Annotated in this window: 113 protein-coding genes, 4 tRNA genes and 1 other annotated feature (2 of these 118 only partly in view); of the genes, 27 read left to right on the forward strand and 90 right to left on the reverse strand. The window is 50.9% G+C overall.

The genetic code is table 11. The features are described from left to right. Positions 1 to 1,012: the 3' portion of an aminotransferase class I/II-fold pyridoxal phosphate-dependent enzyme gene (locus ACR9FF_RS18725; RefSeq protein WP_127493551.1), read on the forward strand. Its footprint begins 458 nt before the window's first position; only the last 1,012 of its 1,470 coding nucleotides appear in the window; its start codon lies off the left edge, out of view; the stop codon is at positions 1,010 to 1,012. 109 nt (positions 1,013 to 1,121) lie between these two features. Further along, positions 1,122 to 1,520, forward strand: coding sequence for a DUF1885 family protein (locus ACR9FF_RS18730; protein ID WP_248757726.1), 399 nt, complete (start codon positions 1,122 to 1,124; stop codon positions 1,518 to 1,520). A gap of 67 nt (positions 1,521 to 1,587) precedes the next feature. On the opposite strand, the gene ACR9FF_RS18735 is transcribed toward ACR9FF_RS18730, so the two are convergent. From ACR9FF_RS18735 to ACR9FF_RS18745, 3 genes are all read right to left on the reverse strand, one after another. Next, complete coding sequence (locus ACR9FF_RS18735) at positions 1,588 to 1,908, reverse strand: DUF1292 domain-containing protein (RefSeq protein ID WP_127493555.1); 321 nt, start codon at positions 1,906 to 1,908, stop codon at positions 1,588 to 1,590. A 118-nt stretch (positions 1,909 to 2,026) separates the two neighbouring features. Beyond that, positions 2,027 to 2,596: a stalk domain-containing protein gene (locus ACR9FF_RS18740; RefSeq protein WP_127493558.1), complete on the reverse strand. Its 570-nt coding sequence runs from the start codon at positions 2,594 to 2,596 to the stop codon at positions 2,027 to 2,029. 172 nt (positions 2,597 to 2,768) lie between these two features. Further along, a complete protein-coding gene (locus ACR9FF_RS18745; protein WP_127493560.1) occupies positions 2,769 to 2,984 on the reverse strand; it encodes a hypothetical protein in 216 nt (71 codons plus the stop codon). A gap of 130 nt (positions 2,985 to 3,114) precedes the next feature. Between ACR9FF_RS18745 and ACR9FF_RS18750 the strand changes: the two genes are divergently transcribed. Together ACR9FF_RS18750 and ACR9FF_RS18755 are read left to right on the forward strand one after the other, a co-directional pair. Beyond that, positions 3,115 to 3,846: an MBL fold metallo-hydrolase gene (locus tag ACR9FF_RS18750; protein ID WP_435163653.1), complete on the forward strand. Its 732-nt coding sequence runs from the start codon at positions 3,115 to 3,117 to the stop codon at positions 3,844 to 3,846. Positions 3,847 to 4,007: 161 nt separating this feature from the next. Beyond that, positions 4,008 to 4,241 (forward strand): DUF3892 domain-containing protein, encoded by a 234-nt coding sequence (locus ACR9FF_RS18755; protein ID WP_127493562.1) that lies wholly within the window; start codon positions 4,008 to 4,010, stop codon positions 4,239 to 4,241. A gap of 65 nt (positions 4,242 to 4,306) precedes the next feature. Here ACR9FF_RS18755 and ACR9FF_RS18760 read toward each other — a convergent pair whose 3' ends face one another. Further along, positions 4,307 to 4,471, reverse strand: a complete 165-nt coding sequence (locus ACR9FF_RS18760) for a hypothetical protein (protein ID WP_015845397.1) — start codon at positions 4,469 to 4,471, stop codon at positions 4,307 to 4,309. A 165-nt stretch (positions 4,472 to 4,636) separates the two neighbouring features. On the opposite strand from ACR9FF_RS18760, the gene ACR9FF_RS18765 reads away from it, so the two are divergent. The 5 genes from ACR9FF_RS18765 to ACR9FF_RS18785 all read left to right on the forward strand — a co-directional run bounded on the left by ACR9FF_RS18765 (position 4,637) and on the right by ACR9FF_RS18785 (position 8,365). Further along, on the forward strand, positions 4,637 to 4,828 hold the full coding sequence (locus ACR9FF_RS18765; protein ID WP_127493564.1) for a DUF2524 domain-containing protein: 192 nt from the start codon (positions 4,637 to 4,639) through the stop codon (positions 4,826 to 4,828). Positions 4,829 to 4,972: 144 nt separating this feature from the next. Further along, the gene (locus tag ACR9FF_RS18770) at positions 4,973 to 6,232 is read left to right on the forward strand and encodes a plastocyanin/azurin family copper-binding protein (protein ID WP_435163656.1); all 1,260 of its coding nucleotides are present in this window, start codon (positions 4,973 to 4,975) and stop codon (positions 6,230 to 6,232) included. Positions 6,233 to 6,242: 10 nt separating this feature from the next. Next, entirely contained in the window at positions 6,243 to 6,947 is a 705-nt protein-coding gene (locus ACR9FF_RS18775; RefSeq protein ID WP_435163658.1) for a plastocyanin/azurin family copper-binding protein, read from the forward strand. A gap of 111 nt (positions 6,948 to 7,058) precedes the next feature. Beyond that, positions 7,059 to 7,631: an RNA polymerase sigma factor gene (locus ACR9FF_RS18780; RefSeq protein WP_127493571.1), complete on the forward strand. Its 573-nt coding sequence runs from the start codon at positions 7,059 to 7,061 to the stop codon at positions 7,629 to 7,631. Continuing rightward, complete coding sequence (locus tag ACR9FF_RS18785) at positions 7,628 to 8,365, forward strand: anti-sigma factor (RefSeq protein WP_127493604.1); 738 nt, start codon at positions 7,628 to 7,630, stop codon at positions 8,363 to 8,365. The genes ACR9FF_RS18780 and ACR9FF_RS18785 overlap by 4 nt, the downstream gene beginning before the upstream one ends. Before the next feature lie 62 nt (positions 8,366 to 8,427). Here the strand turns inward: ACR9FF_RS18785 and ACR9FF_RS18790 are convergent, their stop codons facing one another. After that, positions 8,428 to 8,766 carry a cupin domain-containing protein gene (locus ACR9FF_RS18790; RefSeq protein ID WP_435163660.1) on the reverse strand — a complete coding sequence of 113 codons (339 nt, stop codon included), beginning with the start codon at positions 8,764 to 8,766 and terminating at the stop codon, positions 8,428 to 8,430. Positions 8,767 to 8,899: 133 nt separating this feature from the next. On the opposite strand from ACR9FF_RS18790, the gene ACR9FF_RS18795 reads away from it, so the two are divergent. After that, a tRNA-Val gene (locus ACR9FF_RS18795) sits at positions 8,900 to 8,972 on the forward strand. A gap of 648 nt (positions 8,973 to 9,620) precedes the next feature. On the opposite strand, the gene ACR9FF_RS18800 is transcribed toward ACR9FF_RS18795, so the two are convergent. Then, on the reverse strand, positions 9,621 to 9,902 hold the full coding sequence (locus tag ACR9FF_RS18800; RefSeq protein WP_435163662.1) for a hypothetical protein: 282 nt from the start codon (positions 9,900 to 9,902) through the stop codon (positions 9,621 to 9,623). A gap of 457 nt (positions 9,903 to 10,359) precedes the next feature. Between ACR9FF_RS18800 and ACR9FF_RS18805 the strand changes: the two genes are divergently transcribed. The 10 genes from ACR9FF_RS18805 to ACR9FF_RS18850 all read left to right on the forward strand — a co-directional run bounded on the left by ACR9FF_RS18805 (position 10,360) and on the right by ACR9FF_RS18850 (position 18,832). Further along, a complete protein-coding gene (locus ACR9FF_RS18805) occupies positions 10,360 to 10,521 on the forward strand; it encodes a hypothetical protein (protein ID WP_015845409.1) in 162 nt (53 codons plus the stop codon). A gap of 180 nt (positions 10,522 to 10,701) precedes the next feature. Then, positions 10,702 to 11,619: a cation diffusion facilitator family transporter gene (locus ACR9FF_RS18810; protein ID WP_435163664.1), complete on the forward strand. Its 918-nt coding sequence runs from the start codon at positions 10,702 to 10,704 to the stop codon at positions 11,617 to 11,619. 81 nt (positions 11,620 to 11,700) lie between these two features. Beyond that, positions 11,701 to 12,813 (forward strand): glycosyltransferase family 2 protein, encoded by a 1,113-nt coding sequence (locus tag ACR9FF_RS18815; RefSeq protein WP_435163666.1) that lies wholly within the window; start codon positions 11,701 to 11,703, stop codon positions 12,811 to 12,813. A gap of 51 nt (positions 12,814 to 12,864) precedes the next feature. Continuing rightward, on the forward strand, positions 12,865 to 13,635 hold the full coding sequence (rfbF, locus tag ACR9FF_RS18820; protein WP_435163668.1) for a glucose-1-phosphate cytidylyltransferase: 771 nt from the start codon (positions 12,865 to 12,867) through the stop codon (positions 13,633 to 13,635). Further along, the gene (rfbG, locus tag ACR9FF_RS18825) at positions 13,635 to 14,699 is read left to right on the forward strand and encodes a CDP-glucose 4,6-dehydratase (protein WP_435163670.1); all 1,065 of its coding nucleotides are present in this window, start codon (positions 13,635 to 13,637) and stop codon (positions 14,697 to 14,699) included. Before rfbF ends, rfbG begins: the two co-directional genes overlap by 1 nt. Next, positions 14,692 to 15,924, forward strand: a complete 1,233-nt coding sequence (locus ACR9FF_RS18830; RefSeq protein WP_435172163.1) for a methyltransferase domain-containing protein — start codon at positions 14,692 to 14,694, stop codon at positions 15,922 to 15,924. The genes rfbG and ACR9FF_RS18830 overlap by 8 nt, the downstream gene beginning before the upstream one ends. Positions 15,925 to 15,940: 16 nt before the next feature. Beyond that, complete coding sequence (gene rfbC / locus ACR9FF_RS18835) at positions 15,941 to 16,489, forward strand: dTDP-4-dehydrorhamnose 3,5-epimerase (protein WP_435163672.1); 549 nt, start codon at positions 15,941 to 15,943, stop codon at positions 16,487 to 16,489. Next, the gene (locus tag ACR9FF_RS18840; protein ID WP_127497671.1) at positions 16,473 to 16,961 is read left to right on the forward strand and encodes an acyltransferase; all 489 of its coding nucleotides are present in this window, start codon (positions 16,473 to 16,475) and stop codon (positions 16,959 to 16,961) included. Before rfbC ends, ACR9FF_RS18840 begins: the two co-directional genes overlap by 17 nt. After that, positions 16,958 to 17,779 carry an NAD-dependent epimerase/dehydratase family protein gene (locus ACR9FF_RS18845; protein WP_435163675.1) on the forward strand — a complete coding sequence of 274 codons (822 nt, stop codon included), beginning with the start codon at positions 16,958 to 16,960 and terminating at the stop codon, positions 17,777 to 17,779. Before ACR9FF_RS18840 ends, ACR9FF_RS18845 begins: the two co-directional genes overlap by 4 nt. Before the next feature lie 99 nt (positions 17,780 to 17,878). After that, positions 17,879 to 18,832: a protease complex subunit PrcB family protein gene (locus ACR9FF_RS18850; RefSeq protein WP_127497675.1), complete on the forward strand. Its 954-nt coding sequence runs from the start codon at positions 17,879 to 17,881 to the stop codon at positions 18,830 to 18,832. Between the two features lie 63 nt (positions 18,833 to 18,895). Here ACR9FF_RS18850 and ACR9FF_RS18855 read toward each other — a convergent pair whose 3' ends face one another. The 18 genes from ACR9FF_RS18855 to ACR9FF_RS18940 form a co-directional block, all read right to left on the reverse strand. Then, a complete protein-coding gene (locus ACR9FF_RS18855) occupies positions 18,896 to 19,585 on the reverse strand; it encodes a uracil-DNA glycosylase (RefSeq protein ID WP_435163677.1) in 690 nt (229 codons plus the stop codon). A gap of 12 nt (positions 19,586 to 19,597) precedes the next feature. Further along, positions 19,598 to 20,275: a ribonuclease H gene (rnhA, locus tag ACR9FF_RS18860; RefSeq protein WP_435163679.1), complete on the reverse strand. Its 678-nt coding sequence runs from the start codon at positions 20,273 to 20,275 to the stop codon at positions 19,598 to 19,600. A gap of 135 nt (positions 20,276 to 20,410) precedes the next feature. Further along, entirely contained in the window at positions 20,411 to 21,820 is a 1,410-nt protein-coding gene (locus ACR9FF_RS18865; protein ID WP_435163681.1) for an oligosaccharide flippase family protein, read from the reverse strand. Between the two features lie 46 nt (positions 21,821 to 21,866). Further along, positions 21,867 to 22,565, reverse strand: a complete 699-nt coding sequence (locus ACR9FF_RS18870; RefSeq protein WP_435163683.1) for a sugar transferase — start codon at positions 22,563 to 22,565, stop codon at positions 21,867 to 21,869. 41 nt (positions 22,566 to 22,606) lie between these two features. Then, on the reverse strand, positions 22,607 to 23,791 hold the full coding sequence (locus ACR9FF_RS18875; RefSeq protein ID WP_435163685.1) for a glycosyltransferase: 1,185 nt from the start codon (positions 23,789 to 23,791) through the stop codon (positions 22,607 to 22,609). Between the two features lie 13 nt (positions 23,792 to 23,804). Then, complete coding sequence (locus ACR9FF_RS18880) at positions 23,805 to 24,584, reverse strand: glycosyltransferase family 2 protein (protein ID WP_435172165.1); 780 nt, start codon at positions 24,582 to 24,584, stop codon at positions 23,805 to 23,807. Beyond that, positions 24,548 to 25,795 carry a hypothetical protein gene (locus ACR9FF_RS18885; protein ID WP_435163687.1) on the reverse strand — a complete coding sequence of 416 codons (1,248 nt, stop codon included), beginning with the start codon at positions 25,793 to 25,795 and terminating at the stop codon, positions 24,548 to 24,550. The genes ACR9FF_RS18880 and ACR9FF_RS18885 overlap by 37 nt, the downstream gene beginning before the upstream one ends. An 18-nt stretch (positions 25,796 to 25,813) precedes the next feature. After that, positions 25,814 to 26,446: a CpsD/CapB family tyrosine-protein kinase gene (locus ACR9FF_RS18890; protein ID WP_435163689.1), complete on the reverse strand. Its 633-nt coding sequence runs from the start codon at positions 26,444 to 26,446 to the stop codon at positions 25,814 to 25,816. Further along, the gene (locus tag ACR9FF_RS18895; RefSeq protein WP_435163691.1) at positions 26,433 to 27,191 is read right to left on the reverse strand and encodes a YveK family protein; all 759 of its coding nucleotides are present in this window, start codon (positions 27,189 to 27,191) and stop codon (positions 26,433 to 26,435) included. Before ACR9FF_RS18895 ends, ACR9FF_RS18890 begins: the two co-directional genes overlap by 14 nt. A 28-nt stretch (positions 27,192 to 27,219) precedes the next feature. Further along, positions 27,220 to 28,419: a polysaccharide deacetylase family protein gene (locus tag ACR9FF_RS18900; RefSeq protein WP_435163693.1), complete on the reverse strand. Its 1,200-nt coding sequence runs from the start codon at positions 28,417 to 28,419 to the stop codon at positions 27,220 to 27,222. A 9-nt stretch (positions 28,420 to 28,428) separates the two neighbouring features. Further along, the gene (locus ACR9FF_RS18905; protein WP_435163695.1) at positions 28,429 to 28,806 is read right to left on the reverse strand and encodes a hypothetical protein; all 378 of its coding nucleotides are present in this window, start codon (positions 28,804 to 28,806) and stop codon (positions 28,429 to 28,431) included. 65 nt (positions 28,807 to 28,871) lie between these two features. Further along, complete coding sequence (locus ACR9FF_RS18910; RefSeq protein ID WP_435163697.1) at positions 28,872 to 30,131, reverse strand: glycosyl hydrolase family 28-related protein; 1,260 nt, start codon at positions 30,129 to 30,131, stop codon at positions 28,872 to 28,874. A gap of 185 nt (positions 30,132 to 30,316) precedes the next feature. After that, on the reverse strand, positions 30,317 to 31,258 hold the full coding sequence (locus tag ACR9FF_RS18915) for a GDP-L-fucose synthase family protein (protein WP_435163699.1): 942 nt from the start codon (positions 31,256 to 31,258) through the stop codon (positions 30,317 to 30,319). 21 nt (positions 31,259 to 31,279) lie between these two features. Then, a complete protein-coding gene (gene gmd, locus ACR9FF_RS18920; RefSeq protein ID WP_201001347.1) occupies positions 31,280 to 32,269 on the reverse strand; it encodes a GDP-mannose 4,6-dehydratase in 990 nt (329 codons plus the stop codon). A gap of 974 nt (positions 32,270 to 33,243) precedes the next feature. Further along, positions 33,244 to 33,332: transfer RNA gene (locus ACR9FF_RS18925), tRNA-Leu, on the reverse strand. A 21-nt stretch (positions 33,333 to 33,353) separates the two neighbouring features. Then, a tRNA-Ile gene (locus ACR9FF_RS18930) sits at positions 33,354 to 33,430 on the reverse strand. Positions 33,431 to 33,466: 36 nt separating this feature from the next. After that, positions 33,467 to 33,543, reverse strand: a tRNA-Met gene (locus tag ACR9FF_RS18935). Positions 33,544 to 33,694: 151 nt separating this feature from the next. Beyond that, the gene (locus ACR9FF_RS18940; protein ID WP_015845421.1) at positions 33,695 to 33,859 is read right to left on the reverse strand and encodes a hypothetical protein; all 165 of its coding nucleotides are present in this window, start codon (positions 33,857 to 33,859) and stop codon (positions 33,695 to 33,697) included. A 184-nt stretch (positions 33,860 to 34,043) separates the two neighbouring features. Here ACR9FF_RS18940 and ACR9FF_RS18945 point away from each other — a divergent pair, with 184 nt between their 5' ends. Further along, complete coding sequence (locus ACR9FF_RS18945) at positions 34,044 to 34,556, forward strand: 2'-5' RNA ligase family protein (protein ID WP_435163702.1); 513 nt, start codon at positions 34,044 to 34,046, stop codon at positions 34,554 to 34,556. A gap of 114 nt (positions 34,557 to 34,670) precedes the next feature. On the opposite strand, the gene ACR9FF_RS18950 is transcribed toward ACR9FF_RS18945, so the two are convergent. The 13 genes from ACR9FF_RS18950 to pyrR all read right to left on the reverse strand — a co-directional run bounded on the left by ACR9FF_RS18950 (position 34,671) and on the right by pyrR (position 52,623). Continuing rightward, entirely contained in the window at positions 34,671 to 36,215 is a 1,545-nt protein-coding gene (locus tag ACR9FF_RS18950; protein ID WP_435163704.1) for an ABC transporter substrate-binding protein, read from the reverse strand. Between the two features lie 7 nt (positions 36,216 to 36,222). Then, positions 36,223 to 37,107 carry an ABC transporter ATP-binding protein gene (locus ACR9FF_RS18955; RefSeq protein ID WP_127497685.1) on the reverse strand — a complete coding sequence of 295 codons (885 nt, stop codon included), beginning with the start codon at positions 37,105 to 37,107 and terminating at the stop codon, positions 36,223 to 36,225. A gap of 5 nt (positions 37,108 to 37,112) precedes the next feature. Further along, the gene (locus tag ACR9FF_RS18960; RefSeq protein WP_435163706.1) at positions 37,113 to 40,025 is read right to left on the reverse strand and encodes an FtsX-like permease family protein; all 2,913 of its coding nucleotides are present in this window, start codon (positions 40,023 to 40,025) and stop codon (positions 37,113 to 37,115) included. A gap of 1 nt (position 40,026) precedes the next feature. Next, positions 40,027 to 41,103: an efflux RND transporter periplasmic adaptor subunit gene (locus ACR9FF_RS18965; protein ID WP_127497689.1), complete on the reverse strand. Its 1,077-nt coding sequence runs from the start codon at positions 41,101 to 41,103 to the stop codon at positions 40,027 to 40,029. Further along, positions 41,069 to 41,800, reverse strand: coding sequence for an ABC transporter ATP-binding protein (locus tag ACR9FF_RS18970; protein ID WP_127497691.1), 732 nt, complete (start codon positions 41,798 to 41,800; stop codon positions 41,069 to 41,071). The genes ACR9FF_RS18965 and ACR9FF_RS18970 overlap by 35 nt, the downstream gene beginning before the upstream one ends. Positions 41,801 to 41,974: 174 nt before the next feature. After that, a complete protein-coding gene (locus tag ACR9FF_RS18975) occupies positions 41,975 to 43,702 on the reverse strand; it encodes a methyl-accepting chemotaxis protein (protein ID WP_435163709.1) in 1,728 nt (575 codons plus the stop codon). A gap of 178 nt (positions 43,703 to 43,880) precedes the next feature. Then, on the reverse strand, positions 43,881 to 44,528 hold the full coding sequence (gene pyrE, locus ACR9FF_RS18980; protein ID WP_435163712.1) for an orotate phosphoribosyltransferase: 648 nt from the start codon (positions 44,526 to 44,528) through the stop codon (positions 43,881 to 43,883). Positions 44,529 to 44,531: 3 nt separating this feature from the next. Further along, complete coding sequence (pyrF, locus tag ACR9FF_RS18985; protein WP_435163715.1) at positions 44,532 to 45,257, reverse strand: orotidine-5'-phosphate decarboxylase; 726 nt, start codon at positions 45,255 to 45,257, stop codon at positions 44,532 to 44,534. A 130-nt stretch (positions 45,258 to 45,387) separates the two neighbouring features. Next, positions 45,388 to 48,606: a carbamoyl-phosphate synthase large subunit gene (gene carB, locus ACR9FF_RS18990; protein WP_435163718.1), complete on the reverse strand. Its 3,219-nt coding sequence runs from the start codon at positions 48,604 to 48,606 to the stop codon at positions 45,388 to 45,390. Further along, positions 48,593 to 49,738: a carbamoyl phosphate synthase small subunit gene (locus tag ACR9FF_RS18995; RefSeq protein WP_248757754.1), complete on the reverse strand. Its 1,146-nt coding sequence runs from the start codon at positions 49,736 to 49,738 to the stop codon at positions 48,593 to 48,595. Before ACR9FF_RS18995 ends, carB begins: the two co-directional genes overlap by 14 nt. Positions 49,739 to 49,773: 35 nt before the next feature. Then, positions 49,774 to 51,066 carry a dihydroorotase gene (locus tag ACR9FF_RS19000; protein WP_435163722.1) on the reverse strand — a complete coding sequence of 431 codons (1,293 nt, stop codon included), beginning with the start codon at positions 51,064 to 51,066 and terminating at the stop codon, positions 49,774 to 49,776. A gap of 31 nt (positions 51,067 to 51,097) precedes the next feature. After that, entirely contained in the window at positions 51,098 to 52,003 is a 906-nt protein-coding gene (locus tag ACR9FF_RS19005; protein ID WP_127497706.1) for an aspartate carbamoyltransferase catalytic subunit, read from the reverse strand. After that, entirely contained in the window at positions 52,000 to 52,623 is a 624-nt protein-coding gene (pyrR, locus tag ACR9FF_RS19010; RefSeq protein ID WP_127497708.1) for a bifunctional pyr operon transcriptional regulator/uracil phosphoribosyltransferase PyrR, read from the reverse strand. The genes ACR9FF_RS19005 and pyrR overlap by 4 nt, the downstream gene beginning before the upstream one ends. 566 nt (positions 52,624 to 53,189) lie before the next feature. Between pyrR and ACR9FF_RS19015 the strand changes: the two genes are divergently transcribed. After that, positions 53,190 to 54,344 carry an aminotransferase A gene (locus ACR9FF_RS19015; protein ID WP_435163725.1) on the forward strand — a complete coding sequence of 385 codons (1,155 nt, stop codon included), beginning with the start codon at positions 53,190 to 53,192 and terminating at the stop codon, positions 54,342 to 54,344. A gap of 57 nt (positions 54,345 to 54,401) precedes the next feature. On the opposite strand, the gene ACR9FF_RS19020 is transcribed toward ACR9FF_RS19015, so the two are convergent. The 4 genes from ACR9FF_RS19020 to lspA all read right to left on the reverse strand — a co-directional run bounded on the left by ACR9FF_RS19020 (position 54,402) and on the right by lspA (position 58,010). Next, on the reverse strand, positions 54,402 to 55,520 hold the full coding sequence (locus tag ACR9FF_RS19020; protein WP_435163728.1) for an N-acetyldiaminopimelate deacetylase: 1,119 nt from the start codon (positions 55,518 to 55,520) through the stop codon (positions 54,402 to 54,404). A gap of 106 nt (positions 55,521 to 55,626) precedes the next feature. Continuing rightward, positions 55,627 to 56,337 carry a 2,3,4,5-tetrahydropyridine-2,6-dicarboxylate N-acetyltransferase gene (gene dapD, locus ACR9FF_RS19025; RefSeq protein WP_127497715.1) on the reverse strand — a complete coding sequence of 237 codons (711 nt, stop codon included), beginning with the start codon at positions 56,335 to 56,337 and terminating at the stop codon, positions 55,627 to 55,629. Between the two features lie 223 nt (positions 56,338 to 56,560). After that, the gene (locus ACR9FF_RS19030; protein WP_127497717.1) at positions 56,561 to 57,508 is read right to left on the reverse strand and encodes an RluA family pseudouridine synthase; all 948 of its coding nucleotides are present in this window, start codon (positions 57,506 to 57,508) and stop codon (positions 56,561 to 56,563) included. Then, positions 57,489 to 58,010: a signal peptidase II gene (gene lspA / locus ACR9FF_RS19035; protein ID WP_127497719.1), complete on the reverse strand. Its 522-nt coding sequence runs from the start codon at positions 58,008 to 58,010 to the stop codon at positions 57,489 to 57,491. The genes ACR9FF_RS19030 and lspA overlap by 20 nt, the downstream gene beginning before the upstream one ends. A 167-nt stretch (positions 58,011 to 58,177) precedes the next feature. Between lspA and ACR9FF_RS19040 the strand changes: the two genes are divergently transcribed. Continuing rightward, positions 58,178 to 58,882, forward strand: coding sequence for a TraR/DksA C4-type zinc finger protein (locus tag ACR9FF_RS19040; RefSeq protein ID WP_201001396.1), 705 nt, complete (start codon positions 58,178 to 58,180; stop codon positions 58,880 to 58,882). A gap of 38 nt (positions 58,883 to 58,920) precedes the next feature. Here the strand turns inward: ACR9FF_RS19040 and ACR9FF_RS19045 are convergent, their stop codons facing one another. From ACR9FF_RS19045 to ACR9FF_RS19215, 35 genes are all read right to left on the reverse strand, one after another. After that, a complete protein-coding gene (locus tag ACR9FF_RS19045; RefSeq protein WP_190276227.1) occupies positions 58,921 to 59,217 on the reverse strand; it encodes a DUF5665 domain-containing protein in 297 nt (98 codons plus the stop codon). Positions 59,218 to 59,410: 193 nt separating this feature from the next. Then, entirely contained in the window at positions 59,411 to 62,500 is a 3,090-nt protein-coding gene (gene ileS / locus ACR9FF_RS19050) for an isoleucine--tRNA ligase (protein ID WP_435163733.1), read from the reverse strand. Positions 62,501 to 62,538: 38 nt separating this feature from the next. Beyond that, positions 62,539 to 62,813 (reverse strand) — a binding site (T-box leader). A 65-nt stretch (positions 62,814 to 62,878) separates the two neighbouring features. Next, positions 62,879 to 63,427: a DivIVA domain-containing protein gene (locus ACR9FF_RS19055; protein ID WP_127497727.1), complete on the reverse strand. Its 549-nt coding sequence runs from the start codon at positions 63,425 to 63,427 to the stop codon at positions 62,879 to 62,881. A gap of 99 nt (positions 63,428 to 63,526) precedes the next feature. Continuing rightward, positions 63,527 to 64,300 carry an RNA-binding protein gene (locus tag ACR9FF_RS19060; protein ID WP_435163736.1) on the reverse strand — a complete coding sequence of 258 codons (774 nt, stop codon included), beginning with the start codon at positions 64,298 to 64,300 and terminating at the stop codon, positions 63,527 to 63,529. 14 nt (positions 64,301 to 64,314) lie between these two features. Further along, positions 64,315 to 64,566, reverse strand: a complete 252-nt coding sequence (locus ACR9FF_RS19065) for a YggT family protein (RefSeq protein WP_041614427.1) — start codon at positions 64,564 to 64,566, stop codon at positions 64,315 to 64,317. A gap of 28 nt (positions 64,567 to 64,594) precedes the next feature. Continuing rightward, on the reverse strand, positions 64,595 to 65,059 hold the full coding sequence (locus ACR9FF_RS19070; RefSeq protein ID WP_127497731.1) for a cell division protein SepF: 465 nt from the start codon (positions 65,057 to 65,059) through the stop codon (positions 64,595 to 64,597). 2 nt (positions 65,060 to 65,061) lie between these two features. Further along, complete coding sequence (locus ACR9FF_RS19075; protein WP_435163739.1) at positions 65,062 to 65,790, reverse strand: YggS family pyridoxal phosphate-dependent enzyme; 729 nt, start codon at positions 65,788 to 65,790, stop codon at positions 65,062 to 65,064. Between the two features lie 4 nt (positions 65,791 to 65,794). Continuing rightward, positions 65,795 to 66,649: a peptidoglycan editing factor PgeF gene (gene pgeF / locus ACR9FF_RS19080; protein ID WP_435163742.1), complete on the reverse strand. Its 855-nt coding sequence runs from the start codon at positions 66,647 to 66,649 to the stop codon at positions 65,795 to 65,797. Between the two features lie 33 nt (positions 66,650 to 66,682). Continuing rightward, a complete protein-coding gene (locus tag ACR9FF_RS19085) occupies positions 66,683 to 66,961 on the reverse strand; it encodes a PRC-barrel domain-containing protein (protein WP_127497737.1) in 279 nt (92 codons plus the stop codon). 183 nt (positions 66,962 to 67,144) lie between these two features. Further along, positions 67,145 to 67,927: an RNA polymerase sporulation sigma factor SigG gene (gene sigG, locus ACR9FF_RS19090; protein ID WP_015845451.1), complete on the reverse strand. Its 783-nt coding sequence runs from the start codon at positions 67,925 to 67,927 to the stop codon at positions 67,145 to 67,147. A gap of 105 nt (positions 67,928 to 68,032) precedes the next feature. Continuing rightward, on the reverse strand, positions 68,033 to 68,755 hold the full coding sequence (sigE, locus tag ACR9FF_RS19095; protein WP_015845452.1) for an RNA polymerase sporulation sigma factor SigE: 723 nt from the start codon (positions 68,753 to 68,755) through the stop codon (positions 68,033 to 68,035). 50 nt (positions 68,756 to 68,805) lie between these two features. After that, entirely contained in the window at positions 68,806 to 69,729 is a 924-nt protein-coding gene (gene spoIIGA, locus ACR9FF_RS19100; protein WP_127497739.1) for a sigma-E processing peptidase SpoIIGA, read from the reverse strand. Positions 69,730 to 70,384: 655 nt separating this feature from the next. Next, positions 70,385 to 71,521 carry a cell division protein FtsZ gene (ftsZ, locus tag ACR9FF_RS19105; RefSeq protein WP_201001413.1) on the reverse strand — a complete coding sequence of 379 codons (1,137 nt, stop codon included), beginning with the start codon at positions 71,519 to 71,521 and terminating at the stop codon, positions 70,385 to 70,387. Positions 71,522 to 71,538: 17 nt separating this feature from the next. Then, a complete protein-coding gene (gene ftsA, locus ACR9FF_RS19110) occupies positions 71,539 to 72,786 on the reverse strand; it encodes a cell division protein FtsA (protein ID WP_127497743.1) in 1,248 nt (415 codons plus the stop codon). 226 nt (positions 72,787 to 73,012) lie between these two features. Further along, positions 73,013 to 73,783: a cell division protein FtsQ/DivIB gene (locus ACR9FF_RS19115; RefSeq protein WP_435163749.1), complete on the reverse strand. Its 771-nt coding sequence runs from the start codon at positions 73,781 to 73,783 to the stop codon at positions 73,013 to 73,015. Positions 73,784 to 73,873: 90 nt separating this feature from the next. Continuing rightward, entirely contained in the window at positions 73,874 to 75,142 is a 1,269-nt protein-coding gene (gene murA / locus ACR9FF_RS19120; protein ID WP_127497747.1) for a UDP-N-acetylglucosamine 1-carboxyvinyltransferase, read from the reverse strand. A 15-nt stretch (positions 75,143 to 75,157) separates the two neighbouring features. Next, entirely contained in the window at positions 75,158 to 76,063 is a 906-nt protein-coding gene (murB, locus tag ACR9FF_RS19125) for a UDP-N-acetylmuramate dehydrogenase (RefSeq protein ID WP_435163752.1), read from the reverse strand. A 259-nt stretch (positions 76,064 to 76,322) separates the two neighbouring features. Further along, a complete protein-coding gene (spoVE, locus tag ACR9FF_RS19130) occupies positions 76,323 to 77,420 on the reverse strand; it encodes a stage V sporulation protein E (RefSeq protein ID WP_127497751.1) in 1,098 nt (365 codons plus the stop codon). 46 nt (positions 77,421 to 77,466) lie between these two features. Beyond that, positions 77,467 to 78,888: a UDP-N-acetylmuramoyl-L-alanine--D-glutamate ligase gene (murD, locus tag ACR9FF_RS19135; protein WP_435163755.1), complete on the reverse strand. Its 1,422-nt coding sequence runs from the start codon at positions 78,886 to 78,888 to the stop codon at positions 77,467 to 77,469. 127 nt (positions 78,889 to 79,015) lie between these two features. Then, positions 79,016 to 79,972, reverse strand: a complete 957-nt coding sequence (gene mraY / locus ACR9FF_RS19140) for a phospho-N-acetylmuramoyl-pentapeptide-transferase (RefSeq protein ID WP_015845462.1) — start codon at positions 79,970 to 79,972, stop codon at positions 79,016 to 79,018. Positions 79,973 to 79,980: 8 nt separating this feature from the next. Next, entirely contained in the window at positions 79,981 to 81,393 is a 1,413-nt protein-coding gene (locus tag ACR9FF_RS19145; RefSeq protein ID WP_435163758.1) for a UDP-N-acetylmuramoyl-tripeptide--D-alanyl-D-alanine ligase, read from the reverse strand. Further along, positions 81,390 to 82,877 carry a UDP-N-acetylmuramoyl-L-alanyl-D-glutamate--2,6-diaminopimelate ligase gene (locus ACR9FF_RS19150; protein ID WP_127497757.1) on the reverse strand — a complete coding sequence of 496 codons (1,488 nt, stop codon included), beginning with the start codon at positions 82,875 to 82,877 and terminating at the stop codon, positions 81,390 to 81,392. The genes ACR9FF_RS19145 and ACR9FF_RS19150 overlap by 4 nt, the downstream gene beginning before the upstream one ends. A gap of 168 nt (positions 82,878 to 83,045) precedes the next feature. Beyond that, positions 83,046 to 84,983: a stage V sporulation protein D gene (locus ACR9FF_RS19155; protein WP_435163761.1), complete on the reverse strand. Its 1,938-nt coding sequence runs from the start codon at positions 84,981 to 84,983 to the stop codon at positions 83,046 to 83,048. Positions 84,984 to 85,083: 100 nt separating this feature from the next. Then, on the reverse strand, positions 85,084 to 87,330 hold the full coding sequence (locus tag ACR9FF_RS19160) for a penicillin-binding transpeptidase domain-containing protein (protein ID WP_435163764.1): 2,247 nt from the start codon (positions 87,328 to 87,330) through the stop codon (positions 85,084 to 85,086). 9 nt (positions 87,331 to 87,339) lie between these two features. Beyond that, the gene (gene ftsL, locus ACR9FF_RS19165; RefSeq protein WP_127498503.1) at positions 87,340 to 87,726 is read right to left on the reverse strand and encodes a cell division protein FtsL; all 387 of its coding nucleotides are present in this window, start codon (positions 87,724 to 87,726) and stop codon (positions 87,340 to 87,342) included. 19 nt (positions 87,727 to 87,745) lie between these two features. Next, positions 87,746 to 88,696 (reverse strand): 16S rRNA (cytosine(1402)-N(4))-methyltransferase RsmH, encoded by a 951-nt coding sequence (gene rsmH, locus ACR9FF_RS19170; protein WP_201001450.1) that lies wholly within the window; start codon positions 88,694 to 88,696, stop codon positions 87,746 to 87,748. Positions 88,697 to 88,726: 30 nt separating this feature from the next. Then, complete coding sequence (gene mraZ, locus ACR9FF_RS19175) at positions 88,727 to 89,164, reverse strand: division/cell wall cluster transcriptional repressor MraZ (RefSeq protein WP_127498507.1); 438 nt, start codon at positions 89,162 to 89,164, stop codon at positions 88,727 to 88,729. Positions 89,165 to 89,294: 130 nt separating this feature from the next. Further along, positions 89,295 to 90,332, reverse strand: a complete 1,038-nt coding sequence (locus ACR9FF_RS19180; protein WP_435163769.1) for a DUF4349 domain-containing protein — start codon at positions 90,330 to 90,332, stop codon at positions 89,295 to 89,297. A 78-nt stretch (positions 90,333 to 90,410) separates the two neighbouring features. Then, positions 90,411 to 91,304 carry an arginase gene (gene rocF / locus ACR9FF_RS19185; protein ID WP_435163772.1) on the reverse strand — a complete coding sequence of 298 codons (894 nt, stop codon included), beginning with the start codon at positions 91,302 to 91,304 and terminating at the stop codon, positions 90,411 to 90,413. Beyond that, positions 91,301 to 92,494 carry an ornithine--oxo-acid transaminase gene (locus ACR9FF_RS19190; protein WP_435163775.1) on the reverse strand — a complete coding sequence of 398 codons (1,194 nt, stop codon included), beginning with the start codon at positions 92,492 to 92,494 and terminating at the stop codon, positions 91,301 to 91,303. The genes rocF and ACR9FF_RS19190 overlap by 4 nt, the downstream gene beginning before the upstream one ends. 98 nt (positions 92,495 to 92,592) lie before the next feature. Further along, positions 92,593 to 93,855: an adenosylhomocysteinase gene (locus ACR9FF_RS19195; RefSeq protein ID WP_127498516.1), complete on the reverse strand. Its 1,263-nt coding sequence runs from the start codon at positions 93,853 to 93,855 to the stop codon at positions 92,593 to 92,595. A 148-nt stretch (positions 93,856 to 94,003) separates the two neighbouring features. After that, positions 94,004 to 95,641, reverse strand: a complete 1,638-nt coding sequence (bshC, locus tag ACR9FF_RS19200; RefSeq protein ID WP_435163778.1) for a bacillithiol biosynthesis cysteine-adding enzyme BshC — start codon at positions 95,639 to 95,641, stop codon at positions 94,004 to 94,006. A 143-nt stretch (positions 95,642 to 95,784) separates the two neighbouring features. Further along, entirely contained in the window at positions 95,785 to 96,180 is a 396-nt protein-coding gene (locus ACR9FF_RS19205; protein ID WP_015845475.1) for a DUF3397 domain-containing protein, read from the reverse strand. Between the two features lie 26 nt (positions 96,181 to 96,206). Continuing rightward, positions 96,207 to 97,160, reverse strand: coding sequence for a ketopantoate reductase family protein (locus ACR9FF_RS19210; protein WP_435163781.1), 954 nt, complete (start codon positions 97,158 to 97,160; stop codon positions 96,207 to 96,209). A gap of 117 nt (positions 97,161 to 97,277) precedes the next feature. After that, the gene (locus tag ACR9FF_RS19215) at positions 97,278 to 97,928 is read right to left on the reverse strand and encodes an RsfA family transcriptional regulator (RefSeq protein WP_127498522.1); all 651 of its coding nucleotides are present in this window, start codon (positions 97,926 to 97,928) and stop codon (positions 97,278 to 97,280) included. A 266-nt stretch (positions 97,929 to 98,194) separates the two neighbouring features. Between ACR9FF_RS19215 and ACR9FF_RS19220 the strand changes: the two genes are divergently transcribed. Then, complete coding sequence (locus ACR9FF_RS19220) at positions 98,195 to 98,431, forward strand: DUF2626 domain-containing protein (RefSeq protein ID WP_015845478.1); 237 nt, start codon at positions 98,195 to 98,197, stop codon at positions 98,429 to 98,431. Between the two features lie 52 nt (positions 98,432 to 98,483). Here the strand turns inward: ACR9FF_RS19220 and ACR9FF_RS19225 are convergent, their stop codons facing one another. Next, on the reverse strand, positions 98,484 to 99,632 hold the full coding sequence (locus ACR9FF_RS19225) for a class I SAM-dependent methyltransferase (protein WP_435163785.1): 1,149 nt from the start codon (positions 99,630 to 99,632) through the stop codon (positions 98,484 to 98,486). 93 nt (positions 99,633 to 99,725) lie between these two features. Here ACR9FF_RS19225 and ACR9FF_RS19230 point away from each other — a divergent pair, with 93 nt between their 5' ends. Beyond that, positions 99,726 to 100,826 (forward strand): hypothetical protein, encoded by a 1,101-nt coding sequence (locus ACR9FF_RS19230; RefSeq protein WP_435163788.1) that lies wholly within the window; start codon positions 99,726 to 99,728, stop codon positions 100,824 to 100,826. Here ACR9FF_RS19230 and ACR9FF_RS19235 read toward each other — a convergent pair. Next, positions 100,798 to 102,057 carry an extracellular solute-binding protein gene (locus tag ACR9FF_RS19235; protein WP_435163791.1) on the reverse strand — a complete coding sequence of 420 codons (1,260 nt, stop codon included), beginning with the start codon at positions 102,055 to 102,057 and terminating at the stop codon, positions 100,798 to 100,800. The genes ACR9FF_RS19230 and ACR9FF_RS19235 overlap by 29 nt on opposite strands. 358 nt (positions 102,058 to 102,415) lie before the next feature. Next, a complete protein-coding gene (locus ACR9FF_RS19240) occupies positions 102,416 to 103,747 on the reverse strand; it encodes a PhoH family protein (protein WP_127498531.1) in 1,332 nt (443 codons plus the stop codon). Between the two features lie 115 nt (positions 103,748 to 103,862). Here ACR9FF_RS19240 and ACR9FF_RS19245 point away from each other — a divergent pair, with 115 nt between their 5' ends. Continuing rightward, the gene (locus tag ACR9FF_RS19245) at positions 103,863 to 104,405 is read left to right on the forward strand and encodes a YhcN/YlaJ family sporulation lipoprotein (protein ID WP_248757782.1); all 543 of its coding nucleotides are present in this window, start codon (positions 103,863 to 103,865) and stop codon (positions 104,403 to 104,405) included. Positions 104,406 to 104,712: 307 nt separating this feature from the next. Here the strand turns inward: ACR9FF_RS19245 and ACR9FF_RS19250 are convergent, their stop codons facing one another. The 6 genes from ACR9FF_RS19250 to ACR9FF_RS19275 all read right to left on the reverse strand — a co-directional run bounded on the left by ACR9FF_RS19250 (position 104,713) and on the right by ACR9FF_RS19275 (position 109,598). Continuing rightward, a complete protein-coding gene (locus ACR9FF_RS19250; RefSeq protein WP_435163795.1) occupies positions 104,713 to 105,759 on the reverse strand; it encodes an LCP family glycopolymer transferase in 1,047 nt (348 codons plus the stop codon). A gap of 18 nt (positions 105,760 to 105,777) precedes the next feature. Continuing rightward, on the reverse strand, positions 105,778 to 106,050 hold the full coding sequence (locus ACR9FF_RS19255) for a hypothetical protein (protein ID WP_127498537.1): 273 nt from the start codon (positions 106,048 to 106,050) through the stop codon (positions 105,778 to 105,780). Continuing rightward, a complete protein-coding gene (locus tag ACR9FF_RS19260; protein WP_127498539.1) occupies positions 106,047 to 106,361 on the reverse strand; it encodes a YlaH-like family protein in 315 nt (104 codons plus the stop codon). The genes ACR9FF_RS19255 and ACR9FF_RS19260 overlap by 4 nt, the downstream gene beginning before the upstream one ends. A gap of 29 nt (positions 106,362 to 106,390) precedes the next feature. Beyond that, entirely contained in the window at positions 106,391 to 108,229 is a 1,839-nt protein-coding gene (gene typA / locus ACR9FF_RS19265; RefSeq protein ID WP_127498541.1) for a translational GTPase TypA, read from the reverse strand. Positions 108,230 to 108,287: 58 nt separating this feature from the next. After that, the gene (locus tag ACR9FF_RS19270) at positions 108,288 to 108,773 is read right to left on the reverse strand and encodes a hypothetical protein (protein WP_127498543.1); all 486 of its coding nucleotides are present in this window, start codon (positions 108,771 to 108,773) and stop codon (positions 108,288 to 108,290) included. A gap of 159 nt (positions 108,774 to 108,932) precedes the next feature. After that, positions 108,933 to 109,598, reverse strand: a complete 666-nt coding sequence (locus tag ACR9FF_RS19275; protein ID WP_435163800.1) for a TerC family protein — start codon at positions 109,596 to 109,598, stop codon at positions 108,933 to 108,935. 159 nt (positions 109,599 to 109,757) lie between these two features. On the opposite strand from ACR9FF_RS19275, the gene ACR9FF_RS19280 reads away from it, so the two are divergent. After that, the gene (locus ACR9FF_RS19280) at positions 109,758 to 110,459 is read left to right on the forward strand and encodes a TerC family protein (protein ID WP_127498547.1); all 702 of its coding nucleotides are present in this window, start codon (positions 109,758 to 109,760) and stop codon (positions 110,457 to 110,459) included. Positions 110,460 to 110,483: 24 nt separating this feature from the next. On the opposite strand, the gene thiI is transcribed toward ACR9FF_RS19280, so the two are convergent. The 5 genes from thiI to ACR9FF_RS19305 form a co-directional block, all read right to left on the reverse strand. Next, a complete protein-coding gene (thiI, locus tag ACR9FF_RS19285; RefSeq protein ID WP_435163803.1) occupies positions 110,484 to 111,704 on the reverse strand; it encodes a tRNA uracil 4-sulfurtransferase ThiI in 1,221 nt (406 codons plus the stop codon). A gap of 1 nt (position 111,705) precedes the next feature. After that, positions 111,706 to 112,863 carry a cysteine desulfurase family protein gene (locus tag ACR9FF_RS19290; protein WP_435163806.1) on the reverse strand — a complete coding sequence of 386 codons (1,158 nt, stop codon included), beginning with the start codon at positions 112,861 to 112,863 and terminating at the stop codon, positions 111,706 to 111,708. Between the two features lie 118 nt (positions 112,864 to 112,981). After that, the gene (locus tag ACR9FF_RS19295) at positions 112,982 to 113,668 is read right to left on the reverse strand and encodes a lytic transglycosylase domain-containing protein (protein ID WP_435163809.1); all 687 of its coding nucleotides are present in this window, start codon (positions 113,666 to 113,668) and stop codon (positions 112,982 to 112,984) included. Between the two features lie 145 nt (positions 113,669 to 113,813). Beyond that, positions 113,814 to 114,413, reverse strand: a complete 600-nt coding sequence (locus ACR9FF_RS19300) for a nitroreductase family protein (protein WP_127498576.1) — start codon at positions 114,411 to 114,413, stop codon at positions 113,814 to 113,816. Between the two features lie 205 nt (positions 114,414 to 114,618). Then, positions 114,619 to 115,343 carry the 3' portion of a DUF6081 family protein gene (locus ACR9FF_RS19305; protein ID WP_127498556.1) on the reverse strand. Its footprint extends 4 nt past the window's final position, so 725 of the gene's 729 nt are visible here — the last part of the coding sequence; its start codon lies beyond the right edge, outside the window; its stop codon occupies positions 114,619 to 114,621.

Raw genomic sequence — 115,343 nt, forward strand, 5'->3', positions numbered from 1 at the left:
CGCGTTGGACCGTCATCCGGATGCCAAGGCCGTTCTGGTCATTAACCCGACTTACTTCGGCATTTGCGCGAATCTGAAGGAAATCGTGGATCTTGTTCACAGCTACGATATTCCGGTTCTTGTCGACGAAGCCCATGGCGTACTTATTCATTTCCATGAGAAGCTTCCGATGTCCGCCATGCAGGCCGGTGCCGATATGGCAGCTACAAGCGTACATAAGCTTGGCGGCTCCATGACGCAAAGCTCGGTCTTGAACGTACGCAAAGGTCGGATCAACCCGTTCCGCATCCAGACGATCCTGAGTATGCTGACGACAACTTCGACATCTTATATTTTGCTCGCATCGCTGGACACGTCCCGCCGCAATCTGGCGATTAACGGCCATGAAATTGCGGAGAGAGCGATTGAGCTTGCCCAATATGCCCGTGAACGGATTAATCAGATCCCTGGCCTTTATTGCTTTGGCGAAGATATTCTCGGCGACGAAGCGACCTACGATTATGATCCAACCAAAGTTACGGTTCATGTCCGCCATCTTGGCGTAACCGGCTACGAGGTTGAGAACTGGCTCCGCGATCACTACAACGTAGAGATCGAGATGAGCGACATGTATAACATTCTTTGCCTCGTGACGCCCGGAGATACCTCCGAGTCGATCGAGAAATTGCTGCAAGCGCTCCGCGGCTTATCGGAGACGTACCATGAAGGCGCGGAAGCCCGCGAGCTTGTCGTGAAAATTCCGGATATCCCGCAGCTGTCCCTGACGCCGCGCGACGCTTTCTATGGCGAGACGGAAATCGTACCGTTCAAAGAGTCAGCCGGACGGATTATCGCCGAATTTATTTACGTCTATCCGCCGGGCATTCCGATCTTGCTTCCTGGTGAAGTTATTTCGCAGAAGAACATCGACTATATCGTGGATCATGTTGAGGTCGGCCTGCCTGTCAAAGGGCCGGAGGATCGCAGCATTCAGTTCGTTAAAGTCATCGTGGAAGAAAACGCGATCTTCTAAACGAAAAGCCAACGGCAGAGCTCTTGGGCGAAGCTGTTGGCTTTTTGCATGATTCCACTTATTGTAAACCTTTAGAGCGCCATGCTATGATGAGGTGGGGGTGGGACGAATGAGTCAAAGCGCATTTATTAAGCTTGTTCAAGGATCTGCCGTTAGTGAGCTTCCGCTGGAAGAACTGAAGGAAAAGCTAATCCATTACCGGGAGCAGACCGCTTTAACCGGAACGCAGCTAGACTGGGATTACGCAAAAGCGGCTTTTCCGTATACGTTCGAGTCGAAACAGGATGACCGATGGTTTTACTTGCAAGGTACCAATCCCGGATACAAATATATCGTGTTTGGCAATGGAGATGAGGGCCCTTCCACGATTCAAGTAGTCCTTCCCGACGGGTCCACCCATGGCGACAAAGCCAAAGCTAACGAGCTTTGCAAGTATTTGGCCAAACAGCTGCTTGCCGAGCTTACGATGTTTAACGGCCGAACGATTTATTATAATCCGCGTAAATGACATACAAAAAACACCCGTCTATCCAAGGCTGAAGCAGCCGTTTGGAATAGACGGGTGTTTTAGGTCATTAACCTTCTTTGTTCTCGTTCTCGGTGCGCGCGATTTCTTCGTAGATCGCCGTTACGCGATCCCACTCCGCATCGTCTTCGATCCCAACGAGGAATGCTTCGTCATTCTCTTCTTCAATACGGAAGATAACGCCGTCAGCCTCCGGATCGTTGCGATCCAGCAATACCGCGTAAACGTTGTTCTCCGATTCAAATGTATAGACCATGACCATTTCACGCTCTTGGCCTTCGTCGTCTGTCACGATGAACACATGCTCATCATGTTCGTGATCATGTCCGCAGCCGCAGTCTTCGCCGTGCTGATGTTGATGCTCGCTCATGGAATTACCCCATTTCAGTTATTTATACATACTTACGTATCGTACCATGCGAAGAATCGCCGGTCAAACAAAAGACGCCCGGCCGTAGTCCGGAGCGTCCTTATTCAAAGCCTTATTTTTACTGGGATGTGATGAGCTTCTCCGATACAACCGTCCAGTCATCCGATGGCGATGTCTTCAAATAGAACCGTACCGCGTATTTGCCGGCGTACTCGAAGTTGTATTTGATATCCTCCGTCCGGTACCAGAAATTATCCTTCGTGATGCTGACATTCTGGGATTGAATAACCTTCTCGGTGCCGTAAGGGTCCGTAATCGACACTTTTACAGCAGAGATGTCTGTCTTAAGGTTGTCGATTTGGGAGAAGACATTAAACGTATATTTGTTGCCTTTGTCCACATTGCCAAAGATGACTTTATCCTGGAACAGAATCATATGGACATTAGGCTTGTTAATTGTCGCTTTCTTGCTCTGATTATCCCAGTCAACAAGCGCATTCAGGCTGTTTACCATCTGGCGAAGAGGCAAGTAGGTTTTGCCGTCCACAATAATGCCGCCGTCATCCAGCTCACTGCCGTTTACAATAACGCGTACTTTCTGGGATGCAGAATCGGCGAAAATGAGCGTACCTCCGAATACCGACAAAATAGCGAGCAAAATAGCTACTTTTTTGAATCCGACTTTCATTGCTGTTAACCCTCCCTCCATCCGGTTTGTCTGGATGTTTGGTTATACTCGGGTTTTGGCCCAAAGTTGCGCCCCGCAATAAAAGTTTTTAAGCCTGACCGTTCAAGGCTGAATCTGTCAAAAGCTGTTGAATCATGCGCTTGCCCAGGAAATACTTACATATTGCCCGCGGTTAGCTGTAAGTGCGGGTCAAGATGCAAGGTACGCCCTTCCCCACCGCTCCGGGCTCCTGCATTCGCTTCCAATAGCGCATCCCACGCTCGCATGGCGTTTTGCATACCGCGCAAGTGTCGGACAACACAAGCTTGTAGTAATACTGCTTTCTTTCACTGGACGACTTTTTCTTCTTCACAACTTTGCCTTTGCCCTTTGCCGCTGCTGCACTCATCTTCGTTCAATCCTCCCGCCGTTTTGCTTCTGCATTATATGTAGGCGGAGGGCATTATGCATCTGTTGTTTGTCAACATCTTGCGTTATTTGATAAAGTGAAGACAACTATAAAGGGAGGCGATCTAAGCTTGCAAATCCAAATGCTTGGCACCGGCGGTGCTTTCGCGAAAAAGTATTCGAATAATAATGCTTTAATTGAAGTTGACGGTTTTAAGCTGCTCGTGGACTGCGGCATCACGCTGCCCCGGTCGCTTCACGATGCCGGTTACTCGTTTAACGATCTCGATGCCGTACTAATCAGCCATATGCATGCCGACCATGTCGGCGGGCTGGAGGAATACGCGTTCCAGATGATGTTCCGTTACGGCAAAAAGCCTGTCCTGTATATTGCCGATACGCTGGTTGAGCCATTATGGGAGCAGACGCTTCGCGGAGGCTTGACGCAGGAGCCGCTTAACGCGCTGTCCGATTTCTTTGATGTTCGTCCAATCAAGGAAGGCGAGTCGTACGAGATCCATCCCGAAATTCGCGTGAAGCTGATCCGGACGGATCATATCGCGGGCAAGCTCAGCTACTCCTTCCTCTTTAACGAAAACTTTTTCTATTCCGCGGATATGAAATTTGACGGCGGATTGCTGAAGGAATTGATCGAGGACGGCGTATCAACGATCTTTCATGACTGTCAGCTTGTCTCCCCGGGTGTTGTCCATGCGAGTCTGGACGAGCTGCTCACGCTGCCCGAGGACATCCAGGAGAAAGTTTGGTTGATGCACTATAACGACAATATGGAAGAGTTCGTCGGTCATACGGGAAAAATGCGCTTCGTGGAGCAGTTTGCCGTTTACGAAATTAAAACCTAACAAGCAGATATCCACCGCGCTACTGGCGCTGCAGACATCCGCTCTAGGTATAGCTTATGCAAGGGGATGCATTCCGGTTAAAGGTTAAAATCGACGTACATGCAGGTACGTGCATGTTTTGGGCCAAATCGATCCATACTATCCATCGGGAGGATGATAATATGGATCACACACAAGAAGAAGTCGTTGCCGTACGCAAGAACGGAGACGGCGATATTGTTGAACTGCAATTAACGTCTGGCCGGGTCGTCGATTACAAAACCGCGCAGTCGATGGTTAAAAATAATGAAATTGCCGGATTAAACGTCTTTAAAGGCCGTGACCACGAAGAGCATCTTCGTTCTAACGCGGACGGCCGCAAGGACAATAATCTCGACAATCTGCCAACCTTCTAAAAACCGGAAAATCGGCTGCCGCGATCGCGGACAGCCGATTTTTTTCTTCACCTCATAATTGATGGTCATTTTTTCTTTGTTTCGGGAGGCAGCTTTCTGCGCCATACATGCGTTTGATCATACGATAAGGAATCTTTTACGACAAACCTTGCCACACATGCGATTACCGTACCCACGATGCCAAACAAGCCCAGAAGCCATACGGCCATATAGGCATACTCCTGTGCCAAACGATACCGCCTCCTATTAGTCATGCAAATGCTTTCTATACAGGTATGTATGGCTAGAATAAAATATGCTAATTTTGTCACAAGTTCGCATCATAATTGCCGATCCGGATCATACTAATTGGCGGACAAACGTACTCACAATACCGAAGGGAGAGTAACTTCACGATGACTTTAGATTTGAACAGCAGCTATGATTGCGCAAATGCTTCTTCCGACTTGCCGAACCTTATCGCGCAGCTTGATTCGTTAAGAAACGGATCCGCTTCCACTGCCGAGCAGCAGGAGGAGATTAACCGGCTCGAGAATCAGATCCGGTTCATTCAGAACAAATGCGATATTCCGCATAGTAATCATTAATAACGAGACGCAAAAGGTCCATGCTTAAGCGCATGGGCCTTCCTCTTTTGCAACCCCGAAAAAAAATTCAATTTCCTTCAAACCGCTTCCTCCTTTCCTTCGTTACCTCCTATAGAGACCATTATTCTTTAAGGAGGATTATTCATGACCACTAAAAAATTAACCATGTTTATGTTTGCCGCGGTACTCTTAACAGGTCTGCTGTCGTCAGTTATCGGAGCCTCGGCAGCGGAAACGCAGCCCCCTTCCGTGACAACCGACGCAGAATCGGCGGCGAAGCTGGGACTCCTGCTGGGCGACGGCAGCGGCGTTAACGAAACTTACCTAGCCAAGCAGACAACCCGCATGCAAGCTGCCATCATTTCTTTACGCCTGAACGGCCATTTGAAGGAGGCCATGGCGGACACGGGCTCTTCTTCCTTTAAAGACGCAGGCAAAGCAGGCAAATCCAATGTTCCTATTCTCGCTTACTTGAAGCAGCATCCTGAACTGGGCTGGGCCGGCAACCCGGACGGTTCCTTCCATCCGAACGATCCCGTCAGCGCTCAACAGCTGTACAAAGTTCTTCTCGAAAATATCGGCTTCCGTTCCGGTTCCGAGTTCGCCTATGCGGATACGTTGACCTTTGCCGCTTCCAAAGGGATGGCATCCATTGCGGCAGCCAGTCCGCTGACCAACGCTCATCTTGCGACAGCGCTTATCGAAGCCTTAACCGTGCAAACCCCTCAAGGGCAAACCTTTTTCGTTAACCTCCAGCAGAAAGGCGTACTCCCGCAATCCCCAGCCCTTCCTCAAGGGAAAAGAATTCAGCTGCGAAGCCATCAAGAGCTGGGTGCTTATCTGACCGACAGTAACGGCATGACCTTGTACTATTTCACCAAGGATGCCGAGAATATCAATGCTTGCGGTGGACAATGCCTCGTCAACTGGCCCGTGTTCACATCCGATGAGCTGCAAATTCCCGCTTTCCTGAACAAAGCCGATTTCTCGAGCATCACCCGTGCCGACGGCACGAAGCAATGGACTTACAAAGGCTACCCGCTCTACTACTTCATTAAGGATGCACAATCCGGGGATGTGCTTGGCCAGAACGTAAATCAGGTATGGTTTGTTATTAATCCGTCTACCTTTAAAGGCATGACACCGGAAGCCAAAACCTACCGGATAGATATTAAACAGTTCTCTTTCGGCACGGAACCTCTGACCGTTGAAGCCGGCTCCAAAATTACTTTCACTAACTTAGACGAGATGGAGCATAACGCGGTGGCCGCCGACGGCAGCTTTAAAGTTCCCGTGCTCAAAACTGGAGAGTCCTATACGATTACTCTGGATAAACCGGGTACCTACAATTACTATTGCGAGCTGCACAAATCGTTTATGACCGGTCAGATTATTGTGAAGTGAGGGATTTATCATGAAATTTATAACTAGCAAAAGCCTGCTGCTCCTGTTATCCGGACTACTGTTTGCGTTTCTTCTGGCGGCATGCGGCAGCTCATCCGATAAGGCGGCCTCCGCTCCCCCTCCATCGCAGGAGGCGGTGACCGTCACGCCAAGCCCTACTCCGGAAGCATCTATGTCTAGTGAAGAGCATGAGAATATGCAGCATGAATCAGCCGCGCCTTCGGAATCGCCGTCTGCAGCTCCAGAAGCATCGGCAACAGCGAAACCCCAAGCTTCGGCGACGGCCAAACCGCAGGCTTCGGCAGCAGTCACGCCAAAACCTTCGCCAGCCCCCAACCATGATGATCATCATGGCGGGCGCACGAACGATGATGATGATTCGAAGACATCTCCTGCTGCCAGCGAGGATCATCCGAAAAGCTCGCCTGCCGCAACAGCGTCGAGTGCCGACGATGGCGGCAAGGAATATATCGTTGAAATTTCGAATTTCGCCTTCTCCCCTGCCAAGCTGGAAATAAAGCCGGGTGACCGCGTCAAATTTATTAATAAGGACGAAATCAAGCATAGCGCGACAGCCGATGACAATTCTTTTGATACCGGGCTGCTGGCCGAAAATGAAGCTAAGACCGTTACTTTTGATAAAGCAGGCGAGTTCGCCTATCACTGTATGCCGCATCCGGGCATGCAGGCCACGATTAGCGTCTCGGACAAATAGAAATAAGCTTAGGGATAACCATACTTGGTTATCCCTGTTTTCCTTATGTATTGCAAGGCTGTAAACAGTTGATAGAATAGATTTATATTATCCTCTTGGAGGTACCATCGTATGCGGGAGCTTACGGATCATCAATTGATGCTGCTCATTCAGAGCAAGCAGAGCGAAGCGCTTTCTGTTCTATACGACCGTTACTCGTCTCTCGTTTATTCCTTCGCCTGGAAAACGTTAAAAGACGAGAATGTCGCGAAAGAAATCGTCCAGGCCGTATTTATGCGATTATGGACAACCAAATCCGTCTATGATCCCGAGCAAGGCAGGTTCTCCAGCTGGCTGCTGACCATTACCCGCAATATTACGACCGATTGGCTGCGAAAAAGACGGAGAGACACGGCTCCCCTCGTTCAAGTCGAACCGGAGCAGCTGGCCAAGATTCCCGACGAAGCTTCCGCCACGCCGGAAACGGCTGCCGTTAACAGCGAGATGAAGGACCAGATCCGCAGCGCTTACCGCGATTTGTCCGCCCAACAGATCCACTTGCTTGAGCATTTCTATTGGCAGGGCTATAGTATCAGCGAGCTTGCGACCATATATAACCAGCCGATAGGAACGGTAAAGAACCGTCTGCATCAGACGTTAAAAATATTACGCAGGCATCTCGTGGCCGAAGGAGAGCAATCATGAAGCAGCAAAATGTGACGGTTTGCCATAATGCCCTTGACTATATTTCGGGTGCTTGTTCCGATAAAGAAAAGAAAGCTTTCGAACGGCATCTTCCAGGCTGCCCGGCCTGCCAGACCGAGCTCGAAGAGCTAAGACTCGTATGGGACTCCCTCCCTTCCGATATGGAGCTGATCGAACCGCCGGCTGAGTTGAAGCAGCAGGTCATGGACGCCGCGCTGGCCTCCGTGCTACCGCGCCCTGCAAAACGTTCCTTCCGCAAGCTGACCTGGGGTGCTGCCGCCGCAGCGGTACTCGCCGTATTGGTTGCGGGCACGGCTTGGAATGTGGAGCTGTATCGCAGCCGAAGCGGCCCATCCGTTATCCCTATCGAACAGGCGTTGTCCGTATCCGCTTCCCAGATCAATCAGCTGATATCCTTAAAGCCGGTATCGGATGACGTCGCTTCGTCCTATGCCGTCGCCTGTATCGTGGATAACGGAAGCAACAAGCAATTTGTCGTCTATGTATTTGGGGCTCCGGCTTCCAGAGACAGCTCCGTCTACCAGGTATGGCTCAACCATGCCGGGCAAAAGGATAGCGCCGGAACTTTCAGGGTTGATGACAAAGGTATCGGAGTACTCGCGATGCCCATATCCGGCGATACGCTTGCTTTTGACTCTATTGGCATAACGCTTGAGCCTGACGAGCACGGCACGCAGCCAAGGGGAACAAGATTATACAGCTCGATCTCCTGATGCATAAAAACCGCCATCCGTACGATCTTACGATCAGGTACGAATGGCGGTTTATTTACTGATTAGGAAGGATATCTGTCTCCCCTGGTTGTAGGCTCCGATATGACAAGAAACTGAATGTCGCGATCCGATTGGTTAAACATCTGGTGCGGAGTATGCGGAGCTACGTGAATCCCTTCATGCGCTTCCAGCTCAAAGGTCTCTCCGCCAATCTCAATGGTCGCCTTCCCTTCGAGAACAAAGAAGAACTGCTGGGACTTCTCGTGGTAATGGCGCGTTTCAGCCGTATGCGACGGCATTTTCTCATGGATGATGCTCAAATCCTGCCGCTTCAGCAGATGCCAGCCGTCACATTGGTCCCCCCATATGTAGTGTTCCGCGTTTTGTCTACTTGTCTTCATTTCGGTCTCTCCTTGTTGTCAGCTTGACCTTTAATGTGATAAATATCGTAGCAGTTTTTCGGGTTTAAGAAAAGGCAATAATTGTGTTGACATTCATTTTGGATGCTGATATATTAATATTCATCACTTACACGATCTGTTAGCTCAGCTGGGAGAGCACTATCTTGACAGGGTAGGGGTCAGTGGTTCGAGCCCACTACAGATCATACGAGAAATGTGCCGCAAAGCCTTGATAATAATGGGCTCTGCGGCATTTTCTTTTTTATCTACCTATCCCTGCTCAATATTACTTTATAAATTGGTCCGGATCACATTGCCGTATCTATCGCATTCTTATTTTCGGCAGCACTAAAAAACTTCTCACCAAATGCTTTCAGCGGTCTACGCTGCATATTTGGAGTAATATAAGCGTAGCGGTCCAACATTTTCACCACCCAGCCTGAGTTCAGTAATAATTTCATCAATTTTACCATAGCCATTCTTGTATGGAATAACCACAGCACGAGCGTGAATTTGGCTCTTTTCATATATTCCGTTTTATAAATTGGAGCGCATAAGTTTAGTGGCTACGGAAATCCTTCTGAAGTCTGAGTTTAGAAATTGAAAAGAGCCTACCCATATGGATAGACCCTCTATGATATTACTTCAATGATTTACGTACTTTATCCAGTGCTTAATATTGTTTAATGCTTCATCCAAACCACCTGTGATATCGAGCCATATGACATTCTCCCGGTTAAGGATCTGCATCCTATGCTTCCTCTTTTATGCCTCTCTGTACTTGAGTTTTTTCCGATTAGCAAAGAACAGCGTAGCAAGAGTGCCGACAACGAAAATAAATATGAATGCTTCTATTAAGCAATGATGCCTTTTTGTTGAAGTTTGATTAGACTCGATTCGTCGGCTGCCGTATAGCCTTCAGTTAAAAGTTGCTTTATGTAATTGTTATTGTATGTAAAAATGGCAATCCAATAATATAGTGATAAGGTAACAATGCCTAGTAGCCAAATTTTAAACCAACCCTTTATATCACCACGTATAAGAGGTACTAGCCACCCAAAGAAAAACATAGTCCAGCTAAACCCTACCTTAACTCGTTTCGTTACTCCGGATGTGTGCCGCAATGCAACTTTCATAGTTCAAATCTCCTCATGTTTTAGTATAATTCACCTATTAGACTGGTTCATTATATCTAATTTAAAGGAAGCTGTATATATTTCTCAGAAAATTTAAGATTTGTATGGTTGATTCTATCAATATTGCTATCTATTTTAACAATCCAATTTGACGTATCCTCATCATCACTATTGATCAGTGATGGTGCCTCAATAAAGTCTGCCCATCTTCACTTAACATACTTGATGAAGTTGATAAGTCCTTCACATCCATTATCAATCTCCTCTAAGATTTCATCCATTTGCTCTATCCATGCATCCGATTTAGCAAAGTTAGCAAGATTTGTATTGGTGTTTTTGTCTGTCGTATATATGAATGTTGATAGCCGTGCCTATCCGCAGCATCAGCGGCATGCATTTTCTTCCTTAAATCGCGCAAACTAAGCCGTCTTGCAAAACAATCGAAGGAGTGGATAACATGCGTGAAGGTTTGATTCCTGCCGTTCTCGGAACCGTTGTGTCGGCCTCTGGTGCATCCCTGCTAAGAAAAAGCAAGTATAAGCTTGTGGGTACCGGTGTTCTCGGATTTGGCTTGGCCCATATGGTGCTTGGCGCCATTGACCTGATTGAGCACCGTTAGTTTTGCAGGACAAGCAGGGAGGGAGCCCTTGGCTCCCTCCCTTTCGCTGACTTTTAACTGCGCCTAAAAATCTTGACCCGTTGCAACACTGTTTCTCTAGACCCACACGACCTTCATCATATATGATAAGGGTCGTTGTTTTTTTCGCGTGGTTAGGAAATTATTGGAGGTTGTAAAAGAGTGAGCGATTCAAACGTATCAGGTACAAAAGTTTCATCGAATGTCTTCGCCATCTGGATCAGCTTATTCAGCAATCTGATTCTGACGGGCATTAAACTAATTGTAGGCCTTATGTTCAAAAGCCAGGTATTAATTGCTGACGGCGTACATAACGCAGGTGACGTCATTGCGTCGATGGCCGCCTTGGGCGCCGCAAAGGTAGCGCAAAAACCCGCGGATGAGGACCATCCGTACGGTCATGGCAAAAGCGAGCTGATCGGCTCTGCGCTGGTCGCCATTATTATGGTGATCGCCGCTTTATTTATCGCTTACCATTCCTTTGAGTCCTTCTTCCACCCTGCCGCCGCGGCAAGCATGGTCGCCTTTGTTGCCGCCGTTGTCTCTCTTTTCTGGAAGCTGTGGTTATACATTTATTGCATACGAATCAGCAAGCAGACGAGCAGTAAAAGTCTTGAAGCTACCGCTTTCGATCATCTGGCCGATGTTTATGCGTCGCTTGCCGCCGTTCTCGGGATCGGAGCGGCTATTATCGGGGAAAGAAACGATATCGCCTTCCTTAGCTACGGCGATGCGGCCGCCGGGATTGTTGTTGCCTATTTCGTATTGAAGCTTGCTTATCATATGGGGAAAGAAGCCGTGGATGTACTAATGGAAAAAACCGTATCTACGGAGATGCTGCAAGATTACGAGCGTCTTGTCTCCTCCATCCCGGAAGTAAAACGCATTGACAGAATCCGGGCCAGAGAATTCGGCCAATATGTCATGATTGATGTCCGCGTTGGCATTCCCGGAGAGCTTACCATTCAAGAAGGCCATGACGTCTCCCGAAAAATAAAACAAATCATTCTCGAGCATCACAAGGACGTGGAGGAAGTCCTCATCCATCTGAATCCTTGGTATAAGGATGATTCGGAGTAACCCTCGCCTAAAGACCTGCAAAGGTCTTTTTTTGATTCCAAAAAATACAATTTAACAATCGGGAATCTGCCTATTTGCGAGGTGATCGTACTGCCTAACCAACCATTCGTCAGCTTGGTTGTTCTTGCTTACAACCATCTGGAGATAACCAAACGTTGCATCGACAGCCTTCTCCTACATACTCCGTTAGAAGGCAACGAATTGATTCTTGTCAATAATGGCTCCTCTGACGGCACAAAGGCATATTTTGATTCGATCCCGGGAGCCAGCCCCGTCCATCTCCCGCAAAACGTCGGTCCGGTCAACGGATTTAATGTCGGAATGAATGCTGCGCAGGGAAAGTATATCGCGTTAATCAGCAACGATATGATTCTAACCTCCGGTTGGCTTCCGAATCTGATCGCTTGCATTGAATCGGATCCGGGGATCGGATTCGTCTCTCCGGGAGCCAACTATGTAAGCAACTTTCAGCAGATCAGCCTCCCCTTTCAGACGCTTGAGGAAATGCAGGTTGAGGCGAAGGCGTATAACGTATCCGACCCGAACAAATGGGAAGAGCGGATCCGGCTGATGCCCGTCATCCTCTTCTCCCTGACCGATCGGCTCCGAGAAATCGGGGGCTACGACCCCCGCTTCTACTTCGGCGAGTTCGGAGACGATGATATCAGCTACCGGTACCGCAGAGCCGGCTATAAGCTTGTCTATGCGGGAGATACGTTTATTTATCACCACGGCTCGGTCACAACCGGCATCGATCAGCAGCAGAACAATTCCCTCCAGGTCAGCAGGCAAATTTTCTACAATAAATACGGAATAGATTCCTGGACGGAAGGGCTGCCGAATATGCAGCTGGTAGACGCCGTAAGAAGGCAGTGGTCACCCCGGGAATCGGTCTCCATCCTCGCCATTAATTGCTGTATTGGCGCTACGCCTCTCGCCGTCAAAACTTTTATGAAGCAGCAAGGCGCCCGCAATGTCCGGCTTACCAGCCTATCGAATCAAGAGAAGTATTTAGTTGACCTGCGGACAATCTCCGACCGTACATTCTATTTCGATACATCGGAAGATTTCCGGCAGCTGCTTGGCGGCGAACAATTCGACTATATTTTATTTGAGCATGGCTATTCCGAATTTATCCGATCCTTCGATGGATTGAACCGCTATTTGCTTCCTTCCGGCCACCTCTTCGCGTAGCTTAAAACGCATCAGCAACTGAACGATATTTGCCAGAAGGAGGTTGCCCCCGTGAAAGCTGTTATCCTGGCCGGCGGACTCGGAAGCCGCTTATCCGAAGAAACGATATCCAGGCCTAAACCGATGGTCGAGATCGGCGGCAAGCCGATTTTATGGCATATCATGAAGATTTATTCGCACTACGGAATTCACGACTTTATCATTGCGGCCGGCTACAAATCCTACGTGATAAAGGAATATTTCATGAATTATTACCTGCATCAGTCCGATGTCCACTTTGATCTGTCCGACAACCGGATGACGCTGATGAATTCGAAAGCCGAGCCTTGGAAAATAACGGTTGTGGATACGGGCGAGCATGCGATGACAGGCGGGCGGCTGAAGCGGCTGGCTCCTTATATCGGCGATGAGACCTTCTGTTTCACATACGGCGATGGCGTTGGCGATATCCACATTAACGAACTGCTTGCTCTTCACCGCAGCGAAGGCAAGCTCGCCACCGTAACCGCAGTGAATCCCGGAATGCGATACGGCATTCTCGAGATTGAGGATCGGAAGGCTCTCTCCTTCAAGGAAAAACCCCATAACGATAAGCACTGGATTAATGGCGGTTTTTTCGTTCTGGAACCAAAGGTCATTGAATTGATTCGCAGCGATGAGACGGTCTGGGAGCATGGCCCACTGGAGTCGCTCGCTTCTTTCGGAGAGTTATCGGTCTACCAGCATCAGGGCTTCTGGCATTCGATGGATACGCTAAGAGACAAGAACGAGCTGAATGAGTTATGGAATAAAGGAAATGCGCCATGGAAGGTGTGGAAATAATGGACACGTTCTGGCATGGAAAAAAAGTGCTCGTCACCGGCCATACCGGTTTTAAAGGGAGCTGGCTGTGCGCGGTGTTGAAGGACCGGGGAGCCGAAGTCGTCGGCTATTCCCTCCCCGCTTCCGCAGCGCCTAATATGGCGGAATGTTTAACGCTTGATATCACTTCAGTAACAGGTGACATCACCGATCTGACCGCGATGTCGGAGACGTTATCCGTCCATCGGCCAGATATCGTCTTTCACCTTGCTGCCCAAGCGCTTGTTCGGGACAGCTACCGCGACCCGCTTGGGACCTTTTTGACCAATGCGTACGGCACGGCCGTCCTTCTGGAAGCCGTAAAGAAGTCTCCCGCTTCCACCGCAAAGGTCGTCATTAACGTTACAACCGACAAGGTTTACGAGAACAAAGAATCGGCAGAAGGCTATTCGGAAAACGATCCGTTAGGCGGGTACGATCCCTATAGCGCAAGCAAAGCCTGCTCGGAGCTTATTACCGGCAGTTACCGGGATGCTTTTCTCGCTCCACTTGGCAAACGGATCGCAACCGCCCGGGCGGGCAATGTGATCGGCGGAGGCGATTGGGCAGCCGACCGTATCGTTCCGGACCTCATTCGGAGCATGACTTCCGGTGAACTGCCGGTTCTTCGGAACCCTAGTGCCGTACGCCCCTGGCAGCATGTGCTGGAGCCCATTTGCGGCTATATCCTTCTTGCGGAAAAGCTCTGGCAGGATGAGCAATATGGCGGGGCATGGAATTTCGGACAGACCATTGACCAAGGAGTAACGGTTGGCGAACTTGCCGCGCGTCTTATCCGTCGATGGGGAAATCTGCCGGAGCTCACGTATGATACCGGCAAGCAGCCCCATGAAACCAACACCCTTCTGCTCAATTCCGATAAAGCTTACCAAAGGCTTGGCTGGGGCTCCAGGCTAACCGTTGAGCAGACTATCGGCTGGACGGTAGACTGGTACCGCGCCTTTTATGACGGAGAAGATATGCAAGCCGTTACTTTTGCGCAAATCAGCCAATACGAGCAATTGGAGGTGAACCGTCCTGGCTAATGCCTTATGCCGCTCCTGCCGCCATCCGCTGCAGCATGTTTTTGTTGATCTCCGCACCTCCCCCCTATCCAATAACTTTCTGCGGCCGGAGCAATTAAACCAAGGAACCGCCTATTATCCGTTGCGCGTTTTTGTATGCGGGCACTGTCTGCTCGTTCAACTGGAGCAGTTCGAATCGCCTCGGGAGATCTTTGAGGAATACGCCTATTTCAGCTCGTATTCTTCCAGCTGGCTTGCTCATGCCAAGCAATATGTAGACGCTATTATCCCCCGCCTGTCTTTAGACCACTCATCCTCCGTTATCGAGATTGCGAGCAATGACGGCTATTTATTGCAGTATTTCACACCGTACAACATTCCGGTTCTAGGTATTGAACCAGCTAAAAATGTCGCAAAGCAAGCGGAAGCAAAAGGCATCCCTACGGTATCGGAGTTTTTCACATTGGCTTTCGCCAGACAGCTTGCCCGGGAACGGGGGACCGCTGACCTCATTATCGGCAACAATGTACTTGCCCATGTTCCGGAGCTTCAGGACTTTGTTGCCGGCCTCAAGGAGCTATTGTCCCCTACCGGTACCCTTACCTTGGAGTTTCCTCATCTACTGCGGTTAATGGAAAACAATCAATTCGATACGATTTACCATGAGCACTTTTCTTATCTATCTCTTCTTAGTGTTTCGCATTTGTTCGAGCGTTTCGGATTAACGATCTATGACGTTGAGGAGTGGCCGACGCATGGCGGTTCTCTGCGCGTATTTGCCCGGCATTCCGAGCATGCGAAGCTGACGGTTACCCCGCGCGTGGAAAAGGTACGGTTAGAAGAAATCGCATACGGCTTGAAGAAGGTGAGGACGTATTTCCGTTTTCCCGCGCAAGTAAAAGCGGTTAAGGAGGAAATATACCGTTTCCTGTTTCAGGCTTCCCGCGAGAACAAACGGATTGCGGCTTACGGAGCTCCCGCCAAAGGCAATACGCTCTTCAATTACCTCGGCGTCGGCACCGATTATATCGATTACGCCGTGGACAAAAATCCGTACAAACAAGGCTTATACATGCCCGGCAGCCGGATCCCGATCTACTCTCCCGGGCGAATCAGGGAAACAAAGCCGGATTACCTTGTCATTCTGCCCTGGAATCTGAAAGACGAGATTGAGAAGGAACTCCAATATACGCGACAATGGGGAGCCAAGCTGGTCGTCTGTATTCCCAAGCTCGAAATTTATTGAGAAAGGATGATGCTATATGCTTTTTCATAAAACATCGCTAGAGGGCGTTTATTTGATCGAGCCGGAGCCGATCACCGATAACCGCGGATTTTTTGCCCGAGCCTTTTGCCGCGATCAATTCAAGGAACGGGGGCTTGAAGAGAACTTCCGGCAGTGGAGTATTTCGAGCAATATCCATAAGGGGACAATACGCGGCATGCATTTTCAGAACCTGCCGTTTACCGAGAACAAAATGATTCAATGCATACAAGGCAGCGTATACGATGTCGTGGTAGATATCCGGAAGGACTCAAAGACCTACAAGCAATGGGAAGCCTTCCGGCTTACCGGCGAAAATCATCGCATGCTCTACATCCCCCCGGGTTACGCCCATGGCTTTCAAACGCTGGAGCCCCACTCCACTCTCTACTACCATATGTCCGGCATTTACGATCCTTCCGTGCAGAACGGAGCGCGGTACGACGACCCTGCCTTTCAAATTAAATGGGTATACGACAATCCCGTCATAAGCGAGCGGGATGACTACCTCGCGCCATGGAACGATGACTATGCACTTGATCTCTGATTCGGCAGCGATCTCTCCTTTATGCGATCTTGAAACCTCCGTCCGCGGCAGCAAGCTTGTAATAGGCGACCATTGCATGATTGATGCTTTTGTGAAGATCAAATTTGCCGGAGGCTCCGGCGATGTACGGCTGGGCCAGCATGTTTACATCAATTCCGGTACCGTTATCTACTCCGGAAACGGAGTCAGGATGGACGATAACGTGCTTGTTGCCGCCAACTGTACCTTTGCCCCCGTAAATCATGCCTACCGGGACCGGAATAAGCTAATTCGGGAGCAGGGCTTCCTGCCGAGCAAAGGCGGAATCATCATTGAGGAGGATGTGTGGATTGGCGCAAACTGTGTAATACTGGACGGCACTCATATCGGAAAAGGGGCTGTAGTGGGGGCAAACTCGCTTGTTCGCGGCAAGCTGGAGGCTTACGGCGTTTATGCGGGGAACCCGCTTCAGCATAAAGGGTCGCGGTCATGACAAGCGACAACCTGGCAACCGTTATTGGAGCAGGCGGGTTTATTGGTTCACACCTAACGGCTAGGCTGCGAACGATTGGTTTTGACGTTTTTTGCCCGGAAAAAGGGTCTTCGTCCGTATTCGGCCGGCCTTTGGGACATGTTTTTTATTGCGCCGGCATTACATCGGATTTCCGTTCCCGCCCCTATGATGTGGTGGAAGCTCATACAGGGTTTATCAGCCGTCTTCTGCATGCGGCGGATTTCCATTCTCTGCTCTATCTGTCTACAACCAGACTGTACCATCGGGCGGAATCTACGCGTGAGGAGGCCGATCTAAGCGTTAATTCCAATCAGCGCGAAGATATTTATGCGTTATCCAAGCTGCTCGGCGAATCCGTCTGCCTATGCTCAGGCCGGTCAAATGTCCGTGTCGCAAGGCTGTCCAATGTGGTAGGCGACGACTTCGGCTCCGGCAATTTTATTTACTCGGTTATGAAGGATATCCTGGATCATGGCTCGGTTATGCTGTTGTCAACGATGGATTCGGAAAAGGATTATATTCGGGTCGAGGATGCGGTTGAGGCTCTAATTCAAATCGCCTTGAGGGGCAAGCAATTTATTTATAATGTAGCAAGCGGAGTTAATCTGACGAACCAACAGCTGTTCGATGCCTGGACCGAGGTGCGTTCCTTCGAGCTGAATCTCTCTCCTTCCGCTGTCCGGCTTGCCTTTAAGCCCATCGAGATTGCGCGGATGAGGGATGAGTTCGATTTTCGTCCGGCACCTTGCCTGACGGCCATTCAACAGCTCTTAACCGGCAGATCTGCAAAAACTTAGCAACTTTTCGTATGACTCTTCTCTTTTTAGTGCAACAATACCAATATTGGACTCGTTATTATAGATGCTATAGCAAATCTCAAAACAAGAGGAGAGTCGATGATGAAACTTAAAGCAGTTCTATTGCTAGCCATGTCCATGCTGCTTGTATTTACTCTGGGGCAAACCGTATTCGCCTTCAGTGATACAAGCAAAGATCCGAATAAATCAAAGATTGAGTCCCTGGAAAAACAAGGCGTTATTAAAGGCGAAAAAGGCAATAAATTCAACTCCAACGGCAAGCTGTCCTACGCTGCCGGCATTTCGATGATCGTTAAAGCTTTTGACCTCAATATCGACAACATTCGTTTCATTAAGAAGCCTGAGGTTGCCGATTATTATCCGAATCTGAAGAACGGCTCATGGTATGCGGATGCGTTTATCATTGCCCAATACAATGGCCTGGAAGTACCTAAGAACGTCAAAGCCAACGACGAAATGACACGCGAGCAGTTCGCCCATCATCTCTTCAAGGCGATTACGAAAAAAGGCGATTTCGCCTTTATCGAACTGTACATGACGATTAACGATGAAAAGGATATTAACAAGGATTATATGAACAGCATCCAAAAGCTGCTCATTTCCAAAATCGCAACGCTGGATAAGAAAAACAATTTCTATCCAAAACAAAAAATTACGCGCGGCGTGGCGGCAGGCTGGCTGTACGACGGTCTTGAATTCGTAAAGAAGACGCCAACGATCCCGGCAGAACCGGCTCCTCAGCCGATTCAAGATCTTAAACTGACTGTAACCTCGGTGAACAAGGACATCAACAAAGTAACCGTGTCCGGTCAAGCGCCTCATCCCGGTTACGGACTCCGCGTTACATCGATATCCTTCGTTGATGGTCAAGCGATTATCAAGGTAGAAACGGTTCAACCGGATCCGAACAAAATGTACCCGCAAGTGATCACGGAAGTTAGCGCAACCACTTATGTAGACGCGGCTTACAAGCCTGTACTGGCTTCGGCTAAGGCCGATACTGCCGTAAGCAGCGTGGCTTCGGCCAGCTAATATTGCGCAAATGAAAAGCCTCCCGTTCCATTACGAACATGGACCGGGAGGCTTTTTTGCGTATTAATCTTGTTCCGGATGCTCGGGCAGGCTCCAATCAATCTCCGTATAGCCAAAACTCCGCAAATGCTCGTTCACTCTCGAGAACGGACGGCTGCCAAAAAAGCCTTTCCGCGCCGCCAACGGGCTTGGATGCGCCGACGCGATAACCCGATGCTTACTCGTATCTATAAAGGCCGCTTTATCCTGGGCATGCTTGCCCCATAAAATAAAGACAACCGGCTCTTCCCGATCATTCAGCTTGCGGATAATCCGGTCGGTGAACCGTTCCCAGCCCAGCTTCTGATGCGAATTAGGCTGCCCTTCTTCAACAGTCAGAACCGTATTGAGAAGCAATACCCCTTGCTTGGCCCACGAGGCAAGAGAGCCATGCTGCGGAATCGGACAGCCGATATCCTGCTGCAGCTCTTTATAAATATTTCTCAAAGAAGGCGGTATAGCAACCCCCTCTTGTACCGAAAAGCTAAGCCCATGCGCCTGACCTTGGCCATGATAAGGATCCTGTCCGATAATGACAACCCTCGTCTGCTTATAAGGCGTAAGCGAAAGCGCATTAAAAATATGCTCGGCCTTAGGATACACGGTCTTCGTTTCATAAAGCTCCCCAAGCTTCGCTTCCATCTGCTTGAAGTACGGCTCGTCCATCTCACCCTGCAGAAGCTCCGCCCAATCGTTGTTCAGCTGAAAATCCATCTGTTGTCTCCCTTATTTCCGTCCGAAATCCGCGCGGATTTCTCCCCATTCTTCCGTATTCCATTTTAGAACTTTATTGCTGTACGTATTATTGCGCAGCCAGTCTAGCGCCCAATCAGCCAATTCCCAAATCTGCTTGGTCGATGCGTTTCTCACGAGACTCGAAGCTATCTTCTTGTTCCGCAGCCAGCTTAGCGCCGTTCGCGAGTCGCTGTAGATCGTTTGGCTGCTTCCTTTTTTCGTGAGATAATCCAGTGCGTGAACGACCGCAATAAACTCTCCGAGATTATTGGTGCCGTTCGGAATAGGGCCTACGTAGAACAAAATATCGCCCGTTTGCGTATCCACGCCTTTATATTCTACCGGCCCCGGATTGCCCCGCGTGCCAACGTCAACGGAGATGCTGTCATAATCAATCTCCTGCTCCCCTTCTGCCGCTGCAGACGGTTTAGAGGCGTAAAAGCCAGGCTTCTTTTTTGCCGGCGAAGCCGCAGGCACTGCGGTCCCTTTCCCCTGGCCCCAATGATTCTTCCAGCCTTCCTTGTACGCGGCTTCCGCCTTATCCTTCGATTCAAAGGATTTATATTTCGCTTCCGGATATCCGTTCACCTGTGCCTGGCATTCCGGCCAACTCTTGTACACGCCGGGCTGCTTGCCGACCCAGACAACGTAATGTTTGCTTCCCGCCATCCATGAACCACCTTTGCTTTCAACATTGTCTTCCTATTGTAATGGATTCGGGGATAATCATCCATAGAAGCACGAAAAAACCCCTTTCGACTGGCCATTAGCCAGTCGAAAGGGGTTCTCAGCGCGTTATCGAACTCAAGAGGCGACTTCAGATCGGCGTATAATTTGTTGAACGTTCATCCTAATACGTCTGCGAATTGGAGGCAGCCAGAGCACGATTGGCAATGGAACCAACAGCAATAAGGCCCACGGATAAGCAGCCGAGGTCAAGAAGAACGGCGGAACGCAGGCTGCAAGCACTAAAATAGCCTGTTTGTAATGAACCTCGCATATTTGTCTAATACCCAAGTGAATGATTCCGAAGGAAGCAATCGTTACGATCTCGGCCACAGCATATCCGAATATCCCCAGCCATTGGGAGAGAAACCATGCGCTTATCCCCAGCAGCAAGGTATTCGCCAAGCCGAATCGAAACATAACCCGATTGGAGCCGTTCACGTATAGCACGACAGCATGAAGGCTGAAGATGGAGTTCACGATCGCCCCTACCGCAAGGAAAGGAAACAGATTCAGGATCGGAAGCCAATCATCCTGGAAATATAGCGGGAACAGCCATGGCGATAGCAGCGCGAAACCGATCAAAAACGGAGCCATGCCCAGCATTTGAAGAAATACCGCCTCGTCTAATGCCTTTCCGAGCAAACGCCTGTCTCTCTGTATTTTCGAAAGAACGGGAAAAGAAACATGCTGAATAGCCGTATTAACAAAGGACAGCGCTTCAATCAATCTTATCGTTAAGGCAACGCAAGCTACCGCCTCGGGGCCAACCAGCCTACCTACGACTAGCGGATTCACCAAGGATCGAAGCTGCCCCACCGTCCTCGCCGAGACATTCCGCACTCCGTAATGAAGCATCGCTCCAAGAGCTTGTTTACGCCAATAAAATCTAGGTTTATATTTGGCGAACTTACTGCATATAAAGCATGAAATGACCACTTTAATGACATTCGCCAACACCGGAGCCCAAACTCCCGCATGCATAAAGGCCATTCCCAGTGCGAGCACATAAAAGATGGTCTGCGTATGAAACTCTATCCACGCGATAAAACGAAAGTTCAACTCACGTTCCATCTTCGCCGTGCAGGGAATAATAAAGGCATAGAACGGCGCACAGACCAGCATTGAGATAAAGGGAAGCCGAATCTCCGGGCTGTTCAGCCAAATGCTTAGAGGATAGGAGAGCGCAATGCCGATCAACACGGCGGACAGCGTAGTGACAAGAATAAAAGAGAACGCAGAGTGGAACGACTCTGCCTTCAATTCACCCTCCTCCCGGATTAGGTAATCACGGATTCCAACTGCGCAAAGGTCGATTAAATATACGGTAATTACGGAAATCGTCGAGTATAACCCATAAAATTTTGCTCCGATCAGCTTAGTTAATACCAGCATGCCTACCAAGCTGATGACTATGCCGACTCCCCTGCGAATGACGAGAAACGCGCCGCCTTCGACTACCTTTTTGCGTAAATTCAATTCTGCCAAAAAAATTACCTCTCATCTTGTTTAAATGGGCGCTGCGCTCGCTCTTCTAATACGCGCCTTTGCGCCGAAGAACGATCCATACCGTCTTAAACAGAATTTTGATATCCATCGATATGGTTCGATTGTACACGTAGTGAAGCTCCAGATCCGCTCTCTCCGGATATCCCACGCTGCTTCTCCCGCATGTTTGCCAATATCCCGTAATTCCCGGCTTAACGGAGAGGAAGTCCAATGACCGGCTGCCGTACCCCAGTAATTCTTCGCGTACAACCGGACGAGGGCCAACGAGACTCATCTCTCCTCTCAAAACGTTGAAAAATTGAGGCAATTCGTCCAGACTGGTCTTGCGTAGAAAACGTCCGATAGATGTCACTCGGGGATCCTCATGCAGCTCCAGCTTGTAACTGTTGCTTACATACTTCCGGTATAACATTTCATTGCTCATGAGATACTGCTCGGCATCGCTTCTCATGGAGCGGAATTTGAACATCTTGAACAGCTTTCCGTCCCGTCCGATCCTTGACTGTCGGAAAAAAACGGCGCCTGCCGGGTCATTTGCTTTAATCACAATGGCAGTAATGAGCATAATGGGGGTTAAGAGGATAATCGCAATCAATGCGAAGCTGACATCCATCCCCCGTTTAATGACCTCTCTTAACTGAATGGAAGGCTTTAGCTTGGCCGTTTGAGCTTGCTGAAGCTTCAATTCCCTAAAATCAATGGAAGGCTGATTATTAGTTTCCATATTTTCTTCCCCCGTTTAGTCACTAACTTCGACCCCGCGCGTTACCGGTTAACTGTTTTCCAGCGACCGTTTTGTTCCTTAAACAATCCCTTATAGACGCCTTGAATCTGCAGCAGGTTCGACATAACCAAATAGGCTACGCTATTGAGCAATTCGCCCTTTCTGCCGAATGCTTTATATTCGTTCCGATGAATGAGTATCGTTAGCAGGTAGAACAAGCTCTGACCCACGAACGCAACAAAAAAGAAGGGATTTCCTCCCTTCTGAAGCAGCAGTATCAGGTTCGACAAGTACAGCAGAATCATATAAAACGGACTTGTCCAGCGGATGATCTTGTGGCTGATTAGACTGAACAACGTTCGCAGATTCCATTGAAGAAGATACCGATTAATAACCATCATCTTCAAAAATTGATACGCGCCGATTGCGATTCTTTTCCTGCGTATGTATTCGTTCGAGTAAGATTCGGAAGATTTCTCGTAACCGACCGCATTCCGCTCATACACGACTCGCTTTGTCCGCGTGACAGCCGCCATGCAGACAAGAAAGTCATCCAGCAATACGGATGGGTGCAGAGGCACGTAATCTTCCCGGCGAATGGAGAAGACCGGCCCTTCCGCGCCAATAACCGAGTACAACTGGCTCTCCAATTCTTTTAATCGAGCCTCGAACTTCCAGTAGAACCCTTCATTCTTCCCCGTATCCGAATAATCGTCCGTCGAGATCGTCTTGCACCCGCATATTCCTGTGATTGAAGAATCTCCGTAATGCTTGATCAGCTCGTTCACCGTTCGGGGAGCGAACATAGTCGAGGCATCCGTCAGAATAAGGATGTCTGCCCGGGAGCGTTCTGCCAGTTCGTTCAGTACGGTCGATTTGCCGCGGTTGGTCTCGAAATCAAACAAGCGGACCGCTATCTCCGGATGCTCTGACTGGAACGCGTGTATCAGCTCGCATGTCTTGTCTTTGCAACCGTCCGCTCCAATAAGAACCTGAATCTGCCGCCAGTCACATTCGTACGTCAACAGATTCCGAAGCTTTTCGGAGATAAACTTCTCTTCGTTATACACGGGAATCAAGATGTCAACGGTATAAGTCTCTGTATCCGTTGGCTGATTTTGCTGTGTTCGTGGAAAAGCTTTGGTCGAGCCTATCAGCAGCAGCGGATAAATCACATAAGGGTACAGAAGAAGGAACAGCGCGACGAAAAAAATAACGGTCAGCATGGCGTTGCTCCTCTCATTGGATACGGGTCTTAACCATGCGAGACCAACGGCCTTGAAGCACAGTTAACGGCTTGGCTACCAACCAATAGATATGGTAGGCGCAATAGCTCCGCCAGCTTACGAGCGACTTGATAACTCGAGATCTGTGCACGTAATTAAAGGCGAATGAGGTTCGAGAGCTCACTCCGGTAAGAGGATAACAACAGACAATACGACCAATGTGGCGCATTGTCACTTCGCCGGAGAGCGTTAGCCCCAGCAGGAATTTAAAATCCGCAAGCAGAGGCTCCTGAATATCGAACATGCCGAATCTCTCAAACAGCCTGCGATGGAAAATCATCGTCTGATGGCACAGATTGTTAACGAATAAATAGGATAAGCCTACCTTACGTGGTTGACGCTTCACCCATTGATCGTTGTCTTTGGCCAGCAGCACGTCCCCGTACAACAAATCCGTGTCGCTGCTTCTCAACTCGTCGATGATAGCGTTCAGCGTGTCTTCGTCGTATAGCGTGTCGCCGGCGTTCAAAAATAATAAATAGGGAGCCCTTGTCAAGGCGATACCTTTGTTCATCGCATCATAGATACCTTTGTCAGGCTCGGAAACATACTGATGTACAATATCTCCATTCATACGAATGAGCGGCAGTGTCCCGTCTGTAGATCCGCCATCCACGACAATATACTCCGCTATCGCACGCTTCTGGCTTCGAATACTCTCGAACGTGCGCAGCAGGTCTTGTTCGCAGTTATAAGTTACGGTGATAATGGCAATTTCCGGATTGGATAAGATAAAGCTTCAGCCTCCTTCGTCTTGGATAGCACTACCGTTTGGCGTTCCTCCACATTCTGATGCATGGCCCATTCGCATATAACAAGGATCAGAATAAACTCCGGTCCGAACAGCAGCCCCGTACTGATTAGAAATGAAAACAAAAAAGCCATGAGAACCAAGTTAAGTCGTTGTCTCATGAATCGCCGAGCGTACTTCATAAGAACACGGCCATAGACAAACAAGACAGGCAGCCCAAAGACGATTAGCGATAAAATCAAGCTGTTATCCAGCGTATCCCCAACCTTGCCGGATTTGACGAAGTATTGGGAATAATCTCTTGGTATGACCAAATCAATCTGTCCGATTCCAATGCCCGTTGCCGGATGATAAAGCAGAATGTCGCGCAGCATCAGGAGCGGAGAGATAACTCGGTAATAACCGGAGGTGCCGGGGACATAAAGCTCACTGAATCGAAAGACCTGCAGCAGACTCGAGCTGTATAACATCATAGGAATTGCCAAAAGGCCCAGCCCGTAAGCGAGAAGCCCGTAACGGCGACGAACAAGCAGGTAAACGGCTACAATAAGCAAATAGAACAAATATGAACTGGAAGAGAAAGTGATCACTAAGCAGAGGAGGTTTAGTATAAAGAACAACAGATCTTTCTTTAAACGATTAAAGGCCAGAATCAGCGCGGATGATAAATTGCATATGATGGCAAAGATAGAAGGCTCGGGAAAGATGGAGTTGGCCCGAATGATTCCCTTGTAGGTCCCGATTAGCTGTTCACCATTGAATTGGAAGGGAAGATAGGCATTATACAGGCTCATGTTGTTTAAGAAATTGGCTGCTGCCCATTGGATAATGCCGAACACTTGAAGCACCAGGATGACGATCAACAGACGTCTATAAAATACTTTGAATACCTCGGAGCCTTGTCCCTGAAGAAATGGAATTACGCAGAAGTAGGTTAGCAGCAATATTGTATAGGTCATAAAAGTCTTAAAAAACTCCAATTGATCCGAGACGAAATAGACGTTGATCAAAGGAAGAGCGAGAAGCAGCAGAATCGTAATGGCCTTATCCAGTTCAATTCTCCTGATGCGAAGCAGAACAACACCGACCAACAATATAAAAGTAAGATGGAGAGCGCTAAGCTTCAGCCCCCCCATGTTGACGACCGCAAAATTAATCAAAACAACGCCGGCAAGAAGGAAATTAGGAATCATGGACTCAAGCCTTCCGTTTCACATTTGGTTGAGTACAACGCCAAGCAGGTTCGCTTGAATATGTTCGAAACTTTTGAGCTGCTTGGAAATAACTTCGCGTGCGGAAACCCTGGGATTTACGACAAAAATAAAGCCTTCGAAATAGGAAGCCGCTAAGCGGATCTCTGCGAACTCTTCCGAGGAAATTCCGTCGGCGATAACAACGTCATACTTGTCTCCGGCTTCCTGAAACAATTGCTTGAGCTTTTCCGAGCAAATCAGCGCGGGAAGGTATTCCGGCTCAGGACCAGCAGGCATCAAGGACAAGTTCGCAATCGAGGTTTCACTGATCGCTTCGCAGAAATCACTCGTCCCCTGCAAATAATTGGACATACCAACTGTATTCGTTCTGGAAAAAATCTTATGCAGGAGAGGGTTCGCGCAGTTCATGTCGATGATTAAGACTCTACGATTATCCAAGGCAAAAGACACCGCTAGATTAGAGGCCGTGATCGTTTTGCCCTCCCCGTTCTTCGCAGAGGTGATCAGAATAGAACTTGGCGGGTTCCCGGTTCCGTTTAACGTATACAAATTCGTCTTTATTTCCCGATACCTAAGAGCAAGATCCGACTTCGTACTCGTGGCGAAAATATATTTTTTAGAACGCTTCAACTTTTGGCACCTCACTTACCCGTCGCTTAATTTTCTCTTCCACGGGCTGTTTTTTCCTAAATTCCTTGCGTTTTATTTGCCTGATGGTCCCTAATACCGCAACGTTGAGCTCAACGGCGATAGCTTCTTCCGAATGATAAGTGTCTCTGACAGCCTCCCGAATAAGAACGGCAACCGACGAGATAATCACCCCTAAGATGACGGCAATGATAGCGTTCGTCACCACATTCGGCCGAATAACACTGTCGCTGTTGGGAATATTCGCGGTATAAAGAATCTGAATGTTATCGATTCCGACCACGCTTTGTATCTCGTCTTTAAAAACCGTCGCCACAGTATTGATGATTTGCTTGGCATTATCAAAGGAGTATGCTTTATAGCTTATCGTAATGATCTGGCTTCGTTCGCCGGCGGACACCAGAATTTGTTTCTGAAGCTTTTCAGTCTTCAACCCCATATCCGGCAGCCGAGCTACGACCTTATCCAGAATAAAAGGATCCGTAATTAAGGCGGCGTAGGTTGGAGCGAGAGCCGTATTGGTCTGAACAGCGTCCAAATCGATCTGCTCGCGTCCCGGTGTTTGGTTTGCCTTATAAATAAGCAGGCTGGACTCCGCCACGTACACCGGCTTAACCACATACATACTGACAAATACGGCCGCCAATAGGCAAGCAATAGGAAAAAGCGTCAAGAACCACTTGGTCCTTCGAAATAAGTCCCAGTAATTCTTATAGGTAAGTGTCATTTTTGTATGCCTCCTGGTTTCATATCGCCTAAACGGTTGTTCTGATCAAAGGCAAGGAACGATATCTAGGGTTGGTTAACCCTTCATACCACTCATCAATGGTAGCCGTGATCGCTCGTCTTTCTGCCAAATAGTCCGCGAATGCCTGAAATTTCTCGATCGGATACTGGATCTCCTCAACCGGAATTCCCGCAACCAATTCATGAAACAGAAAATTAACCATGCCTTTGCCAGACATTGCCCAGTCTACGCGGCTCCGCAGCTCCTCCAGCGTGGTATCGGGAGTCACGTTCAAAGTAACCAGCTCATGAGGACTAAGCGGCGGGAATGTACAATGAAACCCTCCTAGGACAGTTCTTCCCGTCAGCATATCCAACTCGTCCATGGCAGCCAGCACATCCTCGTTATATCCTCCGAACGGGTACGCTACATGCCGGCTCGCTCTCGAGAAGCCTTGCGTATCCAACCATTCCGTACAGCCAAGCAATTGCGACTGGATCTCTGACGGCGTCAAAGTGGCCAGGTCCAAATGGTCCATTGTATGATTCCCCAGCGCCCAGCCCTTCTCGTAGCAATCCACGCATTCGGCCAGACTCATGAAGTCCGGACTTCCAACCAAGTTGGAGATGATATACATCGTTCCCTTTAATCCCTTGGCATTCATGTATTGAATACCGTAATCGTAAGAGGACTTCCAACCGTCATCGAACGTTACCGTTATTCGGGGGAGCAGCACCACTTGGTTGCGCAAGTCGTCGAAAGACACGGTAGCTGTACATCCGGTCGTCGCGAATAATCGGATACGGAGCCGAATCATAGAGTTAGTCCATTGTTCCCCGTTCTCGTTATAGAACTCCTCTTTACCGAAAGTCAACGTATTCCAGCCCTTAAATAACCGGTCGTAGATCGATATGTAGAAATAACTGCCGTAATCCGATTTCGAGGTCAGGTAAATGTCGAAATGATCGATATTGTCCGGATCGTCTGGAATGTATAATGAAATCTGAAATTGTCCGTCCTTATCCAGCCGTAGGCTGATATTCTTGCTGGCGCCAGCGTTGCCTGAAGAATCGGTAATGAACTTCAGACTGCTTGTACCGGTTTTATAATGATCATAATCCGGCTGAACGGTGCCGTTCAGCACGCTCCATTCGGTCGCGTTATCGAAGCCCTCCAGTAATTGTCCCGAGTTCGCAACGTAGTTCTGAGGCAGCTCTTGTCTTGGCATGGTTGCACCTCACACATTCAGCGGCTGTACTTTCACGCTTACCGCCCCAACAGTTTGATTAATAGCCTCCAGCTTTACATAATCAGGGATACCTTTAAAGAGGTACATGATTGATTCCGCCAATAAACTGGATTTGCTGCCAAGAAGCGGAGTATAATAGCTGCCCGAGCTTAAGGAGCCCTGAATCTGAATCTCCCAGGATCCCGTTATGTTATAAACCTGTACCAACAAGGCGTTATACCCCGAACAATTAATTTCTCCGCTTATCGTACTCGAGGTCGCATTCTCTAGTGCCTGTGCAACCCCACCCTTTGACAAACTGCCCACGTCGATGCTGTCATACTCCTTCGATAAGGAAGTTGCCAAATTCACGTTCATAACCGTCATTAGATATCCTCCTCAAACAAAAAAAGGCCATTTGGCCTTTTAATGATTGTCCGTTTTTTTGTTTTTTAGACTTTAGTAAATACCGCCTTGCCATCGTTGCTGACGGTCAGCTTGTATCGCGTACCGTTAGGGCTCTTGAGAACAACGCCTTTGGTTGAATTATCGAACTCCAGGCCCAAAGTCGAGAACAACGCGCTAACAGCGCTGCCGAGCTTGATGGAAATGGCCTGGTTCGTCTCGCTTCGAGCTAAGCCTTCCCATGTCAAATCCAAACTTCTCGTATTCTGATATCGAACCCTAAAGCCTGCTTCGGAGGTCGACTGCACGGTTCTCTCGATTGGAGTCGCTCCTCCCAAGCGAACCGTCTGCTCGCCTTCGAAACCGTTCGCCTTCAAATAAGCGCCACCGTTCACGGCCGCCGGAAGCACCTCTATCCAGGAAGAGGATGGTCCCTTCTCGAGCATTGTCTGACCGTTGGACAATATCCCTCGTCCTCCGCTAAGAACCAGCTTCGCATATTCCCAATATATCGAACTTCCCGCAATCGTATTAACGTAAGGGCTGTTCATCACGATGCTGCCCGTCACGTTGCTGAAAAACAAGCCTCGACCCGAGCAGTGCTCCAAATACAGGTCCGATGCGGAGATCACTTGACAAGTATACAATTGACCGGCTTGTTCATACCATTCAAATACGCAGCCGTTCATCGTCAGGTTTACGATCGCCCAACCGGAGAGGCCCACTGAACCTTTGACCTGCGTCGACCCGTTTGAGCCATGAAGATAAACTCTTTCAAACAACATAGTCGTGGCCGGGAGTGCGTCTATTCCATTGACAACCGCCGTATCCTTGTTTACCGTGATTCCGAATTTATCGTTAAAGGTATGCGAATTACGCGTCTCAAGCCAGTATACCCCTTCAATTCCGAGAGAGGTCGTATAACCGGTAAATGTACAATTTTTAACGACAATGTTATAAAGATACGAGTACTTCCCGTCCGTTCCCTTCTTGCCGACAAAGACGCCGTAATTGGACACGTTGTAATTGACAGTCTCCGACATAAAGTCGATGTTATCGATAATGACGCTGTTCGAGGTGACGATGACTGCGGTAGTGGATTTCTTGCTGATAACCTGTGTCCCGGCTTCACCAACCAAGCTCATTTCGGAGTTTAAGATAAGGGGAGAATTTATCGCGTATTTGCCTGCAGGCATATAAACCGTTTTGTCAATGCTGCTGGCGGCAGCCTGGATTGCGTTATTGATGGCTGCGGTGTCATCGGTGAACCCGTCACCTTTTGCCGAGTAATTCTTGACGTTAATCATTTTTTTGAATGCACGCAGCCAAGCGGATCCTACGGATCGTATGCATTCCTATCACCTCCACCTATTTCCGGCTAGCATAGCCGCAGGCAGGCCATTTTACTGCCATAAAATAGGTTATGAGACTTGACGTATATTTGACAAGGCTATTCTTTAATAGGAATAAAATGTTTTAAGAGATTTCATATTCAGACCTGCGCAACTTGTTGTCGTTCCAGAAACCAAAGGTATGTCGAGGTGAGACCTTCATCCAACGAAATAGCGGGTTCCCAACCCATGCCGAACAGCTTGCTTGTATCCGCCAGCTTCCTCGGGGTCCCGTCAGGCTTGGAGGTGTCGAACGTAATATCTCCCTCGTATCCGACAACCCGTTGGATGCGTTCTGCCAACTCTTGTATCGTCAAATCTTCTCCCATACCCACGTTGACAATTTCGCTTCCCTCGTAATGCTCCATCAGGTACAAGCAGGCATCGGCCAGATCGTCGACGTGAAGAAACTCTCTGCGCGGGGAGCCCGTCCCCCATACTTGCACCGACGGAAGGCTCTTCTCTTTAGCTTCGTGGAACTTGCGAAGCAGCGCGGGAAGTACATGCGAATCGTTCAGATCGAACCGATCGTTCGGACCATAAAGGTTTGTTGGCATCACGGAGATAAACCTTGTACCGTATTGCCGATTATACGCCTGGCACATTTTTATGGCTGCGATCTTGGCAATCGCATAGGGCTCATTCGTAGATTCCAGTTCCCCGGTCAATAAGTAAGACTCTTTGAGAGGCTGCGGGGCCAGCTTCGGATAAATACATGTTGACCCCAGATTAAGAAGTTTGCGCACACCCGAACGGTAAGCAGAATCGATGATGTTTGTCGCCATGAGCAGATTGTCCCGTATGAACTCCGCCGGATAGGTATCATTAGCTAGAATGCCTCCAACTTTTGCAGCTGCGAGAAAGACATAGTCAATCGATTCCTCATCAAAGAAAGCTTTGACCTCTTCGCCATTGCGAAGGTCCAGTTCTTGGCGGCTTCTCATGACGAGATTATCGTACCCCCTGCTCCTCAGCAATCGAAGTAGAGCCGATCCTACAAGTCCATTGTGACCGGCGATATAAATTTTGGCATGGAGCTCCAATTTGAATTCCCCCATAGTATTTTAGTTAACCATAACGATTTGGGATCTCATCTCGGCTTCGACCCTTCTCAGATCCGCATCCACCATGCGGTGAATGAGTTCCTCGAAACCGACTTTCGGCTGCCAGCCCAACTTCTCTCTCGCCTTCGAACTGTCTCCAACAAGCAGTTCAACCTCAGCTGGTCTAACAAGCTCCGAATCTATATACACATGGTCCTCGTAACTTAGTCCAACGTATGAAAATGCCGTTGTGAGCAGCTCTCTTACCGAATGCATTTCACCCGTTGCAATAACATAATCGTCGGGCGTCTCCTGCTGCAGCATCAACCACATTGCTTGCACGTAATCGCCAGCATATCCCCAGTCCCGCAGTGCTTCTAGGTTGCCCATAGAGAGCTGCTTCTGGAGACCAAGTTTGATTCGCGCTACTCCGTCGGTCACTTTGCGAGTAACGAATTCCAGACCTCTGCGAGGGGATTCGTGATTAAACAATATACCTGAGCAAGCATGCATATTAAAGCTCTCGCGGTAATTGACCGTAATCCAATGCCCGTATACCTTAGCAACTCCATAGGGGCTTCTCGGATAGAACGGAGTTTTCTCGCTCTGCGGAATTTCCGCTACTTTGCCGAACATCTCGCTGCTCGAAGCTTGATAGAAACGAGCAGTCGGCTTTACGATCCGGACAGCCTCCAACATATTCGTGACTGCCATCGCCGTCATCATGCCCGTCGCATAGGGCTGCGGCCAAGAGGCGGCAACATAGGATTGAGCTCCAAGGTTATATACCTCATCCGGATCCGCAACACGAACGGCTTCTATTAAAGAGGCAAGGTCAGTCAGGTCTCCGGACAACCAGTGAATCTTCTCCTTAATCCCGGCCACGTTTTCATAGTTCGGGGTGCTTGTCCTGCGGCGAAGTCCGAATACTTGATATCCTTTCTCCAGCAAGAACTCAGCCAAGTAAGAGCCATCTTGTCCCGTCACGCCCGTAATCAATGCTTTAAGCATCTAATCATCCCTTCTTCTAAATGCCGTAAGGAGATTTCTTAAATCGACGAACGATTGGTTATATATAAATAGGGCATCGAACCCCACCTCACGACATTCCATCGACGATTAACGTCTAAGGTGAATGCTCACCCACAGAATGACCGAGTGCCTACTTTGATAAAGGTAAAGTAGACATAACCTTTCGTGCTCTAGCTGTAGTAAGCGAAGACCGTATTGCCTCATATATGATTGTTAAGATCCTTAAGCAGCTCCCTGCTCGCGCAAACCAATACGACAAAATTAATTTGTTTAGTATAAAATCTTACACCTTTATTAGTACAAAGTACCTAATCTAGGATACCAAATGTATCTATTTACGTTTAATATATGTTACAATACGTATCATGTCAAGGTCTATTTACCCTCTGCTACCTCATAACGATTTCCTAGTGTTTCTCATTCGATGGATCCGGGCAACAATTCAAAAAAAATAAGAACCTCTCATTCTCGCCAACGGGACTGGCCCTAGATTGTAAAGACAGAGAATCGTTTTCTGAAATAACAATTAGATTCAGTAAAGAAGTATAAGGAGCTGGAAAGGAGTTGTCACCGAAGGTCGTAGTGGAATTAGTGGAGTCAATTCGTGATGTAGATCGTATTTCACAAGCGTTATAAAGCGGAGTATTTCTTGCAAAGAGAATTTCATGCAGATGCACCATTGAGGAAACTCGTTACAGATATCAAGAAGCAAGGTATTTTGATCCCTGTCTCACAAACGGAAGTCAGTTTCATCCTGCTTATTTAGACATGAAAAAAGCATCCCTTTGCGTAATCCTCGTTTTTCAACGAGTGTTTCGCATTTCGAGATGCTCATTTCATCTGATTGACCGTTGTCGATCTCACAGCATTATGTATTATGCTTACCTTATTATACCGGTTTCTTGCGATTGGCTAATCGTAGGCCTACCGTTCAATTAACGGTATTAGAAAAATGGTGCCGAGGACGGGAATCGAACCCGTACGGTGGTCACCCACCGCAGGATTTTAAGTCCTGTGCGTCTGCCAGTTCCGCCACCCCGGCATTTTGTCTTGATGCTTCAAATGGTGGGCCCTGAGGGACTCGAACCCACGACCAATCGGTTATGAGCCGACCGCTCTAACCAACTGAGCTAAGGGCCCTCGATAAACGTCAGAATCACGTTTCAGTCGAGTGGTTGGTTGCGGGGGCAGGATTTGAACCTGCGGCCTTCGGGTTATGAGCCCGACGAGCTACCGAGCTGCTCCACCCCGCGATATCCATTTGTTAAAGTCATCAAATTGAAATGGCGACATGGATTAATATACTATACTCCTATATGCAGAGTCAAGCATTTATTTCTCATCGAGGAAAAAAAATGAACATTTTTTATTTGAGCATATCGCTGTGCCCTCTACAACATATGCTTAAACAAGAAAACGTACGCCGTAACGCCCTTTTCTCGAACGGAAAACCTCGATCTCCTGCGGGCATTCGTAGCCGTAGACCCACCAGTCATTTTCCATTCTTCTTACAAGACAGCCAGCCTGAAATTTGGTTTCGTATAACCGCACCCAATATATCCATTTCATAACGGATCCCTCCTCGAGATATATAATGCCCAAATTCGGTGAAATCAAGCAAATTGGGTATAATCGAAATAGCAAGCGGCAGCGCCGTCTTCAGGAGGAGCAGCATAGGTTTCGCGAGTAAGAAATATGCAAAGGATAAGGATAACCTATACTTTCTTACATTCGAATAAAGGAGCTGATGAGTATGCTTTACGGTATTGCGGTTTTCCCTTCACAAGCTGTACAGGACTTCGCCAACAGCTGGCGTATTCGACACGATCCGCATTATTCGATCATTCCGCCGCATATGACGGTCCGGGACAAGGAAGAGCACTCCGATGCGCAATTACCGGCTATTACCGAGCATATGGAAGCCGTTGCTTCACAAACAAAGCCATTTCAAGTCCATTTCAATCGCGTATCTTCCTTTTATCCCGCAAGTCATGTGCTGTATTTGGCGCTGGAGGATCCAACGCCCATGATCCGGCTCCATGAAGCCGTCTGCAGCGGGCCGCTACATGTTCCATCACCAAATTTCGTCTATACCCCGCACGTGACGATCGGGCAAAATATGCCGCCGGATGAGCTCCACGATCTTTACGGCAATCTCCGGATGTCCGCCGTCGATTTGACAACGCCGATTGACCAACTGCATCTACTGCGCAAGACCGCAAGCGGCGTATGGCATATCGATAAAAGCTTTGATCTGCAAGGATAGGGTTATTGCGGTAACTTCGCATTCTACAGAATCATTCGAAATGCTCCATTGCCTTAAAAGAAAAAGAGCGGCTGTGCCAGATTTAATCTGCACAGCCGCTCTTTATATTGCGTATTAACCTGCCGGTTCGGCTTCTACGGCCGTGTCGTCCAGCGGTCTTACGATTGGACCGCCGCCACCGACGCCTTCGCCGGTACCGCCGTTCGGATTCGTTTTTAGCTTCTCGAGGACGGCATTACCTTTTGTCTCCCATTCCTGGAGCGCTTCCTTGGCCGATATATCCCCTTTGATGACCTTCTGGAACAATTCATATCCCGGGGATTGCGCTTCCCAGATGCCCGGCTTCTCGCGCTGCAGCTTCTCCGTGTCGGTAGATTGCGGAGGAATAGGCTTCAGCGTCGTAAACGCGTTGATGTTGTAATTCATTCCGTCTTTTGGTTTCAGGAATTCTTTGCGCGCAACCAGCTCATACGAGCTGCGCGATTTAAGCTCTGCCCAATCCTTGCTGTTTGTAAACTGCACGAAATCCCAAGCGTCGTCAGGGTTTTGTGCTTTCGCGTTGATCCCCATCAGCTGGCTGAAGTAGATATTGCCACCGATGCCCGGTTTGGACGTTTGCGTCGGCATCGTAACGACATCCCAGTCGAAAGGCGTGAAGTTCTTAATTTTCGAAGCATTGTTCATCGCGTTGCTGATCTCGTTAACGTAGCCGTATTCCGCGATTGTCATTGCGACTTTTCCGTTCAGGAACATATCGCTGCCAAGCGGATTGTACGCGCCTGGATCGCCTGTCGAAATTTTAGTCTGCCAAGCGCTCATATCTTCTTGGCTAGGAGAAATTTTTTGCTTGTAGAGATTAGCCACCGCATTCCATGCGGATTCCCATTGCTCGTTGTTTACAAGCATTTTCTCGCCTTTGTCATCCCACATCTTCAGCTGCAATGGAGCCGCATAGGTCTGAACATCGCTGAAGCCGTCTCCTGCCCAGCGGTTAATGGAGAGGCCAAACTTCCGGTCCGCTCCTTCGCCTTTAGCTACGCGAGATGCCAAGTTGATGACTTCATCCCATGTCATGTTGTCCGTCGGAAGATCAACACCTGCGTCGGTGAACAATTTCTTGTTGTAGTACAAGGCCGAAGAGCTGAATGTAGGCGTCAAAGCATAAATATTGCCGCTGTCGTCTGCCGATTTGATGCCGTCGATAACGGTTGGCACATAGTCGGTCAGGTCAAATTTGCTCTTCTGGATAAGCGGATCCAGCTGCTGGAGCAGATTGTCTTGAATGAGGCGGCGCAGCATGCTGTAATCCAGAATCACCACGTCAACCGGATTGTCGCCGGTTAACATTTCTTTCATTTTCGCGAACGGATCCGGTTGTTTTACGACGCCGTTTGGATCCGGCGTATCATATCGTTGATCGTTGTAATCGATCGCGCTTACGATTTCGAAATCGATGTTCTTGTGCATCATTTCATACGTATCGGTATATTGCTGGCGGACATACGACTCGTTATCCGCTCCTCCGTACAATACGCCCAGGCGAAGCACATGCTTCTCCGCCGTGCTCTCGGAGCCTTTGCTGCAGGCTGCAAGCAGCGATGTTGACATAATTAGCGATAAGGACAAAAAAGTTACTTTAGACGCCCATTTCCTCTTCATTTGGTTTCTAACCCCCCAGTGATTTCGGCGGTGTAATGATAATCCGCTCGCCGTCAAATTCCATCGATGCCTTGTCTTTAATGTTTAATGCGCTCAAATATTCTTTCGGTACCTGCAGTCGGCCGACGCGATCCACGACAACATAAGCCTCATGAACGGCTTGAAGCCCCTTCTCCTCCTGCTCTTCCTCACCTCCACCGGGAATCATATTCGGATTGCGTTTCAGAAATTCCGTGCTCGTTAATCCGTCGCGGATGGCAACGACACGGTCCACCTTGCCGGCAAGCGTAAGATCGTGAGTAACGATAACGATCGTTACCCCAAGCTCTTTGTTGAGCTTACGGAATATCCCCATTATGAGATCCGATGTTGCCGTATCTACGGAACCGGTAGGTTCATCGGCAAGCAAAAGCTTGGGGCGGTTGCACAGCGAAATGGCGATAGCCACACGCTGCTGTTCACCGCCGGAGAGCTGATGCAGCTTGTTGTGCATCCTCTCTTTAAGACCAACCCATTCAAGCAGCTGCTTCGCGTAAGCCCGGTCGACCTTGCCGGATAGCATCATCGGCATCTCGACGTTTTCAAGAGCCGTCAGATACGGCAGAAGGTTGCGGGCATTATTTTGCCAGATAAACCCGACGGTTTCGCGCTTGTATTTCACAAGATCGTCTTCGGAAATTTTGAGCAGATCCCATGGTCCGACATGGACGGAGCCGGCGGAAGGACGGTCGAGACCGCCCAATATATTCAGCAGGGTCGATTTGCCGCTGCCGCTGTTGCCGATGATAGCCATAAGCTCTCCGTCTTCGACCTTCAGGTTCAGACCTTGCAGAGCGACGACCTCCAGATCGTCGCTTTTGTAAATTTTGACGAGCCCTTCGCATGTAATCATGTTGTTTACCGCTCCTCTCCCATTTTGACCGCTTGATGAACGCGCAGTCTGCGGATATGCAGGAAGAGCAGCACCGCTCCCGTCACCATCATAAATCCAACAACCGCGTAAAGCTGGTTCGTGTCCTTCGAGTCGAAGACGACCCGGAAAGGCGGAACCGTATCCGCCACATTCTCCGCGGTCTGCAGGAACGGCAGGAAGATAAGACTCGTTACCTTGCCAATCAATATGCCTAATCCGATAGAGAGCCCCGCCGTAAACAGCTGCTCAAGCAGAAGCATGCCGGTCAGCTGTCTTCTGGAAAGACCCATGGCCCGCAATACGCCAAATTGCACGACCCGGCCGGATAGATTAAAGAACCAGTACAGCACGTATCCGGTTAAGGTAACGATGACGGATACGAGGAAGCCTAGGCTAAGAATCCCGAATACGCCGCCTCTTGTTGGAAGCTTCGATTGGGTAATCAGCTCCGAGCGCACATCCTTGATATTGGCGATATCGATGCCTGCCTTCTGCAGCTCCTCCACGATTGGCGCCACCTTCGCATCCGGCTTCATCTTGAGCCATACCTCGTAAGGCATCATCGGCAGCTGGTCGTAAATATAATCCAGATTCGTGATTACAAACGGCGATTGATCCGGATATTGCGTCGGCCAGTATGGAAGAATGCCTACCACAACGAAATCCAGCATGCCTTCCGAGAAGCCGACCGAGATCAGATCTCCCGGCTTCAGCTGGTATTTATCCGCTACATTGGACGGAATAAGCGCCGCTTGCTCATACATGCCTAAGTAATTCAAATAGTTGTAAGGATGGATCGGGAACAGATCGCTGCGGAACCAGGCGACCTTCGCAAAGTCCACATTATCGATTCCCATGATACTGCCCTGCCCGATTGAGCGGCCGGATACAACCACATTCCCTTTGGTCTGGAGCACGCGGGCAGCTGCCTCAACGCCTTCCAGCTTGCGGAAGATTTCAAACGGCGGTTCATTGTAAAGAATCCGGGTTGGTACCGGCTGCTGGCCGCCACCGCCGCCTCCGCCGCCGTTACCGCCTCCACCTCCGCCGGATCCGCCGCCATTGCCGCCGTTTCCACCGCCGCCGCTGCCGCCATTGCCGTTATTCCCGCCGTTTGGACGGACCACCTCGACGGTGCCTTCCCATACCGTCTGGACGGTAACATCCGTACCGTATTTGTACAGCGTTCGTTCGGTAGAGTTAAGATCGATAGTCCGTGCTGCAGAAGCGTTGTACACGCCAAGACCAAGCGTCAGAATCAGCAAAATCATAAGCGGATAATAACCTTTGGATGAGCGCGACAGCTGTGTCAGCGTCAAATAAAGCGGTACCGGAAGGAACTTGCGTCCCAGCCAGTTGAACAGCTTCAGCAGCCACGGGAACAACCGCAGGCAGACGAGGCCAAGCGCAAAGATCGATAATGCCGGCACAAAGAACAAGAACGGTTGAACGTTTAATTGATCGGTTGTCATACCGGTCTGAAAGGACAACATTTGCCGTTCATTAAACATGTACCAGCCGTAGCCTGCCACTCCCAGCAGTACGACATCAAGGAACCAGCGCTGCCACAACGGACCGCGGTCCGAGCGGGCCAGCTCTCTCTTATAGCTGACAATGGAGGAGCGCGCGTAGATAACCGCCGGAATAACGGTGGACAGCACCGCCAGCAAGACAGCTGCCGCCCCGGCAATCATCGCTTCGGTCGAGAAGCCTACCGGAATCGACTTCCTGTTAACGAAGGACAGGAAGCCGTCCGCGGAGCCTATGCTTTTCGCCATAAACCAGCCTATGAAAGGTCCCGCTACTATCGCCAAGCTGCCAAGCAGCAGACCCTCAAGCAAATAGATCCATATAATCTGCCTGGTCCCCGCTCCCCTGCTTCGCAGAACGGCTATATCGCTTCGCTGCTTGTCGAGCGACTGGCGGGCATTCATCGCTATAAAGTAGAACACCATCGCCAGCATCGGAGCTGCAAGCGTGAAGAGAAGCGTCTGGAGCTGCAAGCTTTGCTTCTTGAACTCCGTCAGCGTGGAAGCGAAGGAAATTTCCACTTTCGCGCCTTTGAGCTTCTGGTACAAATCGATGTTGAGACGATCCAGCGTCCGTCCAAGAGGCGACAGCTCGCTCGTCTTGATCTGCGACAGATCAAACGCGTAATACCAGCTTGCATTGTTAACCGGAATGCCCGCTTTCTGGATAAGCGATCCCATAAACTCGTCTTCGCTGATCTGCAGCGTATTCATCATGCCTTCCAGACCCTGGTACCAGTATGGATCGGTCTGGTTAAGCGGCTTTACAACGCCGACAATCTTGACGCGAAGGGTCATATCCAGACCGCCGTATACGGGATACTCGAGAATATCGCCGACATGAAGATCGTTGCGGTACATCCCTTCCTCCAGCATGACCGCTTCGAGGACGTCATCTTCGCCTTCGGTATTTTTGAACCACCGGCCTTGCGTGATTTCGGTTTTGGCCTCGAGATCCGCCATCGTCATAATCGTCATTTGACGAATACGGCTTGCGTCAACCTTCGTTGGATCCTCCGGCACAACCTCGGCGCCACGGATCGAATAGCTGGACAGCTTCGTCTGGTAAGGGAAGCCGATAAGGCCCGGAACGTCCTCTTTTATGAAGCGTTCCATTTCCTTTAATGCGGCAGGATCCGTCTTCTCGCCGCCCGGCACCTGATAGCGCATCAGCAGCGAACCGGCAGGGAGGCCGTCGCTTTTCTCCTGCAGCGATTGGGCCACGACGCGCTTTAACGCGCCGTCCGCGTACATCGGAATACTCGTTGCGAATGCAACGGCCATAATAAGACCGGCTAAAGTGCTTAACGTCAGCCAGCGGGTATTCCACATTTTGCGGAACAGAAATCGGAATAATGGAATCCCCATGCTATTTACCTACAACTTTCTGGCCTGGCGTAAGTCCTTTTATAATTTCGATCTGCGTTGCCGTTTGCTGGCCAACCTCGACGTCCACCTCCCGCTTCCCTTCCGCGTCTACGACCTGGACATAAGTTCTGGAGCCGATCGTGCGAAGGGTGGATGGCGGAATAACGACGACGTTTTCCTTCCTTTTCGTAATAACGTTAATGGATAATGGCGTGCCGCGGCCAATCGTTTTAGGCAAATCCTTCACGGAGATAATCATAAAATCTTCCGGACGTTCTCTCTCCGGCTGCTGGCCGCCGCCGCCTCCGTTACCTCCGCCGTTGTTCGAATCGGATGAGGTAACCGGGAGCGCCTTCACCGTCCCCTTGAATTGTCCGGCATTGTTGATATCCACAACGACCGGCATGCCTACCGCAATTTTGGCTTGTTCGTCCTTCGTCAGCTTGGCGGCGGGAACAAGCAGACTTGTATCCGCAATAACGGCAATCGGGTCATACGCTTTGATCAAATCGCCCTTCTGCACATTGAGCGTAACAACCGTTCCGCTAAACGGCGCGGTCAAGACCGCTCGGCTGATCTGCTCCTCCAGGTCCGCGAGTGCTTGCTTCTTCTCCTCGAAGGCAATGGACTTCTCCTCGAATTCTATCGGATCCATCTCGTCCTTGCCTTGAAGCGCTTCTTTCATCGCCGTCTCTTCTCTGCGGAAGGCCAGCTTCTGGTTGCGAAGATCCTTCTGCATCAGCTCGACGTCCAGCACGCCAATCGTCTGGCCCGCTTTTACCTGATCGCCGGCTTTAATGTTCAGTTCCTTCAGACGCATACCGTCAAGCGTAAAATAAAGCGTCTCTTCCTGCTGCGAGATCATCTTCCCGATAACCTGCACCTTCGTCTCCAAAGTAGCCGTCGTCACTTCGTATTCCGGCTTCTTCGAGATTTGAGGCGGTGCGATGGACGGCAGCACCTCCTCTTCCGGTTCATCGGGCAGCAGGGAGCAGCCGCTGGTCATCAAGACCGAAGCCGCAATCATTACAGCCGCAGAACGCTTATATAAATTTCCCGTCCACCATTTCATAGACATGATCGGCAACCTCCAAAATTGTAGGATCGTGTGTTGTCATACAAATCGTAACTTGTTCCGTGCGAATAATATTTTGAAAGACCGCCATAATCTGTGCGGACATGTTCGAATCGAGCTCGGCGGTTGGTTCATCCGCCAACAAGAGAATAGGCTTATGCGCAATGGCTTTCGCGATCGCCACGCGCTGCTGCTCGCCCCCGGACAGCTCGAACGGACGGTGATGCATCCTTTTCTCGAGGCCTACCAGCTCGAGGCAATAGGCGACCCGCTCTTTCCACTCAGACCGGGGAGTCCCGGCCATCCGGAGCGAGAGCTCCACGTTCTCCCAAGCCGATAGCAAAGGCATTAAAGCAAACGCCTGAAAAATAAATCCCATTTCCTTGCGACGGATCAACGTACGCTCGGTGTCGTTTAATTTATGAAACGGCTTGCCGTTAAACCAGATCTCGCCTTTGCTAGGCGTATCCAGTCCTCCGAGGCAATTCAGCAGCGTCGTTTTCCCTGAGCCCGAACGGCCCCGGAGCATAACAAGCTGACCTGGTTTCAGTTCCATATGAAGTCCCTTCAGAACGCGCAGCGGCGCCCCCCCGGCCTGAAATGTCCTTTCGACATCTACAACCGACAGCAACCTGTTGTTATGTATTTCGTTGTCCTGCTGCCCTCCAACTTGTCGTTCTTCCTCGTCTGTTGCCGCCATGAACGGATGCGATACCTCCCCTATTTCTCTTTCATAATTCTCATCTTAATCGTTAGACGTAGCGGGTTCAGAAAAAGTTCCAAACGGAAGAAAAATCTTCAAAAATAAAATAGGCATCGTACATATTGCCGTCAAATCGGACATATGCACGATGCCTTTTGCTGCCTTTTTACATTAATTCACTTTAAAATAGTTCACTTCCCTATTAAGCTCGCGGGCAACTCCGTCCAATTGGCTTGCCGCGGAAGCAATGCTCTCCATGAGGGCAAGCTGTTCTTCCGTTGCCGCGGCAACGCTCTCCGTACGCTCCAGATTAGCCGCAGCCGATGACGCCGCTTGGTCCATCGAAGCATTAACCTCCTCGGAGCTCGCCGACATCTGTTCGGTAATCGCCGAATTCTCCTGCAGCTGCCCGGTCATCGTGTCAATGGCTGCCACAATGACGGTTAAACTATTACGGAGCTCTTCCACGAGATTGTTGCCGCGCTGTACTTCCTCCAGTGTCCGTGCCATATAACCGGAAGCTCCCGCGATCTCGCCTCTTGTCTCTGCTACCAGCTGATGAATGCTGTCGGCGGATTCCAGAGAGCTTGCCGCCAGCTTGCGAATCTCTCCTGCAACAACGGCAAAACCGCGTCCCTGCTCGCCTGCTCTTGCCGCTTCAATGGAGGCGTTCAGCGATAAAATGTTCGTCTGGTTCGCAAAGGCGGTAATGTTCTCCGCAATCGACCCGATCTGCTGGGACCGTTGCTCCAATGTCTCGATCATACCCGCGAGCTGTCCGATAACCTCCTTGATCTGGCCCATCTGTACAACCAGGCGCCCAAGCGCTTCCTGCCCTTGACCTGCTTCAACCGCCGTTGCTGCCGACTGCTCCGCCGAAGCGGACGTATTTTCAGCTAAACGCTGAATGCCGACAGCCATCTCGTCGATCGCCTTCGCCGTTTCTTCCGCGCTGCGCGCCTGTACCTCCGTCCCGCTCGTCACCTCTTGAATATTAGCCGCAACATGCTGCGAGGCAGTCGAGGATTCCTGCGACACGATGTTCAGCTGGTTCGTGGATGCGGCTACATGCTTAGCATTAGTCGATATAGAAGAGAGAAGCCGTTTCAGCACGCCTATCATCTCGTCCACGGAGCGCAAACTGTCGCCAAGCTCATCCTTGCTGTATTTGACGTTTCGTTCCGAGGTCAAATCGCCTTCCGCTACCAGCTTTGTTCTTGTCTTCACGGCGGATACCGTCTTCATCACGCTTCGGATCAAGAAGTATATAAGGGCTGCCAGCAAAAGGGTAGCAATCGCCATGCCGACGTAATTGCCCGTTTTCGTAGATGCCAGCTGCTGATTGCTGTCCGTGATTTGCTGCTTGGCGTAGCTGTCCAGCAGGTTAAATATTTCGTCCAGGCCTGTCCGTGCCTTCTCGTATTGCTCATGAATCTCCGCATCCTTGGCTGCTGCGGTACCGGATTGAAGCTCGCCGCTGACAAAAGACGCCCATGCGCTGAAGTCGGCTTCAAAATTCTGAATCAGCTGTCCCATGGTTGTGCTGCCGTCCTCGCTTTGAAGCTCAAGCAGCTTATTCGCCTCGAATATCGCCTTTGCCTCATTTACGCGGTCATCCGCTTCTTTTAGATTTTGGGAAAATACATCGTTCCAGACCTTCTTATCTGCTTCTTTTAATTCACCCAAGGCCAGATACTGGTAGGCGGAATAGGCTTGATACAGATCGCGGTCCGCATTCAAAATCAGTGATGTGGAACGGGCGGACACGCCGTATACTTCATCAGCCATCGTCTTGTTCACCTTTTCCAGCTCGGTAAGCGAGTAGATCCCCGAGAAGACATAGAATAAAAGCGGCAACACCCCGATTAAAGCCATTTTCCACCTTAAGTTAAATCTCATCTGCATGATTCTCCCCATTTCAGCAATATCAAATTAAATGATCTAATAAGATATCGGCATATGAAAGAATGTTCGAAATAACGACGGCTTACATTTTACATAATTTTATGTCGAATTCCGAAAACAAAAAAAGAGCAAATCCCATGTGGGACTTGCTCTTGGTTTGATCAATCAGCTCTTATTTGCCGAAAGCTTCCGGATTCGCGCGCCATGCCTGCAGCGTTGTGATATCCGCGCTTTGCACTTTACCGATTTCAACAGCCGCTTCAATCAGCGCGCTGTAGTTGGACAACGTTTCAAGCGGCATGTTTTCCGCCGCGAACGCGTTAGAGGCTTTCTCGAACTGGTAAGTGAAGATTGCCAGAACGGACAATACTTCCGCGCCCGCCTCGCGAACCGCAAGACCGGCTTTCAGAGAGCTGCCGCCTGTCGAGATGAGGTCCTCGATCACGACAACCTTTTGCCCCGGGTTGATGCGGCCTTCGATTTGGTTTTGCTTGCCGTGGCCTTTTGCTTTATCGCGGATGTACGCCATAGGAAGGTTCAGCTTTTGAGCCACCCAAGCCGCATGCGGGATACCGGCAGTGGAAGTTCCGGCGATTACTTCGGCATCCGGATAACGTTCGCGTATTACGGTAGCGAAACCTTCCGCGATCATATCGCGAATCTCGGGATAAGTCATAGTCAGACGGTTATCGCAGTAGATTGGCGATTTCAAACCGGAAGTCCAAGTAAAGGGATCATTCGGGCGAAGCGCCACCGCTTCGATCTCCAGCAATTTTGTTGCGATTGCGCGCGGCAATTCCGTTAAGGTTACATTCGTCATGGCTTAGATCAGCTCCTCGATAATAGATTCCAATGCTTCACGCGGGCTAGCCGCTGCCGTAATCGGACGTCCGATTACCATATAGTCCGTTCCTTGCCGCAAGGCTTCGCGAGGCGTCATAATGCGGGATTGGTCGTTTGTTGCCGCCCAAGTTGGACGGATGCCAGGCGTTACGGTCTGGAATGCCGTGCCGCAAGCAGCTTTTATGACCTCCACTTCAAGAGGTGAAGCCACTACGCCGTTCAGGCCTGCGCGTTTTGCCAGCTCCGCATAACGGACGACGGCCCGTTCCACCGAGCCAGCGATTCCGATCTCTTCGTTTAATACTTGTACGTTAGTGCTGGTCAGCTGCGTTACCGCGATAATAGCCGGTCTTGCTTGTCCGCTAGCGAGTGCGGCTTCCGCGCCTTCCACAGCCGCCTCCATCATCGCCGCGCCGCCGGCAGCGTGCACGTTAAACATGTCGACTCCAAGCTTTGTTACGCTGTTCGAGCCGCCTTTTACCGTATTCGGAATGTCATGCATCTTCACGTCCAGAAAAACGCGATAGCCGCGTTTCTTCAATGCTTCTACGAACGACGGACCCGCCGCGTAAAAGAGCTGCATGCCAACCTTCATATAACACGGGATGCCTTCCAGCTCGCCAAGCAAGCGCTCGGCTGAAGCCGCATCCGCATAATCAAGGGCAACCATGACTTTGCCTGCCGCTTGTTCTCTTGTTAAACTCATCGCAATCAAAGTCTCCTTTCGCTTCTGAGGCCGAAATAAACGGCCATCCGCCGGCCTCGGGACAGAAGCCTGTGTAAGAAGCTTCCGCCGCCGAAAGCAACCGGCGCTGGCCGTGCTTTCATGTATTCAATTACTTCTGCAGCACCGGCATTGGGCGCGAGGAGAAGTTGATCGACTCGAGCATACGCAGCAATGCGCGTACGGTATCAAGCGATGTCATACATACAACGCCGTTCTCTACCGCTTCGCGGCGGATACGGAAGCCGTCACGCTCAGGCGTTTTGCCCTTCGTCAAGGTATTGACTACGAATTGCGCTTCGCCTTCGCGAATCAGGTCAAGGATGTTTGGAGCGCCTTCGCTCAGCTTGTTCACTCTTCTTACGCGCATGCCTGCAGCTTCGAGCGTATCAGCCGTTCCGCCTGTTGCAATAATTTTGTAACCCAGATCGTAGAAGCCGCGAAGCAGTTCAGTCGCTTCTTCTTTATCTTTATCCGCTACCGTTGCAACGATGGCGCCGGACATTGGAATTTTCATGCCTGCACCAATCAAGCCTTTGTACAGAGCTTTCGCATAGTTCTCGTCGCGGCCCATAACTTCACCCGTCGATTTCATCTCCGGAGTCAGGGTAGGGTCAACGCGGCGCAGCTTCGCGAAGGAGAATACCGGTACTTTTACCGATACGTAGTTGTCTTCGCGCCACAGGCCGTCTACATAACCGAGATCGGCAAGTTTAGTGCCCAGGATTGCTTTCGTTGCCAGGTTCGCCATCGGCAGATCCGTTACTTTGCTCAGGAACGGCACCGTACGGGACGAACGCGGGTTAACTTCGATTACGTATACTTTTTCGTTATGGATAACGAATTGGATATTTACAAGGCCAACCACTTTTAGTGCTTTCGCGATTTTGACCGTGATATCCACGATTTGGTTCTTGATATCGTCGGACAGCGATTGCGGAGGATATACCGCGATCGAGTCGCCGGAGTGAACGCCTGCGCGCTCGATATGCTCCATGATACCAGGGATCAGAACAGTCTCGCCGTCGCAGATCGCGTCAACCTCTGCTTCTTTGCCCAGCATGTAACGGTCGATCAGAACCGGATGCTCCGGATTGATTTTTACCGCTACTTCCATGTAGCTCAGAAGCTCTTCGTCGGAGTAAACGATCTCCATCGCGCGGCCGCCAAGTACGTAAGACGGACGAACGAGAACCGGATATCCGAGTTTTTGCGCGGTTTCTACCGCTTGGTCAACCGAAGTAACCGTGCTGCCTTCAGGCTGGGCAATGCTCAGGTCGCGAAGCAGCTTTTCGAATTTCTTGCGGTCTTCCGCCGTGTCGATGCTCTCAAGGCTCGAGCCCAGGATGCGTACGCCGGCTTTCGTAAGCGGAGCAGCCAGGTTGATTGCCGTTTGGCCGCCGAACTGTACGATTACGCCGATCGGCTTCTCTTGCTCGATTACGTTCATTACGTCTTCGAAGAACAATGGCTCGAAGTACAGGCGGTCCGAAGTACTGAAGTCCGTCGATACCGTCTCCGGGTTATTGTTGATGATAACCGCTTCGTAGCCGGCTTTTTGAATCGCCCATACCGCGTGTACCGTCGAGTAGTCGAACTCGATGCCTTGACCGATACGGATTGGACCGGAGCCAAGCACGAGTACTTTCTCTTTCGAGGATTCCGTTACTTCGTTCTCTGTTTCGTAAGTCGAATAGTAGTAAGGCGTCGAAGCTTCAAACTCAGCCGCGCAGGTATCTACCATTTTGTAGACTGGCGTGAAGCCAAGCTCTTTGCGGAACGCGCGGATATCATGTTCGTTCGTATGGCTGCCGTTCGGGAAGCCTTCCTTGCGGATTTCCGCAATCGAGCGGTCGGAGAAGCCTTTGCGCTTCGCTTCGTACAGCGTCTCGCGGGACAAAGCAACCTCGCGGCGGATTTGATCCTCGAATTCAACGATGCCTTGAATCTTATCCAGGAACCACCAGTCGATCTTCGTGATATCCTGTACGTCTTGCAGCTTGTAACCGCGGCGGAATGCTTCCGCTACGAGGAACATGCGCTCGTCGTCCGGCTTAGCCAGGCGTGTCTGCAATACCGCGTCATCCAGCGTTGCCGCTTCTTTCAGGTGAATGCGGTGTGTGCCGATTTCCAGGGAACGAACCGCTTTGTGCATCGATTCCTCGAAAGTACGACCGATAGCCATTACTTCGCCTGTTGCTTTCATCTGCGTGCCAAGCTTGCGGTTCGCGTTAACGAACTTGTCGAAAGGCCAGCGCGGAATTTTCGATACGATATAGTCAAGGGTAGGCTCAAACATAGCGTATGTTTGACCGGTAACCGGGTTAACGATTTCATCAAGCGTATAGCCTACGGCGATCTTTGCTGCCATCTTCGCAATCGGGTAACCCGTTGCTTTCGATGCCAGTGCCGACGAGCGGCTTACGCGCGGGTTAACTTCGATAACGTAGTATTGGAAGCTGTGCGGATCAAGCGCGAACTGTACGTTACAGCCGCCCTCGATGTTCAGGGCGCGAATGATTTTCAGCGATGCCGAACGGAGCATTTGATACTCGCGGTCGGACAGCGTTTGGGATGGCGCTACGACGATACTATCGCCGGTGTGAACGCCAACCGGGTCGAAGTTTTCCATGTTGCAGACTACGATACAGTTGTTGTTCGCGTCGCGCATAACTTCGTATTCGACTTCTTTCATGCCGGCGATCGATTTCTCGATCAAGCATTGGCTGATCGGGCTGTAACGGATACCCGATGCAACGGTTTCGCGAAGCTCTTCTTCATTCGCGCAGATACCGCCGCCTGTACCGCCCAGCGTGTAGGCAGGACGAACGATGATCGGATATCCGATTTCGTTGGCGAAGTTAACGGCATCTTCTACCGTTGTAACGATAACACTTTCAGGTACCGGCTGTTCCAGCTCGCGCATCAGGTCGCGGAACAGGTCGCGGTCTTCCGCTTTCTCGATGGCAGTCAGCTGCGTACCAAGCAGCTTCACGCCTTCCGCTTCCAGTACGCCGGCGCGTGCCAGTTCAACGGCCATGTTCAGGCCGGTCTGACCGCCAAGCGTTGGCAGGAGGCCGTCCGGACGCTCCTGGCGGATGATTTGGGATACGAAATCAAGCGTGATCGGCTCGATGTAAACTTTGTCGGCCATGTTTGTATCCGTCATGATGGTTGCAGGGTTGCTGTTGATCAGAACGACTTCATAGCCTTCTTCCTTCAGCGCTTGGCAAGCTTGAGTGCCGGCATAGTCGAATTCCGCCGCTTGTCCGATGACAATCGGGCCGGAGCCGATTACGAGAATCTTTTTGAGTTCATTATTTTTGGGCATATTGAAGTTCTCCTTTCAACGTTGCCGCCAGCACAGCTTGACGAGGTTTTTGCGGGTTGTTTTGTTTGTGGTCGCGGATCATGTCCAGGAATTCATCGAACAGATAGCTGGAATCAAACGGGCCAGGCGCAGCTTCCGGATGGTATTGCACCGAGAATGCCGGGTATTTGTTATGTTTCAGACCTTCAATGGTCTTGTCATTGTTATTGATGTGCGTAACGGATAATTCCGTGCTGTTGATCGAATCTTCGAGAACCGTGTAGCCATGGTTCTGCGAAGTAACGTAGCAGCGGCCAGTAGCCAGTTCTTTAACAGGATGGTTGCCGCCGCGGTGGCCGAACTTAAGCCTTGTCGTATCCGCGCCGCAAGCCAGCGCGAACAGCTGGTGACCAAGGCAGATGCCGAAGATAGGAATCTCGCCGAGCAGCTCTTTAATCATTTGAACCGCATAAGGAACGTCTTTCGGATCCCCAGGGCCGTTGGACAGCTGAATACCGTCCGGAGCCAATTTGCGAATCTCGTCAGCCGTTGTGTTATGAGGAACAACCACAACGTCGCAGCCGCGCTGCGTCAGCTCGCGAAGGATACCGCTCTTAGCGCCGAAGTCGACAAGCACGATGCGAGGGCCAAAGCCCGGGCTCGAGAAGACCGATTTGGTCGATGTGCGCGCAACTTGATCCGTCATCAGCTGAATGCCGCCAAGACGTTCCTGAAGCTCTTCCACGCGTTCGGTGCCGGTTGTCAGAACGCCTTTCATTGTACCGTGCTGACGGAGAATACGAGTCAGCATTCGCGTATCGATGCCTGTGATGCCCGGAATGTTGTATTCCTTCAGCAGGTCGCCGAGCGAATATTGCGCGCGCCAGTTGCTTGGCACAGGCTCATAGCGGCGTACAACAAATCCGTGAATGCTTGGGCGGATCGACTCGAAGTCGTCGCGCGAAATTCCGTAGTTGCCAATCAGCGGATAAGTCATCGATACGATTTGTCCGCAGTAGGATGGATCGGACAATACTTCCTGGTACCCCGTAATCCCTGTATTAAAAACAACCTCTCCGAACGTTTGCGTCTCCGCGCCGAAAGATTGTCCGGTAAACAACGTTCCGTCTTCCAACAATAATCTTGCTTGCATCCGTATCACTCCTCATCAGGTCTTCGTATGTTCTATTAGTTAGCGGATTCGTTGTATACGATCTTGCCGTCAACGATTGTAGCCACTGGCCAGCCTTGCAGCTTCCATCCGCCAAATGGCGTGTTATTGCTCTTCGATGCGAATGCAGACGGATCTACCGCACGCTCGCTATCCAGATCGACGATAGTCAGGTCGGCAGGCGCTCCCTCTTCAATGCGGCCGGTAGGCAGGCCGAACACGCGGGCAGGGTCGGCTGTCATGCGGTCAAGCAGGAAGCCAAGCGTCCATTTGCCTGTTTGCACGAACTTCGTGTAGAGCAGCGGGAACGCTGTCTCGAAGCCCACGATGCCGAATGGCGCAAGCTGCATGCCGCGCGCTTTTTCTTCCGCGCTATGCGGTGCGTGGTCGGTAACGATCATGTCGATCGTGCCGTCCTCCAGCGCTTCGATAACCGCTTCGACGTCGCGCGGGGTGCGCAGCGGCGGGTTCATTTTCCAGTTCGAGTCAAAGCCCGGGATATCTTCGTCCGACAGAACCAGGTGATGCGGACAAACTTCGGCCGTTACCCGTACGCCGATCTGCTTCGCAAGGCGGATCAGGCGAACCGATTGCTCGGTGCTGACATGGCACACATGGTAATGCGCGCCCGTTGCTTCGGAGAGAAGAACGTCGCGGCCGACATGGATGGCTTCGGATTCGTTCGGAATGCCTTTCAGTCCATGCTTGTGGGAGAAGGACCCTTCGCTGACGTACAAGCCTTCAACCAGCGTATTGTCTTCGCAGTGCGCGATGATTGGCATATTCATCGATTCCGCCAGCGCCATCGCATCCTTCATCATTTGCGCGCTTTGTACGCCGACACCGTCATCCGTGAAGCCGATTGCTCCCGCTTCTTTCAGTGCGGCGAAATCCGTCAGTTCGCGGCCCAGCTGGTTTTTCGTAATCGCTGCGTAAGGAAGTACCTTTACAACGCCTTCCGAAGCGTTTTTGTCCAAAATGTATTTTACCGTCTCGGGCGTATCCACCGAAGGGCGTGTATTCGGCATGCATGCGATTGTCGTGAAGCCGCCTTTCGCTGCCGATCGCGTGCCTGTCGCGATGTCTTCTTTATATTCGAAGCCCGGGTCGCGAAGGTGGACGTGCATATCGATGAAGCCCGCCGATACGAGCTTTCCTGCCGCGTCGATGACTTCCGCAGAGCCTGTGTCCGGCGCTGCAGAACCGTCAACGATTTCCGCGATTTGCTCGCCTTCGAGGCGAATATGTTTCTTTTGCAAGCTTCCAGAAGCTTTATCCCATACGCTACCGTTAATAATCCATACTGACATTGTTTTGTTCACCTTCCGGAATTTATTCGTGTTAGCTCAGTGCCCGTTCTACAACCGCCATCCGAATCGGTACGCCGTTCGCCATTTGGGGGAAAATGCGCGATTGCGGATGTTCAACCAGCTCATCGTCAATCTCAACGCCGCGGTTGATTGGAGCCGGATGCATGATGATCGCGTGCTCTGCGATCCGGCTTGCGCGCTCGACCGTCAGGCCGAACTGCTCGCGGTAAGCTTCTGCCGAATTCAGCATGCCGCTCTCATGACGCTCGAGTTGTACGCGAAGCATCATCACGACGTCGGCTTTCAGCGCTTCATCCATTGTTACGTACGGCACATCAAGCTCAGGCGCGGTCATGTTGCTTGGCGAGCAGAACTGAACCTTTGCACCAAACTTGCGGAGCGCCCACAGATTGGAGCGTGCTACGCGGCTGTGAAGAACGTCGCCGATGATCGACACGGTCAGGCCGTTCAGATTGCCGAAATGCTTGCGCATTGTATATAAGTCGAGCAGCGCCTGTGTCGGGTGCTCGTTGTTGCCGTCGCCTGCGTTAATTAGCGGCACTTGAATTTTTGTAGCCAGCTCGGCAAGAACGCCGATTGGCTTGAGCCGGATAATCCCGACGTCGATGCCCATCGATTCAAGCGTACGGACCGTGTCGTAGATCGATTCGCCCTTCTGCACGCTGGATACGGCAGCCGAGAAGTTCAATACTTCCGCTCCAAGACGTTTCTCTGCTACCTCGAAGGAGAAGCGAGTTCTTGTGCTGTTCTCGAAGAACATGTTCGCCGCGAATTTGCCCTGCATCACATTGTGCACTTTGCTTGGGTGCTGTTCCCAGTAAGCCGCACGATCCAAAATCGATTCAATTTCTTCTTTGCTGAGATCTTTCAGTCCAAGCAAACTGCGTTGTTTAAGTTGTGTCATCGTCGTCATCAGACCTGCCCCCTCTGGTGTATGATCATGACTTGGTCCTTCAGATCGATTTCCGTTAACGAGACGTCAATTTGCTCTTGTTTGGAGGTCGGTACGTTTTTGCCTACGTAATCAGGCCGGATCGGGAGCTCTCTGTGTCCTCTGTCCACCAGAACGGCCAGCTGGATGCTTTCCGGTCTTCCGCAGTCCATCAGGGCATCCATTGCCGCACGGATCGTACGTCCGGTGAAGAGAACATCGTCGCACAGGATAACTTTCTTATCATGTGCCGAGAACGGTTCGCCATTCAGATCGCCGATTACCGCAGCCAGTTCCACGCGTGTATCCACGGATGCTGCTTTGCGGTCATCCCGGTAAGAGGTGATGTCGAGCTCTCTCACTTCAACCGGCTTGCCTTCGATATCCTGAATGCGATCCGCAATTCTTCTTGCCAGGTAAATCCCTCTTGTGCGGATGCCAATCAGAACGCAGTTATCAATGCCTTTGTTCTTCTCCACGATCTCGTGCGCAATTCTTGTGAGTGCTCTTCGGATCGCTGTCTCGTCCATTATGACCAGATGCTCTTCTTCCACCGTTACCGCCTCCTCCTTCGCTCTCGGATAATCAATCGCGCCTGTTGGCATGGAGACGAAAAAAGGCTCCTTGCCAACAACGCAAGGAGCCTGAGACCGGCCACACATAGAGGGTCGACTTAACCTCCGCTATCCCAGCAGGATACGGTTAGGCTAAGGCCCTGTTCTAAGTGTGGCAGATCTGTTATTCACGCTACCTTGCCAGCCTCACGGGGCTGATTTAAAGGTACTGCCATATATCAAAGGAATTGTACCGCGCCCTGCAAAAGATGTCAAGGGGTGATGGCAGTTAAACAGCAAACTGCGCAATCGAATGTTCTTTCAACCGCTGTTGCTCGGGGATTCCGGTGAACAATTGTTTAGTGTATGGAATTCCCGAGCAAAGGCGGACGCTACGCTTTTCAAGAATCATTCGAATCGCTACGTTTGTATTTAACTGCAGGGATAAAAAGAATAAAGGAATATGCTCGTCTTATCTTCTGCACGACCGTTTATTTTATGACTGGGACATTTTATGATTCATGACATGACCCCTAACCCCTCTCGAAGTGCCCAGCCCTTTATGTTAAGATGAATACCATCCATAACGTACATAGACGGGACAGGTGAAAGCAAGCATGGAACATTTAATTAGAGCGGATGTCCGCGGAATCGAAGTTTCCGGCATCCGGAAAATGGCGAACAAGGTTAGTCAATACGAAGGGGTGCTGTCGCTTACCATCGGTCAGCCGGACTTCCCGACTCCCAAGCATATCCTCGAAGCAGCCAAGCATGCGATCGACAACGGGGAAACGGTATATACCCCTAATGCGGGTACTCTGCAATTGCGGAAAGCAGCAGCGAATTTTATGCAGCACAAATACGGGCTGACTTACGATCCTTCCGAGGAGGTTATCGTAACGGTCGGCGCAAGCGAAGCCATTGACGTTGCATTCCGGACGATACTGGAGGAAGGAACCGAAGTACTTCTGCCGGGTCCAATCTATCCGGGCTATGAGCCGATTATCCGCATGTGCGGCGCTAAGCCGGTGCATGTCGATACAACCGGCAACGGGTTCAAATTAACGGCAGAATTGATCAAAACGTATTTGACGGAGCGTACGCGCTGCATCGTGCTGGCGTCGCCTTCGAATCCGACAGGCTGCACGCTATCGGAAGGCGAGCTTAAAGAGATTGCGGATCTGGTACAGGATCGCGAGCTGTTCGTCTTGTCCGATGAAATTTACAGCGAGCTTGTATTCGACGGGACTCATTCTTCCATAGCGGCACTGCCGGGCTTGCGCGAAAAGACAATCGTCATAAACGGATTGTCCAAATCGCATTCCATGACCGGATGGCGCGTTGGACTGCTGTTCGCGCCGGCTTACTTGGCAAGGCACATCGTAAAGGTGCATCAATACAACGTAACATGCGCCAGCTCGATCAGCCAAGCCGCTGCGGTTGAAGCCTTAACCGCCGGCATCGATGACGCGCTGCCGATGAGGGACGAATACGCTCGGCGCCGTGACTATGCCTACGACCGTCTGGTAGCGGCAGGATTCGATGTCGTGAAGCCAAACGGAGCTTTCTACATCTTCCCTTCAGTAGAGAAGTTTGGGCTCGACTCCACGACTTTCGCGCACCGTCTGCTTGAAGAGAAACGCGTTGCGGTTGTGCCTGGTGCCGCATTTGCTCCTTACGGCGACAATTACATCCGGATTTCGTACGCTTGCTCCATGGAAGTACTACGAGAGGCCATGGACCGCATTCATTCCTTTGTAGAAGGTCTTTAAGCTGTTCGCTACACGAAAAAGCTGCTTTGCGTCATACGCAAAGCAGCTTTTTTTTATTTATGACGAGCGATGCCGCAAATAATTCGAGACCACCTCGATCGCAACCCCGATCGCGTCCTCCTGCGGCTCCAACTTGGCATGATGCAGGCCATACGGCGTATCCACGCCAAGCCAGAACATCAGACCCGGAATATCTTGAAGGAAATACCCGAAGTCCTCTCCGGTCATTGCTTCCGTGCATTCAATGAGCTGTACGCCTTCAAAAGCACGAACCCAATCCATAAAACGCTCGGCTTCTTGTTCATTATTGTATACCTGATAATAATTCGAGCCGTAATCGAGCTCGGTCTGGCATCCAAAGCTGACTTTAAGCCCGTCCAGCAGCGACTCGATGCGAGCTTTTACATCGCTCATGGATTTTGCGCTCAAGGTTCTGATCGTACCCTCGAGGCGTACCCGTTCGGCGATGATATTCTGCTTCGTGCCTCCTTCGATCTTGCCCAACGTCACAACGACAGAGTCGAGAGGATCCACGTTGCGGGAGACAATCGACTGCAGCTGCATGATAAGGCTTGCTCCGGCAACGATCATATCGTTGGCGCGGTGCGGATACGCCGCGTGGCCGCCTTTGCCGATGATATCGATAAACAGCTCCGACGTGTTGGCGAATAAAATGCCCGGACGGGTTGCGATCGTGCCTACCGGATATTCCGGCGCAATGTGCAGCGCCATCATAAAATCAGGCTTCCACTCTTTGAATTCTTCGCTCTGCAGCATCGGCAAAGCCCCGCCCGGTCCCTCTTCGGCCGGCTGGAACACGAATAGAACATCGTCATTGATCGGCAGCTCCACGATTGCCGTCAATACCCCTAGCCCAATCGCCATATGCAGATCGTGTCCGCATGCATGCATATAACCGTTATGCGTCGAACGGAACTCATAACCCGTATCTTCCTCGATAGGCAGCCCGTCCATATCCGCCCGATAACCTAAGCAATGCTCGCCCACCAGGCCTTTCACCCGAACCAAGACGCCGGTACGCCAGGTCCGGATCTCCAGCCGATCTTGCGGCAATCCGTTAATATACTCGAGCAGCATGGCTTGCGTCTTAAACTCTTGAAACCCCGGCTCGGGGATCTGGTGAAACTGTCGCCTTAACTCCACGAACTTGCTCATTCGATCAACTCCTTTCTTCAACATGCAAGGGCCAACGCCAATTTCCGTCAGCCTCGCCAAACAAGGAAACACGCGCCACATAGATGGCGCGCGCTGCAAAATCTTATTATTTCAAATCGCGAAGGCCTTCAACGATAATCGTCTTGGACTTCGTTTTTTCGTCAACCATCTTGATAATGCGAGCAGGGACGCCCGCAACAACCGCATTTTCAGGCACGTCCTCGATAACAATGGCACCTGCTGCGATAACAGCGCCTTTGCCAACGCGAACGCCTTCCAGAACAACCGCGTTAGCGCCGATAACAACGTCGTCTTCGATAACAACCGGCAGAGCGGATGGCGGCTCGATAACGCCAGCCAGTACAGCGCCTGCGCCAACATGACACATTTTGCCGACTTGCACGCGTCCGCCAAGCGTTGCGTTCATGTCGATCATTGTGCCTTCGCCGATCGAGCAGCCGATGTTAATCGTAGCGCCCATCATGATAACCGCGTTGTTGCCGATTTCGACTTTGTCGCGAATAACGGCGCCTGGCTCGATGCGGGCGTTAATGCCTTTCAGGTCGAGCATCGGAATTGCGGAGTTGCGGCGATCATTCTCCACTTCGTAATATTCGATGTTTGCTTTCTCGTTTTCCAGCAAGGCTTGAACTTCCGCCCAATCGCCGAACAGCACGCCGCCGTCGCCGAAATCGAATACTTTAACTTCAGCGTTAGCCGAAGCGATTTTGCCTTTGAAGTAAACCTTCACCGGCGTAACTTTCTTGCCGTTCTTGATGTAATTGATAACTTCCATTGTTTGGTCCATGTTTTGCATAGCTTTTCGTCTCTCCTTCATCACCAGCAACTGTTCATTAAGACAAGCCACTTTTTCCCGAACATTGTAGCACATGACTTTGAACAGAGTCCACGTTTTTGATGGCTAATTGTTGTAAAGCATCGTTTCTTAGAATAGCTTACTTTCCGCGTTCGAATAATGAATGATTTGCTGAAAAGTTTGCATTTTTCCGCATATGCCTTTGAACGTTTATCTAGGCATTTTAACGAAGGCGCAGAGAATTAATCACATGCTCCATGTCGGCTGGAATCGGAGCTTCGAACTCCAGAAACTCGCCGGTCCGGGGATGCTTGAAGCCGAGAACCGCCGCATGCAGCGCTTGTCCTTTGAGCGCGACCGTCTTGTTGCGGCCGTACATCGGATCTCCCGCAAGCGGATAACCGATATATTTCATATGAACGCGAATCTGATGCGTACGGCCTGTCTCCAGCTGCAGCTCTACGATCGTGTAGTCATCTGCAATACGCTCGAGCACGGCAAAATGGGTAACGGCATGCTTGCTGTTGCGGTCCGTGACCGTAAACAGCTTCCGATCATTCTGATCTCGGCCAATCGGGGCATCAATCGTGCCTTGGTCATGCGGCAGATTGCCGTGAACAAGCGCAATGTATTTGCGCGATACCGAGTGATCCTTGAGCTGCTCAGCCAGGGAAACGTGTGCCAGATCGTTTTTGGCCGCCATCAAAAGTCCGGATGTGTCTTTATCGATACGGTGCACGATGCCAGGGCGAAGCACGCCGTTAATGCCCGACAGATCCTTGCAATGAAACATCAAGGCGTTTACGACCGTTCCGGAGGAATGTCCCGGTGCCGGATGGACGACCATGCCTCTTGGTTTGTTGATGACGATAACGTCGGCATCCTCGTATACGATATCAAGAGGAATGTCCTCGGCTGCAATGGCCGCATCTTCCGGCTCCGGCACGCGAATGGCCACTTGGTCGCCAGAAGACAGCTTGTAGTTCGGTTTTACGGTATTCTGATTGACAAGTACGGCACCGGATTTGATCCATTCCTGCACCTGCGTGCGGGAGATGGAATCCTCGTTAAGGCTGTCCGTTACGAATTTATCGATTCGCTCTCCTGCCTGCTCCGGGGCTGCTTCAAATTCCAACAATTCTTCGTTTTCATTAAACAGGTTGCTGCTCATGCTCGTTTTGGTCCTTATCCTCTCTGTTGCCGATTCGTTTCGAATCTTCCTTCGAATTCAGCAAGGTATCAATTAGAATGCATGCTACGCCTACGCAAATAGCGGAATCCGCTATGTTAAAGATCGGGAACGTATAGCTGCCGAAATTAAACATCAGGAAATCAACCACTTCTCCTGCGATCGCACGGTCAAGGAAGTTGCCGATCGCCCCGCCCAGCACAAGGCCAAGCCCGGTCAAAAGCCATACTTTGCCTGATTTTCTGGAGGCCTGGATATACCAGATAATTGCACTGACAATAAGAACAGTGATGATGATGAAAAACACCCGCTGTTCCTGCAAAATGCTGAATGCCGCGCCGCGGTTCCGATACGAGGTAATAAGAAAGAAATTGCCGATCACGCTAATTTGCTCACCGATTTCAAGCTGAGCCGCAATGATTTTTTTGGTGATCAAGTCCAGCAAAAATGCTGCCAACGCGATCCAGTAATAATATAAACGCATCGTATCCCTCCTAGTTTGTACCAAACTACTGTATTGTAGCATAATGGCCCGCATCTGAGCCAGTAGTCCCCTTTCCAAAGAAGTCCTTTATAAAAAAAGCCGGTTTGCGAAGACTATAGCTTAGATATGTAACGTCTTACCTATTTCATCTAAGGAAGGTGCAACCAATGCCGAATGCAACACAGCTTGCACAGCTTCGAAGCCGGCTTGAGGCGGAGAAACGGGAAATCGAGGAACGTCAATCCCACAACGAACATAACGGACTTGCCTCTTCGCTGCGCGATAATACCGGCGAGCTCTCCCCAATAGATAATCATCCGGCGGATCTTGGGACCGAGCTTTTCGAACGCTCCAAGGATCTGGCTTTACTCGAAAACGAGGATCTCCACTTGACTCGCATTTCCCAAGCGCTTGAGGCTATGGATAACGGGACTTACGGTCAATGCCGGGCCTGCGGCAAGCCGATTCCCGACGAGCGCCTGGAAGCTCTTCCCGATTCCCTGTACTGCGTGGAACATGCGCCTCGTCAGGAGACTTCCCACCGACAGCCTGCGGAAGAGGATTTCCTCGCCCCTCCTTTCGGCAGATCCAGCCGCGATGACGATGATTATAACGGCTTTGACGGAGAAGATGCCTGGCAGATCGTTGAGCAATGGGGAACTTCGGAATCTCCCGCGTTCTCGGAAAACAACAATGTTGACGACTATGACCATATCGGCATTGAAGCGGACGAAAACGACGGGTTTGTTGAATCCTACGAAAGCTTTGTTGCGACGGATATTACCGGCAACCATGTTTCCGTTATCCGCAACCGGCATTACAAGCAGTACATGGATCATGAAGAAGGCGATCATGAGCTGGAGCTGGAATAACAAAAAGGCGGAAGGTGCATCGCACCTTCCGCCTTTTTTCAATAAATTTTGCCTTCCAGCTGGATTTGCACAACGCGTACGATATCTGCTATGTAATCGCCGATGATCGGCAGATTAAGCGCGCCGATAATCCGCAGCACATACAGAATGGTAGCTGCAAAAAACGTAAATCCAATCGCGATTCCGACGCCCCTTGAGAGGCCGCCAAGCAAATTGCGCCACATGAGCCGGAGCGGATGATTGAGCAAATCCACGTAATCCGCGATTTGAGTCCGTTCCATATCGGTAGCGATTTTGCTTAATCGCATGTCCAGTCTGCTTAATGTATGTTCCATCGTTCCATCGTCATTCTTATCTTTGCGGTCTTTCTCCAGGTCGTTATCCAGCTTTACTCGGACCATGCAGCGTCCCCCTTTGCATTCATACATCCGCTTCCGGGAAGAAAAAAACGAGGCCTTGCCATGAAGGCACTCGTTTTTTTGTGGCTATGCTCCTTATACTATATCCCGATCCCTGGCGTCTATATGCCTAAACGCGGACAAGAATACCGATTTCTTTCTCTCCGAGCTGCACGCGTTCCATACCGTCTGCTTTTTCGTAAGAAACGCTGTTCAGCAGGACATTCTCATTAAGCACGTTGCTGAACGTCTCCAGTGCAGCTTGCAGCCCGGCATCCACGTCGAGAACAAGATCGATGCGTTTCTCGATCGGCAGATCCAGCTTTTTGCGCGTATCCTGAACGGCACGGATAACTTCGCGAACCCAGCCTTCCTGCTCCAGCTCTGGCGTAATATCCGTGTTAAGGGCAACGGTCAGGCCGTTTGCGGAAGCCGACGCAAATCCGGATTTCGCTTGTTTCTCTACGAGCAGCTCTTCGGTGGTTACCGTAATCGCTTCGCCTTCCGCCGAAGTGAATACCAGGCTTCCGGAAGTAACGGCTTCGCGTGTCGCCTCAGGTGCCAGACCTTTCAAGTAACCCTGGATTGGCCCAACATGCTTGCCGTATTTTTTGCCCGCAACTTTGAGGTTGAGCTTGAGTGTGAAATCCACAAAACCGCTGTCGCTGTTTTGAACCACGATAGATTTCACGTTGATCTCGTCCTTGATGATATCCTCGTATTCCGTAACCGCAAAATCGCGGTCAAGCGATACGATCAGCTCGGACAATGGCTGACGCGTCTTGATGCCGGTCTCGTTGCGCACGTTGCGGGCAAGCTCCACGATTTGCTTCGCGCTGTCCATATCGCGCTCCAGCGTCTCGTCAATCGCCGATTCGTCCGCAACCGGGTAGTCTGCCAGGTGAACGCTGGATTCGCCGCCCAGATTGCCGTAGACGTCTTCCGCGAGCAGCGGAGCGTAAGGAGCAATAACGCGGGAAAGCGTGAGCAGGACATGACGCAGCGTTTGGTAAGCCGCTACCTTGTCCTCCGTCAGACCGCTGCCCCAGAAACGGTCGCGCGAACGGCGGATGTACCAGTTGCTCAGCTCGTCGACAAAGACTTCGATTGCTTTCGCAGGGTTCAGGAAGTCGTTCACTTCAAGCCCTTTCACTACTGTCTTGATCAAGCTGTTCAAGCGGGATACGATCCAACGGTCAAGCTTGCTTGCGGATGGCCGTTCTTCGTGTTCAGCCGGATTAAAGCCGTCGATGGAGGCATACAGCGCATAGAAGGCGTGAGTATTCACGATCGTATCGATTACTTTCGATTTCGCTTCGCCTACGATGCCGCGCGAGAAACGTTTGCTGTTCCATGGCGCGCTGTCCGCAAGAAGCGCCCAACGGAAGGCATCCGTGCCGTACTCGTTGATGATTTCCCAAGGGTCGATAACGTTGCCTTTGGATTTGGACATCTTTTGCCCGTTCTCATCCAGGATATGGCCTGTCGAGATTACGGCCTTGTAAGGAGCTTTGCCGTTGTACAGCGTCGATACCGCCAGCAAGCTGAAGAACCAGCCGCGCGTCTGGTCGATGCCTTCGCAGATCATGTCCGCCGGATATTGCTCCGCGAACTCTTCCGCATTCTCGAAAGGATGATGCTGCTGCGCGAATGGCATCGAGCCGCTGTCGAACCATACGTCGATAACTTCCGATGTACGGGTCATGACTGCGCCTTCCTGGAATGGCGACTTCAGCTTGATTTCGTCCACGTAAGGCTTGTGAAGCTCGATATCCTCCGGCACGAAATCTACGGCGCGCTCGCGCAGGTCGGCAATGCTGCTAGGCGCATATTCTTTGCCCGTTGCTTCGCAAACCCAAACGTTAAGCGGTGTTCCCCAGTAACGGTTACGGCTGATATTCCAGTCCACTAGATCCTCCAGGAACTTGCCGAAGCGGCCTTCGCGGATATGGCCCGGATACCAGTCAACCGTGCTGTTGTTAGCGATCAATTGCTCTTTCACCTTTGTTGTTTCGATGAACCAGCTTTCCGTCGCGTAGTACAGAAGCGGCGATTTGCAACGCCAGCAGAACGGATAGCTATGCTCGTAACGCTCTTTGGAGAAGAGCAAGCCGCGTTCACTGAGCATTTTGACAATGTCGACATCGCAGTCTTTTACGAAACGGCCGGCAAGATCGGTTACTTCGTCAATATAGCGGCCCGCGTTGTTCACGACGCTCAGCATGCTGATGCCGTTCTGGCGGGAAACTTTATAGTCATCCTCACCGTGGGCAGGCGCGATATGAACGATACCCGTACCGCTTGTGTCGCTGACGAAATCGCCCGGGATTACAACGTGACCATGCTCGATAGGCACATAACGGAACGGAGGCTCATAGGAAAGGCCTACCAGCTCGGAGCCCTTCAGCGTCGAAAGCGTCTCGTAACCTTCTTTAAGCACGCTCTCCGCCAGGTTCTGAGCAACGATGTAGACTTCGCCGTCCTTGGAGGCGCGGATGTAATTCAGCTCCGGATTTACCGCCAATGCCACATTAGCCGGCAATGTCCAAGGCGTTGTCGTCCACGCGAGAATGGATTCGCCGCCCGCGAGCTTGAATTTAACCGTAGCGGAAAGATCCTTCACGTCTTCGTAGCCTTGCGAAACCTCATGCGAGCTGAGCGTAGTCTGGCAGCTTGGGCAATACGGGCTTACGCGGTGACCGCGATAGAGCAGCCCTTTGCTGTGGATCGTCGAGAGGATATGCCACACGCTTTCGATGTACTCGTTCTTAAGCGTGATATACGGATTATCCAGATCCGTCCAATACGCGATAGCTTCCGTCAGCTCGCGCCATTGCTTCTCGTAGACAAATACGCTGTCTTTGCATTTCTTGATGAATTCTTCAACGCCGTATTTCTCGATCTCTTGTTTACCGGAGATGCCAAGCTGCTTCTCTACGCCAAGCTCCACCGGAAGACCATGCGTATCCCAGCCTGCTTTGCGGACTACGCGGTAACCGGACATGGTTTTGTAACGGCCGATAAAATCCTTGATTACGCGGCCCAATACGTGACCGATATGCGGCGCGCCGTTCGCGGTCGGAGGACCTTCGTAAAATACATAGTTCGGCTTGCCGGCACGGTTCTCGATGGATTGTTTGAACGTATCGTTCTCTGCCCATTGCTTCAGTACGCGCAATTCGCGGGCTCTTGCTTTTTCTTTGACGTCTACACGTTGCATTGTCATTACCTCCTGAAAATAATAAAGCCCCGTCCCTGTAAAGGGACGAGGCTGCGCTCGCGTTACCACCCTAATTCCGCAAACAGCTGAAAAAACAACCGGATGCGGCACCTTGGCGCGAATTGCGTAAATTCGCGGTCCCTGTAACGGGGGACAAGCCGTCAGTCCTTAATAGTGGATCCGGCAGGATCTCATGTTCAGCACTGCTTCTCGGAGATGATTTTCCGAATCGGTTCGAACGCCGCCTCTCAGCAATCGACGGCTCTCTGGTGAACGAACTTGGAATCGTACTCGTTCTCGTCAATGAAGTTCCAATCAACTATCATGCAATTAATTTATTTATAGCTTATCGCAAAGCGGTTGTCAAATGACAAATGCCTATCCGCGCTGAAATTGCTCCGCCGATAAATGAGTTACGGAAGACGAAGCATGCGAAGATTGAGAGGAATTGGAAAGTTGCGGAGCTGACGAATCCAGCGAATCCCAGCCGTCTTGGCTAAGCAGCTCAAGCTGTGCTTCAACCAAAGTACGGAAGCGTGCACGGTAGATCGATGCCTGCTTCTTAAGCTCTTCCACTTCAAGCGATACTTTGCGGGATTTGGCCAGCGACTCGTTAATAATGCGGTCGGCGTTCTTTTCCGACTCCTTGATAATGAGCTGGGCTTCCTTCTTCGCGTTGTTTCTTACTTCATCAGCCGCTTCTTGCGCAACGATAATCGTCTTGCTGAGCGTCTCTTCGATATTCGAGAAATGATTCAGTCTTTCTTGAAGACCAAGAATCTGATTCTGCAGCTCTTTGTTCTCACGAATAATGGATTCATAATCTTTGATAACCTGGTCAAGGAATTCGTTGACCTCATCCTCGTCATACCCGCGTAATCTTCGTCCAAATTCCTTGTTATGTATGTCCAATGGCGTCAACGGCATTGGCGCACCTCCTCAACGTATTTGCCGCAATCGCGGATGTACTCGGAAAAATCGTTGTGACTTTGGATTCGACAGTTGTTTCCAAAATCCTGCAACGGATTAAATAAATTTACCAACCTTGACGCGAATTCTTCCCTTTTTTGTCATGCCATCAATTTCCATAACCTTAAATCTGCCTAGGCCTTTAAAGGAGACGACATCCCCCATTTTCAGCTGTTCGGACGGATTCTCGGCTGTCTTCCAGTTCACTCTGCATCTGCCTGCGCGGATCGGATCTACGATCTTCGTCCGGCTGATCCGGTAGACGTCGCTAGCGATTCCATCCAGCCGCATCGACGCGACCGTGAAGGACATTTCTTGAAGGGCAGGTACAACGGGTTTAAGCTTAAGTGTGGGAATTATTTCCGTAAGTACGCTCGCACGATGCACTTGTCTTAAGTGTACATTTAAGTAATCGGCAATTTCGTCCAAAACAATTATATGCGAATAGTCCTCATGAACATGAATATCTCCAATTCGATCGCGTTTGACGCCGAGCCCGAGCAAAGCGCCCAGGTAATCGCCGTGATCAAGCTCGCTTCCTCCGCCGGTTACGGCGAGAACGGACAAGCCAATGGGTTCATCGTCCAAGTAGCGGTATTCCGGGCCGATAATCGCTCTGCAGCGTTCGGCCTCGGGATACCCTCCGGCAAGTCTAAGCTGGACATCCGGATTCCTGTTCGCCAGCATTTGCAAGATCTGAGCCTGCCTCGGATCTAAAAAATCGGTCCGCTTCAGCTCATGCAGCTGCGCGGACCGTTCAACCCACTCCAACGCCCGGTCGACAAATGGTTTCTCATCCGGATGGAAATGTTCGTATACTGTTGGCTTCATAAGCTGTCCTTCCTCTAGAACATGTTCACAATGAAATCGACAACCGCGTAGAGGCCGTATGCGATAAAGCGCAATGCAAAAATGGCAATAATCGGGGAAATATCAAGCATACCGCCGATCGGTGGAATGAATCTGCGGAAAATTCCGAGATACGGTTCTACCAGCCGGCCCAGAAATACACCGATAAAGCTTTCACGCGCATTTGGCAGCCAGGACAGCAAGACGTAGCCGATAATCATAAAGCTGTAAATGTTCTGGATGTTCATAATCAAAGAATAGACACTCAACTCAAGGTCACCTCATCTTATTGTAATCAATATCCTCTGCCAGCATTTCGGTAATGGCGCCTTGAATTTCTACAGAATCCGGTGTGCACAGGAAGATGTTTGGCCCAAGCTTCGAAATGTGGCCGTTAAGCGCATAGACTGTGCCGCTTAAAAAATCAACAATCCGCACAGCCAAATCCGTACGCACACGCTGCAGATTCACGATAACCGCCCGGCGCGAACGCAGATGGTCGGCAATATCCTGCGCTTCATCGTAAGAACGCGGTTCGCTTAAGACGACGCGTACGCTCTTTTGCGTATGAATGCTCACGATATTATTGTTATTGCCGCCTTTGGAGTTTCTACGTGCTTCGAACGGAGAAGTTTCAACTTCCGGTTCATCCGGTTGCTGCTGCGTTACTCTTTCGCGCTCGACTACTTCCTCTTCTTCCTGAAGACCAAGAAAGTTCATAAATCGGTTCATGACACTCATCGTTACCCCTCTTTTCCTACTAGTATCGTTCCTAAGCGGATCCAGGTTGCGCCTTCCTCTATCGCTACTTCGAAATCTCCTGACATGCCCATGGACAATTCCGTCATCGATTCCGGGAGGATTGCACGCTCGTTCATCTCATCTCTCAGCTTGCGCAAAGAGCGAAATATGGGCCTTGTCTCTTCTGCTTCCGTCTCATAAGGTGCCATTGTCATAAGGCCGATAATGCGCAGCGATGATAATTCCTTGAGCTCTGTTAGAAATGTCGGCAGCTGTTCCGGGTCAAGACCATGCTTGGATTGTTCGCCAGATACGTTAACCTGAACAAAACAAGGAACGGTGATGCCAAGCTGGGAAGCCCGTTTGTCGATCGCCTGCGCCAAGGACAGACGATCCAGCGAATGAATGTATGTAAATTTGCCTATGACGTCTTTCACTTTGTTTGTCTGCAGCGAACCGATGAAATGCCAGACAGCTTGTCCGCCGTCTTCATCTATTGCGCTGCCGCTTATGGCTTCCCATTTTTCTTTGGCATCCTGCCAGCGGTTCTCGCCAAGATGCCGGAGACCTAGTTGATGAGCAGCCTGCGCCGTTTCAAGCGATACGTATTTCGTTACCGCAATAATATTTACTTCTTCGCGGCTGCGGCCGCTTAGCTCGCAGGCTGCAACAACCCGGCGCTCCACTTCTTCGAGTCTTTCCTGCAATGCTTCTTTGATTGTAGTCGTCATTCGTTCACCTTTCCCGGATACCGATCCAGCTGGCCATACGGCCCGTTTTGCCGCCTTCCTTCCGGTGGGAGAAAAATTGATCCGTGCTGCATCCCGTGCACCACTCGGATAATTCGATATGAATCGGCAAAATTCCTGCTTCAAGCATAATATGTCGGTTAATTTGTTTTAAGTTTACCATAGCTTTACCGTTTTCCACCAATGTCATCATCAAATCCGGGCTCGAATTCAGCTTCTTCGCAAGGCTATCTACTAGCGGCTGAAGCTTATCAATGACAAAACCGTCCACCTCGTAGCAGCAGTCGTTGATCGACGGACCGATGGCGCATAGCAGTTCTTCGGGCTTCGTTCCGTACTGCCGTCCCATTGCTTCGATCGTCTTGGCCGCGATTTGCTGAACCGTCCCTTTCCAGCCTGCATGAGCTAAGGCTACTGCTTGATGCTTCGGATCGTAGAAATAAAGCGGTACGCAATCGGCGTAAAAGGACGCCAGCAGCACGCCCGGGACATCCGTCATCAGTCCGTCCGTATCGGCTATTGCCGAATCGCGCGATAATCTGCCTTTCCCCCGCTCGGCTGCGGTCACCTGGAAAACGTCGCTGCCATGCACCTGCTCCCCGCAAGTCCACGCTTCAAAAGGCCAACCGATCGCTTCCGCGATAAGCTGACGGTTGCGCACAACGTCATTATCCGAATCTCCCACGTGGAGGCCAACGTTCAGCGACGACCACGGCTGCTCGCTTACGCCGCCGTTCCTGCCGGTAAATCCGGCGGTCAACCGTTCATTTTGCTCCAGCCATGTTGACAATAAAAAAAGCGAAGGTCCCTTCGCCGTAAGTACAGATTTAAACGATTCCATACGGGCACTCACCTCTGTAAGCAGTTTAACCTGTTATGTGCGCGCGTGCAAATCCTCGTCCTCCAGCTTCTTGCTGGAATCGTCCAGCCGGACGAGCACAACGTCCGCCCCAATCTTCACGATATTGCGCCAAGGGATAACAACCTCCGTCCCTCCGTTGCCGAATACGCCCAGGAATCTTGTGAATTGGGGAATAACAATCGCATCGATGCGCCCTTGTCGGAGATCCAGCTCCAGATCGCTGATCTGTCCAAGCTTTTTGCCGTCCACGATATTAATGACATCCTTGGTCTGGAAATCGGATATCTTCATATGCTTATCACCACTTTTCTTAAATATAAGAACGTCGGTGCAGTCGTTTACGCTTGTCATTCATAGGGATAAACATCCTCACTTATCTATATGTGCAAAACGCCCAAAATGTCCTATTCCCGCAAAAAAACAAGTTAGGCTTGTCTTTTTTGCGCACATAAAAACGGCGCCTTGCGGCGCCGCTCAAGTTTTTACATGCTTTTGCATTTGTTGGATGGCCGATTTCTCGAGCCTGGATACCTGTGCCTGTGAAATGCCGATTTCGTCGGCAACTTCCATTTGCGTCTTTCCTTCAAAGAAACGCATGGATAAAATCATTTTTTCGCGGTCATTCAGCTTATGCATCGCTTCGCGAAGCGCAATTTCCTCGATCCACGATACATCCTTGTTCTTGTCGTCGCTGATCTGGTCCATCACATAGATCGGGTCTCCGCCATCGTGATAGATCGGCTCAAACAAGGAGACGGGATCCTGGATCGCGTCAAGAGCGAATACGACATCTTCTTTCGGAACGTTCAGCGCTTCGGAAATTTCAAAAATCGTTGGTTCACGCGAATTTTGATTCGTCAGGCTGTCTCGAACCTGCAGCGCTTTATAGGCAATATCCCTTAGGCTCCGCGATACGCGGATCGGATTATTGTCACGCAAGTAACGGCGAATTTCACCGATAATCATCGGCACGGCATAGGTGGAAAACTTGACGTTTTGGCTAAGGTCGAAATTATCGATCGCCTTCATAAGTCCAATGCAGCCGACCTGGAATAAGTCGTCCACAAATTCTCCCCTGTTATTAAACCGTTGAATCACACTTAGAACCAGCCTTAAATTGCCGTTAACTAATTTCTCTCTGGCTGCCCATTCGTTCTGGGTTTGTAGTGCGGTAAACAACTCCCGCATTTCGGCATTGGTCAGGACAGGCAGTTTCGCGGTATCCACTCCACAGATCTCGACTTTATTTCGGGTCAACGTGATTACCTCCCAAGGAGAAACATTAATGTACATTATCTCCCTGGACCCCTATTTTATTCTTCCGAAAAAGGGGTATCTGTTGCCGCGAAAATGGGTATACCATTACACCATTTTGTTAAATTCCTTGCGAAGCCGTTTAATAATCCGCTTTTCCAGGCGCGAAATATAGGACTGTGAAATCCCGAGAAGGTCGGCTACGTCCTTCTGGGTTTTTTCCTCGCCGTCGGCAAGCCCGAAGCGCAGCTCCATAATAATCCGCTCCCGCTCTGAGAGCTTATCAAGCGCTTTATGAAGCAATTTGCGGTCAACCTGCTCCTCGATATTCCGGTAAATCGTATCGTTCTCCGTGCCAAGGACGTCGGACAGCAGCAGCTCGTTGCCATCCCAGTCGATATTAAGAGGCTCGTCAAAAGACACTTCTGTCCGCGTCTTGCTGTTGCGGCGCAAATACATCAGAATTTCATTCTCGATACAACGGGATGCGTAGGTAGCGAGCTTGATTTTTTTCTCCGGATCAAACGTATTTACGGCTTTGATGAGACCGATCGCCCCTATGGACACCAGGTCTTCGATATGAATGCCGGTGTTTTCGAACTTGCGCGCAATGTAAACAACAAGACGCAGGTTGCGCTCAATCAGCATCGCGCGGATCGCCGTATCGCCGGATGGAAGCTTATCGAGCAAGTATTCTTCTTCTTCGCGGGTAAGGGGCGGAGGTAGCGCCTCGCTGCCGCCGATATAATAGATTTCTTCGCTTTTTAATCCGAATAAAAACAAAACACGATAATAATATAACTGCAGGACTAATTTCCATTTGACGAGCATCCGGCCCATCCCTCCCCAAAATGATGTAAACGTTCGTCTTCTTAATCCAATCATTGGTTGCTCTGAACGAGTGACGGATGGATAATCGCTTGGTAAGTGCTGTCCGCCGAAAGCTTGCCGCCGTCAATGCCGACAAGTACCTTCCGAGAGACGAACACTTGCCCTTCCCGCTCAATCTGAACAAAATCCGGCTTTAGCGCCAGCATAAATTGCGATCCGCGATTGATTCCTCTGTAGGGTACAAGTCGCAGCCGATCCTGCCAGGCAAAAGATTCCTCTCCAAGGCCGGCAACAAGCCGATCCACCTGCGATTCACGAATGCTTTTCAGCCATGCTTCCGGCAGGTCATCTTGCCATACGTTTGCTTCAACAACCATAACGGGCGTCCGTGTCAGCGGATCGTACAGCTGGTTGCCCGTGTCGATCAATCCGGTGCACGTATGCTCCCGGTCGCCGATTTGAATCTTCACTTCGGCCAAATGGGTCCTCACCAGCTCCCTCTCGCGCCGCTGAACATAAACCGAGCGGTATATGTAAATGCCGATACTAAACGCAGCGAGCACATAAATAAATCCCATCTTCAGCTCGACCTGCATACCGCCATTTATAAAGGTGATCGTACGCCATACTTCGCCTGAACCCTGCATCAGCAAGTAATGAATACCGATTATCGCCCCGGCCGCAACAAAATTCACGGTGTAGAAAGCTGCGATGTTCCGGAAGAAGTTCTGGATGGAAAAGAAGCCGAACGCAACCCATAGCATGAGGAGAGAAATCAGTATTTTTACCGCTAACGTAAAAAGAATCGATAAGGGCGGAAACAACATAAGAACAACGTAGCAAGCACCAATGCTGGCTGCCGTCAGCACCCGCCAAGGACGTGCCCGGATATGACGCACCCAAGCGGTCGTCAGCAGAATGCTGCCGTCAACAAGCAGCTCCCGCACAAACATGACATCGACATAAACAGTCACAGCTTCACCTTCCAGCGGGTTCGAACGACAGAACGTTTGCCCTCCCCTCTGGAGAGAACGATTGAACCTAGTATATAAAAATCCTATTTCAAAGTCTGTCTAAACATGACGGCATGACATAGCTTTTTTTGTCGAGGCACCATTGCGAGTTTATAGGGCTAATGAATTGTTGCGGTATCGGGAATATGATAATTTATATCCATATAATTCCTATGGCTGTTAAGCACACGCCGCGTCTTCAGGATCGATTTCGCTCCCGGGACGTAGCTTTTTTTATTTCCATTTGACGGGGAGCGTGACCGGATTTGTCGTATGAGGAGGTTTTTAATAGTTGATATGACGATTATCTTAAGAGACGCGGCTGCGAAAATAAAAGAAGAGACGGATGGCATGTCCTCGCGTTTCTCTTACGACGACATGAAAGACAAGCTGCGTAAGAGGCGCATGGACATGTTAAGGCGGATGAGGAAAAGCGCATGAGGCCATGTTGCTTCGAATGCTAGCAAATCAAAAACTATCGAAGCACGGTAGAGGTAAGCGGCGAATTCGTTGATACGTTCCTAACAAAAATAAGCTCTAGGCGTGGTAACGAAACCACCTACTTGTCAAAAAAAACAAAAACGCCTGACCGGCAAGCCGGTCAGGCGTTAAAGGACTAGCGGTCGTTGCGACGGTTGCGCAGGAACGCAGGGATTTCGAGCTGGTCGCTCGAGGTCGATGCGCCAAACGGCTTCACCGGGGCAGCTTGCTGCTGCTGCGGAGAAGACGCGGATTGCGTCGCCTGGCGCGCTTCCGGCTCGGCTTGCGGCTGCGCTACTCGGCGGGATGCCGCTGAAGGCCTGGTTTCGAAGCCGGTTGCAATAACCGTAACCTTGATTTCGTCTTTCAGGTCTTCGTCGATAATCGCACCAAAGATCATATTAACTTCCGGATCGGAAGCCGAGATAACGATCTCCGCTGCTTCGTTGACTTCATACAGGGACAGGTTGCTGCCGCCTGTGATGTTCATGATAACGCCGCGAGCGCCATCGATGGACGTCTCGAGCAGCGGGCTCATGATCGCTTTTTTCGCCGCTTCCGCAGCGCGGTTCTCGCCTGTAGCGATACCGATACCCATCAGCGCCGAGCCGCGCTCCGTCATAATCGTCTTTACGTCCGCAAAGTCAAGGTTGATCAGACCAGGCACCTGGATCAAGTCCGAGATACCTTGCACCGCTTGGCGAAGCACGTTGTCCGCTTCGCGGAACGCTTCCAGCATTGGGGTCTTCTTGTCCACAATCTCAAGCAAACGGTCATTCGGGATAACGATCAGCGTATCTACCTTTTCCTTCAACGCTTCGATGCCAAGCTCCGCTTGCGCGGCACGTTTACGGCCTTCGAAGGTAAACGGACGCGTTACTACGCCGACTGTCAGCGCGCCGCATTCGCGGGCAATCTCGGCGATAACAGGAGCTGCGCCGGTACCCGTACCGCCGCCCATGCCGGCAGTAACGAATACCATATCCGAGCCTTTCAATTGCTGCATTACAAGCTCTCTCGACTCTTCAGCCGCTTTCTTGCCCACTTCCGGATTTGCGCCGGCGCCAAGACCGCGAGTCAGCTTATCGCCGATTTGCAGCTTATGCTCGGACTTTGCCAGATGCAAAGCTTGCGCATCCGTATTAACGGTTATGAAATCGACGCCTTTAACGCCGTTTTCGATCATTCGGTTAACCGCGTTGCTGCCGCCGCCGCCAACACCAATAACTTTTATTTGAGCGAGTTGCTCCAGATCCAAATCGAATTCCAACATCTTTCATTTTCCCCCGATCAAATAAATTCGCTAAACATATTTTTCAACCGTTCGAACATACCGGGTTTGGATGAAGCGGTGGTACCCGACTTGCGGCTTGCCGTTTTCTTCCCTGTACTTGCTGCTGCTCCTCGTACTCCCATATATTTCGACACGTATTGGATCATTCCTACCCCGCTGCTGTATGCAGGGTCGCGCACACCGATATAATCCGGCGATGCGATACGAACAGATGACTCCAGCTCCGCTTGCGCAAGTGCCAGTGTACCCGGCATCGTAACAGAACCTCCAGTCAGTACGTATCCGTTCACTTTATCCCCGTAACCTAGCCTGCGTACTTCTTGACGCACAAGATGGAAAATCTCCTGCATGCGCGGCTCGATAATGCTGGCCAGATCAACCTGGGAAAACTCTTTTTCCATATTGCTTCCCATGCGAGTCACTTTAAACCTTACATCGTCTGCCGCATCGTTGACAAAAGCACAGCCGTACTTGAGCTTGATCTTCTCCGCTTGATCCGACTGCGTACGAAGTCCGTAAGCGATATCGTTCGTGACGTATTCGCCGCCGATTGGCAGCGTCGAGATGGCGGCAAGGCTGCCTTGCTCATAGATTGTAATGGTCGTAGAACCCGCGCCGATATCCGTCAGTACGGTTCCGATCGTTTTCTCGTCTTTTGTTAGCGACATGACACCAGAAGCAAGCGACATCAGGATTACACCAGAAATCCGAAGTCCGGCCTTTTCTACGCAGCGCATCAAGTTATGTATAGCCGTTTTTGCACCTGTTACAATGGTCGCTTCAACCTCTAGCCGAACGCCGATCATACCACGAGGGTCGGATATTCCTTCCAAGCCGTCAACCAAAAATTGCTTCGGTACAAGATTAATAATTTCTCTTTCAGGAGGAAGCGCGACCACCTTGGCCGCTTGAATCACGCGTTCGATATCTTCCTCTCCTATTTCACGGTCCTCATTGGATACTGCAACAACGCCACGATTCGTCTGAAGTGCTATGTGATTCCCTTGAATCCCAACATAGACGTCTGATATTTGAATGCCAACCATTCTTTCCGCATGCTCGATAGCACTGCGAATCGACTGCACGGTTTGGTCAATATCTACAATAGCTCCCTTGCGAATACCCTCCGAGTCGGCAGATCCAACTCCAATAATATTAATGGCTCCGTTGTTCACTTCACCAATAATAGCACGAACTTTGGATGTACCGATGTCCAAACTGACGATGATGTCGTTACTGCTCAACCCGCGGCACCTCCCGTTTTAACTGATAAAATACACACAAGATAGGGTTCTAAACATTCGTCCTTCTACATATTCAACGCCTTTGATATATTCCCTCTTTTTTCAACAAAATTTTCATTTCCCTAATGTTACGCTGTGAGCTCTTATGTTATGAATCCTTATGAACGCTTGATAGTCCTATGAAAATACATTAAATCTGTGTATAAAATTCTACCATTCTTTCTACCTATTGAGTAGTCTCTTTTTGATCAGATTCCATATTTTCTGAAGCATTACTATTAAACGGAACATAAGTGTCCGCGAGCAGCATCGTAATCTTTCCCGGCTCCTGCGTTTCGATAACCGCATTTAGCGCTTCGATTTTCTCCGGCAGCAAGGAAACCGCCGTGACGACTTCAAACTTGGTCCTGGTGTAGATCTTAATCCGATCCGGATAAGCCTTAGAAGGATCGGGAATAATCTCCGACAAGTCTGAGAGCTGCTTTTCCGAGATTTTCCCCAGCTGCTTCGTCAATTCCGCCCTGTTCGGATCATCCGGCTTCCAACCGGAGAGAACGGGCTTGTCCATCAGAAATTCGTCGCTTAATGCCGAAACGTTGGTTCCGTTCGACATAATAGCGGTCATTTCGCCGCTTGCAGACAATTCAAACGCGACAACTGGAAATTCTTTCACTGTAATTATGACATTGCCGGGGAAGGACTTGGAGACGCTCGCCTCCTCTATCGGCTTTAATGCTTTGACGATACGCTTCTCCGAACTGGATTCCGATACGCCGAAATAAGCGTCTCCCGCCGTAATGCCTGCTGCTGCTTGAATATCGCTTTTGGAAGTATATTGCGCGCCTTCTATTGTTATCGTCGTAATCTTGCTGATTGATGAGTTGAAAAATAATACAGATAAGAGAATAACAAACAATAAAAAAAGAACGGCCAGCAGTTTGCGGCTGCCCTTTCTTTTTCGCTCCGGCTCTTTTAATACAGGCACTAGCTCGCTCATAACTTGTCCCTTCCTTCTAAAAAAACATCCGGTCCTCCTTAGTGGCAGGGCCGGTCGTTTCTATCCAGCTGCGATTTGAGTCATCCCCGGTTAATTCTTCGGCACGGGAGAGTAACGCGAAATGCGCGCGCCGAGTCTGCTTAACATCGTTTCAATGCAATCATAACCGCGGTCGATATGATGGATTTGCTCGACAATCGTCTTGCCTTGCGCGGCTAAGCCGGCAATGACAAGCGCCGCGCCCGCTCTCAGGTCGGTTGCTTCCACCGTTGCACCGTACAGACGCGGTACGCCGCGAATAAACGCCGAGTTCAAATCCACGCGGATATCGGCGCCCATGCGGGATAATTCATCCACATGCTTCAGACGTCCCTCGAAGATCGTTTCCTTCAAAATGCTGACTCCGTCCGCAAGCGCAAGCAGCACCATCACCTGCGACTGAAGATCGGTCGGGAAGGCAGGATACGGAGCCGTCACGACTCTTTCCACTGCTCTCGGCCGCCCTGGGCAGCCCACCTTGATTATATCACCGTCAACCAAGATTTGAACACCTGCCCGGCGAAGCACGTGAATAAGCGAGGATAAATGCGCCGGATTCGTGTTTAACAAAGTGACCTGCCCACGGGTTGCGGCTGCGGCTACCATAATGGTGCCGGCAACAATTCGGTCCGGAATGACGGTATACGTGCAAGGCGTTAGCGACTGTACCCCTTCGATCGTAATCGTGTCCGTTCCGGCACCCATGATTTTCGCGCCCATTGCGTTCAGAAACTTCTGCAAATCCTGAATCTCCGGCTCCCGTGCCGCATTGCTGATCGTTGTCCGACCTTCGGCAAGCACGGCTGCCATCATAATGTTCTCCGTTGCCCCGACGCTTGGGAAGGCCAGATGGATATCCGCCCCGTGCAGTTTATCCGCACGGCAGATGATCCGGTTGCCGATCTCCTCAATTTCTGCGCCAAGAGCTTGAAGTCCTTCCAAATGTAGATCGATCTTTCTCTCGCCGATTGCGCAGCCGCCAGGCTGATACACCTGCGTTTCACCAAATCTAGCTAATAACGGCCCCATCAAAAAGATAGACGAGCGCATCTGTCCCATTAACGATTCCGGCACATGCGAGGTGTGTGCAGTTTCTGTGTTCAGAACGACTGTATCCCCCACATGCTCAGCGCGGCATCCTAGTTCGCGCAAAATGTTAAGCATTACGTCGATATCAAGCAGCCTAGGCACATGTTCAATGGTTGATGTGCCTTCCGCTAGCATACAGGCTGCCAATATTGGCAAAGCGGCATTTTTCGCTCCTTGGATAACAATGGATCCTGAGAGAGGTTTCCCGCCTTCAATCACCAATTTGTCCAATGTATCACCTCCGAATTACCGCTCACCCACCACCAATACTTCCGGTACCAGCTGAACGCCGTAGCGGTCTGCTATCGTACCTTGAATGTGAGTCATGAGGGTGAGAACATCTTCAGCTGTCGCTTGCCCTCTGTTTACTATGAAATTGGCGTGAAGCTCCGAAACTTCCGCTCCCCCGAATCGAACGCCCTTTAAGCCCGCCTCCTGAATGAGTCTAGCGGCAAAATCACTCGGCGGATTGCGGAACACGCTGCCTGCGCATGCGAGCTGCAGCGGCTGCGTGCGTAACCGCCGTTCCTGATAAGCAGAGAGTGTTGCCGAAATTTCATTGCGGTCTCCTTCTGCAAGCTCGAACGTAGCTTCTACGACAACGCCCTTCAATTCATGAAGGATAGAGTGGCGGTAAGAGAATTGCATCGCCTCTCGGTCGAATCGTACCAATTCACCTGTCTCCAGCACAATCTCAGCTGATCTAAAAATACGTGACACATCGGAACCATGCGCGCCTGCGTTCATATAGACAGCTCCGCCTACCGTACCCGGAATTCCCCCCGCGAATTCCAGCCCGGTAAGTCCTTCCCTGCCTGACATTCTTGATAATTTTACGAACGAGAACGATGCGCCCGCATGTACGAGCGTTCCTTCAAAGCGCACATAATCCAGCCCGTCGCGCGTCTTGATCACAACGCCGCGAATTCCTTTATCGCTCACCAGCATATTGGAGCCGCGGCCGAGATTCGTCCACGGTACGCCATGCTTATGAAGCAGGCGGATGGCCGACACGAGCTGATCTTTGCCGTGTGGGATAAACAGAACGTCAGCGGGTCCGCCGATTTTCCAAGTGGTATGTTTTGCAAGCGGCTCATTGTACAGGATCTGACCGAGACCTGCTTGTTCCAATTCCGCAATAAATGTTTCCATGTTGTCGAACCTCCTTATAGCTTCTAGTTGAGAGAATCAGGGCTCCGCTTGCGGCTGCCGGCAGCTGGAGCTGCCCGCCGCAGCGTGTGACTAACGGCCCGAGCAGGGCGACGGTCACGATTTATAGAGTATCTTATGCCCTCTCCATCTCGAATGTGACAATCGCCCATGCTCACCCGTAAACACAAAAATGGACGTCAGGAGGCCGCCTCGAAAGGCGGCGCCATGCCGGCCATTTACGCCAATATGTTTTCCCTCGTTATCTGGAATACCGGGATATATTGAGCAAAATGCCAAGAGCGGTAAGCAGCAGTGTCAGTGATGAACCGCCGTAACTGATCAGCGGCAGCGTTATCCCGGTTACCGGCATTGCGCCGATAACGACACCGATATTGATTAATACCTGAACGCCTATGATCCCGGTAATCCCTACCGCAAGCAGACTGCCGAATGTGTCTGGAGCCGATATCGCAGTCCGGACTCCCCTCCAGACTAAGACCATAAACAGAAGAATAAGCGCGGATCCGCCTATAAAGCCAAGTTCCTCGGAAATAATGGAAAATATGAAATCCGTCTGCGGCTCCGGCAAATAGCTGAACTTCTGACGGCTCATGCCTAGCCCAAGCCCTACCAGACCGCCCGGTCCTATCGCGTATAGGGATTGAATGATTTGATAGCCTGTACCCAGCGGGTCCGCCCAAGGATCAAGGAAGCCCGTAATCCTCTTCATCCTATAAGGTTCGGCAATAACCAGCGCTATAAGTCCAAGCAGACCGCTTGAACCAAGCAACGCCAGATGGCTGATCCTCGCGCCCGCCGCGAAAATAAGAATCAACGCGGCACCAACCATAACCGCGCCGGACCCCAGATCCGGCTGCAGCATAATAAGGCCGAAGGCTAGTCCAACCAAGCCAAGAGGCGGCAGCAAGCCTTTCGTGAAATGAGTAATGGTCTGCTGCTTGTCCGACAGCCATTTGGCCAGAAACAGAATCATCGCAAGCTTCATAAACTCCGAAGGCTGTATGCCAAAAGAGCTGATGCCAAGCCAGCTTCGGGCACCGCCGCGGACAACGCCGATTCCGGGAATAAGCACGATAATCAGCAGGACGAAGCAAATCAGCAGCGCCGCCTTCGCCCAGTTTTTCCATATGAGATAATTCGCGTTCATCGTAAATATTAACGCACCAACGCCAAGGACGGCAAATATAAGCTGGCGCTTCACGTAATAGAATTTATCGCCGAATTCATGGAAAGCGAGCACCGCGCTCGCGCTGTATACCATTACTAATCCAATCGTCAGGATAAGCGCAATCGATACGATCATCCAAACGTCCGGGGCGGACCTGGCTTTGGCCATAGCAAACACACCTCTTGTTTAGCGTAAGTAGGGACAAGCCCCCTACTTACAAGGTATGCGCCGATTCTTTAAAAATGCGTCCTCGTTCCTCAAAGGATGCAAACATATCCCAACTCGCGCAGGCCGGCGACAACAAAACGATATCTCCAGGCTCCGCTAGTCCGGCAGCCTCCCGTACGGCCCTGCGCAAAGTAGACTCGGCGTCCTCCTCAGGTTCGACCAATCGCACATTCGTTAAACCTGCAAGCTCCGCCACCTTCGCCAGCTTCTCTCTTGTTTGACCCAACGTTACCAGCCCCTTCAGCCGGTCACGGAATACCGGAAGAAGCTCCATGTAATCGGAGCCGCGGTCAAGTCCGCCTGCGATAAGAATGATAGGCGCGCTCAAAGAGCCGACTGACATCGTGGTCGCCATGGGATTTGTAGCCTTGGAATCATTATAATAATGGACGCCGTTGATTTCTCCCGCGTACTCGAGCCGGTGCTCAACGCCTCTAAAGCCTTGCAGAGCCGGCAGCATTGCTTCGGGAGCGACCCCCGCTGCAAGGCAGGCAGCAATCGCCGCAAGCGCGTTTCCGGCGTTATGGCGGCCCGGCAGCCCAAGCGCGGATACCGGCAGAATAGCCTGCTCCGTCCCGTCTTCTTTACGCCATACGATCATATGCTCTTTATCCGAATCTTTGCCGCGTTCAAACGGCGGTTCAATGCAGATCCCTTGGTCAAGCCGCACATACAGCGAGAACGGCATCAGCTTTGCGGCCAGATGGTCAGCAATCGCCCTGCAGGTCGCATCGTCCCAGTTCAGAACGGCAACATCGTCCGCCGTCTGATTATCGAACAGCTTCGCCTTCGATGCGACGTAATCTTCCATCCCGCCATGATAGTCCAGATGAGTCTCGGCAATGTTGAGCAAGAGAGCAATGCGCGGACGGAATGCCGATGTCCCTTTCAATTGGAAGCTGCTGAGCTCTGCCACGATCCAGTTGTCTTTCGTCGCTTCGGCTGCGGCTTCGCAGAGCGGTATGCCGATATTGCCCGCCACGATGGGATTAAAGCCCGCGCCGCCAAGCAGCTCGCCGATCCAGGTCGTTGTTGTGGTTTTGCCGTTCGAACCGGTAATTCCGATAATCGGAGCCTCCGACAGCCAATAAGCGACCTCGACCTCCGTCACAATTTCCACGCCATGAGCTTCTGCCTGTTGGACAGGACTTGCCGTATACGGGATTCCCGGATTTTTCACCAGCAGCGCCGTTTCGCTTGTCACAAGATCGTCCGGATGATAACCGCATAGCACAGAAATGCCCAAAGCAGTTAATTCATCCGCTTCGGGGCATAGTTCGCGTTCTTTTTTGTCGTTCACAATCACTTCCGCTCCAAGAGCATGGAATACTTTTGCTACGCTCACGCCGCTTCTGGCAAGACCTAGTACAACGACGCGGCGATCCCGATAAGTCGCCGGATGGTTCATAAGTACAACTCCTTTGTATAAGAAGCGGAGCTAGCCGCTTAGTAGTCTTCGTTATGTATAGTCAGGCACTCTCGCCAGGCTTCCTGGAAAGCCGGCAAGAGATCAGCCAAACCATTATCATTATACCTTATAGGGCAAGAAGAAGTCCGATTACCGCCAGCAGCAAACCGACCGACCAGAAGGTCGTAACGACCCGCCATTCGGACCAGCCGCTTAATTCGAAGTGATGGTGAATCGGGCTCATCTTGAAAATCCGCTTGCCGCGGAGCTTAAACGATCCAACCTGCAGAATGACCGAAAGCATTTCCAGCACGAATACGCCGCCTACGATAACGAGCATAAGCTCCATCTTGGTCAGAATCGCGACGGCCGCAATGCCGCCCCCAATACCAAGCGAGCCCGTGTCTCCCATAAATACCTTTGCCGGATGGGCGTTAAAGATCAGGAAGCCAAGCACCGCCCCAACCATTGCCGCGGAAAAAATAGCCGATTCATGCTCGGATACTTGAAGCGCGAGAATGGTAAAGGCGCCAAAGGCAATGGCGCTCGTCCCCGACAAAAGGCCGTCCAGGCCGTCCGTGAAGTTTACCGCGTTGCTCGATCCGAACAGGATAATCACGACAAACGGATAATAGAACCAGCCAAGGTCAAAGCCCCAGGAAGTACCCGGTACCGTGATCATCGTGCTGTGATTCATATTGTACAGCTCCGCGCATACGATGATGGAGAACAACAGCTGGCCGAACAGCTTCTGGCGCGCCGTCAATCCAAGCGAGCGTTTAAATACGATTTTAATATAATCATCAAGAAATCCAACAAGTCCAAAACCTAGTGAAGCCGTAAAAAGCACCCAGAAATCAGGGGTCTTATCCGAAAATTTCAAAAAGGCGATTAGCAGCGCAAGCATAATGATAATGCCGCCCATTGTTGGGGTGCCGCTTTTCTTCAAGTGGCTTTGCGGACCGTCGGTCCGGATTTGCTGTCCAAACTTCATGCGCCGGAGAAGCGGAATGAACAATGGTCCAAGCAGAACCGCTATTAAGAATGATGCACCTAATGAAAATAAGATGACCATCGTGTCCATTATCTATCTCACCTCGCTTCCAAAGTTTGGACAATCTGTTCCATGCGCACGCCGCGCGAGCCTTTGACCAGAACGAGATCCTGAGGCTGTACTTGCTCTCTCAACCATTCTCCAAGCTTCCCTTTATCATCAAAATGTACAATCGCCGTTCCTTTAGCTTCCGCCGGGAACTGCGACAAAGCCCCTGCCGACGTATGCTCCGACAATGATCCGAACGTAACGACGGCATCTGCCTTGTCCGGCGTAATATAAGCTCCCGTCTCGAAATGGAGAGACTCTTCCTCCGGACCAAGCTCCCGCATATCGCCAAGAACGATCCATTTGCGCCGGAATCCGGTCAATTGCCCGACCAGGTCAATCGCTGCGCGCACGGCGGTCGGATTGGCGTTATAAGCGTCATTAAGAATCATAGCGCCGTTATGCGCCTTCACCGGCTGAATTCTCATGCCCGTCAGCTCAAGGCCAATCAGGCCACCCCGGATATTTTCCTCCGAAATGCCGAACCGGCGTCCAATCGCGATGGCCGCAAGCGCGTTGCTGACGTTATGCTGGCCGGGAACCGGTATGGTGTACGGCGCGGATGCGGTATCCTGCCCTTTGCGCTTAACGGCAAAAGTCGAGGACACGGCCCCAACCCCGATATCGGCCGCCGACCAGTCGTTCGCTTCTCCAAGGCCAAAGGTCTGAAGCTGCGTGCCTTCCGGCAGGCTCATTGTCGCAAGCTCCGCCGCCAGCAGCGGCTCATCGCCGTTATAAAGAAGAATGCCGCCGGAATGAAGCCCCTGCGCAATCTCCAGCTTTGCCTTCGCGATCCCTTCGCGGGAGCCAAGCTGAAGCAGATGGGCATCTCCGATATTCGTAATAACCGCTACATCGGGACGGGCAATATTCGTAAGCAGCTCGATCTCGCCAAAGCCGCTCATGCCCATCTCAAGGACTGCCGCATCCGTTTCCTCGTCAAGCTGGAGAACGGTTAATGGCAGGCCGATATGATTATTCAGATTGCCTGCCGTCTTGTGAACTTTATAAGATGTTCCAAGAACGGCCGCAACCATGTCTTTGGTTGTTGTTTTGCCGTTGCTGCCCGTAATGCCGATAACGCGGACGTACAGCTCTTCCCGATAGGAAGTTGCCAGCTGCTGGAGCGCCTTCAGCGTATCCCTCACAAATAATAGAGGTGCGCCTTCCAGCTCCTGCGGCACTTCGCGCTTCGTCTCCCACAACGCGGCCGCGGCTCCCTGCTGAAGCGCTTGAGCGACATAGTTGTGACCGTCAAAATTTTCTCCGACAAGCGGAACGAACAGCTGACCCGGCTGAATGCTGCGCGTGTCCGTGCTGACGCCGGCAATCCGGACGGGTTCGCCTTTATAGGCTCTTGCGCCGCACATGTCGGCGACTTGCTCCAATGTACGATTGATCAATGTAATAATCCCCTTATCGCTTCTTTTGCCACCAAACGGTCGTCAAAAGGATGCGTAACGCTTCCTATAATTTGATACGTTTCATGACCTTTCCCCGCAATCAATACTACATCTCCCGGGCTTGCCATTTCAACCGCTTTTTCAATCGCGGCGCGGCGGTCAACCTCCAGTTCGTAACGGTCGGAGGTTACTCCGTCCTTCAGGAGACCGGCTTCAATATCCTTTAGAATAAGGTCCGGATCTTCCGTTCTCGGGTTATCGGAGGTGACGAGCACGTAATCCGCATAGCGGGCGGCAATCGAGCCCATAATCGGGCGTTTCGTCTTGTCGCGGTCGCCGCCGCAGCCGAATACGCAAATAATCTGCGGAGGAGCCAGCTCCTTCACCGCGCGAAGCACATTCTCCAGTCCGTCTGGGGTATGCGCGTAGTCCACGACAACGGCGAACTCCTGTCCTGCCTGCACGGATTCTACACGGCCCGGCACGCCGGGAACCGCTTCGAGACTAGCCTTGATCCGTTCAAGCGCAACGCCTTCAATCAGAGCGGCCGAAATAGCCGCAAGCGCATTATAGACGTTAAACTTGCCGACCATCTGCAGCGCGATATCCGTCTCGCCGCGGAATGTGCTTACCCGAAACGTAGTGCCACGCGCGGAAATCCGGATATCCGAAGCCCGAACATCAGCATGGTTGTCGATGCCGTAGGTGATGACTTCGGCTGCCGTCAGCTTGGCGAACTGCTCGGATACGGGATCATCCACATTAAGAACCGCATAAGCGCGATCCCCGGCGTTTGCCGCGTACTCATTGCCAAGGCGCGAGAAGAACAGACCTTTTGCCGCCGCATACTTTTCCATCGTTCCGTGATAGTCCAGATGATCCTGGGTCAGATTCGTAAAGACCGCCGTACGGAACCGGCAGCCCTTCACGCGCCCCTGCTCCAGAGCATGCGAGGACACTTCTATCGCGCAATAGGCCGTTCCTTCCTTGCGCATGTCGGATAAATATTGCTGCAGCTGAAGCGCTTCCGGCGTAGTGCCCGACATCGGAAACGATTTTCCCGCGTACCGCATCTCTACCGTGCCGATTACGCCGGAGCTTCTGTCGTTATCATTTAAAATCTGTTCGATCAAATAAGTTGTAGTCGTCTTGCCATTCGTCCCCGTTACCCCAATCAGATGAAGAGCCTTGCTGGGGTGACCATAGAAATGATCGGCCAATACGGCCATAGCCAGCCGGCTGTCCTTCACGATCAGCTGAGGAGCATCCAGCTCCAGCTCACGTTCGACGACGAATGCGACTGCGCCTTTGGCCGCCGCTTGAGGCGCGTAAGCATGACCGTCAACCGTATGACCCGGCAGACAGATGAATAACTGCCCCGGCCCTACTTTGCGGGAATCCGTCTCGATCCCCGCTATTTCCGTATCGCCTGCTCCTGATAGCCTCGCCGTAATAAGCAGTTCTGCCAATTCGCTTAATCGCATGTTGTTTTCCTCCCGTATGCTGGTCGTTATCTCTCATTATAGTCAAGGAGGATGCATTATATCATCCTTCTTGACTATGGTTAGTCACGGAGAATGCATTATATCATCCTTCTTGACTATGGTTAGTCACGGAGGATGCATTATATCATCCTTCTTGACTATGGTTGGTCAATGGGAATCCGATATATCATCCTCATCGCCTAAATAAATACGTATCGTTGAACCCTTCTCTACCCTCGCGCCGACTGCCGGAGCTTGGCGGATAACCGTATTGCCCGAACCCGCCGAGGACAAATTAAAGTTCATGTTCATATCCTCGTATATGTCCGACACTGATTTCCCTACCAGGTTAGGAACCGTAACGATCGGCGTCTCGCCAAGCTTATACTTCTTGTCGATCTGCTTGTCGCGAGGCGGCACCTGCAGAATCGTAAGAGCGTCCTCCATAATATTACGCACGATAGGGGCAGCCACGACACCGCCGAATTGAATGCCTTGCGGATTATCTACCGCCACATAAATGACGATCTCCGGTTTATCGGCAGGAGCGAAGCCAACAAAGGATACGATATGTTCATTCGGAGAATAACGTCCATTGATTACTTTTTGCGCGGTACCAGTTTTTCCGCCTACCCTGTAGCCATCGATAAACGCATTGCCGCCTGTTCCGAGGGCAACGACGCTTTCAAGCGCTTCGCGCACCTGCTTCGACGTGTCCTCCGAGATGACCTTGCGGACAGCCTCCGGTTCAATCTGCTGCACCGTCTCGCCGGTCTGCGGATTAATCCATGCCTTGGTTACGTGAGGTTTGTACAAGGTACCGCCGTTAATTGCAGCCGATACGGCGGCAATTTGTTGAATCGGCGTAACCGATACGCCTTGACCGAAAGCGGTAGTAGCAAGCTCGACAGGACCCACCTTATCCAGCTTGAACAAGATACCGTTTGCTTCGCCAGGAATATCAATGCCCGTTTTCGAACCGAATCCGAAGTTTTTAATATAATCGAAAAGCTTCTCTTTGCCAAGCCGATTACCAAGGTTTACAAATCCCGGGTTGCAGGAATTTTGCACAACCTCGAGGAAGGTCTGGCTGCCATGGCCGCCTTTTTTCCAGCAGCGGAGCCTGGCTCCCCCGATCTCGACGGCACCGGGATCGAAGAAGGTTTCGTTCTTGAGGTTTACCTTCTTCTCTTCGATTGCAGCCGCAAGAGTTATAATCTTAAACGTAGAACCCGGCTCGTAAGTCATCCAGATCGGAAGATTCCGGTTGTAGGTTTCGCTTGGATATTCCCTGTAATTAGCAGGCTCATAGGTTGGCCGGCTTGCCATGCCGAGAATTTCTCCCGTATTCGGGTTCATGGCGATTGCAATGATATCATCTGGCTGGAGCGCCGTCATCGCCTGATCGAGTTCCCGCTCCATAACCGCCTGAATCTGCTGGTCGATCGTTAATTCCAGGGATAAGCCTTGCTGCGGCGCCTTGTACGTATCCGAAGAATTCGGCATTGTTTTGCCGGATGCCGTGGATAAGTAGGAGACATTGCCGTCAATCCCTTTAAGCATATCGTTATATTTGGCTTCCACGCCGGTAAGCCCTTTATCTACTCCCGTAAAGCCCAGCAAGTGCGCGGCGAGGCTTCCGAAAGGATAATAGCGGTTATTGTCCTCCGCAACGACAACTCCGTTAAGATGCAAATTTCTTACCTGCTGCGCCTTGTCGGTAGTCATTCGTTTACCGCCCGGCTTTAGCTCAACAATGCTGGTTTTCTTGGAGAGCAGCTTAACCAATGCTTCCTCCGTCATATCCAAATAAGGCGCAAGCTTGGCTGCCGTTGCCTGTTTGTCCGGAATTTGCACGGGGATAGCCAGCACGGTTGGCGTGCTTATATCATACGCCAGCTTGGTCCCGTTACGATCCAGAATATCGCCACGCTTCGCCTTATAAGGAATTTCGCGCCGCCAGTTGTCTTCCGCTTGGGCGGACAGCTTCTCGCCCTGCCACAGCTGAACATAAGAAAGCCGGAAAATCAATCCGGCAAAAGCTGCCACGCTGATTAAAAGCACAATAAACAGCCGGCGACGCAACGTTACATTTGATACCTTCATCCTTGTTCCCCCTTACGCCTCATCCTTCGGCTGAGCGTACGCTGACGCTCATTCCCAACCTATGAGGGACAAGTGGGGGATAGAACAAGCTATCGATGAATTATTGCGTATTGGCCGTATCGACTTTCTGATCTTCGGCCGAATCCGTCCCGTCATCCGCATTTGCCTTGGCATCCTCCGAATCGGAAGAAGCGGTCTCGCCGTTCACCGCGTCCGTCTGCGGAGAAAGCGTAAGTTCAATGAGACGCTCGCCATTTTTCGTGATCTGTTTCTGCGAAACGACATAGCCTTCGCCTTTAACCGTTGCGCGGATGTCCAGCACGGATGCGATTTCGAGTGCGTCGCGCAATGAAATACCCGTCATATCCGGAATTTTCAGCTTATCCCGTTGCTCCGTAATCAAGTAAACCTTCTGGGCCGGATGAACGGAAGCCCCCGAAGCAGGCACCTGCTGGATGACTTTTGTTCCGCCGCCGACTACCTCAACGTTTAAGCCGCGTGATTTCAGCTGCGTTTTTGCTTGGGATACGGTCAGACTATCGAGCTTAGGCACGGATACCGTTACTTCTTTCTTCCCGTTCTCGGTGACTTTAACATCCGGCGAAACGCCCATATGCTTTAAGCTTTTGTATACAATGTCCTTAAAGGCCGGTGCCGCAACGGCGCCGCCGCCGGCTTTCGGATCGTTAGGCTCGTCAACGACGATATAGAGGACAATTTTCGGATTCTCGACAGGCGCGTATCCGATAAAAGATACGACGAACTTGTCTTGCGAATATTTTCCGTTAATAACCTTTTGCGCCGTACCCGTCTTGCCTGCTACCCGATAGCCTTCGATATAGGCATTGCGGCCGGTACCGATCTCTTGGTCCGATACGACCTGTTCCAGGTATTCGCCCACCTTCTTCGAGGCTTCCTGCGAAATAACCTGTCTGACTACCTTAGGCTGCGTCTTTACGGTTGTCTTCGTGTTAGGATCATAAATCTGTTTCACGATATGCGGCTCCATCAGCTTGCCGCCGTTCGCAACCGCGGCAACTGCCGCAATCTGTTGAATGGCCGTAACTTGCACCTTGCCTTGACCAAATGAAGCGCGGGCAATATCGGAAGGAATGGATAAGTTCACGTTAATCGCACCCGATGCTTCACCGCCAAGCTCGACGCCCGTTTTTTGGCCGAACCCGAACCGGTTGATATAATCCATAAGCTTTACGCCGCCAAGCTGCTCCCAGCCGAGCTTAACGAACGCAACGTTACTGGAGCGCTTCAAGCCTTCCAGATAGGTAATGGTCCCCCAACCGACTTTGTTAATGTCTTTTACCGGAGCGCCCGGTACCGAGATATAACCGGACTTATAAGTGGCGTTAGGGTTGAAGATCCCTTCCTGCACGGCTGCAGCCAGCGTTACAATTTTGAACGTTGAACCAGGCTCATACAAAGACTTGATCGAGTGGTTATACGCATTCTCGTAACTCATGTCCCAATAGGTATTCGGATCAAATGTCGGATAATTGGCCATTGCCAGAATATCCATCGTATTCGGATCCGCGGCAATCGCGGTAATGCTTTTCGGATGATATTTCTGATTGATATCCTCCAGCGCTTTCTCCACGTAATTCTGAATGTCCATATCGAGCGTAAGAGCAATGTCCTGGCCATCCTTCGCCGGCTTGTATTCGACTTCGCCTTCCGCGAGCTGGACGCGTTTGCCGTCCTTTTCGTACTTCAGCTCCCCGTCTTCGCCTTTCAGCTTGTCGTTATAGAATGACTCAATCCCCGAAGCCGCCTGGCCTTCCTTCGTCACGTACCCCAGGAGCTGCGAAGCCATGGAATGACGCGGATAATATCTCTTCTGATCTTCAAAGAGGTAAATGCCGACGTCCTTCGTCTTGTATTTATCGTAAAGCTCCTGGCGGAACTTAACGACCTTGTCGGCAAGCTCCTTGTCTATCTTCCAGCCTTCCTCGTGAATCTCGCGCTGCTGATAGTAGTCGCCGTTATCCTTTTGCGCCGTAACGATCTTGAGCAGATCGGCCTCCGGCTTACCCAGCAATGTATGTAATCCCGCTGCTACTTCGTCGGCGATATTCAGCTTATGAATCATATCGGGGTTTACCGCGATATCGTAAGCAACGGAATCCATGGCGAGCATGTTGCCGTCCCTGTCCGTAATCGTCCCCCTCTTCGCTAAGAGCTTCTCTTCGGCCGCCCATCTTGTCTTGGCCTTTTCGTACCAAAAGTCTCCTTTAACTACCTGCACCCAATAGATTCTTCCGATTAGAACAACAAAAAGGAGGGTTATTATCCCTCCAAACAACAACGTGCGAAGTTTAATTCGTTTCACCATATGCGTCACCTATTCCGACTTGGCGGATTGTGTATTTACCATGATGTCCGGCTGTTCGGTGCTCGCCATGCCTTGCGTTTCTGCCATTTTGCGGATCCTCTCCGGATCGTTAAGCATTTCTACTTGCTTCTGCAACTCTTTCATATCAATGTTCATCGTTGCGTATTGCGTTTTCATTTGCTTGATTTGGACGCGCATATCATAGTTTTTCGCGTATTGATTTACAATGACTCCAAGTACGATTACGCAAAAAACGACCGTAAACATGTACAGCAGTTTCTCTTGAACCGGAATCGACTTGCGCTTCACAACCATCCGTTTCGTCTCGCGGACGACCGTCCGCTGATCCGGCTTGCGCTTTGGCTGCATGGCCAAATTGCCGTTGATATAAGCCAATGAAAGAACCCCCTCTAACCTACAATTTTTCTGCGACACGCAGCTTGGCCGAGCGAGAGCGAGGGTTAACTTCCAATTCCTGCTCTGTCGGAACAATCGGCTTGCGGTTCACTAACCGAAGCTTTCCTGTGCCGCCGCATACACATTTCGGGAAATCCGGCGGACAAGTGCATTTTTCAACATAACTCGCAAATAATTGCTTGCAGATGCGATCCTCTAATGAATGGAAAGTAATAACGGATATCCTGCCGCCTGGGCCAACGCATTTCACCGCTTGTTCCAATGCGTCTTCCTCGGCGCCGAGCTCGTCATTTACGGCAATACGGAGAGCCTGGAAGGAACGCTTGGCCGGATGACCGCCAGTCCGTCTTGCTGCAGCCGGAATGCCGGTTTTGACCAGTTCAGCCAGCTCGCCGGTTGTTTCGATCGGCGCATTCTCGCGGGCCTGTACAATTTTGCGTGCGATCGATCTGGCGAATTTCTCTTCGCCGTACACATGCAGAATTCGAGAGATCTCCCGTTCTTCCCAGCCGTTTACGATATCGTAGGCCGTCAAGGCTCCACCCTGATCCATCCTCATATCGAGAGGAGCATCATGGTTGTAGCTGAAGCCGCGCTCCGCCTCATCCAGTTGTGGGCTGGAAACGCCAAGATCGAACAATATGCCGTCGACCTGAGGGACACCGTCTACCGTTGGAACATCACACGTGAGAAGCATTTCTTCCAAATAACGAAAATTGCTCTTGACTAGCGTTACTCTATCCATATAGGGAGCAAGCCTTACGCGTGCGTTATCCAGCGCAGCATCATCCTGGTCAAATGCGATCAAACGCCCTCCACCGCTCAGCTGGGACACAATTTTTTCACTATGACCTGCGCCGCCAAGCGTACAGTCGACGTATATGCCGTCCGGCTTGATCGCCAGTCCGTCAACCGCCTCTTCCAATAGCACTGTAATATGCTGAAACACGCTAACATCCTCCCATTCTTGTTGTTTACTCTAGAAGTTGAAGTCGAAATCGACCAATTTCTCCGCGATTTCGTTGAACGCCTGCTCGGACTGCTCGTAATAGCCTTCCCACGTCGATTTGCTCCAGATCTCGACGCGGCTAGATACGCCAAGCACCATACAATCCTTATCCAATTTCGCGTATTCGCGAAGGTGGGCTGGTATGTTTACCCTTCCCTGTTTGTCGAGCTCGCATTCCGTTGCCCCGGAAAAGAAAAACCGGGTAAACGCGCGGGCATCCGACTTCATGAGAGGCAGTGACTTCAGCTTCTGCTCCAGCACGCTCCACTCGCTCATAGGGTAAACGAACAAGCAGTTGTCTAATCCGCGGGTTGCGATAAAGGTGGCGCCTAGCGACTCCCGGAACTTAGAAGGAATAATAATGCGGCCCTTCTCATCAATGGTATGTTGATATTCACCCATAAACATGAGATGCGCCCCACCCCTTCCCCCATATCCTCCACTTCGCACCACTTTTCCCCACTAAGATAGACTAGTTCGCCACCTAAAATAAAAATCCTGCTCCATGAGCAGGATTTTTGAAAAATAATTCATATGATTAACCGTTTGGCTTATTCGAATCTTCTTCCTGATCCTCTTCTTTGACCGGAGGGACCATAGGGTTTCTTGACGGAGTCTGATATTTCGGTCTGGAGCGGAATTTGCCGCGCAGCCAGTATACCGGAAGCCCGATAATAACAAGCAGCAATAGAATCGGCAGAGCACCGGCAACAAAAACAAGCAGCCCCTGAAGGACGGTGATCATGGCGTTTACGCTGTCTTGCAAGGCTTTGGACATTTTATCGCCAAGACCGTCTTCCACCGACAGCGTATCCGACTTCGCGTCTGGCTGATAAAGCCTGAGCTCAACCGTCGAATAAGAAACGTTGTTATCCAGGTAACGGATTCGCCCCTTCAATCGCTCGATGTTCTCCTGAACCGTTGCAAGCTGCTCCGAAAACTTCACCAGATCATCCGCTTTTGTTGCTTTATCCATAAAAGCAAGCAGCCTCTCCTCCACCACCTGCTGCGCTTTCAGACGCGACTGCAGGTCCACATACTCCTCCGTCACGTCCGTTCCGCTGATCTGCCTCTCAAATTTCTTATGCTCGATACCGTTAAGGCGGTCAATAAAATCCATAAAGCCTGCCGCCGGCACTTTAATGGTATAGGTGGAGCTCTTCTCGCCGTTGTACTGCCCATCCTGGAATTGCAAAATATAACCGCCTGACTGGTGAATGGTGTTGCGGAGTGCCGTTGCCGCCTTATCGAAATCAACGGCTTCTATCGTTAAATTCGCTTTGTAGATCAGTTTTTGATTCAAGCCCGCTTCCGTGCCGTCAGCGGCAATCTCTCCGATGGACCCGCCGCCCGCTTCACCGCCTACCGCCGCGGCAGGCGCTTCGGCAGAGCCTGCCGCGAGCTCCGAATTGACCTCCGCCTTGGCATCCGAGGACTGGCTATTGACAACCGCCCCGCTGTTCGCCGTTGATGCCGCCGAGTTCATGTTGCTGCTTCCTGTTGAACAACCTCCAAGAAACAGTGCAATCGCCGTAATCATGAGCAAGAACGTATACCCGTATTTTTTTATTCGCATCTTTACTCCCCCTTTTCCATGATTCACCGTCCTAGACGAACAGGATTTGGAAAGGTTGCACGAGGGAGGAAATACAACCTAACTTTTCATGCTGCTTAAAAATAGCGCAATTAGCTCCATTGCCAGCAAGGAGGTCTGATCCCTATGATCAAGCAGAGGATTCACCTCGACGAATTCGGCGGAGGTCATGCGTTTGGATATGCCTAACAGGCGGATAGCCTCACGCGCTTCGTCCGCGGTTAAACCGCCCTGTACCGGAGTACCCGTCCCCGGAGCTTCGGAAGGATCCACGCTGTCGATATCAAAGCTGAGATGGATGCCGTCCGCCGCGTCTCCCGCCATACGAAGCGCTTCGCTAATTACCGCATGAATGCCCAGCCGTCTAATGTCGTCCATGCGGAAACAAGAAATTCCCTCCGCCTGGATAAACGCTTCCTCGGCAGGATCCAGATCCCGCGCTCCGATAAGGACAATATTGCCGGGAGCGATTGTACCCGCTCCCGGCAATAAGTGGGATAAAGACAGCTGTGCCCTTCCTTGGGCGACGGCGAGCGGGATACCGTGCATGTTGCCGGAAGGGCTGGTTAATTCCGTGTTCATATCGGCATGCGCGTCAATCCATATGACGCCAAGCTTCTTGTAATGCGAGGTCAATCCTGCTAACGTTCCCATTGCCAGACTATGATCCCCGCCAAGAACGAAAGGAAATTGTCCGGCAGCTACAACCTCCTTTACTGCCCGAGCCAATGCCATTCCCGTCCTGATAACTTCATCGGAATGGTTCATCGGGACCTGAATAACGGGAGAAGGCATTCCCGCGTTAATAACATCCTTTAGCTTATTAATCGTGCAGCCATGCTGCTGCAGCATTTGAAAAAGGCCAAGCTGATAGATATGGCCGGGTGCTCGCTCGCTGCCGGGGGTTCCGGCGCCAAGGCCAAAGGGAACGGATAGCAAAGTCAGCTTATTCATATTTGAAACACTTCCTTAATCCGCTCCAGCGCCCAGTCCAGCTCATCCTTCGTTATAACCAGCGGCGGAGCGAAGCGGATGGCCGTCTCGTGGGTTTCCTTGCATAGCAGCCCAATCTGGAATAAAGCTTCGCAGTAGGCCCTCGCTTGGACAGACAACTGCATCCCGATAAATAAACCTCTACCCCTAACCTCGATAATATCCTCGTGCCGTATCGATTCCAGGGATTGTTTGAAATACTGGCCAAGCTGTTCCGACCGTTCAGCCAGCTTTTCGTCCTCGATCACCGCAAGCGCGGCTAACGCTACCGCACATGCCAGCGGATTGCCGCCAAAGGTTGAGCCGTGCGAGCCCGGCTCGAACAGCCCAAGCACATCATCCCCGGCCGCAACGGCCGAGATAGGCAGAACGCCTCCGCCAAGCGCCTTCCCCAATATATACACATCCGGAACGACGCCTTCCCAGTCGCAGGCAAACCTCTTGCCCGTCCGGCCAAAGCCCGTCTGTATCTCATCGGCCATAAACAATACATTGTGCTGACTGCATAATTCAAAGGCTTGCTTCAAATATCCGTCGGGCGGCACGACAACGCCGGCTTCGCCTTGAATCGGTTCCACAAGAAAAGCTGCCGTATTTGGCGTTATCGCATTGGCAAGCGCTTCGGCATCTCCGTAAGGGATAATTTTAAATCCCGGCGTAAAAGGCCCAAAGCCGGCGCGGTATTGAGCCTCGGAGGAAAACGAAGTAATCGTAATGGTCCGGCCGTGAAAATTACCTTCGCAGACGATGATCTCGGCTTGACCGGAAGGGATTCCTTTAATCCGGTAAGCCCAGCGCCGCGCAGCCTTTAGCGCCGTTTCCACCGCTTCGGCGCCCGTGTTCATCGCAAGAATTTTGCTCTTGCCCGTAAATTCCGCCAGCTTCTTGGATAACTGGCCAAGCTGCTCGCTATGGAAGGCTCTAGAAGTCAACGTCACCTTATCCGCCTGCTCTTTAAGCGCCCGAATGATTGCGGGATGCCGGTGGCCATGGTTCAGCGCGGAATAAGCGCTGAGCATATCCATGTAACGACGGCCTTCCGGGTCTTCCACCCACACTCCTTCTGCCTTCTCGATTACAACAGGAAGCGGACTATAGTTGCGTGCACCGAAGCGATCCATGAGACGTATCGTGTCAACGGAGCTTTTCATTTGCGCAATCCCCCCTTGTTTCATTGTACGGTGATTGCCGCAAGTCCCATGACCGCAAAAAAAAGAACGCGCCAGAGGGCGCGTCCTTTTGCATTCATTTATTCTTCTTTCCAGCTGTCGAGATAAGTAACCTGCTCCGGCGTAAGCTTATCGATGCTGATGTTCAGCGAATCCAGCTTGAAGCGCGCTACCTGCTCGTCAAGCTCGTAAGGTACGTTTACGACTTTTTTGCCGATATTCGCATATTGCTCGTTCACGTATCGAAGGCCAAGTGCCTGGAGGGCAAACGTTGTATCCATAATCTCCGCCGGATGCCCGTCGCCTGCAGCCAGGTTAACGAGACGTCCTTCAGCCAGCACATAGATGCTGCGGCCGTCCTTCAGCTTGTATTCTTCGATATTGCGGCGAACGGTACGGATATCCGTCGACATGGCCGCAAGCTCCGGCTTGTTGAACTCCACGTCGAAGTGGCCGGCGTTCGAAAGAATCGCGCCATTTTTCATAACTTCGTAGTGTTCGGCGCGGATACAATCTTTATTCCCCGTTACCGTAATAAACAATTCGCCAACTTTTGCCGCTTCCGACATCGGAAGAACCGTAAAGCCGTCCATGTAAGCCTCAACCGCTTTGATCGCATCCACTTCGGTTACGACCACGTTCGCGCCTAGTCCTTTGGCGCGCATGGCAACGCCTTTACCGCACCAGCCGTAGCCGACCACGACTACCGTTTTGCCTGCCACAACCAGGTTCGTCGTCCGGTTAATGCCGTCAAAGACGGATTGGCCGGTACCGTAGCGGTTGTCGAACAAATATTTGCAATAAGCGTCGTTTACGGCAACCATCGGGAAGCTCAGCGTGCCTTCCTTCTCCATCGCCTTCAGACGGATAATTCCCGTCGTTGTTTCCTCCGCGCCGCCGCGAAGATTCTCGCGGAGATCCGGGCGTTCGGTATGCAGAATCGTAACCAGGTCGCCGCCGTCATCGATAATGAGATCCGGCTTGGACTCAAGCGATTTGATAAGCAGCTCCTTATACTCTTCCGGCTCCGGGTTGTATTTGGCGAATACCGTAATGCCGTCTTCCACCAGTGCCGCGCAAATATCGTCCTGCGTGGACAGCGGGTTGCTGCCCGTAATCGTTACGTCCGCGCCGCCTGCTTTGACGACCTTCGCGAGATAGGCCGTTTTCGCTTCCAGATGGAGGGAAATGGTTACCTTCAGGCCTTTAAAGGGCAGATCCTGCTCGAACTGCTCGCGGATCCGGTTCAAGACCGGCATATGAGCGCTTGCCCAGTCAATTTTCAAATGCCCTTCCGGAGCAAGGGCGATATCGCGGATAATGCTGTTTTCCAATGTACTCATGCTTTTTAATAGCCTCCTACAACATTCTTACCACAATAGAACTTACATGGTTCACGACAATCGAAAACCGAAGTTCTATTTGGCGATTAAACCTACCTCTATACGAGGTCGCCCATCTTCGAATTGCCTCGAGAAAGGTTTACTCACCTCACAAATAGACGAGCTGATGTCCGCCTGTCGGACTGAACGGAAGCTCAAGCAGCTTCTCCAGCCATGCGGAGCCGTAACGGTTCCAATAGCCGGACATGTTGATCACTCTCTCCTGCGGTTTGCCGCTTGGCCAGAGCGAAAGCGCAATGCGGTCGAGCTGACGTATCGACGCGTCGTATTGCTTATTAAATGCATCCTTCGTTTTGGCTTCCAAATACTCAATCTGCTCGACAATCTTCTGGCGGTTCGTCTCGCCCAGCTTCAGAAGACCTGGCTGAATGGAACCGGCAAGCTCAAGCAGCGGTCCGTACATCGCGACAAACGACTGCTTCACGTCTTGGAACCGCTCTTCGATGGAAAGCTGGTCCTGCTCGGACAGCCACGCTTGCTTACGGGCTTCGAAACGCTTCGCCACATCCTCGAAGGACAGTTCGTATTTCATCATATGCTTCGCAATGGTACCTTCTACCAGGGTAAAGGACATTCTCGGCACAATAATCGGCATTTCCATTCCCAGCTTACGGAAAGCTTCGCCGGTTAATGCCCAATACGCGATTTCGCCCGGGCCCAAAACGGTACCAAGCACCGGGAACAAATAATCCTGCATAATCGGCCTTGTAAGCACGTTGTTGCTAAGCTGGGAAGGCTGTTCGTCCGCCAGTTGAAGCAGCTGCTCTTTCGTCCAGAAAGCCGTCGCCTTCCGGTCCTGGAACTGCCCGCCGCGCTTGTGCAGCAGCGTCCGCTCGTCCCCGTTCGCCGGGTTAAACACAAACAGGTTCGCGCTGCCCTCCACGACATCCGCCTGAAGCTGGTAACCAAGCGATTTCACTTTCTCCGCCGCGGATTTATACGCTGATTCGAGCTCATCGTTCTCCTCGATCATGCGGCGGAACATCGGCGCTTCGATTTTACGGAGCTTTGGATCATCAGCATCTAGAAGAACGAGGCCTTCCTTGCCGAACAAAAAGGACAGAATTCCGGCAAACATGTCCGATAACGACCGGGATTGATCTGCAATTTGCCTTAGCTGCTCAAGCAGTCCAGGCTTAAAGTCCGAATGAGGGAGCGTCTGCTCGAGCTCCTCGAGCATCGCGTTCCAGCTGTCCGTTTCAACAGCCGTACGGCTTACGGAAGTTCTCGGGCCTTCCGGACGCTGCACGATCAGCTTGCGCAGCTCTTGCTCCGCATTCAGCACGAACGTATGATTTGCTTCATCCCAATCGTGATCCTCGCCGGCAATCCAGAAAACCGGCACAACCGTGCGGCCCAGCTTCTCGGAAGTCCATTTAGCCCCGCTGACGATGGAGACCGCCTTATGTATCACGAGCAGAGCTCCTGACCACAAGCCGGCTTGCTGCCCGCCAATGATAACCGGCGCGCCTTCCGCGATAGCGCGGATGGAAGCGTCCACCTCCGGCGTTGTATACGGGCTGTTGTATTGGCGAAGCACCTCGGCTAATTCCGCCGGGTTCGCCCGGCTGCCCGAAAGCTCCTCCAGCTTCTTCAGGCGCACTGCCCAATCCTGCTCGCGTCCGGCATGATAGCCGTACAGCGATTCGATATTTGCGTCCGTTCGATGTATATAAGCCTCTGTTAAAGGCTGGGCGCTTGGCAAGTCATAATGTTCCGTATTCATAGCGCAGCCAGTTCCTCCCAAATCAATCATATAGTTTTATAAAACTGTAACCATTCAAGCAACAATTTGATTGTACACAAAGGATAAGCCGCACGTCAAAAGAAAAAAGACCCGAAACCTCTTGGTTACAGGCCCTCGATTTCTTACGCGGAAAAGATTTTTTGTCCGATCGCGATAAACATCAGCAGCAGGTACGCCATGCTCATCGTAAAAAATCCCAGTCGCCATACGGCGCGGAACACCCGCTTCACGTTTACGTTCCCGCGTTTGCGGAACTGCATATTGCCCAGCAATCCTCCGCCGAGCAGCATAAAAAGAATTATAGCATACAGTCCGAAGGAACTGTTAAAGATGGAATCGAACAATACGGCCACGCATCCGATCAGAAGCGCGGTCGTAACATCCATCGCCAGCTGGAACGCTTTTTTTCTATCGTCCGAAAACATGCCATACCCGAAATAAACCAGAAGAAACGGAATGACAGGTATGACTGCCAAATAGGCGTAGACATATTTTATGCTGTCCCATAAAAAGCCCATGTCATTCGCACCTTCCCTCGTTTTTCTTAACGGAGCTGCTTCACGAGTGTCGTTACGGCATCATTGAACGGCGAGGCTATGCCCAAACGTCTTGCGAGCCCGGAAACACCGCCGTTTATCCAGTCGATTTCCGTCTGCCGCCCTGCCCTCACGTCACTCAGCATAGACGAGACGTTAGCCGCCGTAGCCTCGCATACCCGCATCACAAGCTGCCATCCGTTATCGCTTGACTTCATCCCGTCTGCCGTAAGAATCGCCGAGGTTTCCTCGAACAAGGCTCTCATCAGCTTCAGCCTTGACGGATGCTGCGGCAGCTCTCCGTTAGTCGTATCATAAATCGCCGTAAGCGGATTAATAACCGCATTAATAAGCAGCTTTTGGTAAATCATGTCCTTCATCTCATTCGACAAACCCGCATGGAATCCTGCCGATTTCAGTATATTTAGCAACAAAATTTGGAGATTATCGTCCTTTTTGTCCTCCGCATACGCTCCAAACCATAAAGGACCGTCCCCCGTGTGCCAAACATGGCGAGCGTCATCGAGCCGCCTTGCTCCAACAGACGTTACGCCCGCATAGAGAAGCGCACGGGGAAGAGCCGCCGACAGCTTGTCCATGTGACCGATTCCGTTCTGAAGGCACAATATCGCCGTTTTCCCGCTGCTTAGCAGCTGAAGCTGATTCAATAGCGGCTCGTCGATATGGCTTTGCTTAACCGTCAATAGGATCCAGGCCGGGGATTGCTCGGCACCGTCTCCGGCTTGTCCTTTTGTACAGGCCTGAAGGCTGGCAAGAGAATAACTGTTCACCGGAATATCCCTGGCATCCCCATCCAGCGTTTCCAGTCTGATGCCTTCCTCCCGGAGCCGCTCAGCCTGCTTATCCGTTCGTGTCCATACCGTAACCTCTTGCCCCGTCTGAGCCAGCAGACCGGCATGCAGGAGACCAATCGCTCCGCCTCCAACTATATGTATCTTCAAACTCGGATCACCACTTCGGAAGTATTGGGCATAAAAAAAGTATGCTCGTATATATAGCATACTTGTTTCAGGCTAAAAAGCGAACACCCCGCCGTTCATCGCCGGCGGGGCATTCACCTATTCAATTCGTTCCAAATTTCCGTTTGCATCCATTTTAAAGCGAGGCTTTGCTTCCTCTTCATGCGTCAACACCGCCAGACGGCGTGCCCGGTCCATAATCTGAATCAATGTTTTATAATCATCATTGACGGCCCGGTAATCGGTTTGAACATTATTTACTTCTCTAGACAATCTCTCATTCTCTTCGCGCAAACGATCAATTTCATCATCTTTTTCCTTCAGCTCTTTCTCGAAGGATTTGATTTGACGGCTTACGTCCTGATAAGTGGTCTTGAACTGTCTAAGAAAACGAATAATGGAATCAACGGATAAACCTTCTTCCGTCGTTACCGCATTAGCACTAAATGCTCTTTCTTCTGCATCGTAAACGGCAATAGAAGAGACATGCGGGGTTGCGACAATCGCCTGTTTTTTCAAATAATTGCGCTTCTGGCGCTGCTGCTTGGCGATTTGAATCGCTTCTTCATAACGTTTGCGGACACAGCTGTTCCAGCGGAATCCGCAAGCCGCCGAAGTCCGTCCTATACGTTCCCCTACCTCTTCAAAAGCCGCTAGCTGGGTACTACCTTCGCGAATATGGCGTAGTGTAACTTCGGCGAGTATGAGATCGTCGTCGGGACTCCACGCATCTTGTCTGACTGCTGTCATGCGACCAAAACCTCCTTACGTAAAGGCGCTTACTTTATCTCTATGCCCTTGGTAGAGTTCATAGAATCTATCGGATACTAATTTGTATAACCAAATTTCAAAAAGCTCATACATAATTCATCCGATTAACGAGCAAACTGGTATCGTAACGCTTTCAATTTACACAAAATAGTTGATTTTGTTCGTACTTGCTTGTTTACACTGCCAAATTCAACCGTTATAATGTACAATAGAAATTCGGGTCAGAGCGAAGGGGGGATGGTTTCATGGCACGCATGTATCGGGTACTCGGTTTTTGGACTCTTGTGATCGGCTTGATGGCCTTCGCAGGTCACATGACTGAATTCGCACTTCTGTTTTTTGCACAAGCGGTAGCTTTCGTTTTCCTGGGTTATCTCAAATTTAGCGAACGAACATACATACTCATGTTCTGGGGATATATGGCAATTTCGTTTGTAGGCTTTACTTACTGGACCGTATTCAAAATGGGCAACCCATTCTAAAGTTTGCGAACGACAAAAAAAGGTGCAGCTCCTTGTGGAGCGGCACCTTTTCTCATTTATCCAGCACAAGCACTTTAAACGTCTCGCTCATTCCGTCGCTCAGGAGCAGCTGGCGCACCGCCCGGTTCATTTTGGCCGCTTGGCCGAAAGGGTCGGTATCCGAATGATTTTGCAGGAGCCCCAAAGCTCCGTGATCAATAAGAAACTGCTTCTGGGTTCCGTAATAGGCAATTCGCCATCCCCCGGCTTCAGCGGCATGGCGGAGCGGCGTGAACGGCACATGCGCCGTTATATCCTGCTCTCCGATCCGAAGGTACGGCTCGTCGGAAGCGATATGATCCGAATAGCACAGCAAGGTCCCCTTCATCCGGTGACTTGCCGTATATTCCTCCGCCTCATGACCGTAATCAATGATAATGACACGCCCTTCTCCCAGCACATCGGCCATACTTGCAAGCCATTGCTCCGCACCCAGATTAACCTCCGTCTGCTGACCTTCCGTTAGCCGGATACCGCCCTTTTGCAACGCAGCAACGATCCGTTCATCCGAGAGCGGCATACGCACCTCGTAAAAGCCATCCTCCGCATTTCCGGCTACGCCAAGCTCAACAAGCTTTCCTTGCTCCACCGTCACCCGATTCACCGGAAAGGCATCCAGCAGCTCGTTGGCGAGCACAACCGCAGGAAGCTCCTGCCAGAGCCCCCCGCCCTGCAGCGCTTCGTCAGAAGACAGGAATAGCGCCGTATCAGAGCCGATAGTACGCTTCGCTTCTTCCAGGTGGCCCGGATGATCTTCGACCAGGACAGGCCGGCATTGAAGATCGGAACAGTATTCTGCTCGAGCCCGCCAGGCTTCTTGGATTTGCATCGTAAGCCGCCCCGTGCCCGCTCCCCATTCCACAAGCTGAATACGGCCTCCGGCTGCTTGGACGGCGTAGTCCCACACGTAATTCGTCAAGCAATGCGCCATTACTGCACCTACGGCAGAGCTGGTGTAAAAATCGCCTTCCCGCCCTATTCGCACAGGTCCTGAGCGGTAATAACCGTCCTGCTTGTCATATAAACATAAACTCATATATTGTTTGAACGTCATGCAGCGAAGGCCTGGAGTGTCCCTGCTGCCCTCCCGCCAGCCGACCGCAGGCATCTCGGCGATCTGCTCCGAAATCCGGCGGATTAACGATTTTTTGCCTATTTTCACCTGCTCATCTCCCGCTTATAAGATATAATAAATGGAACCGTCGCATACAATGGTAGCTGTACAGGCCTAGCAACGTAAGAAAGGAGGCGGCTGGTGGCATTCCATCGCATTTATGTTCGCGTCAGATGGCTCTTTATCCTTCTTATCGTTCTTATGCTTGCCATCTGCAAGCTTCCCGTCATGGCCGAGCCTCAATTGACGGAGGACGAGCAGGTCAATCAGATACTGGAGAACAGCTTGTCTATCGTTGAGATTGACAAAGAAATCGCACGCATACAAGCAGAAAAAGAAAAGGTTGCGGGCGACATGTCCGTTACCGACAAACGGATTGCGCAGCGCGAACAGGAAATCAAGGAGAAGCGGGAAGAAGCGGGAAAAGTGCTTCGCGCTTATTATATGGGTGAACGCGAGCTTCTGCTGCGCGCGATTATTTCCTTCCATTCGATTCACGATTTATTCGCTATGCTGGACTACGTAGACATTATTTTTTCGCGAGACCGGAACACGCTTGATTCTTACACGAAGGAATATAAGAGCTTGAAAGAGGAATACGTCAAATTGGACGGAAGAAAAACGGAGCTTGAAGAAATCGAAAACCGGCTTCAAACCCAGCGCAGCCGGGTTGCGCAGCTGGAGCAGCAGATTGACGGCCAGCTCGCCGGACGTTCCGACGTGGATCGGCTTCGCCTGCTGATGCAAGAGCTGACGAATTATTGGGAATCGGCCGGACTTGAGGAAGTGGAGCAGTATTTCGACGCTTTGTCCAAAGCGATGAACAAGCTGCCCAGCTGGATTGAGGACAATAAGGAGTACCTGGAGATAAACGGGTTTAATTATACGATTCATATTCCGGAAGACGCTCTGAACGCTTTCCTTCGGGAGCAGGATAAACGGTTTAACGACTTCTCCTTCCGGTTTGAAGACGGCAAAGTAATCGCATCAGGCAAGCACGATAATATGGAAATTGCCGTCTCCGGTCATTACACCGTGGAAGACAAGCCAAAGAACGGCATTGTATTCCATGTCGATGAGTTGTTGTTTAACGGTTTCGCACTGCCTGACACGACGCGGAAAGCGCTTGAAGACAAATTTGATCTCGGTTTTTATCCCGGTGATATCATTAAATTCATACAAGCTAAATCGGTTGAAATGAAAGACAAGGAGCTCACTGTTTATTTGAAGATGAAGCTGTAACCGATTGGATAAAGGAGGCAATGTCTGTCGCCCCGCTCGTATACAGCTGCCATGAAGCTTCCCATCGGCTCCATTCCTTATGCCAGTTCGGGGCAGGCGGTTCGCCGATTGGCTCTTCATTTAGCAAAGGCAACCACCATGTAGGCGGATATTGGGCCGTTGAGCCCGAATATCCGCCTATTTCGTATATCGAATTTTTCGCAGGCAATTTGCCAAGATGTTCGTAATTGCGCCCCTGCTCGGTCACGCTCGTCATCTCTTTAATCCAGCTGAAGGCCGCGTCCGCCCTATCCGTATTCGCCGAAACGACAAAGCTGCTGCTCCCAAGCCATAAGTTGCGAAGCTTAAGCTTATCGATTAGCAGCTTATCCTGCTCGGATTGGGATAGTGCTTTATAATCCGACCACGATACAACCGAGACAAGCAAACGCTGATTGTCCATCTCCGTGCCAAGCAAGCGTTTATTAACGGCGATTGACGGAATCGTCAAAGAAGCCGTCTCCGAAAGACGATTAGCCGACTCATCATTCAGAATTAAGGCAGCTGCCCCTCTTTTCTCTGCGCTGCTCCAGGCATCCAGCCAAGCTGCCGTTCCGCTGAAATCCGCAGGCAAATAAAGCAAGGAAGCCGGCGCCGACCCGGAAGCCGTTAGTCGGTCCGCGAGCTGGAGAAAGCTTGTCCAATCCTTGGGAGGATCGCTCATATTCTGCTCGGTCAGCATAGCTTTATTCCACACAAGAATGGACGGGTCTGCATCGAAAGGTATACCCCAGAGATAACTGTTCCACTTGAGCGGTGCAAGCAGCTTGGCAGGCTGGTCGGACAAAGTGCTTGCCGTATTGACGCTATCAACGGGCTCAAGCAGGCCCATAACGGCAAATTCCCTTACCCAGCCGCTGTCCATCAGCATAATATCGGAGGAAGCGCCAAGCAGAAGATCCTGCTTCCAAGCGGCATACGCCTCTTCCTTCGACTCGATATTCAGCAGCTCAACTTGGATGTTGGGGTATTTGAATCTGAAACGTTCATTTGCCTCTTCTAAATAAGCAAATTGCTCAGCCGACATGGAAACGGTTACAACAATGGATTCCATCGGTTCGTCATCCAGCTCGTTAGCGACGGGTCCAGTATTTGAGTCATGGGAGCTGCCGCCGGATGATGCCGGCTTATGCGGGTCCATGTTGGGAATAAGCAAAATAACGGACAACAGCACTGCTCCTGCAAGGATCATCACAAATCTCCTTGTAGCCACACACTTCTCCCTTTCCGATATATCTTAAGCCCCCGAAGTCTAGTCTATTAAAACCTATCATAGCAATAAAACGCAGAGTTGTCCAAACAAGTCTAGGACTTTATCCCCCCCGACCTATAGGTTAATGTGACTCGCTCCGTAATTCAAATGTTCTTCCGATCGCCATTGCTCGTGGATTCCATCGATTTAAGTGTGAACAGTGTAGGAATCCACTCACAAAAGCGAACGTTACACTTCTCCAGAATCATTTGAATTACTACTTTCGCCCTATTAACCTCTGCCTTTAAACAGCAAAATAGCGGTGCTGGGATTTCCCGGCACCGCTTCTTTTTAAAGATTATAGAAGATCTGCTGCGAGCTGGGCGAGCTTGGAACGCTCGCCCTTTTCGAGAGTGATGTGACCGCTTATGCCTTCGCTCTTGAAATGCTCGACGATATGCGTGAGACCGTTGCTCACGGCGTCCAGATAAGGATGGTCGATCTGCTCCGGATCGCCCATCAGAACGATTTTACTGCCCTCTCCCACGCGGGAGACAATGGTTTTGACCTCATGCTTCGTTAAGTTCTGTGCTTCGTCGATAATGATGAACTGACCCGGAATCGAGCGTCCGCGAATATAGGTAAGAGCTTCGACTTGGATACTTCCGAGTCCCATTAATATTTTATCGATGTCGCCGGATTTCTTGGTATCGAACAGATATTCCAGATTATCGTAGATCGGCTGCATCCATGGACGCAGCTTTTCTTCCTTCTCGCCCGGCAGGTAACCGATGTCCTTGCCCATCGGCACGACCGGGCGGGCAATTAACAGTTTTTTGTATTTATGCTCATCCTCCACCTTCAAGAGGCCGGCGGCAAGCGCAAGCAGCGTCTTGCCCGTGCCGGCTTTGCCGGTCAGGGTGACAAGCGGGATTTCATCGTTGAGCAGCAGCTCAAGAGCCATGCGCTGCTGAGCGTTGCGGGCCGTAATACCCCAGATCGGGTCATTGCTTAAGAACAACGGCTCTAGGCGTACGCCGTCCTGGCTGACCTTCAGCAGGGCGGATTTGGAGGTTCCCATCTCATCCCGCAGAATTACGAATTCGTTAGGCTTCAGCCTGGCGATATTCTGCATGCTTTTGACCGTCAGGAAACGGTACGTATAAAATTCGTCGATAACAGACGGATGGACAAACAAGGTCTCATAGCCGGCATAAAAATCAGTCGTGGACACGGTCCGGTCGGACAAATAATCCTGGGCTTTGAGGCCCAGCACATCCGCTTTGATCCGGACCAGCACATCTTTGCTTACAAGAACGACAGTGCTGGATTGTTCGTTCTCCAGCTGTTCCAAGTGATAGTTGAGCGCGACGGCAAGAATTCGGTTGTCATTGGTCATTTCTCCAAACATCTCTTGCACTCGCATGAAACTCCGATGATTAAGCTCCACCTTTAACAGTCCGCCGTTAGGAAGCGTTATGCCCTCGTGTAGATGCCCTTCCACCCGCATACCATCGAGCAACCGGGATATGGAACGCGCATTGCGCCCTAGTTCGTCTGCCAGCCTCTTCTTGGAGTCGATTTCTTCCAACACCACCGCGGGAATGATGACTTCGTTATCCTCGAAGGCAAAGAGCGATTGCGGATCATGAAGCAGCACATTAGTGTCGAGCACGAATATTTTTTTCATGAGAACCCTCCCGGCGTCGGTCATTCAATAGATAGACATACATAGCCATACTTGGCTACGGGTACACTACATTCTGATTAGACGATGTGCAACAAGAAAAAGAGGTGGAATCAACATGTACCGGAAACTTATTGCGGCGATCGCTATTGCGGCAATTACGGCTGGCTGCGGCAACGCCCTTCGAAACGAAACATCACCCTCTCCTCAAAATAATGGCTCTGTTCGCGCACAGCAGACAAGTCCTCAGAAAAAAGAAATTGCGAATCCTGAGCAAGTCTCGAGGCATTTGGAACAGCTGGCCATGGGCATCAAAGGTGTTACGAATGCGCACTGCGTGGTGCTCGGAAACACCGCCGTGGTTGGGATCGATGTCGACAGCAAGCTTGATCGCTCCAGAGTCGGCACAATCAAATATTCCGTCGCCGAAGCTTTCCATAAAGATCCCTACGGCATTGATGCTATCGTAACAGCCGATATGGATTTGTCACAGCGGCTGAACGAAATCGGTGCGGATATCCGCCGCGGCAGGCCGATCAGCGGCTTTGCGGAGGAGATGGCTGACATTATCGGCCGTATCGTACCGCAGATCCCTCGAGAGGTTATGCCGCAGGATCCGGAAGTACAACAGCGGGCCAACAATTTACACAAACTTCATTAGCTTGTATACCGCGCCATAAGACACAAAAAGCCTAGTGATCATATCACTAGGCTTTCCTTACGACAGTATGTCCGTTTGGACAAGCCTGTCATCAGTTTATTCGGTTCCATCCGGATACATGCCGAGATCGGCACACAGATGCATTCTTCAGCCGCAAGGCTCAAGAGGTTTCCCGAGCACACGTCACCGCTTCTTCTATTAAGTGTGAATGTCGCGGCTACGGCTTTGGGCATCCGCATGACCTCCTCTAGGAAGGATTTCATATCCGTACACCTATTATAGCGGTAAAGTAACCGCCAGTCTATGGTTATTCAGCCATTTTCGCTTGCAAAGCCGCACGAGCTTCGCTAAGCTTGGCTTCATCCAGATACACGTACGGACTCTTCCACACGCCTTCTAACGGAATGAATTGAACATTCGAGCTGCTGATGCCGAAATACGTCTTCATCAGGTTCTGAATTTCCTTCGGCGGCATGTCGATTTCCATGTTGTCGCCAACAGCGTCAATAACTTCGCCCATTTTCGTGATTCCGCTTAGCGATTTCATCTTGTCGACGATCTTCGCTACCACTTCGCTTTCGCGCTTGTTGCGGTCGAAATCGCTGGACATGTTTTTGCCGTCGTTCGATTTCCGGTAACGGACAAAATCAAGCGCTTGGTCCCCGTTAAGCTTCTGGAAACCCTTCTTCAGATTGATGTTGGTGCCGTCATAATTATCGACGTACCTCATATCCATATCGACGTTCACTTCAATGCCGCCAAGGGCGTCCACGACGTCCTCAAAGCCCTTAAAGTTAACAACCGCCGTATATTTCAGATCTACGCCAAAAAATTTGCCCAGCATATCCCGAATCGCGCGTTTTGCATCCTCTTCCGCCGCTTCCTTGTCCATGCCTTTTTCGGAACGGGCTTGGCTGAAGAACGTCGCATAGTTGGCGTTCGCCTTGCGCTCGCCATAACCTTCCAGCTGCAGCAAGGAGTCGCGCGGAATCGAAATGACGGTGGCAGATTTGGAATTGGGATTAAAGACGGCCACCATCATGACGTCGGTGTTCATCCCGCCGCCCTTGGCCCTTGTATCGAGGCCAAGCAATACCATTCCGACAGCTTTCTTCTTGACGGATTCCGCAGTCGGAATCTTTACGTCATCGTTTGAAACCGTACCAATTTGCTGGATTGCATTGTTCGCCTTGTTAGCCAAAAATCCGAAGTATGCCACGATAATCAAAATAACAGCTAAAAATAGCAGTAACACGACTTTCCATACGCGTCTTTTCTTCGGTTGCTTAGGCGATCTAGGAGCAGTCTTGGCATTTGCTCTCCGGGAAGGCAATTCAGCCGAGCCTTGCGTCATAGGATCATCACCTTTATGTCAGTTATATTTCGGATTGGACCGGATATCAACGAGAAGCTGCTCGGCAGCCTCCCGCGGATACATTTGCAGCTTTGTGCGTCCGTTGCGTTCATATTTGACGTGAACCATCGTCGCATCCGTTGCCGAAATATGCAGATTGGAAACCTCGTGGTCTTCCGACAAAATTTGCGCGAAGAAGTCACGGGTATCCAATGCCGCCCGATCATCCGGCCGGTCTTCGGCTACGATATGAATCTGCAGCCAGTTGAACAAGGCATCATCAAACGTCATTTGCCTGAATCAGCTTCCTTTACGGCGCCGCTGTCGGCCCGGTTATTTTTCCATTTGTCGTAGAGCTGCCGGCCGCGAAGCATAAGCATCATAAGCACGGCAATTCCCATACATTGAATAATAGGAAGCTTGTCAACCTGCAGGACCATCAGCACAAACGAGCCGATGGCCATCAGGATATAGACAAGAACTTCTTTCAGGATCGGAAGCTTCTGATTGTTAGCCCTGAACACTTTGTTGAAGATATAAATCGTAAATCCAAGAATAAGCAAATACGATACGGCGTGATGGTCGCTCAACCATTGCTGCATGCCGTGACCCCCTTATGCCTGCCAGGTGATTATGCGTTTGCTTGCGCCATTTTGCGGTGCTTCTCGGCACGCTCGCGCTCGCTCTTATTCAAGATTTTTTTACGCAGACGAATCGACTTCGGCGTAATTTCGCAATATTCGTCATCGTTCAGATACTCGAGCGCTTGCTCAAGGGAGAACAGACGAGGCGTTTTGAGCTTAACGGTATCATCTTTGCCGGCGGAACGCACGTTAGTCAGTGCCTTCTCTTTACAGATGTTAACGATGATGTCGTTATCGCGGGTATGCTCGCCAACGATCATGCCTTCGTAAATTTCGGTGCCTGGCTCAACGAATTGAATACCGCGGTCCTCCACGCCCAGCATGCCGTAGAAGGTCGATGTTCCCGTCTCGCTCGATACGAGTACGCCTTGGTGACGGCCGCCAACTCCGGCTGCAAGAGGTCCGTAGCTGTCGAATGCATGGTTCATAATGCCGTAGCCGCGCGTCAAAGTCAGGAACGAAGTACGGTAGCCGATCAAACCGCGTGCGGGAATGATGAACTCCAGACGAACTTGGCCGTTGCCGTTGTTGATCATGTTCACCATCTCGGCTTTGCGCGTTCCAAGGCTTTCCATCACGGCGCCCATGCTGTCTTCCGGAACGTCAATCAGAAGGCGTTCGTAAGGCTCAGACTTCACGCCGTCAACTTCCTTGATGATTACTTCCGGTTTCGATACTTGAAGCTCGAATCCTTCACGGCGCATATTCTCGATCAGAATGCCGAGGTGAAGCTCGCCACGGCCAGACACGATAAAGGCGTCAGGGCTTTCCGTCTCTTCAACGCGCAGCGCAACGTCAGTCTCAAGCTCCTTGAACAGACGCTCGCGAAGCTTACGGGAAGTAACCCATTTGCCTTCGCGGCCTGCGAACGGAGAGTTGTTGACAAGGAACGTCATTTGCAGCGTAGGCTCGTCGATTTTCAGAACCGGCAAAGCTTCCGGTTTCGAAGGATCGGCAATGGTCTCGCCGATATTAATGTCTTTAATACCCGCGATCGCAACGATGTCGCCTGCGCCCGCTTCTTCGATCTCGATACGCTTCAGCCCCTGGAAGCCAAACAGCTTCTCGATGCGGGCTTGCTTCACGGCACCCTCACGGTTAATTACCGCAACGGATTGTCCTTGACGAACGATACCGCGGTTCACGCGGCCAACCGCAATACGGCCCAGGTATTCATTGTAGTCAAGCAGGGTTACAAGATATTGAAGCGGCTCATCAACCGTTTCGGTTGGATGAGGAATGTGGCTTACGATCGTGTCGTACAAAGCTTGCATGTTGTCATCTTGCTTCTCGGGATCAAGGCTGGAAGTACCCATCAATGCGGAAGCATACACAACCGGGAACTCCAGTTGATCGTCATTCGCGCCAAGCTCGATGAACAGGTCGAGCACTTCATCAATAACTTCCGTAGGGCGGGCATTCGGACGGTCAATTTTATTAACGACAACAATCGGCGTAAGGTTGCTCTCGAGTGCTTTGCGCAATACGAATTTTGTTTGCGGCATGCAGCCTTCAAACGCGTCGACAACGAGCAATACGCCGTCAACCATCTTCATGATCCGTTCTACTTCACCGCCAAAGTCCGCGTGTCCAGGTGTATCGACGATATTGATCAGGTAGTCTTTATAAGTAATCGCCGTATTTTTCGCCAGGATGGTAATACCGCGTTCGCGTTCCAAGTCGTTGGAATCCATTGCGCGCTCCTGTACAGCTTCATGTTCTCTGAATGTGCCTGATTGCTGCAGCAGCTTATCGACCAAAGTTGTTTTGCCGTGGTCTACGTGGGCGATAATCGCAATATTCCGGATGTTTTCTCTTGCTTGCATAACTAATAATCCACTCCATTTTGTCTAATTTTCTTTCCTTACACAACTTACCGGACACTTACCAGCGGCGCGAGCGGTTTGTGATTACCATCCAGCCGCCGGCAATCATCAGGACAAGCGCAACAAGATAAATTCCCCAGCTCCATAACAAGACGAGCAACAGAAAAACTGCTGAAGCAACGGCAAGCGCTACAGACGCCGTAAGCGCAAATCGCGGGCGGGACGAGCCAAATAAATAATATTCGTAAAGACCGATGGCTGCGCCAAGCAGGAACAGCGGCCACAAATATTTCAGTGCATCCCATCCAGAAATGTTGCAAACCATAAACAGCAGCGCAGACACGGTTAGTATTCCACCTGGTACAAGCGCTGCCGCGGGAAGAAGCCTGCCGAAATAAAATACATGCAGAAGAATTCCCGGAATGAGGACGAGCAGCGGCCAAAAAATAGCCCCCAAAAAGCTGAATACACCAAGTTTGCCCAGTAAAATAACGACCCCAGCTAGTAACACAATAATTCCAGCGGAATATTTGTTATTAGGCATTTGCGTTCCGCTCCTTACAACGTCTACCCCCATACAGACGTACGACGCCAGTTTTTATCTATCATAGTTTAAAGGAACTGCGATGAAAATACCAGCGGGAACAGAAGGAACATTGCAAAAAAATACCGTTCACCTGTGAACGGTTTGTGAAAATGGGGTTTAAGTTCTCCGCTTCAATAAACCGATAATGACGACAAACGGGATGCAAAGCAGCGGTATAGCCTCGGCAGCCGTTCGTGATCCGTTAAACAATAAGGCATTCATTCCCGGATCATGGACAAGCATTCCTCCCGCGGCATAACCAAGAAGCCCGGCGCCAATATACACAAGCGGAGGAAATTTGTGCAATAGAGTACCCAGAATCTGGCTCCCCCAAATGATCATCGGAATGCTAAGCGCGATCCCAAGCAAAATAAGCACCGTATCCCCGTCCGCTACCGCCGCAATCGCCAGGACATTATCGAGACTCATAATAAAATCCGCCATGACGATTGTGCGTACCGCCTGGGACAACGATTTGGATTTTTTGCGGGGCATATGCAGATCGCCCTCGCCCTCCTGTCCGGCATCCGCGAGGAGCTTTGCCGCGATATACAGCAACAACAGCGATCCGATAGCCTGCAAATAAGGAATCTGAAGCAAAGAAATAGCTGCCAGCGTCAGCAGGCATCGCAGCCCGACGGCAGCAAGCGCCCCCCACCATACCGCCCTTTTGCGCTCCTTTGGAGGCAGCTGTTGGCTGGCCATTGCAATAACGACGGCATTATCTCCGCTTAATAACAGGTTAATCAGGACAATTTGAAGAAAAGTCAGCACACTATCCATTTTGCGTTCGCCCCCTCTCTTACCACCTGTATGAGAAACGGACAAGTTTTATGAAGGAATGTCCCAAAAAATTTTTGAATCCTCCCCCGTCCTTCGTGCGTAGTAAATGAAGTCTTTCGAGACTATTGGGATTTTTGCCCGAAGGGAGGGTCACGAATAATGGATGTATTTACAGTAGATTTTTGGCTGGCACTGCTTAATATTGTCTTTATCGATCTCATTCTGGCAGGCGACAACGCCATTGTTATCGGTATGGCCGCCCGCAACTTGCCGCAGCATCAGCAGAAGAAAGCCGTCCTGTGGGGTACGGTAGGCGCAATCGGCATCCGGATCATCGCTACCGTCGCCGTGGTGCGGCTGCTCGGTTTGCCTTGGCTCCATTTGGCAGGCGGTCTCCTGCTTTTATGGATTGCATATAAGCTGCTTGTACAGGAAGACGATAAGCATGGCGACATCAAAGCCGGCAATACGCTTTGGCAGTCGATTCAGACCATCATTATCGCCGACGCGGCAATGGGAATCGATAACGTCATCGCGGTCGCAGGCGCCTCGCATGGCAACACGCTGCTTGTCATTTTAGGCCTCCTGATCAGCGTACCGGTTATCGTCTGGGGCTCAACGCTCTTCATTAAGCTGATCAACAAATTTACATGGATCATTTATCTGGGCTCCGGTGTACTAGGCTATACAGCAGCCAAGATGATTACCCATGAAAAAGCGTTCGAGGATTTCTTTAAGGACAACCCCGTATATTATTGGTCCTTTGTCATTCTCGTCATTGCGCTGATTATCGCTGCGGGATTATTGACCAATAACCGCAGAAAGCATGCTGTACAAGAAAAAAGCAGAGAAACCGTCTAACGGGTTCTCTGCTTTTTTATTATTTTAGAACCAACGGTCTTCCCCTGCCGGTTCCTCCTCCGTCTGCGCTTCCGGTGTCAGCTCCATGACCTCCGTACGCTCCACGGCCTCAAGCAGCATTTGCTCCAGCTCCGAAATATAGGATTCCGCCCGCTCCACAACGTTCAAGTTCGGATTCGTGGTTGGCGATTTCGGCAGGAACAACGTACAGCAGTCCTCGTAAGGAAGGATGGAGGTTTCGAAGGTTCCAATCCGCACCGCTTCGTTAATAATTTCCTGCTTGTCCATCATGATAAGCGGCTTCAGCAATGGCAGTACCGTTGCCCGACCGATTACGTTCATGCTGGACAACGTCTGGCTGGCCACCTGGCCGAGGCTCTCTCCCGTTACGATGCCGCCGGCACCGCTTCTGACAGCCAGCTGCTCGGTAATGCGGAGCATGGCGCGGCGCATCAGCGTAATCATCATGCTGTCCTGCTTGGCTTGTACGAGTCTTGTCTGAATGTCGGTAAAAGGCACCAGGTGGAGCTTCAGCGGCGCTCCCGCATAGTAGGACAGTCTTCTCGCGAGATCAATGACCTTCTCCTTCGCCTGGTCGCTGGTGAACGGGTAGCTGTGGAAATGCACCGCCTCCAGCTCAAGCCCCTTGCGCATGGCCATCCAGCCCGCTACGGGGCTGTCAATGCCGCCCGACAGCAGCAGCATCGCTTTGCCATTCGAGCCGAACGGGAAACCACCTGCCCCTGGAATAACCGTGTTGTAGACGAAGGTCCCTTCCTCGTAAGTATCAACGCGCAGCTCCACTTCCGGCTTCCTTACGTCTACTTTCAGATCGGCGAAAGCTCGCAGCACATGGGAACCAACCAAGTGGTTCATTTCCTGCGAAGAATGCGCAAACGGCTTCCAGGCGCGCTTCGCGTTTACCTTGAAGGTTGCCGGTTCTTTCTCCAGCCCTTTCATCACTTGCAAGGCAGCAGCTTGGATATTCTCCAGCTCGTTCTCCGCCTGGATCACCGGGCTGAATGAAATAATGCCGAATACATCCTTCAGACGCTCCGCAATCGGTTCAAACGACTCTCCGTTCAGGGAGATCGTCATCCTGCCGAAAGTCTTGGCGTAAGTCAATGCGGCGAAGCTCTTCAGAGTCCGCTTAATCTGCTGCTGCATCCGCTTCTCGAATTGATTGCGGTTGCGTCCCTTCATGACGAGGTCGCCATAACGGACGATTACTTTATCGTAAATCACGTTAAGATTTGCTCCTTTCAAGCGGCTTCAGCTGCGCAACGGTCTTACTCAGCATGACAACCAGCTTGTCGATATCCTGCTCCGTATGTTCGTCTCCAAAGCTAATGCGGATTCCTCCCGCCGCACGCTCGGGTGCTGCTCCCATCGCCAGAAGCACCTTGCTTGGCTTGTTATCCTTGGAGGAGCAGGCCGATTTCGTCGAGATGATGGCGCCTTGCTCCTCCATCATGTGGACGATAACTTCCGGCTTCATGCCCGGATAGGAAAAATGCACGATATGCGGCGCCATAACCGCCGCGTCCTCGCTGCCGTTCAGCACAAGCTGCGGAATATCCGCAACCTGCCGGAGCAGCCGCTCGCGCAGCGCATACATCCGGCTGCGGTTCTTCTCTTCGGCCTGCATGCTCATCCGCAGCGCCTTAGCGGAAGCGACAATGCCCGGCACATTTTGCGTGCCAGCCCGCATGCCGCGTTCCTGCGAGCCTCCGGATTGCAGCGGCTGCAATTGAAGCCCTTCCCGCACATAAAGATAACCGACGCCTTTAGGGCCGCGAAGCTTATGCGCCGAACCGCTAAGCAGATCGATTCTCCACTCCTTAAGTTTAACGGGGAGTTTGCCGATGCTCTGCACCGCATCCACATGGAACAGGATACGCGGATATTCGGACAGCAGCCGGCCGATCTTCTCAATCGGCTGTATGGATCCTACTTCATTATTGACATGCATGATGCTGATCAATATCGTCTCATCCTTTATAGACGCCTTTAGTTGTTTGAGATCCACATGCCCCGTCGAGCTGACAGGCAAATAGGTTACCCGGAAGCCTTCTTGTTCAAGCTGGCGGAAGGCATCATTGACGGAAGAATGCTCAATCTGGGTCGTAATGAGATGATTGCCCCGGCTGCGGAATTGTCTGGCCGCGCCTTTTACCGCGAGGTTATTGCTTTCCGTTCCGCCCGAAGTGAACAGCCACTCCTCCGGCTTTACATCGAACTGCTCCGCAAGCACGGAACGGGAACGGGTAATCAGCTTGTCGGCTTCAACTCCCGCACGGTGAATGGAGGAAGGATTGGCGTAATGGGCTTTCATCACTTCCGCGAACGTATCCGCGACCTCCGCATAAGGCGGGGTGGATGCGCAATGATCGAAATACAGCATATATTCACAACACCTTTCCTAAAAAGAGAAAACCTCTACCGGGACCGTTCCAGAGGAACGGCCGCGTTTAGAGGCAAGTTGTATCTCCAAACCAAAATTACAAATTATATCAATCGGACTAATAGCGGGCTCCAAGCACCTTGCCAATGTACCGCTGCGTTTCCTCAGGAAGCTTGTCCAGATTAGCGAGAAGTTCGCTGTCCGTCGAGATGCCAAGCCGGTCGATCCGGCCGGGACCCGCATTATAAGCGGCTAGGGCTACTTGTTCATTACCGTTGTATTTGCCAAGCAGATAGGATAAATATTTCGAACCGCCATCAATGTTCTGCTGCGGATCGAGGGAATCCGTTACCCCAAGACCGCGGGCAGTCGAATCCATCAGCTGCATAAGTCCTTTCGCCCCAACGGAGGATACCGCGCCGGAATTGAATCCGGACTCCGTACGAATAACCCCTCTGATCAGCTCGGGATCAATGCCGTATTTGGCCGCAGCCTCTGTAATCAGAGCATCATAGTCAGTTGGAGAGGAGCTGCTTGACTGGTCAGTCGCTCCGCTTAATGCGGCACTGTACAAATTAGGCACGCTAGCCAGCTTGGCAAGCGAATCCGAAGTCAGCATACTTGGCTCAATACTAGCCGTATCGGCGAAATCGCCGTTCATATATTGAGACAGCAAAAAGTCAAACATGGACGCGCTGCCGTCGCCGCTATTCACGTCAAGCGGATTAGCCGCCGTTTGAAAATCCAGAGTTGGTGAAAGCTGCAGCTGGAGCAGCTGCTTCAACGTACGTGAGTCGATACTCATGGGGTCCTCCAGTCGAATAAAAAGGGTATAAATGATGTATCGGTTTTTATTGTACATGTTTTTACTTATAACGGCTAGTACTGCGGTTCCCTTGCATAGAAAAAGCAGCTCCAACGCATCGGAGCTGCTTTTTCCTATAGCGATATTATTTGAAAACTTTAACGCGCTCGTCGATTGGCTGGAATTGCTTCTCGCCCGGAGCTGCAGTTGGAGTACCAAACGGCATTTGAGCAATCAGCTGCCAGCTGGCAGGAATGTCCCAAGTTTGCTTCACTTCTTCGTCGATCAGCGGGTTGTAATGCTGGAGAGAAGCGCCAAGGCCTTGCTCCTCAAGCAAAGTCCATACAACGTATTGAACGATTGCGGAAGAGTGCTGCGACCATTTAGGGAAGTTGTCGGCATAGCTTGGGAACTGTTGTTGAAGGCCTTCAACGACAGTTGTGTCTTCGAAGAACAGCACCGAGCCATAGCCTGCCTTGAAGCTGTCAACACGTTGTTCCGTAGAAGCGAATTGATCGGCAGGTACAATTTTGCGGAGCGTTTCTTTTACGATGTTCCACAGTTTAGCGTGGTTTTCGCCAAGCAATACAACCGTGCGTGCGCTTTGGGAGTTGAATGCGGACGGCGAGTATTTTACCGCATCTTGCACAAGGCTGATGATTTGGTCATCCGAAATTGGCGATTGGTTGCTGATAGCATAATAAGTGCGTCTTGCTTTAATCGCTTCAATAAGGGATTTCGAAATAGTAGAAGTATTTGACATTTTTGTCTGCCTCCTAGGTTCTTTATAAGTAACTTTATTTATGTTAGTAACATTACATTACTCCGAAGGCTATGTCAAGCACTTCACCATTTATTTTGTCTAATCCGCTCTCTAATACAAGTGTCAAGATTGGCCAGCGAACAGCGCAAAAAGGCCGCTCCCAAAAGGAACGGCCTCGTCTGAACTCTTATTCGGTCACCGTAATTGTAATTGGCGAATACTCTCCGATAACGGTCTGGCCATGAACGGATACGCTGCCTTCCGGCGACAGATCCTTTTCCGTCATAATGCCAAGCGCTACCGTGAACTGGTTGAATTTCACCGGCACGTTACGCTCCCTGCGTACTTCCGTACCGTTTACGTAAAAAACAATCTCGTCATTTTCGCGGTTGTACGTAATTTTGTACGTATTGAACTCGCGAGCCTGAAATTCGGTTGATTCCTTGAATACGCAGAAATATCTTGTCTTGTCCGTCTCCGGTACGGAAACGCCCGGGAATGGCAGAACCGCATATACGCTTGCGTATTTGTCGTTGCCTGCAAAGAAGTCCAGCGCGCCGCCCGTAGTGAAGTCAAGCAGGTTTAACGAAGCGTAACCGTCGTACAGATCGCCGGGCGCCGTGTTCTGCGAACGGGCACGGATCTGAAGCTCGAAGCTGATCTCGCCCTTCTCCGGCACTTCCACCGGCTTCGCCGAATAATACATATGCTTGGCATTATCGAGAATCTGAATCTTGTCATGCTTGCGGCTAAGCGGAGCGCGTACGTACAGAATACCGTTGCGTACGATAACAACCGCATCCGGCTCGCGGTATTGCCAGAACGTGCCGTCCGGCAGCGGGAAGCCGCCAATCGTCCATACTTTGCCTTCGTCAAGGATTGTATCGAAATCCCCAAGCACCCATTGTTTGC

The organism is Paenibacillus glycanilyticus, assembly GCF_051200795.1.
Lineage (GTDB): Bacteria > Bacillota > Bacilli > Paenibacillales > Paenibacillaceae > Pristimantibacillus > Pristimantibacillus glycanilyticus.

Excerpts from the sequence above, each read along its gene's own strand:
- ACR9FF_RS19195 (WP_127498516.1), bottom strand. The coding sequence starts at position 93,855 with ATGAGTACATTGGAAAACAGCATTATCCGCGATATCGCCCTTGCTCCG.
- ACR9FF_RS18845 (WP_435163675.1), top strand. The coding sequence starts at position 16,958 with ATGACAAGCGACAACCTGGCAACCGTTATTGGAGCAGGCGGGTTTATT.
- pyrR (WP_127497708.1), bottom strand. The coding sequence starts at position 52,623 with ATGCCAACAGGCGCGATTGATTATCCGAGAGCGAAGGAGGAGGCGGTA.
- ACR9FF_RS18995 (WP_248757754.1), bottom strand. The coding sequence starts at position 49,738 with ATGCAAGCAAGATTATTGTTGGAAGACGGAACGTTGTTTACCGGACAA.
- ACR9FF_RS19015 (WP_435163725.1), top strand. The coding sequence starts at position 53,190 with ATGGAACATTTAATTAGAGCGGATGTCCGCGGAATCGAAGTTTCCGGC.
- ACR9FF_RS19070 (WP_127497731.1), bottom strand. The coding sequence starts at position 65,059 with ATGAGTGTCATGAACCGATTTATGAACTTTCTTGGTCTTCAGGAAGAA.
- ACR9FF_RS18970 (WP_127497691.1), bottom strand. The coding sequence starts at position 41,800 with ATGGCGGCAACAGACGAGGAAGAACGACAAGTTGGAGGGCAGCAGGAC.
- ACR9FF_RS18770 (WP_435163656.1), top strand. The coding sequence starts at position 4,973 with ATGACCACTAAAAAATTAACCATGTTTATGTTTGCCGCGGTACTCTTA.
- ACR9FF_RS18870 (WP_435163683.1), bottom strand. The coding sequence starts at position 22,565 with ATGGAAACTAATAATCAGCCTTCCATTGATTTTAGGGAATTGAAGCTT.
- ACR9FF_RS18765 (WP_127493564.1), top strand. The coding sequence starts at position 4,637 with ATGACTTTAGATTTGAACAGCAGCTATGATTGCGCAAATGCTTCTTCC.
- ACR9FF_RS19180 (WP_435163769.1), bottom strand. The coding sequence starts at position 90,332 with ATGCGAATAAAAAAATACGGGTATACGTTCTTGCTCATGATTACGGCG.
- ACR9FF_RS19150 (WP_127497757.1), bottom strand. The coding sequence starts at position 82,877 with ATGCGATTAAGCGAATTGGCAGAACTGCTTATTACGGCGAGGCTATCA.
- rfbG (WP_435163670.1), top strand. The coding sequence starts at position 13,635 with ATGGACACGTTCTGGCATGGAAAAAAAGTGCTCGTCACCGGCCATACC.
- ACR9FF_RS19040 (WP_201001396.1), top strand. The coding sequence starts at position 58,178 with ATGCCGAATGCAACACAGCTTGCACAGCTTCGAAGCCGGCTTGAGGCG.
- dapD (WP_127497715.1), bottom strand. The coding sequence starts at position 56,337 with ATGCAAAACATGGACCAAACAATGGAAGTTATCAATTACATCAAGAAC.
- ACR9FF_RS18960 (WP_435163706.1), bottom strand. The coding sequence starts at position 40,025 with ATGGGGATTCCATTATTCCGATTTCTGTTCCGCAAAATGTGGAATACC.
- bshC (WP_435163778.1), bottom strand. The coding sequence starts at position 95,641 with ATGAATACGGAACATTATGACTTGCCAAGCGCCCAGCCTTTAACAGAG.
- ACR9FF_RS19190 (WP_435163775.1), bottom strand. The coding sequence starts at position 92,494 with ATGAAAAGCTCCGTTGACACGATACGTCTCATGGATCGCTTCGGTGCA.
- ACR9FF_RS19215 (WP_127498522.1), bottom strand. The coding sequence starts at position 97,928 with ATGACAGCAGTCAGACAAGATGCGTGGAGTCCCGACGACGATCTCATA.
- ACR9FF_RS18730 (WP_248757726.1), top strand. The coding sequence starts at position 1,122 with ATGAGTCAAAGCGCATTTATTAAGCTTGTTCAAGGATCTGCCGTTAGT.
- ACR9FF_RS18945 (WP_435163702.1), top strand. The coding sequence starts at position 34,044 with ATGCTTTACGGTATTGCGGTTTTCCCTTCACAAGCTGTACAGGACTTC.
- ACR9FF_RS19020 (WP_435163728.1), bottom strand. The coding sequence starts at position 55,520 with ATGAGCAAGTTCGTGGAGTTAAGGCGACAGTTTCACCAGATCCCCGAG.
- mraZ (WP_127498507.1), bottom strand. The coding sequence starts at position 89,164 with ATGTTTATGGGTGAATATCAACATACCATTGATGAGAAGGGCCGCATT.
- carB (WP_435163718.1), bottom strand. The coding sequence starts at position 48,606 with ATGCCCAAAAATAATGAACTCAAAAAGATTCTCGTAATCGGCTCCGGC.
- ACR9FF_RS19260 (WP_127498539.1), bottom strand. The coding sequence starts at position 106,361 with ATGCAGCAATGGTTGAGCGACCATCACGCCGTATCGTATTTGCTTATT.
- ACR9FF_RS19205 (WP_015845475.1), bottom strand. The coding sequence starts at position 96,180 with ATGGGCTTTTTATGGGACAGCATAAAATATGTCTACGCCTATTTGGCA.
- ACR9FF_RS18900 (WP_435163693.1), bottom strand. The coding sequence starts at position 28,419 with ATGCCAAGACAAGAGCTGCCTCAGAACTACGTTGCGAACTCGGGACAA.
- ACR9FF_RS19220 (WP_015845478.1), top strand. The coding sequence starts at position 98,195 with ATGGCACGCATGTATCGGGTACTCGGTTTTTGGACTCTTGTGATCGGC.
- ACR9FF_RS18965 (WP_127497689.1), bottom strand. The coding sequence starts at position 41,103 with ATGTCTATGAAATGGTGGACGGGAAATTTATATAAGCGTTCTGCGGCT.
- typA (WP_127498541.1), bottom strand. The coding sequence starts at position 108,229 with ATGCAAGCAAGAGAAAACATCCGGAATATTGCGATTATCGCCCACGTA.
- murB (WP_435163752.1), bottom strand. The coding sequence starts at position 76,063 with ATGGAAACATTTATTGCGGAATTGGAACAAGCAGGTCTCGGTCAGATC.
- ACR9FF_RS18885 (WP_435163687.1), bottom strand. The coding sequence starts at position 25,795 with ATGATTCCTAATTTCCTTCTTGCCGGCGTTGTTTTGATTAATTTTGCG.
- ACR9FF_RS18785 (WP_127493604.1), top strand. The coding sequence starts at position 7,628 with ATGAAGCAGCAAAATGTGACGGTTTGCCATAATGCCCTTGACTATATT.
- lspA (WP_127497719.1), bottom strand. The coding sequence starts at position 58,010 with ATGCGTTTATATTATTACTGGATCGCGTTGGCAGCATTTTTGCTGGAC.
- ACR9FF_RS18775 (WP_435163658.1), top strand. The coding sequence starts at position 6,243 with ATGAAATTTATAACTAGCAAAAGCCTGCTGCTCCTGTTATCCGGACTA.
- ACR9FF_RS18940 (WP_015845421.1), bottom strand. The coding sequence starts at position 33,859 with ATGAAATGGATATATTGGGTGCGGTTATACGAAACCAAATTTCAGGCT.
- ACR9FF_RS18740 (WP_127493558.1), bottom strand. The coding sequence starts at position 2,596 with ATGAAAGTCGGATTCAAAAAAGTAGCTATTTTGCTCGCTATTTTGTCG.
- ACR9FF_RS18745 (WP_127493560.1), bottom strand. The coding sequence starts at position 2,984 with ATGAGTGCAGCAGCGGCAAAGGGCAAAGGCAAAGTTGTGAAGAAGAAA.
- ACR9FF_RS19000 (WP_435163722.1), bottom strand. The coding sequence starts at position 51,066 with ATGTCAGTATGGATTATTAACGGTAGCGTATGGGATAAAGCTTCTGGA.
- ACR9FF_RS19060 (WP_435163736.1), bottom strand. The coding sequence starts at position 64,300 with ATGAAGCCAACAGTATACGAACATTTCCATCCGGATGAGAAACCATTT.
- ACR9FF_RS19290 (WP_435163806.1), bottom strand. The coding sequence starts at position 112,863 with ATGCTGTATTTCGATCATTGCGCATCCACCCCGCCTTATGCGGAGGTC.
- ACR9FF_RS18895 (WP_435163691.1), bottom strand. The coding sequence starts at position 27,191 with ATGACACTTACCTATAAGAATTACTGGGACTTATTTCGAAGGACCAAG.
- ACR9FF_RS19235 (WP_435163791.1), bottom strand. The coding sequence starts at position 102,057 with ATGATCCTTGCAGGAGCAGTGCTGTTGTCCGTTATTTTGCTTATTCCC.
- ACR9FF_RS19250 (WP_435163795.1), bottom strand. The coding sequence starts at position 105,759 with ATGACGCAAGGCTCGGCTGAATTGCCTTCCCGGAGAGCAAATGCCAAG.
- ACR9FF_RS19030 (WP_127497717.1), bottom strand. The coding sequence starts at position 57,508 with ATGAGCAGCAACCTGTTTAATGAAAACGAAGAATTGTTGGAATTTGAA.
- ACR9FF_RS18910 (WP_435163697.1), bottom strand. The coding sequence starts at position 30,131 with ATGATTAACGTCAAGAATTACTCGGCAAAAGGTGACGGGTTCACCGAT.
- pyrE (WP_435163712.1), bottom strand. The coding sequence starts at position 44,528 with ATGACGAATGTAACCTTAACGGAATTGCCGCGCGCAATCGCAACAAAA.
- ACR9FF_RS19045 (WP_190276227.1), bottom strand. The coding sequence starts at position 59,217 with ATGGAACATACATTAAGCAGACTGGACATGCGATTAAGCAAAATCGCT.
- ACR9FF_RS18780 (WP_127493571.1), top strand. The coding sequence starts at position 7,059 with ATGCGGGAGCTTACGGATCATCAATTGATGCTGCTCATTCAGAGCAAG.
- spoVE (WP_127497751.1), bottom strand. The coding sequence starts at position 77,420 with ATGGCCAAAGCCAGGTCCGCCCCGGACGTTTGGATGATCGTATCGATT.
- pgeF (WP_435163742.1), bottom strand. The coding sequence starts at position 66,649 with ATGGAATCGTTTAAATCTGTACTTACGGCGAAGGGACCTTCGCTTTTT.
- pyrF (WP_435163715.1), bottom strand. The coding sequence starts at position 45,257 with ATGAGTTTAACAAGAGAACAAGCGGCAGGCAAAGTCATGGTTGCCCTT.
- ACR9FF_RS19155 (WP_435163761.1), bottom strand. The coding sequence starts at position 84,983 with ATGAAGGTATCAAATGTAACGTTGCGTCGCCGGCTGTTTATTGTGCTT.
- ACR9FF_RS19085 (WP_127497737.1), bottom strand. The coding sequence starts at position 66,961 with ATGAAGATATCCGATTTCCAGACCAAGGATGTCATTAATATCGTGGAC.
- ACR9FF_RS18735 (WP_127493555.1), bottom strand. The coding sequence starts at position 1,908 with ATGAGCGAGCATCAACATCAGCACGGCGAAGACTGCGGCTGCGGACAT.
- ACR9FF_RS19240 (WP_127498531.1), bottom strand. The coding sequence starts at position 103,747 with ATGAAAAAAATATTCGTGCTCGACACTAATGTGCTGCTTCATGATCCG.
- ACR9FF_RS18875 (WP_435163685.1), bottom strand. The coding sequence starts at position 23,791 with ATGCTGACCGTTATTTTTTTCGTCGCGCTGTTCCTTCTTCTGTACCCT.
- ACR9FF_RS18975 (WP_435163709.1), bottom strand. The coding sequence starts at position 43,702 with ATGAGATTTAACTTAAGGTGGAAAATGGCTTTAATCGGGGTGTTGCCG.
- ACR9FF_RS19160 (WP_435163764.1), bottom strand. The coding sequence starts at position 87,330 with ATGGTGAAACGAATTAAACTTCGCACGTTGTTGTTTGGAGGGATAATA.
- ftsZ (WP_201001413.1), bottom strand. The coding sequence starts at position 71,521 with ATGTTGGAATTCGATTTGGATCTGGAGCAACTCGCTCAAATAAAAGTT.
- ACR9FF_RS19055 (WP_127497727.1), bottom strand. The coding sequence starts at position 63,427 with ATGCCGTTGACGCCATTGGACATACATAACAAGGAATTTGGACGAAGA.
- sigE (WP_015845452.1), bottom strand. The coding sequence starts at position 68,755 with ATGCTCGTCAAATGGAAATTAGTCCTGCAGTTATATTATTATCGTGTT.
- rfbC (WP_435163672.1), top strand. The coding sequence starts at position 15,941 with ATGCTTTTTCATAAAACATCGCTAGAGGGCGTTTATTTGATCGAGCCG.
- ACR9FF_RS19075 (WP_435163739.1), bottom strand. The coding sequence starts at position 65,790 with ATGACGACTACAATCAAAGAAGCATTGCAGGAAAGACTCGAAGAAGTG.
- ACR9FF_RS18755 (WP_127493562.1), top strand. The coding sequence starts at position 4,008 with ATGGATCACACACAAGAAGAAGTCGTTGCCGTACGCAAGAACGGAGAC.
- ACR9FF_RS19270 (WP_127498543.1), bottom strand. The coding sequence starts at position 108,773 with ATGCCTAATAACAAATATTCCGCTGGAATTATTGTGTTACTAGCTGGG.
- ACR9FF_RS18800 (WP_435163662.1), bottom strand. The coding sequence starts at position 9,902 with ATGAAAGTTGCATTGCGGCACACATCCGGAGTAACGAAACGAGTTAAG.
- murD (WP_435163755.1), bottom strand. The coding sequence starts at position 78,888 with ATGAACCATCCGGCGACTTATCGGGATCGCCGCGTCGTTGTACTAGGT.
- ACR9FF_RS18805 (WP_015845409.1), top strand. The coding sequence starts at position 10,360 with ATGCGTGAAGGTTTGATTCCTGCCGTTCTCGGAACCGTTGTGTCGGCC.
- ACR9FF_RS19275 (WP_435163800.1), bottom strand. The coding sequence starts at position 109,598 with ATGGATAGTGTGCTGACTTTTCTTCAAATTGTCCTGATTAACCTGTTA.
- ACR9FF_RS18850 (WP_127497675.1), top strand. The coding sequence starts at position 17,879 with ATGATGAAACTTAAAGCAGTTCTATTGCTAGCCATGTCCATGCTGCTT.
- ACR9FF_RS18955 (WP_127497685.1), bottom strand. The coding sequence starts at position 37,107 with ATGATTACATGCGAAGGGCTCGTCAAAATTTACAAAAGCGACGATCTG.
- ACR9FF_RS18905 (WP_435163695.1), bottom strand. The coding sequence starts at position 28,806 with ATGACGGTTATGAACGTGAATTTGGCAACTTCCTTATCGAAGGAGTAT.
- ACR9FF_RS18855 (WP_435163677.1), bottom strand. The coding sequence starts at position 19,585 with ATGGATTTTCAGCTGAACAACGATTGGGCGGAGCTTCTGCAGGGTGAG.
- ACR9FF_RS19295 (WP_435163809.1), bottom strand. The coding sequence starts at position 113,668 with ATGAGTATCGACTCACGTACGTTGAAGCAGCTGCTCCAGCTGCAGCTT.
- mraY (WP_015845462.1), bottom strand. The coding sequence starts at position 79,972 with ATGGACACGATGGTCATCTTATTTTCATTAGGTGCATCATTCTTAATA.
- ACR9FF_RS19115 (WP_435163749.1), bottom strand. The coding sequence starts at position 73,783 with ATGAGCGAGCTAGTGCCTGTATTAAAAGAGCCGGAGCGAAAAAGAAAG.
- ACR9FF_RS19280 (WP_127498547.1), top strand. The coding sequence starts at position 109,758 with ATGGATGTATTTACAGTAGATTTTTGGCTGGCACTGCTTAATATTGTC.
- ACR9FF_RS19065 (WP_041614427.1), bottom strand. The coding sequence starts at position 64,566 with ATGAACATCCAGAACATTTACAGCTTTATGATTATCGGCTACGTCTTG.
- ACR9FF_RS19255 (WP_127498537.1), bottom strand. The coding sequence starts at position 106,050 with ATGACGTTTGATGATGCCTTGTTCAACTGGCTGCAGATTCATATCGTA.
- rnhA (WP_435163679.1), bottom strand. The coding sequence starts at position 20,275 with ATGGCGGGAAGCAAACATTACGTTGTCTGGGTCGGCAAGCAGCCCGGC.
- ACR9FF_RS18950 (WP_435163704.1), bottom strand. The coding sequence starts at position 36,215 with ATGAAGAGGAAATGGGCGTCTAAAGTAACTTTTTTGTCCTTATCGCTA.
- ileS (WP_435163733.1), bottom strand. The coding sequence starts at position 62,500 with ATGCAACGTGTAGACGTCAAAGAAAAAGCAAGAGCCCGCGAATTGCGC.
- ACR9FF_RS18790 (WP_435163660.1), bottom strand. The coding sequence starts at position 8,766 with ATGAAGACAAGTAGACAAAACGCGGAACACTACATATGGGGGGACCAA.
- ACR9FF_RS19245 (WP_248757782.1), top strand. The coding sequence starts at position 103,863 with ATGTACCGGAAACTTATTGCGGCGATCGCTATTGCGGCAATTACGGCT.
- gmd (WP_201001347.1), bottom strand. The coding sequence starts at position 32,269 with ATGCTTAAAGCATTGATTACGGGCGTGACGGGACAAGATGGCTCTTAC.
- ACR9FF_RS18840 (WP_127497671.1), top strand. The coding sequence starts at position 16,473 with ATGCACTTGATCTCTGATTCGGCAGCGATCTCTCCTTTATGCGATCTT.
- rocF (WP_435163772.1), bottom strand. The coding sequence starts at position 91,304 with ATGAATAAGCTGACTTTGCTATCCGTTCCCTTTGGCCTTGGCGCCGGA.